At 71.8% G+C, this 114616-nt stretch carries 93 protein-coding genes, 3 tRNA genes and 3 pseudogenes (1 of these 99 cut by a window edge); 55 read left to right on the top strand and 44 right to left on the bottom strand.

Going from position 1 to position 114616, the window contains the following annotated elements:
• Nucleotides 1-67: the final stretch of a hypothetical protein gene (locus tag ACIA8F_RS26470; protein WP_399382392.1), read on the top strand. The gene continues 680 nt to the left of window position 1, outside the view; 67 of the gene's 747 nt are visible here — the last part of the coding sequence; its start codon lies off the left edge, out of view; its stop codon occupies nt 65-67.
• A gap of 258 nt (nt 68-325) precedes the next feature.
• Here ACIA8F_RS26470 and rpsT read toward each other — a convergent pair whose 3' ends face one another.
• Nucleotides 326-592, bottom strand: coding sequence for a 30S ribosomal protein S20 (gene rpsT / locus ACIA8F_RS26465; protein ID WP_399382390.1), 267 nt, complete (start codon nt 590-592; stop codon nt 326-328).
• A gap of 258 nt (nt 593-850) precedes the next feature.
• Between rpsT and lepA the strand changes: the two genes are divergently transcribed.
• The 3 genes from lepA (at nt 851) to hemW (ending at nt 6165) form a co-directional block, all read left to right on the top strand.
• Nucleotides 851-2716: a translation elongation factor 4 gene (lepA, locus tag ACIA8F_RS26460; protein ID WP_399382389.1), complete on the top strand. Its 1866-nt coding sequence runs from the start codon at nt 851-853 to the stop codon at nt 2714-2716.
• 253 nt (nt 2717-2969) lie between these two features.
• Nucleotides 2970-4862, top strand: coding sequence for an AMP-dependent synthetase/ligase (locus ACIA8F_RS26455; RefSeq protein ID WP_399382387.1), 1893 nt, complete (start codon nt 2970-2972; stop codon nt 4860-4862).
• Nucleotides 4863-4932: 70 nt separating this feature from the next.
• Nucleotides 4933-6165: a radical SAM family heme chaperone HemW gene (gene hemW, locus ACIA8F_RS26450; RefSeq protein WP_399382385.1), complete on the top strand. Its 1233-nt coding sequence runs from the start codon at nt 4933-4935 to the stop codon at nt 6163-6165.
• A 191-nt stretch (nt 6166-6356) separates the two neighbouring features.
• On the opposite strand, the gene ACIA8F_RS26445 is transcribed toward hemW, so the two are convergent.
• Together ACIA8F_RS26445 and ACIA8F_RS26440 are read right to left on the bottom strand one after the other, a co-directional pair.
• Nucleotides 6357-7154 carry a DUF3097 domain-containing protein gene (locus ACIA8F_RS26445; protein ID WP_399382383.1) on the bottom strand — a complete coding sequence of 266 codons (798 nt, stop codon included), beginning with the start codon at nt 7152-7154 and terminating at the stop codon, nt 6357-6359.
• A gap of 28 nt (nt 7155-7182) precedes the next feature.
• Nucleotides 7183-7908: an MBL fold metallo-hydrolase gene (locus ACIA8F_RS26440; RefSeq protein WP_399382381.1), complete on the bottom strand. Its 726-nt coding sequence runs from the start codon at nt 7906-7908 to the stop codon at nt 7183-7185.
• A gap of 153 nt (nt 7909-8061) precedes the next feature.
• On the opposite strand from ACIA8F_RS26440, the gene hrcA reads away from it, so the two are divergent.
• The 6 genes from hrcA to ACIA8F_RS26410 all read left to right on the top strand — a co-directional run bounded on the left by hrcA (nt 8062) and on the right by ACIA8F_RS26410 (nt 13590).
• The gene (gene hrcA / locus ACIA8F_RS26435) at nt 8062-9078 is read left to right on the top strand and encodes a heat-inducible transcriptional repressor HrcA (RefSeq protein ID WP_382971119.1); all 1017 of its coding nucleotides are present in this window, start codon (nt 8062-8064) and stop codon (nt 9076-9078) included.
• Complete coding sequence (dnaJ, locus tag ACIA8F_RS26430) at nt 9079-10215, top strand: molecular chaperone DnaJ (protein ID WP_250739430.1); 1137 nt, start codon at nt 9079-9081, stop codon at nt 10213-10215.
• 191 nt (nt 10216-10406) lie between these two features.
• Complete coding sequence (locus ACIA8F_RS26425; protein WP_399382380.1) at nt 10407-11498, top strand: nitronate monooxygenase; 1092 nt, start codon at nt 10407-10409, stop codon at nt 11496-11498.
• A complete protein-coding gene (locus tag ACIA8F_RS26420; RefSeq protein WP_399382378.1) occupies nt 11495-12241 on the top strand; it encodes a 16S rRNA (uracil(1498)-N(3))-methyltransferase in 747 nt (248 codons plus the stop codon). The genes ACIA8F_RS26425 and ACIA8F_RS26420 overlap by 4 nt, the downstream gene beginning before the upstream one ends.
• 77 nt (nt 12242-12318) lie before the next feature.
• Nucleotides 12319-12678 (top strand): histidine triad nucleotide-binding protein, encoded by a 360-nt coding sequence (locus ACIA8F_RS26415; protein ID WP_399382376.1) that lies wholly within the window; start codon nt 12319-12321, stop codon nt 12676-12678.
• A gap of 3 nt (nt 12679-12681) precedes the next feature.
• Nucleotides 12682-13590, top strand: a complete 909-nt coding sequence (locus tag ACIA8F_RS26410; RefSeq protein ID WP_399382374.1) for a ribonuclease Z — start codon at nt 12682-12684, stop codon at nt 13588-13590.
• A gap of 940 nt (nt 13591-14530) precedes the next feature.
• Here ACIA8F_RS26410 and ACIA8F_RS26405 read toward each other — a convergent pair.
• Nucleotides 14531-15958, bottom strand: coding sequence for an MFS transporter (locus tag ACIA8F_RS26405; protein WP_399382372.1), 1428 nt, complete (start codon nt 15956-15958; stop codon nt 14531-14533).
• Between the two features lie 267 nt (nt 15959-16225).
• On the opposite strand from ACIA8F_RS26405, the gene ACIA8F_RS26400 reads away from it, so the two are divergent.
• The 6 genes from ACIA8F_RS26400 (at nt 16226) to ACIA8F_RS26375 (ending at nt 21553) form a co-directional block, all read left to right on the top strand.
• Nucleotides 16226-17323: a carbohydrate kinase family protein gene (locus ACIA8F_RS26400; protein WP_399382371.1), complete on the top strand. Its 1098-nt coding sequence runs from the start codon at nt 16226-16228 to the stop codon at nt 17321-17323.
• A gap of 411 nt (nt 17324-17734) precedes the next feature.
• Entirely contained in the window at nt 17735-18781 is a 1047-nt protein-coding gene (locus tag ACIA8F_RS26395) for a PhoH family protein (RefSeq protein WP_399382369.1), read from the top strand.
• Nucleotides 18782-18794: 13 nt separating this feature from the next.
• The gene (gene ybeY, locus ACIA8F_RS26390) at nt 18795-19292 is read left to right on the top strand and encodes an rRNA maturation RNase YbeY (protein WP_399382368.1); all 498 of its coding nucleotides are present in this window, start codon (nt 18795-18797) and stop codon (nt 19290-19292) included.
• Complete coding sequence (locus tag ACIA8F_RS26385) at nt 19289-20596, top strand: hemolysin family protein (protein WP_399382366.1); 1308 nt, start codon at nt 19289-19291, stop codon at nt 20594-20596. The genes ybeY and ACIA8F_RS26385 overlap by 4 nt, the downstream gene beginning before the upstream one ends.
• Nucleotides 20593-20955: an MmcQ/YjbR family DNA-binding protein gene (locus ACIA8F_RS26380; RefSeq protein ID WP_399382364.1), complete on the top strand. Its 363-nt coding sequence runs from the start codon at nt 20593-20595 to the stop codon at nt 20953-20955. Before ACIA8F_RS26385 ends, ACIA8F_RS26380 begins: the two co-directional genes overlap by 4 nt.
• 241 nt (nt 20956-21196) lie before the next feature.
• On the top strand, nt 21197-21553 hold the full coding sequence (locus ACIA8F_RS26375; RefSeq protein WP_399382363.1) for a cytidine deaminase: 357 nt from the start codon (nt 21197-21199) through the stop codon (nt 21551-21553).
• Here the strand turns inward: ACIA8F_RS26375 and ACIA8F_RS26370 are convergent.
• Nucleotides 21550-22125, bottom strand: coding sequence for an ankyrin repeat domain-containing protein (locus ACIA8F_RS26370; protein WP_399382361.1), 576 nt, complete (start codon nt 22123-22125; stop codon nt 21550-21552). The genes ACIA8F_RS26375 and ACIA8F_RS26370 overlap by 4 nt on opposite strands.
• 32 nt (nt 22126-22157) lie before the next feature.
• Nucleotides 22158-23504, bottom strand: coding sequence for an MFS transporter (locus ACIA8F_RS26365; protein WP_399382359.1), 1347 nt, complete (start codon nt 23502-23504; stop codon nt 22158-22160).
• 71 nt (nt 23505-23575) lie between these two features.
• Between ACIA8F_RS26365 and ACIA8F_RS26360 the strand changes: the two genes are divergently transcribed.
• From ACIA8F_RS26360 to era, 4 genes and pseudogenes are all read left to right on the top strand, one after another.
• Entirely contained in the window at nt 23576-24676 is a 1101-nt protein-coding gene (locus ACIA8F_RS26360; RefSeq protein ID WP_399382357.1) for a GlxA family transcriptional regulator, read from the top strand.
• Nucleotides 24677-24739: 63 nt separating this feature from the next.
• A complete protein-coding gene (locus tag ACIA8F_RS26355) occupies nt 24740-26203 on the top strand; it encodes a beta-xylosidase (protein ID WP_399382355.1) in 1464 nt (487 codons plus the stop codon).
• A 290-nt stretch (nt 26204-26493) separates the two neighbouring features.
• Nucleotides 26494-26862 (top strand): annotated as a pseudogene (locus tag ACIA8F_RS26350) (WxL protein peptidoglycan domain-containing protein); the annotation flags it as partial.
• Between the two features lie 504 nt (nt 26863-27366).
• The gene (gene era, locus ACIA8F_RS26345; protein ID WP_374213701.1) at nt 27367-28317 is read left to right on the top strand and encodes a GTPase Era; all 951 of its coding nucleotides are present in this window, start codon (nt 27367-27369) and stop codon (nt 28315-28317) included.
• Here the strand turns inward: era and ACIA8F_RS26340 are convergent.
• The 4 genes from ACIA8F_RS26340 to ACIA8F_RS26325 form a co-directional block, all read right to left on the bottom strand.
• On the bottom strand, nt 28314-28991 hold the full coding sequence (locus ACIA8F_RS26340; RefSeq protein ID WP_399382354.1) for a class I SAM-dependent methyltransferase: 678 nt from the start codon (nt 28989-28991) through the stop codon (nt 28314-28316). The two genes, era and ACIA8F_RS26340, sit on opposite strands and share 4 nt — an antisense overlap.
• 148 nt (nt 28992-29139) lie before the next feature.
• Nucleotides 29140-29961: a GNAT family N-acetyltransferase gene (locus ACIA8F_RS26335; protein WP_399382352.1), complete on the bottom strand. Its 822-nt coding sequence runs from the start codon at nt 29959-29961 to the stop codon at nt 29140-29142.
• A 41-nt stretch (nt 29962-30002) separates the two neighbouring features.
• Nucleotides 30003-30272 (bottom strand): protealysin inhibitor emfourin, encoded by a 270-nt coding sequence (locus tag ACIA8F_RS26330; RefSeq protein WP_399382351.1) that lies wholly within the window; start codon nt 30270-30272, stop codon nt 30003-30005.
• Between the two features lie 24 nt (nt 30273-30296).
• On the bottom strand, nt 30297-31355 hold the full coding sequence (locus ACIA8F_RS26325; RefSeq protein WP_399382349.1) for a M4 family metallopeptidase: 1059 nt from the start codon (nt 31353-31355) through the stop codon (nt 30297-30299).
• Between the two features lie 376 nt (nt 31356-31731).
• Between ACIA8F_RS26325 and leuA the strand changes: the two genes are divergently transcribed.
• The 6 genes from leuA to ACIA8F_RS26295 all read left to right on the top strand — a co-directional run bounded on the left by leuA (nt 31732) and on the right by ACIA8F_RS26295 (nt 39142).
• The gene (gene leuA / locus ACIA8F_RS26320) at nt 31732-33495 is read left to right on the top strand and encodes a 2-isopropylmalate synthase (RefSeq protein WP_399382347.1); all 1764 of its coding nucleotides are present in this window, start codon (nt 31732-31734) and stop codon (nt 33493-33495) included.
• Nucleotides 33496-33925: 430 nt separating this feature from the next.
• On the top strand, nt 33926-34621 hold the full coding sequence (locus ACIA8F_RS26315; RefSeq protein ID WP_399382346.1) for a TerB family tellurite resistance protein: 696 nt from the start codon (nt 33926-33928) through the stop codon (nt 34619-34621).
• A 688-nt stretch (nt 34622-35309) separates the two neighbouring features.
• Nucleotides 35310-36899, top strand: coding sequence for a solute carrier family 23 protein (locus ACIA8F_RS26310; RefSeq protein ID WP_399382344.1), 1590 nt, complete (start codon nt 35310-35312; stop codon nt 36897-36899).
• Nucleotides 36900-37002: 103 nt separating this feature from the next.
• Complete coding sequence (gene recO, locus ACIA8F_RS26305) at nt 37003-37749, top strand: DNA repair protein RecO (protein WP_250754311.1); 747 nt, start codon at nt 37003-37005, stop codon at nt 37747-37749.
• A gap of 11 nt (nt 37750-37760) precedes the next feature.
• Nucleotides 37761-38582 carry an isoprenyl transferase gene (locus ACIA8F_RS26300; RefSeq protein ID WP_399382342.1) on the top strand — a complete coding sequence of 274 codons (822 nt, stop codon included), beginning with the start codon at nt 37761-37763 and terminating at the stop codon, nt 38580-38582.
• Between the two features lie 23 nt (nt 38583-38605).
• Nucleotides 38606-39142, top strand: a complete 537-nt coding sequence (locus tag ACIA8F_RS26295) for a YcxB family protein (protein ID WP_399382341.1) — start codon at nt 38606-38608, stop codon at nt 39140-39142.
• A gap of 4 nt (nt 39143-39146) precedes the next feature.
• Here ACIA8F_RS26295 and ACIA8F_RS26290 read toward each other — a convergent pair whose 3' ends face one another.
• Genes ACIA8F_RS26290 through ACIA8F_RS26275 form a run of 4 tightly spaced genes read right to left on the bottom strand, consistent with a single transcriptional unit; the run spans nt 39147 to nt 42308 of the window.
• Nucleotides 39147-39575, bottom strand: a complete 429-nt coding sequence (locus tag ACIA8F_RS26290) for a transcriptional repressor (RefSeq protein WP_324289282.1) — start codon at nt 39573-39575, stop codon at nt 39147-39149.
• A 59-nt stretch (nt 39576-39634) separates the two neighbouring features.
• Complete coding sequence (locus ACIA8F_RS26285) at nt 39635-40501, bottom strand: metal ABC transporter permease (RefSeq protein ID WP_274552012.1); 867 nt, start codon at nt 40499-40501, stop codon at nt 39635-39637.
• Complete coding sequence (locus ACIA8F_RS26280; protein WP_399382339.1) at nt 40501-41292, bottom strand: metal ABC transporter ATP-binding protein; 792 nt, start codon at nt 41290-41292, stop codon at nt 40501-40503. The genes ACIA8F_RS26285 and ACIA8F_RS26280 overlap by 1 nt, the downstream gene beginning before the upstream one ends.
• 35 nt (nt 41293-41327) lie before the next feature.
• Nucleotides 41328-42308: a metal ABC transporter substrate-binding protein gene (locus tag ACIA8F_RS26275; RefSeq protein WP_399382337.1), complete on the bottom strand. Its 981-nt coding sequence runs from the start codon at nt 42306-42308 to the stop codon at nt 41328-41330.
• Nucleotides 42309-42464: 156 nt separating this feature from the next.
• Between ACIA8F_RS26275 and ACIA8F_RS26270 the strand changes: the two genes are divergently transcribed.
• The gene (locus tag ACIA8F_RS26270; RefSeq protein ID WP_399382335.1) at nt 42465-43847 is read left to right on the top strand and encodes a glycine--tRNA ligase; all 1383 of its coding nucleotides are present in this window, start codon (nt 42465-42467) and stop codon (nt 43845-43847) included.
• Nucleotides 43848-43921: 74 nt separating this feature from the next.
• Here the strand turns inward: ACIA8F_RS26270 and ACIA8F_RS26265 are convergent, their stop codons facing one another.
• From ACIA8F_RS26265 to ACIA8F_RS26240, 6 genes are all read right to left on the bottom strand, one after another.
• The gene (locus ACIA8F_RS26265) at nt 43922-44638 is read right to left on the bottom strand and encodes a VC0807 family protein (RefSeq protein WP_399382333.1); all 717 of its coding nucleotides are present in this window, start codon (nt 44636-44638) and stop codon (nt 43922-43924) included.
• A gap of 124 nt (nt 44639-44762) precedes the next feature.
• The gene (locus ACIA8F_RS26260; protein WP_399382331.1) at nt 44763-45356 is read right to left on the bottom strand and encodes a TetR family transcriptional regulator; all 594 of its coding nucleotides are present in this window, start codon (nt 45354-45356) and stop codon (nt 44763-44765) included.
• Between the two features lie 21 nt (nt 45357-45377).
• Complete coding sequence (locus ACIA8F_RS26255) at nt 45378-46418, bottom strand: aldo/keto reductase (RefSeq protein ID WP_399382329.1); 1041 nt, start codon at nt 46416-46418, stop codon at nt 45378-45380.
• Nucleotides 46419-46533: 115 nt separating this feature from the next.
• On the bottom strand, nt 46534-46962 hold the full coding sequence (locus ACIA8F_RS26250; protein ID WP_399382327.1) for a MarR family winged helix-turn-helix transcriptional regulator: 429 nt from the start codon (nt 46960-46962) through the stop codon (nt 46534-46536).
• Nucleotides 46962-47378, bottom strand: a complete 417-nt coding sequence (locus ACIA8F_RS26245; RefSeq protein WP_399382326.1) for an SRPBCC family protein — start codon at nt 47376-47378, stop codon at nt 46962-46964. The genes ACIA8F_RS26250 and ACIA8F_RS26245 overlap by 1 nt, the downstream gene beginning before the upstream one ends.
• Nucleotides 47379-47471: 93 nt before the next feature.
• Entirely contained in the window at nt 47472-47816 is a 345-nt protein-coding gene (locus ACIA8F_RS26240; protein ID WP_399382324.1) for a DoxX family protein, read from the bottom strand.
• A gap of 90 nt (nt 47817-47906) precedes the next feature.
• Here ACIA8F_RS26240 and ACIA8F_RS26235 point away from each other — a divergent pair, with 90 nt between their 5' ends.
• Nucleotides 47907-48362 carry a MarR family winged helix-turn-helix transcriptional regulator gene (locus tag ACIA8F_RS26235; RefSeq protein WP_399382323.1) on the top strand — a complete coding sequence of 152 codons (456 nt, stop codon included), beginning with the start codon at nt 47907-47909 and terminating at the stop codon, nt 48360-48362.
• A 69-nt stretch (nt 48363-48431) separates the two neighbouring features.
• Here the strand turns inward: ACIA8F_RS26235 and ACIA8F_RS26230 are convergent, their stop codons facing one another.
• Nucleotides 48432-49892: an MFS transporter gene (locus ACIA8F_RS26230; RefSeq protein ID WP_399382322.1), complete on the bottom strand. Its 1461-nt coding sequence runs from the start codon at nt 49890-49892 to the stop codon at nt 48432-48434.
• 63 nt (nt 49893-49955) lie between these two features.
• Between ACIA8F_RS26230 and dusB the strand changes: the two genes are divergently transcribed.
• The 3 genes from dusB (at nt 49956) to ACIA8F_RS26215 (ending at nt 55762) form a co-directional block, all read left to right on the top strand.
• Nucleotides 49956-51098, top strand: coding sequence for a tRNA dihydrouridine synthase DusB (gene dusB / locus ACIA8F_RS26225; RefSeq protein WP_399382321.1), 1143 nt, complete (start codon nt 49956-49958; stop codon nt 51096-51098).
• Between the two features lie 375 nt (nt 51099-51473).
• Nucleotides 51474-54182 carry a pyruvate, phosphate dikinase gene (gene ppdK, locus ACIA8F_RS26220; protein ID WP_399382319.1) on the top strand — a complete coding sequence of 903 codons (2709 nt, stop codon included), beginning with the start codon at nt 51474-51476 and terminating at the stop codon, nt 54180-54182.
• Between the two features lie 494 nt (nt 54183-54676).
• On the top strand, nt 54677-55762 hold the full coding sequence (locus ACIA8F_RS26215; RefSeq protein WP_399382318.1) for a helix-turn-helix domain-containing protein: 1086 nt from the start codon (nt 54677-54679) through the stop codon (nt 55760-55762).
• A 149-nt stretch (nt 55763-55911) separates the two neighbouring features.
• Here ACIA8F_RS26215 and ACIA8F_RS26210 read toward each other — a convergent pair whose 3' ends face one another.
• Complete coding sequence (locus tag ACIA8F_RS26210) at nt 55912-57072, bottom strand: PhoX family protein (protein WP_399382316.1); 1161 nt, start codon at nt 57070-57072, stop codon at nt 55912-55914.
• Nucleotides 57073-57316: 244 nt separating this feature from the next.
• Here ACIA8F_RS26210 and ACIA8F_RS26205 point away from each other — a divergent pair, with 244 nt between their 5' ends.
• A complete protein-coding gene (locus ACIA8F_RS26205; protein ID WP_399382315.1) occupies nt 57317-57781 on the top strand; it encodes a group III truncated hemoglobin in 465 nt (154 codons plus the stop codon).
• A gap of 113 nt (nt 57782-57894) precedes the next feature.
• Nucleotides 57895-58302 (top strand): VOC family protein, encoded by a 408-nt coding sequence (locus ACIA8F_RS26200; RefSeq protein ID WP_399382313.1) that lies wholly within the window; start codon nt 57895-57897, stop codon nt 58300-58302.
• Nucleotides 58303-58314: 12 nt separating this feature from the next.
• Here ACIA8F_RS26200 and nirD read toward each other — a convergent pair whose 3' ends face one another.
• The 3 genes from nirD to ACIA8F_RS26185 are packed head-to-tail and all read right to left on the bottom strand — an operon-like array spanning nt 58315 to nt 62683.
• Entirely contained in the window at nt 58315-58650 is a 336-nt protein-coding gene (gene nirD / locus ACIA8F_RS26195; RefSeq protein ID WP_356515400.1) for a nitrite reductase small subunit NirD, read from the bottom strand.
• Nucleotides 58647-61268, bottom strand: coding sequence for a nitrite reductase large subunit NirB (nirB, locus tag ACIA8F_RS26190; protein ID WP_399382310.1), 2622 nt, complete (start codon nt 61266-61268; stop codon nt 58647-58649). Before nirB ends, nirD begins: the two co-directional genes overlap by 4 nt.
• Nucleotides 61269-61270: 2 nt before the next feature.
• Nucleotides 61271-62683, bottom strand: coding sequence for an NAD(P)/FAD-dependent oxidoreductase (locus ACIA8F_RS26185; RefSeq protein WP_399382308.1), 1413 nt, complete (start codon nt 62681-62683; stop codon nt 61271-61273).
• Nucleotides 62684-62850: 167 nt separating this feature from the next.
• On the opposite strand from ACIA8F_RS26185, the gene ACIA8F_RS26180 reads away from it, so the two are divergent.
• From ACIA8F_RS26180 to ACIA8F_RS26170, 3 genes are all read left to right on the top strand, one after another.
• Nucleotides 62851-64152 (top strand): ferric reductase-like transmembrane domain-containing protein, encoded by a 1302-nt coding sequence (locus tag ACIA8F_RS26180; RefSeq protein ID WP_399382306.1) that lies wholly within the window; start codon nt 62851-62853, stop codon nt 64150-64152.
• A gap of 490 nt (nt 64153-64642) precedes the next feature.
• Nucleotides 64643-65419 carry a sulfite exporter TauE/SafE family protein gene (locus ACIA8F_RS26175; protein ID WP_399382305.1) on the top strand — a complete coding sequence of 259 codons (777 nt, stop codon included), beginning with the start codon at nt 64643-64645 and terminating at the stop codon, nt 65417-65419.
• 39 nt (nt 65420-65458) lie between these two features.
• Complete coding sequence (locus ACIA8F_RS26170) at nt 65459-66430, top strand: class I SAM-dependent methyltransferase (protein WP_399382304.1); 972 nt, start codon at nt 65459-65461, stop codon at nt 66428-66430.
• A 123-nt stretch (nt 66431-66553) separates the two neighbouring features.
• On the opposite strand, the gene ACIA8F_RS26165 is transcribed toward ACIA8F_RS26170, so the two are convergent.
• Nucleotides 66554-67975 (bottom strand): MFS transporter, encoded by a 1422-nt coding sequence (locus tag ACIA8F_RS26165; RefSeq protein WP_399382302.1) that lies wholly within the window; start codon nt 67973-67975, stop codon nt 66554-66556.
• Between the two features lie 115 nt (nt 67976-68090).
• On the opposite strand from ACIA8F_RS26165, the gene ACIA8F_RS26160 reads away from it, so the two are divergent.
• Nucleotides 68091-68756, top strand: a complete 666-nt coding sequence (locus tag ACIA8F_RS26160; RefSeq protein WP_399382301.1) for a helix-turn-helix domain-containing protein — start codon at nt 68091-68093, stop codon at nt 68754-68756.
• Between the two features lie 20 nt (nt 68757-68776).
• Here the strand turns inward: ACIA8F_RS26160 and ACIA8F_RS26155 are convergent, their stop codons facing one another.
• The 4 genes from ACIA8F_RS26155 to ACIA8F_RS26140 all read right to left on the bottom strand — a co-directional run bounded on the left by ACIA8F_RS26155 (nt 68777) and on the right by ACIA8F_RS26140 (nt 72542).
• Nucleotides 68777-69403 carry a class F sortase gene (locus tag ACIA8F_RS26155; protein WP_399382299.1) on the bottom strand — a complete coding sequence of 209 codons (627 nt, stop codon included), beginning with the start codon at nt 69401-69403 and terminating at the stop codon, nt 68777-68779.
• Between the two features lie 133 nt (nt 69404-69536).
• Nucleotides 69537-70100, bottom strand: coding sequence for a hypothetical protein (locus tag ACIA8F_RS26150; protein WP_399382298.1), 564 nt, complete (start codon nt 70098-70100; stop codon nt 69537-69539).
• 454 nt (nt 70101-70554) lie between these two features.
• Nucleotides 70555-71835 carry an ATP-binding protein gene (locus ACIA8F_RS26145; protein WP_399382296.1) on the bottom strand — a complete coding sequence of 427 codons (1281 nt, stop codon included), beginning with the start codon at nt 71833-71835 and terminating at the stop codon, nt 70555-70557.
• Nucleotides 71832-72542: a hypothetical protein gene (locus ACIA8F_RS26140; RefSeq protein WP_399382294.1), complete on the bottom strand. Its 711-nt coding sequence runs from the start codon at nt 72540-72542 to the stop codon at nt 71832-71834. Before ACIA8F_RS26140 ends, ACIA8F_RS26145 begins: the two co-directional genes overlap by 4 nt.
• Before the next feature lie 217 nt (nt 72543-72759).
• Between ACIA8F_RS26140 and ACIA8F_RS26135 the strand changes: the two genes are divergently transcribed.
• Nucleotides 72760-73266, top strand: coding sequence for a gamma-glutamylcyclotransferase family protein (locus ACIA8F_RS26135; protein WP_399382293.1), 507 nt, complete (start codon nt 72760-72762; stop codon nt 73264-73266).
• Nucleotides 73267-73327: 61 nt separating this feature from the next.
• On the opposite strand, the gene dnaG is transcribed toward ACIA8F_RS26135, so the two are convergent.
• From dnaG to ACIA8F_RS26115, 4 genes and pseudogenes are all read right to left on the bottom strand, one after another.
• Nucleotides 73328-75253, bottom strand: coding sequence for a DNA primase (gene dnaG, locus ACIA8F_RS26130; RefSeq protein ID WP_399382292.1), 1926 nt, complete (start codon nt 75251-75253; stop codon nt 73328-73330).
• Between the two features lie 34 nt (nt 75254-75287).
• On the bottom strand, nt 75288-76562 hold the full coding sequence (locus ACIA8F_RS26125; protein ID WP_399382290.1) for an NAD(P)/FAD-dependent oxidoreductase: 1275 nt from the start codon (nt 76560-76562) through the stop codon (nt 75288-75290).
• Between the two features lie 93 nt (nt 76563-76655).
• Complete coding sequence (locus tag ACIA8F_RS26120; protein WP_399382288.1) at nt 76656-77999, bottom strand: deoxyguanosinetriphosphate triphosphohydrolase; 1344 nt, start codon at nt 77997-77999, stop codon at nt 76656-76658.
• Between the two features lie 77 nt (nt 78000-78076).
• Nucleotides 78077-79029, bottom strand: a pseudogene (locus ACIA8F_RS26115) (sirohydrochlorin chelatase).
• A 304-nt stretch (nt 79030-79333) separates the two neighbouring features.
• Between ACIA8F_RS26115 and ACIA8F_RS26110 the strand changes: the two are divergent.
• The 3 genes from ACIA8F_RS26110 to ACIA8F_RS26100 all read left to right on the top strand — a co-directional run bounded on the left by ACIA8F_RS26110 (nt 79334) and on the right by ACIA8F_RS26100 (nt 83098).
• Nucleotides 79334-79948 carry a vancomycin high temperature exclusion protein gene (locus ACIA8F_RS26110; RefSeq protein WP_399382409.1) on the top strand — a complete coding sequence of 205 codons (615 nt, stop codon included), beginning with the start codon at nt 79334-79336 and terminating at the stop codon, nt 79946-79948.
• A 15-nt stretch (nt 79949-79963) separates the two neighbouring features.
• Nucleotides 79964-80785: a glucose 1-dehydrogenase gene (locus ACIA8F_RS26105; protein WP_399382286.1), complete on the top strand. Its 822-nt coding sequence runs from the start codon at nt 79964-79966 to the stop codon at nt 80783-80785.
• A 159-nt stretch (nt 80786-80944) separates the two neighbouring features.
• On the top strand, nt 80945-83098 hold the full coding sequence (locus ACIA8F_RS26100) for a molybdopterin oxidoreductase family protein (RefSeq protein WP_399382284.1): 2154 nt from the start codon (nt 80945-80947) through the stop codon (nt 83096-83098).
• Between the two features lie 27 nt (nt 83099-83125).
• Here the strand turns inward: ACIA8F_RS26100 and ACIA8F_RS26095 are convergent, their stop codons facing one another.
• The gene (locus ACIA8F_RS26095) at nt 83126-83872 is read right to left on the bottom strand and encodes a hypothetical protein (RefSeq protein ID WP_399382283.1); all 747 of its coding nucleotides are present in this window, start codon (nt 83870-83872) and stop codon (nt 83126-83128) included.
• Between the two features lie 139 nt (nt 83873-84011).
• On the opposite strand from ACIA8F_RS26095, the gene ACIA8F_RS26090 reads away from it, so the two are divergent.
• Complete coding sequence (locus tag ACIA8F_RS26090; RefSeq protein ID WP_399382281.1) at nt 84012-85127, top strand: RNA polymerase sigma factor; 1116 nt, start codon at nt 84012-84014, stop codon at nt 85125-85127.
• Between the two features lie 64 nt (nt 85128-85191).
• On the opposite strand, the gene ACIA8F_RS26085 is transcribed toward ACIA8F_RS26090, so the two are convergent.
• From ACIA8F_RS26085 to ACIA8F_RS26070, 4 genes are all read right to left on the bottom strand, one after another.
• Nucleotides 85192-87117, bottom strand: coding sequence for an ABC transporter ATP-binding protein (locus tag ACIA8F_RS26085; RefSeq protein WP_399382279.1), 1926 nt, complete (start codon nt 87115-87117; stop codon nt 85192-85194).
• Nucleotides 87114-88847, bottom strand: a complete 1734-nt coding sequence (locus ACIA8F_RS26080) for an ABC transporter ATP-binding protein (protein WP_399382278.1) — start codon at nt 88845-88847, stop codon at nt 87114-87116. The genes ACIA8F_RS26085 and ACIA8F_RS26080 overlap by 4 nt, the downstream gene beginning before the upstream one ends.
• A 141-nt stretch (nt 88848-88988) precedes the next feature.
• Complete coding sequence (locus tag ACIA8F_RS26075; protein WP_399382276.1) at nt 88989-90428, bottom strand: FGGY family carbohydrate kinase; 1440 nt, start codon at nt 90426-90428, stop codon at nt 88989-88991.
• A 140-nt stretch (nt 90429-90568) separates the two neighbouring features.
• On the bottom strand, nt 90569-90877 hold the full coding sequence (locus tag ACIA8F_RS26070) for a YtxH domain-containing protein (RefSeq protein WP_399382274.1): 309 nt from the start codon (nt 90875-90877) through the stop codon (nt 90569-90571).
• Between the two features lie 146 nt (nt 90878-91023).
• On the opposite strand from ACIA8F_RS26070, the gene ACIA8F_RS26065 reads away from it, so the two are divergent.
• From ACIA8F_RS26065 to ACIA8F_RS26050, 4 genes are all read left to right on the top strand, one after another.
• A tRNA-Asn gene (locus ACIA8F_RS26065) sits at nt 91024-91096 on the top strand.
• A gap of 5 nt (nt 91097-91101) precedes the next feature.
• Nucleotides 91102-91174: transfer RNA gene (locus ACIA8F_RS26060), tRNA-Asn, on the top strand.
• Between the two features lie 188 nt (nt 91175-91362).
• A tRNA-Ile gene (locus ACIA8F_RS26055) sits at nt 91363-91439 on the top strand.
• A gap of 137 nt (nt 91440-91576) precedes the next feature.
• On the top strand, nt 91577-91720 hold the full coding sequence (locus ACIA8F_RS26050; protein WP_399382272.1) for a hypothetical protein: 144 nt from the start codon (nt 91577-91579) through the stop codon (nt 91718-91720).
• Between the two features lie 153 nt (nt 91721-91873).
• Here ACIA8F_RS26050 and ACIA8F_RS26045 read toward each other — a convergent pair whose 3' ends face one another.
• Nucleotides 91874-92731 (bottom strand): GntR family transcriptional regulator, encoded by an 858-nt coding sequence (locus ACIA8F_RS26045; protein ID WP_399382271.1) that lies wholly within the window; start codon nt 92729-92731, stop codon nt 91874-91876.
• 235 nt (nt 92732-92966) lie between these two features.
• Between ACIA8F_RS26045 and ACIA8F_RS26040 the strand changes: the two genes are divergently transcribed.
• The 5 genes from ACIA8F_RS26040 (at nt 92967) to ACIA8F_RS26020 (ending at nt 99238) form a co-directional block, all read left to right on the top strand.
• Entirely contained in the window at nt 92967-94262 is a 1296-nt protein-coding gene (locus ACIA8F_RS26040; protein WP_399382269.1) for an extracellular solute-binding protein, read from the top strand.
• A 99-nt stretch (nt 94263-94361) separates the two neighbouring features.
• Nucleotides 94362-95273, top strand: coding sequence for a carbohydrate ABC transporter permease (locus ACIA8F_RS26035; protein WP_399382268.1), 912 nt, complete (start codon nt 94362-94364; stop codon nt 95271-95273).
• On the top strand, nt 95270-96118 hold the full coding sequence (locus ACIA8F_RS26030; protein ID WP_399382267.1) for a carbohydrate ABC transporter permease: 849 nt from the start codon (nt 95270-95272) through the stop codon (nt 96116-96118). Before ACIA8F_RS26035 ends, ACIA8F_RS26030 begins: the two co-directional genes overlap by 4 nt.
• 24 nt (nt 96119-96142) lie before the next feature.
• Nucleotides 96143-97663, top strand: a complete 1521-nt coding sequence (locus tag ACIA8F_RS26025; RefSeq protein ID WP_399382265.1) for a beta-N-acetylhexosaminidase — start codon at nt 96143-96145, stop codon at nt 97661-97663.
• Between the two features lie 108 nt (nt 97664-97771).
• Nucleotides 97772-99238, top strand: a complete 1467-nt coding sequence (locus ACIA8F_RS26020) for a cellulose binding domain-containing protein (RefSeq protein WP_399382264.1) — start codon at nt 97772-97774, stop codon at nt 99236-99238.
• Nucleotides 99239-99353: 115 nt separating this feature from the next.
• Here the strand turns inward: ACIA8F_RS26020 and ACIA8F_RS26015 are convergent, their stop codons facing one another.
• The gene (locus ACIA8F_RS26015; RefSeq protein WP_399382262.1) at nt 99354-100547 is read right to left on the bottom strand and encodes a sensor histidine kinase; all 1194 of its coding nucleotides are present in this window, start codon (nt 100545-100547) and stop codon (nt 99354-99356) included.
• Nucleotides 100538-101200, bottom strand: coding sequence for a response regulator transcription factor (locus ACIA8F_RS26010; protein ID WP_399382260.1), 663 nt, complete (start codon nt 101198-101200; stop codon nt 100538-100540). Before ACIA8F_RS26010 ends, ACIA8F_RS26015 begins: the two co-directional genes overlap by 10 nt.
• Before the next feature lie 160 nt (nt 101201-101360).
• Between ACIA8F_RS26010 and ACIA8F_RS26005 the strand changes: the two genes are divergently transcribed.
• The 3 genes from ACIA8F_RS26005 to ACIA8F_RS25995 all read left to right on the top strand — a co-directional run bounded on the left by ACIA8F_RS26005 (nt 101361) and on the right by ACIA8F_RS25995 (nt 104816).
• Nucleotides 101361-102635, top strand: a complete 1275-nt coding sequence (locus ACIA8F_RS26005) for an FtsX-like permease family protein (RefSeq protein WP_399382258.1) — start codon at nt 101361-101363, stop codon at nt 102633-102635.
• Between the two features lie 63 nt (nt 102636-102698).
• Nucleotides 102699-104084: an FtsX-like permease family protein gene (locus ACIA8F_RS26000; protein WP_399382257.1), complete on the top strand. Its 1386-nt coding sequence runs from the start codon at nt 102699-102701 to the stop codon at nt 104082-104084.
• Nucleotides 104085-104090: 6 nt separating this feature from the next.
• Entirely contained in the window at nt 104091-104816 is a 726-nt protein-coding gene (locus ACIA8F_RS25995) for an ABC transporter ATP-binding protein (protein WP_399382256.1), read from the top strand.
• Between the two features lie 467 nt (nt 104817-105283).
• Here ACIA8F_RS25995 and ACIA8F_RS25990 read toward each other — a convergent pair whose 3' ends face one another.
• Both ACIA8F_RS25990 and ACIA8F_RS25985 read right to left on the bottom strand, forming a co-directional pair.
• Nucleotides 105284-105640: a hypothetical protein gene (locus ACIA8F_RS25990; RefSeq protein WP_399382255.1), complete on the bottom strand. Its 357-nt coding sequence runs from the start codon at nt 105638-105640 to the stop codon at nt 105284-105286.
• Nucleotides 105637-112971, bottom strand: a complete 7335-nt coding sequence (locus ACIA8F_RS25985; RefSeq protein ID WP_399382253.1) for a ricin-type beta-trefoil lectin domain protein — start codon at nt 112969-112971, stop codon at nt 105637-105639. Before ACIA8F_RS25985 ends, ACIA8F_RS25990 begins: the two co-directional genes overlap by 4 nt.
• A gap of 559 nt (nt 112972-113530) precedes the next feature.
• Here ACIA8F_RS25985 and ACIA8F_RS25980 point away from each other — a divergent pair.
• Nucleotides 113531-114616 (top strand): annotated as a pseudogene (locus ACIA8F_RS25980) (VCBS repeat-containing protein); the annotation flags it as partial.

Here is a 114616-nt window from a genome sequence, read left to right as displayed (position 1 = left end):
GGCCAACCACTATCTCGACGGTCTCGACGCCGAGGCGGTCGTCCTCGACGTGCTCTGCCACTCCTGAGCGGACGGCCACTGCTGAGCGGACGGCCACTGCTGAGCAGACGGCCCGTCCTGAGCCAACGGCCACTCCTGAGCAGACGGCGCGGACATGCCGAAGGCCCCGGCCGCTGCCCTGGGGAAGGGAGGCGGCCGGGGCCTTCGGTTACTTCTCGGTGTGCACCGCACCCGCGTGGCGAACGCTTCGTGTGCGGCACGGAGTGCCGGTCGGGAGCGGGAGAGAGGGCCCGCTGGATCCCGGCCCGGCGATCACATCAGTGGCTCAGCCCTGAAGGGAGGCAACCTTGATCGCCAGCGCCGACTTCTTGTTGGCGGCGGCGTTCTTGTGGATGACACCCTTCGAGACGGCCTTGTCGAGCGCGCGGGCAGCGGCGCGGGAAGCCACGGTGGCCTTCTCGACGTCACCGGCGACGACGGCCTCACGGGCCTTGCGGATGGCGGTCTTGAGCGAGGACTTGACGGCCTTGTTGCGAAGGCGAGCCTTCTCGTTCGTCTTGTTGCGCTTGACCTGGGACTTGATGTTCGCCACGAAAGAGCCTTTGCAGGTTCAGAGATTTGATCTTCGGATTGCGTCCCGTAGAGCTAGAGGGCACACGAGACACAGCTGCTCAGGTTACCAGCTGCCGTCCGACCGGCCCAAACCGAGCGCACTCCCCGGTTCATGGGACCATGGGAGTCTGCGTATAGATCCGACTAGGTAGATCCGACTAGGCCCGACCAGATCTGGTTTCGCGCAGACCGACGCCCACACTTCGTTTCGACTGCGACCCGAGAATCAGGACACTGCGTGCCCGCGATCCCCAGCCACGTGCCCGAGCCGAGCCGTACCGACCCGGCGCTGATCCGCAACTTCTGCATCATCGCGCACATCGACCACGGCAAGTCGACCCTTGCCGACCGGATGCTCCAGCTCACCGGTGTGGTGGACTCGCGGCAGATGCGCGCCCAGTACCTCGACCGCATGGACATCGAGCGTGAGCGCGGCATCACGATCAAGTCCCAGGCCGTGCGGCTGCCCTGGGCGCCGAACACGGGCGAGGACCAGGGCAAGACCCACGTCCTCAACATGATCGACACCCCGGGGCACGTCGACTTCACCTACGAGGTCTCGCGCTCCCTGGCGGCGTGCGAGGGCACGGTGCTCCTGGTGGACGCCGCCCAGGGCATCGAGGCGCAGACCCTCGCGAACCTGTACCTGGCGATGGAGAAGGACCTGGCGATCGTCCCGGTCCTGAACAAGATCGACCTGCCGGCCGCCCAGCCGGAGAAGTTCGCCGAGGAACTCGCGAACCTGGTCGGCTGCCAGCCCGAGGACGTCCTGCGCGTCTCGGCGAAGACCGGTCTCGGCGTGGACGTGCTGCTCGACAAGATCGTCGCCACGGTCCCGGCCCCGGTCGGCCCCAAGGACGCCCCGGCCCGCGCGATGATCTTCGACTCCGTGTACGACTCGTACCGCGGTGTCGTCACGTACGTGCGTGTGGTCGACGGCCAGCTCAACAAGCGCGAGCGCATCCGGATGATGTCGACCGGCGCCACGCACGAGCTGCTGGAGATCGGCGTCTCCTCCCCGGAGATGACCCCGGCCGACGGCATCGGCGTCGGCGAGGTGGGCTACATCATCACCGGCGTGAAGGACGTCCGTCAGTCCAAGGTCGGTGACACCATCACCAGCCTGAACAACGGTGCGACCGAGGCCCTCGGCGGCTACAAGGACCCGCGTCCGATGGTCTTCTCGGGCCTGTACCCGCTCGACGGCTCGGACTACCCGGACCTGCGTGAGGCCCTGGACAAGCTGCAGCTCAACGACGCCGCGCTGGTCTACGAGCCGGAGACCTCGGCGGCGCTCGGCTTCGGCTTCCGCGTCGGCTTCCTCGGCCTGCTCCACCTGGACGTGGTGCGCGAGCGCCTGGAGCGCGAGTTCGGCCTCGACCTGATCGCCACCGCGCCGAACGTGGTCTACCGCGTCGTCCTGGAGGACGGCAAGGAGGTCAACGTCACCAACCCGAGCGAGTTCCCCGAAGGCAAGATCAGGGACGTGTTCGAGCCGGTCGTCCGGGCCACCCTGCTCGCGCCCTCCGAGTTCATCGGCGCGATCATGGAGCTCTGCCAGCAGCGCCGCGGCACCCTCCTCGGGATGGACTACCTCTCCGAGGACCGGGTCGAGATCCGCTACACCCTCCCGCTCGCGGAGATCGTCTTCGACTTCTTCGACCAGCTGAAGTCCAAGACGCGCGGCTACGCCTCCCTCGACTACGAGCCCACCGGCGAGCAGGCCGGCAGCCTGGTCAAGGTCGACATCCTGCTGCACGGCGACAAGGTCGACGCCTTCTCCGCCGTCTGCCACAAGGACGCCGCCTACGCCTACGGCGTGCGCCTGGTGGCCAAGTTGCGCGAGCTCATCCCGCGGCAGGCCTTCGAGATCCCGATCCAGGCCGCCGTCGGCTCCCGCGTCATCGCCCGCGAGACCATCCGCGCCATCCGCAAGGACGTCCTCGCCAAGTGCTACGGCGGTGACATCTCCCGTAAGCGGAAGCTGCTGGAGAAGCAGAAGGAAGGCAAGAAGCGCATGAAGATGGTCGGCTCCGTGGAGGTCCCGCAGGAGGCCTTTATCGCCGTCCTCTCCAGCGACGAGTCCGGCGGCAAGAAGAAGTAGCCGCCGCGACGGCCGTCGATGCGAAGCAGGCCCCCGTGCTCCGGCGCGGGGGCCTGCTCCGTATACGGCCGGGTTCCGGCTCGTTCCGGCCGGGGACCGGAATGCGCGGTCGCGGGCGTCCGCTTCGTTATGAATCGGCGTCCCAGGGGCCCTTACGCGCCAGGCGGAGGGCCCCTAGTCTGATCACTGCTCGTTGGTTACTCGCCAGTTACAAGTCCTGTACATGCCCTGCCGCGTGGTCCGGAGGATGTCCGTGAGCGACACACAGACCTTGATCGAGAACCGTCCGCCCACCGTGGCGACCCTCTTCCTGGAGCGTGTCGCCGCCACGCCGAACGCCGAGGCCTACCGCTACCCGGTCCCCGCCGCGGACGGCAAGGGCGGCCCGGACGACTGGAAGTCGCTCAGCTGGGGACAGGCCGCCGATCGGGTCTTCGCCATCGCGGCCGGCCTCGTCGAGCTCGGGATCCAGCCGGAGCAGCGCGTCGCGCTGGCCTCCAACACCCGGGTCGAGTGGATCCTCGCGGACCTCGGCGTGATGTGCGCCGGCGGCGCCGTGACCACCATCTACCCGAGCACGAACGCGGAGGAGTCGGCCTTCATCCTCTCCGACTCCGAGAGCCGGATCCTGATCGCCGAGGACGCCGCGCAGCTGGCCAAGGCCCGCGAGCGCCGCGCCGACCTGCCCGAGCTGGCCCACGTCGTGGTCGTGGAGGCCGCCGACGCCGTCCCGGCCGACGGCGACCCCGAGGGCTGGGTGCTCTCGCTGGCCGACCTGGAGGCGCGCGGCCGCGAGTACCTGGCCAAGCACCCCGTGGTGGTCAAGGAGCGCATCGCGGCCATCACCGCCGACCAGCTCGCCACCCTGATCTACACCTCGGGCACCACCGGCCGCCCCAAGGGTGTGCGGCTGCCGCACGACAACTGGTCGTACATGGCCAAGGCCACCGTGGCCACCGGCCTGATCACCAAGGACGACGTCCAGTACCTCTGGCTGCCGCTCGCCCACGTCTTCGGCAAGGTGCTGACCTCCGGCCAGATCGAGGTGGGTCACGTCACCGCCGTCGACGGCCGCATCGACAAGATCATCGAGAACCTGCCGATCGTGCAGCCGACCTACATGGCGGCCGTCCCGCGCATCTTCGAGAAGGTCTACAACGGGGTCGCCGCCAAGGCCCGGGCCGGCGGCGGGGCCAAGTACAAGATCTTCCAGTGGTCCGTCGGCGTGGCCCGCGAGTACGCCAAGGTCACCCAGGACAACTTCCGCCGCACCGGCCGGGCGAGCGCCCCCCTGGGCCTCGCCACCAAGCACAAGGTCGCCGACGCGCTCGTCTTCTCCAAGCTCCGCGAGGCCTTCGGAGGCAACCTGCGCGCCGCCGTTTCCGGCGCCTCCGCCCTCGCCCCCGACATCGGCTACTTCTTCTCCGGCGCCGGCATCCACATTCTGGAGGGCTACGGACTCACCGAGTCCAGCGCCGCCTCCTTCGTCAACCCCGGCGAGGCCTACCGCACCGGCACCGTCGGCAAGCCGCTCCCCGGCACCGAGGTCCGCATCGCCGACGACGGCGAGGTGCTGCTGCGCGGCCCCGGCATCATGCAGGGCTACCACGGGCAGCCCGAGAAGACCGCCGAGGTGCTGGAGGCCGACGGCTGGCTGCACACGGGCGACATCGGCGAGCTCTCCGCCGACGGCTACCTGCGCATCACCGACCGCAAGAAGGACCTGATCAAGACCTCCGGCGGCAAGTACGTCGCCCCGGCGGAGATCGAGGGCCAGTTCAAGGCCCTCTGCCCCTACGTCTCCAGCATCGTCGTCCACGGCGCCGACCGGAACTTCTGCTCCGCCCTCATCGCCCTGGACGAGCCCTCGATCCTGGTCTGGGCCGCCGAAAGCGGCCTGGAGGGCAAGACGTACTCCCAGGTCCTGGCCGCGCCCGAGACCACCCGGCTCATCGAGACCTACGTGCAGACCCTCAACGAGGGCCTCCAGCGCTGGCAGACGGTCAAGAAGTTCCGCCTCCTGCCGCGCGACCTCGACGTGGAGCACGGCGACCTCACCCCGAGCCTCAAGCTGAAGCGGCCGGTCGTCGAGCGCGAGTTCAAGCACCTCATCGAGGAGATGTACGAGGGCTCCCGGGAGGCGTAGCACCGGGCGCGCGGTCCGGGGCGCCCGAGGGACCGTAAACGACCTTGGGGCAGTGCGGGACAATGGGCCCATGCCTTCCGCACTGCCCGATGGTGAACCCATGCCCGAAGACGGCTCGCTGCCGCCCCACGCCCTGGCGGGAGCGGGGGAGCGGCCCCTCGGGTTCTACCTGCACGTCCCCTACTGCGCCACGCGCTGCGGGTACTGCGACTTCAACACCTACACGGCCACCGAGCTGCGGGGCACCGGCGGCGTGCTCGCCTCCCGGGAGAACTACGCCGACACCCTGATCGACGAGGTCCGCCTGGCGCGGAAGGTGCTCGGGGACGACCCCCGGGCCGTCCGGACCGTGTTCGTGGGCGGCGGCACGCCCACGCTGCTGCCCGCCGGTGACCTCGTACGGATGCTCGCGGCGATCCGCGACGAATTCGGGCTGGCCGAGGACGCGGAGGTCACCACCGAGGCCAATCCGGAATCGGTGAACCCGGAGTACCTGGCCGAGCTGCGCGCCGGCGGCTTCAACCGGATCTCCTTCGGCATGCAGAGCGCGAAGCAGCACGTCCTGAAGGTCCTGGACCGCACGCACACACCCGGCCGGCCCGAGGCCTGCGTCGCGGAGGCGCGGGCGGCGGGCTTCGAGCACGTGAACCTGGACCTGATCTACGGCACGCCGGGGGAATCGGACGAGGACTGGCGGGCGTCGCTGTCGGCGGCGCTGGGCGCCGGGCCCGACCACATCAGCGCCTACGCGCTGATCGTGGAGGAGGGCACCCAGCTCGCGCGGCGGATCCGGCGAGGCGAGGTCCCGATGACCGACGACGACGTCCACGCCGACCGGTACCTGATCCTCGACGCGGTGATGGCCGAGGCGGGCTATTCCTGGTACGAGGTCTCGAACTGGGCCACCACCGAGGCCGGCCGCTGCCTGCACAACGAGCTGTACTGGCGCGGGGCCGACTGGTGGGGCGCCGGACCCGGTGCGCACTCGCACGTGGGCGGGGTGCGGTGGTGGAACGTGAAGCACCCCGGCGCGTATGCGGCGGCGCTGGCGGAGGGGCGGTCGCCCGGGGCCGGGCGGGAGCTCCTCTCGGAGGAGGACCGGCGGGTGGAGCGGATCCTGCTGGAGCTGCGGCTCGTGGACGGGGTGCCGCTGGCCCTGCTGGCGCCTGCGGGGCTCGCCGCGGCCGGGCGGGCCCTGGCGGACGGTCTTCTCGAAGCGGGCCCGTACGGGGCCGGGCGGGCCGTTCTGACCCTGCGTGGACGGCTGCTGGCCGACGCGGTGGTCCGCGACCTGGTGGACTAGCCCCGTCCGGGGTGTTGCCGGGGCCCTGCGGGGCCGTCCCCTACCCGCCCTTCCACCGTTCCCCGGGGCTGCGCCCCGGACCCGTTGCCGGGTGCGGCGCCGTTGCCGGGGGCCAGCCCCCGGGCCCCCGCGCCTCAAACGCCGGCGAGGCTGGATTTTCGCCGGCGCTGGAGCCCCGCGCGCCGTGTGAGCTACGCCGTCACGTGGTCGATCAGGTGCTCCACCGCGCCCAGGAGGGTGGGCTCCAGGTCCTTGTACGAGGTCACGCGGGACAGGATGTGCTGCCAGGCGGCGCCGGTGTTCTCCGGCCAGCCCAGGGCGCGGCAGATGCCCGTCTTCCAGTCCTGGCCGGGCGGGATGACGGGCCAGGCGCGGATGCCCAGGGCGGAGGGCTTCACCGCCTGCCAGACGTCCACGTACGGGTGGCCCACGATCAGGACGTGCGGGGAGGTCACCGAGGCGGCGATGCGGGACTCCTTGGAGCCCGGGACCAGGTGGTCCACCAGGATGCCCAGGCGGGCGTCGGCGGCGGGGGCGAAGTCGGCGACGACGGCCGGGAGGTCGTCGATGCCCTCCAGGTACTCCACCACGACGCCCTCGATCCGCAGGTCGTCGCCCCACACCCGCTCGACCAGTTCGGCGTCGTGGCGGCCCTCCACGTAGATCCGGCCCGCCCGGGCCACCCGCGCCCGGGCCCCGGGGACGGCGAGGGAGCCCGAGGCCGTACGGGCCGGGGCGGCCGGGCCCCGCGCGGGGCGGGTCAGGGTGACCACCGCGCCGTCCAGGAGGAAGCCGCGGGGTTCGAGGGGGAAGACGCGGCGCTTGCCGAAGCGGTCCTCCAGGGTGACCGTGCCGGCCTCGCAGGCCACCACCGCGCCGCAGAAGTCCGTACCCGCCACCTCGACCACCAGGTCCGGATCGGCCGGGACCTCGGGGACGGGCTTGGAGCGCTTCCACTGGGGGGTCAGGTCGGGGGAGTACTCGCGCATCCGGCCGAGGGTAGGAGAACGGGCCGGTTCAGTGGTCCGACACGCCGAAGCGGGCGGCCAGTGTGTCGCGTTGGGCACGGACGAAGGCCGCGTCGACCACCGCTCCGTGACCCGGTACGTACAGAGCGTCGTCCCCGCCCAGGGCGAGGAGCCGGTCCAGGGCCGCCGGCCACTGCCGCGGCGCCGCGTCCGGGCCCGCCTGCGGCTCGCCCGATTCCTCGACCAGGTCGCCGCAGAAGACCACCTCGCGCGCACCGGGCACGAAGGCGGCCAGATCGTGCCGGGTGTGCCCCGGGCCCACGTTCGCCAGCAGCACCTGCACCCCGCCCAGGTCGAGCGTCCACTCGCCCGACACCAGGTGCCGGGGGAGCACCAGCAGATCCGCCGCCTCGGCCGCCTCGGCGGGCGCCAGGCCGTGCCGGACCGCGTCGGCCCGCAGCTCTTCCCGGCTCACCGAGAGCAGGGAGTCCAGCCCGACCGGACCGTAGATCTCGGCGCCCGCGAACGCCGCCCCGCCCAGTACGTGGTCGAAATGTCCGTGTGTGAATGCGAGATGGGTCACGCGCCGGCCCGCCAGCCGCTCGGCCTCGGCCCGTACCTGCGCCCCTTCCCGCAGGGAGGAACCCGGGTCGATCAGAAGGGCGGAATCCTCGCCCACCACCAGTCCCACGGTGCAGTCCCACACCGGCAGGCGCTTTCGGCCGGCCCGTTCGGCGAGCCGTTCCCAGCCCGCCTCTTCCCAACGCACGTCCATGCCGCGACGCTACCTTGGCGGGCCGCCCTTGCTAGGGGTGTACCACCCCGCCGTACACTGACCGGGGGATCTCTGGCACTCGAACGCTCAGAGTGCCAGCAGGCAGGACCTGCCGAAGCCGCGAACGACGGAAACGATGGAGGTGTGCGCGCGATGCTCAGCGAACGCAGACTCGAAGTGCTGCGCGCCATCGTCCAGGACTACGTCGGCACGGAGGAGCCCGTCGGCTCCAAGGCGCTCACCGAGCGGCACCGCCTCGGCGTGTCGCCCGCCACCGTGCGCAACGACATGGCCGTGCTGGAGGACGAGGGCTACATCGCCCAGCCCCACACCAGCGCCGGCCGGATCCCCACCGACAAGGGCTACCGCCTCTTCGTCGACAAGCTGGCGGGGGTCAAACCGCTGTCGACGCCCGAGCGCCGGGCCATCCAGAACTTCCTCGACGGGGCCGTGGACCTCGACGACGTCGTCGGCCGTACGGTGCGGCTGCTCGCGCAGCTCACCCGGCAGGTCGCCGTCGTCCAGTACCCCTCGCTGACCCGGTCCACCGTCCGGCACGTGGAACTGCTCTCGCTGGCCCCGGCCCGCCTGATGCTCGTCCTCATCACGGACACCGGCCGGGTCGAGCAGCGGCTCGTCGACTGCCAGGCCCCCTTCGGGGAGGCCTCGCTCGCGGACCTGCGGGCCCGCCTCAACAGCCGAGTCGTCGGCCGCCGGTTCACCGACGTGCCGCCGCTGGTGAAGGACCTTCCGGAGTCCTTCGAGAACGAGGACCGGGTGACGGTGCGAGCCGTCCTCGACACCCTCCTCGAAACGCTGGTCGAGGAGGCGGAGGAGCGGCTGATGATCGGCGGCACCGCCAACCTCACCCGCTTCGGACACGATTTTCCCCTGACGATCAGGCCGGTGCTCGAAGCGCTGGAGGAGCAGGTCGTGCTCCTCAAGCTGCTGGGCGAGGCCAGTGAGTCGGGAATGGCCGTAAAGATCGGGCATGAGAACGCCTACGAGGGACTGAACTCCACGTCCGTCGTCTCGGTCGGCTACGGTTCGGGCGGCGAAGCAGTCGCCAAACTCGGCGTGGTCGGACCGACCCGCATGGACTACCCCGGAACGATGGGAGCGGTACGCGCAGTGGCACGTTACGTCGGACAGATCCTGGCGGAGTCGTAAGTGGCCACGGACTACTACGCCGTTCTCGGCGTGCGCCGCGACGCATCGCAGGACGAGATCAAGAAGGCATTCCGGCGGCTCGCCCGCGAGCTGCACCCGGATGTGAACCCCGATCCCAAGACGCAAGAGCGTTTCAAGGAGATCAACGCCGCCTACGAGGTCCTCTCGGACCCGCAGAAGAAGCAGGTCTTCGACCTCGGCGGCGACCCGCTGTCCTCCTCGGGCGGCGGCGGAGCCGGCGGCTTCGGAGCGGGCGGCTTCGGCAACTTCTCCGACATCATGGACGCCTTCTTCGGCCAGTCCTCGCAGCGCGGACCGCGCTCGCGGACCCGCCGCGGCCAGGACGCCATGATCCGCCTCGACCTGGAACTGGACGAGGCCGCCTTCGGCACGACCAAGGACATCCAGGTCGACACGGCCGTCGTCTGCACCACCTGCTCCGGCGAGGGCGCTGCACCCGGCACCTCGGCGCAGACGTGTGACATGTGCCGCGGCCGCGGTGAGGTCTCGCAGGTCACCCGGTCCTTCCTGGGCCAGGTCATGACCTCGCGCCCCTGCCCGCAGTGCCAGGGCTTCGGCACCGTGGTCCCGACCCCGTGCCCCGAGTGCGCGGGCGACGGCCGGGTCCGCTCCCGCCGCAGCCTCACCGTCAAGATCCCGGCCGGCGTCGAGAACGGCACCCGGATCCAGCTCGCGGGCGAAGGCGAGGTCGGCCCCGGCGGCGGCCCCGCCGGCGACCTGTACGTGGAGATCCACGAGCTGCCGCACCCGACCTTCCAGCGGCGCGGGGACGACCTGCACTGCACGGTCACCATCCCGATGACCGCGGCGGCCCTGGGCACCAAGTGCCCGCTGGAGACGCTGGACGGCCTGGAAGAGATCGACATCCGGCCCGGCACCGGCTCCGGGCAGGCGATCCCGCTGCACGGCCGCGGCGTGACCCACCTGCGCGGTGGCGGACGCGGCGACCTGATCGTGCACGTCGAGGTCACCACCCCCGGCAAGCTGGACCCGGCGCAGGAGGACCTGCTGCGCCAGCTGGCCAAGCTGCGCGGCGAGGAGCGGCCGATGGGCCAGTTCGCACCGGGTCAGCAAGGCCTGTTCAGCCGCCTGAAGGACGCCTTCAACGGGCGCTGAGCGACGCCTTCGACGGACGCCGAGCAGCGTACGAGCACACCTGCGAGCCCGGTCCGGGGATGCCCCGGACCGGGCTCGCGGCATGCGCGACGCCGCCGCGGCGGCGGTATTCGGGCACCCCGGGGAAGGGGACTATGCCAGGCGAATGCCGTGATTCGGTCCCGTGAGCGGGACATGGCACGATGCAGCTCATGTCCTCCGCACCGAACGGTCTCTTCGCGTACCCGATCGTGCAGGCGCCCATGGCGGGCGGCGCGTCCTGCCCGCCGCTCGCGGCCGCCGTGTGCGAAGCGGGCGGACTGGGCTTCCTCGCCGGCGGCTACAAGACCGCGGACGGCATGTACCAGGAGATCAAGCGGCTGCGCGCGCTCACCCGCCGCCCCTTCGGCGTCAACCTCTTCCTGCCGCAGACCTCCCACGCGGACCCGGCCGCCCTGGAGGTCTACCGCGGGCACCTCGCCAGTGAGGCCTCCTGGTACGAGATCTCCCTCGCCGACGAGGACATCATCGGCACCAGCGACGACGGCTACGACGCCAAACTGGCCATTCTCATCGAAGACCCGGTCCCCGTGGTCTCCTTCACCTTCGGCCTGCCCTCGCCCGCGGCCTTCACCTGCCTGCGCAACGTCGGTACGTACACGATCGCCACCGTCACCTCCGTCGAGGAGGCCCGCGCCGCCCAGGCGGCCGGCGCCGACGCCGTCTGCGTCCAGGGCGTGGAGGCGGGCGGCCACCAGGGCACCCACCGCGACGACCCGCAGGGCGACGGCACGGCCGGAGTCGGCCTGCTCGCGCTCGTCGCGCAGGTGCGCGAGGCCGTGGCCCTCCCGATCATCGCGGCGGGCGGCCTGATGCGCGGCTCGCAGATCGCCGCGCTGCTCGCCGCGGGCGCCGAGGCCGCGCAGCTCGGTACGGCCTTCCTGGCCTGCCCGGAGTCCGGCGCGCACCCCCTGCACAAGAAGGCGCTGACCGACCCGCTGTTCGTCCGGACGGAGCTGACCCGGGCCTTCTCGGGGCGGCCGGCCCGCGGACTGGTCAACCGGTTCATGCGCGAGCACGGCCCGTACGCCCCGGCCGCGTACCCGCAGGTGCACCACCTGACCGCGCCGCTGCGCAAGGCCGCCGCCGATGCCGGGGACCCGCAGGGCATGGCCCTGTGGGCGGGCCAGGGGCACCGGCTGGCGCGGGCCCTGCCGGCCGGGGAACTGGTGGAGGTGCTCGCGGCGGAACTCGGCGCGGCACAGAACGCATTGAAGGCAATGCAGATGAGGAGTGCGTCATGACCGCCCCGGTGTTCGTGGTGGAAAAGGTTCCCGCGGGACCGGAGTTCGTCTTGGACGGTCCCGAAGGCCGCCACGCGGTCTCCGTGAAGCGGCTGGCCCCCGGCGAGGACGTGGTCCTGACCGACGGCCTGGGCCGGTGGACCGAGGGCGTGGTCAAGGCGGCGGAGGGCAAGGACCGTCTGGTGATCACGGACCTGGAGTCCGTCCTGGAGGAGCCCGAGCCCACCATCCGGATCACCGTCGTCCAGGCCCTGCCCAAGGGCGACCGGGGCGAGGTCGCCGTCGAGACCATGACGGAGACCGGCGTCGACGCGATCGTGCCCTGGCAGGCCTCGCGCTGCATCACCCAGTGGCGCGGCGACCGGGGCGCCAAATCCCTCGCGAAGTGGCGGGCCACCGCCCGGGAATCCGGCAAGCAGTCCCGCCGGGTCCGCTTCCCCGAGGTCGCCGAGGCGCTGTCGACCAAGCAGGTCGCGGCGCTGCTCGCGGAGGCCGACCTCGCGGTGGTCCTGCACGAGGACCGGGACACGCCCTCGGGCGCGCTGGCCACCGCCGAACTGCCGGCCGCCGGCTCCATCGTCCTGGTCGTCGGACCCGAGGGCGGGGTCTCCCCGGACGAGCTCGCCGCCTTCGCGGCGGCCGGAGCGCACCCGTACCGGCTGGGCCGCTCGGTGCTGCGCACCTCCACGGCGGGCACGGCCGCGGCGGCGGTCCTGCTGGCGCGGACGGGACGCTGGTCCTGACCGGTCCGGCCGGCGGGGGTGGCGGTGGATACCATGCCGGAACCGATCACCGTCACCCGTCACGAAGGGCTCAGCACATGGCCGGGGAACCGCAGGCCGACTGCCTGTTCTGCAAGATCGTCGCGGGGAGCATTCCCGCGACGGTCGTCCGGGAGACGGACACCACCGTCGCCTTCCGCGACATCAACCCGCAGGCACCCACCCACGTCCTCGTGATCCCGAAGGCGCACTATCCCGACGCCGTCTCCCTCGCGGCCGCCGAGCCCGGGATCGCCGCCGACGTCCTGACCGAGGCCGGCCGCGTCGCAGCCGACGAGGGGCTCACCGAGAGCGGCTACCGCCTCGTCTTCAACACCGGCGCCGGCGCCGGCCAGGTGGTCTTCCACGCCCACGCGCACGTCCTCGGCGGCCGCGGCTTCGAATGGCCCCCGGGATAAACCGTGTCCGTACGCGAATTCGTGGTGCTCGGCACCGCCAGCCAGGTGCCCACCCGCCACCGCAACCACAACGGCTACCTGCTGCGCTGGGACGGCGAGGGCATCCTCTTCGATCCCGGCGAGGGCACCCAGCGCCAGATGCTGCGCGCCGGGGTGGCCGCGCACGACATCAACCGGATCTGCGTCACCCACTTCCACGGTGACCACAGCCTCGGCCTCGCCGGGGTCATCCAGCGGATCAACCTCGACCGGGTCCCGCACCCCGTCACCGCCCACTACCCGGCCTCCGGACAGAAGTTCTTCGACCGGCTGCGGTACGCCACGGCCTACCGCGAGACCGTGCGGATCGCGGAGGAGCCGGTGGCCGAGGACGGGATCCTGGCGCGCGGGGACGCGTACACCCTGGACGCCGTACGCCTCTCGCACCCGGTGGAGTCCTTCGGCTACCGGCTCACCGAGGCCGACGGGCGCCGGATACGGCCCGAACTGCTCGCGCTCCACGGCATCAAGGGGCCCGACGTGGGCCGGATCCAGCGCGAGGGCAGCCTCGGCGGGGTCACCCTCGACGAGGTCAGCGAGGCGCGGGCCGGACAGCGGTTCGCCTTCGTCATGGACACCCGGCTCTGCGAGGGCGTGGAAGCGCTCGCGGCGGGCTGCGACATGCTGGTGATCGAGTCGACCTTCCTCGACGAGGACGTCCAACTGGCCACCGACCACGGGCACCTCACCGCGGGACAGGCGGCGCGGGTGGCGCGGGACGGGGGCGTGCGGCATCTCGTGCTGACGCACTTCTCGCAGCGGTACCCGGATCCGGCGGAGTTCGAGCGGCAGGCCCGGGCGGCCGGCTTCGAGGGCGAACTGACGATCGCCGCGGATCTCGTACGGGTCCCCGTGCCGAAGCGGGCCGGCTAGGCCGGGCCGCTCTCCGCCTGCCCCCTCCGGTCCTCTCCCGCCGGCTCCTGCCGGCTCTTTGTATCCGCACCTCGCCGTGCGGATGCTTGGGGTGCCGCCGCCCGCACCTTCGCGGGCGTGTCCGCAACGGCGGAGCGGCGCTCGGGCGAGGGGGAGAGATGACCGGAAGACCAGGGCCGGCGGGGTTCGGGAGCGGCTCGTCGGGGCCGGGGCCACGGGAGGGTGACCGGGCTGGCTGCCGCGGAGGCGGCCTTCGGGGGCGGCGGGTTCGGGCAGTCGATGAAGGAGGCGGGCTTCGAGGGGTTCCGGGACCCGGATCGCGACGGAGCGCGGGACCAGGACGGGTCGCCGGATCGCGACGGAGCGCCGGACCGGGACGGGGCCGGTGCCGCGGAGGCCGACGCCCGGCCCGAGGAGGCCGGGGGCGGGGCGGCCGGGGACGAGGTCTCCTCGGCCGAGAGCCACGTCGAGGACGACGCCGGCGCCGAAGCGTCCGCGGCCCCTGGCGGCGACGGCTCCGATGCCGGTGGGGCCGCGGACGGCGCCGGGGCCGACAGGGCGTCGGGCGGGTCGGCAGGGGCCGCGGACGGCGCCGGGGCCGACAGGGCGTCTGGCGGGGCGGTAGGGGCCGCGGACGGCGCCGGGGCCGACAGAGCGTCGGGTGGGGCGGTAGGGGCCGCGGACGGCGCCGGGGCCGACAGAGCGTCTGGCGGGGCGGTAGGGGCCCCGGACGGCCCCCCGGCCCGGGCGCCGGGCGGGGCGGCAGGAGAGGGCGAGCGGTAGGGGCGGGCGCGGGAGCCTGCGGAGCGGAGCCGGTGCCCGCCTCCCGGCACGGCCGCGGGCGTACGGGTACGGGCCGACCGCCAAGGTGCCGCGCCCGTACGGGAGATGCGGGCGCGGGACGGTGCGGGCCTGACCGGCCGGGGCCGGACGGGACGGCCTACACGCCGGTCCCCACCCGTCGCCGGATCTTGTCGCGGGTGCGGCGGGTTGCCGCCGGGGAGAGCAGCAGGACCCGGAGCGGCGGCAGGCGCAGCGGGCGGGTGCGGAGCTGCGCGAGTTCGACGACCTCCAGCTCCTGCGCACCGACCCGCGGTACGGAGCCGGCCGGTGTGCCCGCTCCGGCGGCGAGCACGGCCGCCGGGGCCCCGCCGCGGCGGCGCACCGAGCCCGGGGTCAGGGGGCGTCCGCCGACGTGCAGGGCGACTCCGGCCATCGGCCCGGCCACCGCGAGCAGCAGGCCCCCGAGGACCAGGCCCATGCCGGGGAACCCCGCGCCCTCGGCGAGCAGGCTCCCGGTGACGGGCCCGCAGGCCACCCCGAGCGAGGACGCGGAACCGACCAGGACGGCCCAGCGGCCGCGCGGGTCGAGGGCGGCGGCGAGGCCGATGGCGTAGGAGAGCACGACGGGGTAGACCGCGTTCCACAGGATCTCCCCGGCGGCGAAGGAGCCAAGGTCCCGCGCGTGCGAGGCCAGCACCACGCAGCAGGCGATGACCGCGGTGCCCACGCCCACCGGGACCGCGCGCCCGAGCCGGGCCCCGAGCGCGGAGGCGGCGGTGACCCCGAGCAGCCCGGCGCCGAGCGCGGCGGCGAAGACGATCCCGAGCGTGACCTCGGACAGGCCCGCCTGCTGCGCGCCGATGCGGCCGCTGACGCCCCACAGGGCGTTCTGGGCCAGGGACCACAGCATCAGGGCCCCGGCGAGGATCATGCCGGCGCGCGGGTAGGGCAGCCGCGCGGAGGCCCGTACGGCCCGGGCGGTGCCGTCGGCACGGTCCTGGCGGTCCGGGGTGGCCGGGGTCCCCGGGGCTTCCGGGCGGTCGGCCCCGGGCAGGTGCCGCGTCGCGGGCCAGCAGACCAGCGCGACCAGGGCGATCGCCGCGAACGGCAGCCCGTGCCCGCCGCCGAGCCGCGGCAGGGTCAGGTACAGGGCCCCGGCCGTGGCCGACACCGACAGCAGCCCCAGGGCGGAGGTCCGGTGCGGGTCGCGCTGCGCGGCGATGCCGGAGGCGGCCACGGCGGTGGCGGTGCCCGAGCCGAAGCCGCCGAGGACGGCGCCCGTGATGACGAGGGGGAGCTGCGCGGTGGCGGCCGCCGTGCCGTAGCCGAGGACGGCGAGCAGCAGACCGAGCCGGGCCAGGGGGCGCGGGCCGTGCCGTGGGATGCGGGAGGCGAGGGTGAATCCGGCGGCGGCCGAGCCGAGGAGCAGGGCGGAGCCGATCAGGCCGGCCTGCGCGGGGCTCAGCGGGAGGTGCGCGTCGAGCCGGCCGACGACGGTCGGCAGCAGGTACGGGGCGACGTAACCGGAGGTGAAGAGCGCGACGAGCGGCCAGGCGGCGGGCGGCGCGGGGGTGCGGTCGGGCACGGATGATCCAGGAGTGGTGCAGGTGGAGCGCGAGATTCCGCAAGACCGCGGGGCTCATATTTATCAAGCGCCCCGATATCCGGAGAAGAGCGTTCGTGCGGTGATCTGCGTCACACTGTATTCCGGGCCCGCCCGGGAGGGAGGGCCTGACGGCGGACGCGGGTTGAACCCCATGGTGAACCCCATAGGGAAGTCCGATCGCGAGGCCCAGTGAAGAAACGACCCGCCAAGATCAGAACGCGCACCGAACCGAACGGGGAGTACAACGTGACCAGTCGCAGCAGCCGGGACAGCCTCGACTCCGCCGTGGACCCGCTCGGTCCGCTGCGCGATCCCCAAGAACCGGGCTGCGACGTCTTCCTGACGGGCACGGTGTTCCTCGACATCATCTTCACCGGCCTCGACTCCGCCCCCGTGCGCGGCACCGAGTCCTGGGCGCGCGGCATGGGTTCCAGCCCCGGCGGCGTCGCCAACATGGCCACCGCCCTCGCCCGGCTCGGCCTGCGCACCTCCCTGGCCGCCGCCTTCGGGGACGACCACTACGGGGAGTACTGCTGGGACGCGCTCGAACAGGGCGAGGGCATCGACCTGTCGATGTCGCGGACCGTGCCCGGCTGGCACAGCCCCGTCACCGTCTCGATGGCGTACGAGGGCGAGCGCACGATGGTCTCCCACGGCCACGAGGCCCCGCTCCCGGCGGACCCCGGCCCGTTCCCCCAGTGCCCGCCCCGTGCCCGCGCGGCCGTGGCCTCGCTCGGCCCGGGCGGCGGCGAGGCCTGGGTCGCCGAGGCGGCCCGGCGCGGGGCCCGGGTCTTCGCCGACGTCGGCTGGGACGACAGCGGGCGCTGGGATCTGGGGGCGCTCGCCGACCTGGAGCACTGCGAGGCCTTCCTGCCCAACGCGGGGGAGGCGATGGCCTACACGCGCACCGACTGCCCGCGCGCGGCGGCGCGGGCGCTGGCCGAGAAGGTGCCGATCGCGGTGGTGACGATGGGCGCCGAGGGCTCGTACGCGGTGGACGGGCGGACCGGGGAGACGGCCGAGGTCCCCGCGATCGCGGTCGACGCCCTGGACCCAACCGGGGCGGGCGACGTGTACGTGGCGGGCTTCCTCACCGGCACCCTCGCCGAGTGGCCCCTCGCGGACCGGCTCGCCTTCGCGGGCCTGACGGCGGCCCTGTCGGTGCAGGAGTTCGGCGGCTCCCTGTCGGCCCCCGGCTGGCCGGAGGTGGCCCACTGGTGGCGCACCGCCCCGGAGGCCCTGCGCGGCCGCTACGGCTTCCTCGACGACCTCGTCCCCCGAGCCGCCGCCCCCGCCAGCCGCCGCCGCGCGGTCCCGACGATCGGCTTCCGCCAATCGGCGTAGTCCCGGACCGCCCGGAAAACCCGGGCAGGACCCCGCCCCCGGCCTCGTGCGCCCCCGCACCCGACGCCGCCCGCGCCTGCCTGCGCCCGGGGCGCAGCCGCCCGGCCCTCGGCCCCGGGCACCCCGTTCGAGGCCGCCCAGCACCCGGCTGGGTGGCACGTCGGCCCCCGTGCCTCCCGGCCCCCCGCCCCCGGGTCCACGTCCGCCACGCGCGCGAGCGGTAGGGCGTCGTGGGAGGGGTGGGATCGGGCCGGTGGACGGTCGGGGCTGGGGGCGATGGGGGAGGGGGCGTAAGGGAGCGGGGAAAACCCCTCGGGGATGGCGGGGTGGCGACGTACGCTTGGAAGTCCGGTGGCCGTCGATCGGCGCGGCCCCTCAGTGGGAGGTATGCGCAGGCCACAGTGCCGGCCCATGACTCAGACACCGACAGCCAAATCCCCCGCGCCGGGACAGGCGCGAGCCCACTTCTCCGTACCGGCCACCCACCCGATGGTGTCCGTCCTCGGCTCGGGCGACGCCTTGTTGCGCGTGATCGAGAAGGCCTTCCCGAGGGCCGACATCCATGTTCGGGGCAATCAGGTCAGTGCGGTCGGCGCGACGGCGGAAGTCGCGATGATCCAGCGCCTGTTCGACGAGATGATGCTGGTGCTCCGCACCGGGCAGCCGATGACGGAGGACGCAGTGGAACGCTCGATCGCCATGCTCAAGTCGAGCGGCAACGGGGACGGGCCGGACGAGACGCCGGCCGAGGTGCTCACCCAGAACATCCTCTCCAGCCGCGGCCGCACCATCCGCCCCAAGACGCTCAACCAGAAGCGGTACGTCGACGCGATCGACAAGCACACGATCGTCTTCGGCATCGGCCCCGCCGGTACCGGCAAGACCTACCTCGCCATGGCCAAGGCGGTCCAGGCCCTGCAGTCCAAGCAGGTCAGCCGGATCATCCTGACCCGTCCGGCGGTCGAGGCGGGCGAGCGCCTGGGATTCCTCCCCGGAACCCTCTTCGACAAGATCGACCCGTACCTGCGGCCGCTCTACGACGCCCTGCACGACATGATCGACCCGGACTCGATCCCGCGGCTGATGGCGGCGGGGACGATCGAGGTGGCGCCGCTGGCCTACATGCGCGGCCGGACGCTCAACGAGGCCTTCGTGGTCCTCGACGAGGCGCAGAACACCACCCCCGAGCAGATGAAGATGTTCCTGACCCGGCTCGGGTTCGACTCGAAGATCGTCGTCACCGGCGACGTGACCCAGGTCGACCTCCCGGGCGGTGCCAAGAGCGGTCTGCGGCAGGTGCAGGACATCCTCGAAGGCGTTCCGGACATCGCCTTCTCGCGGCTCACGTCCGAGGATGTCGTCCGGCACAAGCTGGTCGGCCGTATCGTCGACGCGTACGAGAAGTACGACGACAGCCAGGACGCGAAGCAGTCGCGGAACGGCTTCCAGCGGAAGTAGACACCAGCGCACCATGTCGATCGACGTCAACAACGAGTCCGGAACCGAGGTCGACGAGCGGGCGATCCTCGACATCGCCCGCTACGCACTCGCCCGGATGCGGATCCACCCGCTCTCGGAGCTCTCCGTCATCGTCGTGGACGAGGACGCCATGGAGCAGCTCCACATCCAGTGGATGGACCTGCCCGGACCCACCGACGTCATGTCCTTCCCGATGGACGAGCTGCGTCCGCCGAAGAAGGACGAGGAGGAGCCCCCGCAGGGGCTCCTCGGTGACATCGTGCTCTGCCCCGAGGTCGCCAAGAAGCAGGGCGAGGACGCCCCGACGCGGCACTCCATGGACGAGGAGCTCCAGCTCCTGACGGTCCACGGGGTGCTGCACCTGCTCGGGTACGACCACGAGGAGCCGGACGAGAAGGCCGAGATGTTCGGCCTCCAGGCGGCCATCGTCGACGGCTGGCGCGGCGAGAACGGCGTGACCGGCCCGTCCCCGGCCCCGACCGTCTCATGACCGGTGATCTCCAGCTGATCACGGGCGCCGTCCTGCTCGTCGTGGTGGCCTGGTTCGCCGCGTGCGCCGAGTCCGGGATCGCCCGGATCTCGGCCTTCCGCGCAGAGCAGGCCGTACGGGAGGGCCGGCGCGGCAGCGCGAAGCTGGCCCAGGTCGCCGGCGACCCCACCCGCTACGTCAATGTCGCCCTGCTCGTCCGGGTCACCTGCGAGATGGCGGCGGGCGTGCTCGTCACGTACGTCTGCCTCGACGAGTTCGGGGAGAACTGGACCGCGCTGCTCGTGGCCATCGCCGTGATGGTCCTCGTGTCCTACGTGGCGGTCGGCGTGTCCCCGCGCACCATCGGCCGCCAGCACCCGCTGAACACGGCCACGGCCGCGTCCTACGTCCTCGTACCGCTCGCCCGGATCATGGGGCCGGTCCCGCAGCTGCTGATCCTCCTCGGCAACGCGCTCACGCCCGGCAAGGGCTTCCGCAAGGGGCCCTTCGCCTCCGAGGCGGAACTGCGCGCGATGGTCGACCTGGCGGAGAAGGAATCGCTGATCGAGGACGACGAGCGCCGCATGGTGCACCAGGTCTTCGAGCTGGGCGACACCCTCGTGCGCGAGGTCATGGTGCCGCGCACCGATCTGGTCTGCATCGAGCGGTACAAGACGGTCCGTCAGGCGACCACGCTCGCGCTGCGGTCCGGCTTCTCGCGCATCCCGGTGACCGGGGAGAACGAGGACGACATCGTCGGCATCGTGTACCTGAAGGACCTGGTCCGCAAGACGCACATCAGCCGGGACGCGGAGAGCGACCTGGTCTCCACGGCGATAAGGCCCGCGGTGTTCGTGCCGGACACCAAGAACGCGGGCGACCTGCTGCGCGAGATGCAGTCGGTGCGCAACCACGTGGCGGTCGTCATCGACGAGTACGGCGGCACCGCCGGCATCGTCACCATCGAGGACATCCTCGAAGAGATCGTCGGCGAGATCACCGACGAGTACGACCGGGAGCTCCCGCCGGTCGAGGAGCTGGGCGGGGACCGCTACCGGGTCACCGCCCGCCTGGACATCACCGACCTCGGTGAACTGTTCAAGGTGGACTCCTTCGACGACGAGGACGTGGAGACGGTCGGCGGACTGCTCGCCAAGGCGCTGGGCCGGGTCCCGATCGCCGGTGCCTCGGCGGTGGTGGACCTGCCGGACGGGCGGCCGCTGCGGCTGACGGCGGAGTCCCCGGCGGGACGACGGAACAAGATCGTGACCGTGTTGGTGGAGCCGGTGGCTCCGGCCGAGGAGCAGGACGGGGAGACGGAGTGACGCCGGCGCAGCTGCGCGCCTTCTGCCTGGGGTTCAACGCGGCCGTGGAGGAGTTCCCCTTCACCCCGGAGACCTCGGTGTTCAAGGTGCTGGGGAAGATGTTCGCGCTGAGCGCGCTGGACGGCGACCCGCTGAAGGTCAACCTCAAGTGCGATCCCGAGCAGGCGGTGCGGCTGCGGGCGGAGCACGAGGCGATCGTGCCGGGCTGGCACATGAACAAGCGGCACTGGAACACGGTGACCGCGGGCGGACCGGGGGCGCTGCCCGACGCACTGCTCCGGGAGCTGGTCGAGGACTCGTACGACCTGGTGGTCGCGGGCCTGCCGAAGGCGGAACGGCTGCGGCTCGACCGGCCGTAGGCCGGTGGGGCCGTCCCGGTGCGGCCGTCGCCCCGGGGTTCCGCCGTGTTCCCCCGTGCGGAATCCGGGAGGGGTCCAAGGTCATCGATCATGGGACCTTCGTGGCCGCGCGGCCGCTTACACAGCGCTTAGTTTTGTCCCGGCGCCACCAAGAGCCCGGGGGGACACCGGGGGTGGAGGGGAGAGCGCGTCGGCGGGGTCGTCGTGCGGCCCCGCCGACGCGCTCCATATGCTTCGGCCCATGACCGACAGCACCGGGATCGACCCCGAAGACACCAAGATCATCACGTTGGCGCGCAGCGCCCGGGCCCGCAACGGCGTGCCCGAGGGGGCGGCGGTCCGGGACGAGACCGGCCGTACCTACGTCGCCGGAACCGTGGCCCTGGACTCCCTGAAGCTGAGCGCGCTCCAGACGGCCGTCGCGATGGCCGTGGCCAGCGGCGCCCAGTCCCTCGAAGCGGCGGCCGTGGTCAGCGCGGCGCAGGCCCCCTCCGACGCCGACCGCGCGGCGGTCCGTGACCTCGGCGGCCCGGACACCCCGGTCCTCCTGGCGGGCCCGGACGGCACCCTGAAGTCGCGCACCCCGGCCGGAGCCTAGGCCGGCACACCCGGGCCGCGGCGGTCCGGCCCGGCGGCCCGGGTGCGCAGGAACTCCGCCGTCCCGGTGCGGCCGAAGCGGGCCGCCCAGTCGGCAGGGAGCCTGCCCTTCCAGCGGAGCCGCGGATCCGCTCCGTGCTCCAGCAGGACCCGGGCCGTTTCCGTGTGGCCCTCGGCTCCCGCACGGCCCAGGGCCGTGGCGCGCAGCCCGTTGGCGCGGTCGGGGTCGGCTCCGGCGGCGAGCAGCCGGCGCACGATGCCGGTGTGGCCCCTGGTGGCCGCCTGCACCAGCGGGAGTTCCTCGTCGTACGGGCCGGTGGCCTGCTCGGGGTCCGCGCCCGCCGCGAGCAGCACGCGTACCGCGCCCTCCCGGCCCTCGCGTACGGCCAGGTCCAGTGCCGTGCGCCCGTCGCGGTCCGGCGCGTCCGCGGGGACGCCCCGGCCCAGCAGCCGCGTGAGGGCCGCCTCGTCCCCGGCCTCCACGGCGCGTACCAGCTCGTCCGCCGCGGCCGGCCCGTTCGCCGCGGCCCGTACCTGCTCGTCCGCCGTCGCCGGCCCGCCCGTGTCGTCCACGGGCCCATGCTGGCAGCCGGACCGGGCGGGCGTCAGAGCGCGGCGGGCTCGGCCGTGGTCCGGCGGCGGATGACCATCGCCATCAGGGCGGCCATCGCGCACAGGGCGCCCGAGGCGTACCAGACGGGGTCGTACGAGCCGAAGGCGTCGCGGGCCAGGCCGCCGAGGAAGGCCACCACCGCGGCGCCGATCTGGTGCGAGGCCAGGACCCAGCCGAAGACGATGGCCCCGTCCTCCCCGTAGTGCTCGCGGCACAGGGCGATCGTGGGCGGCACCGTCGCGACCCAGTCCAGGCCGTAGAAGACGATGAAGAACACCATCGGCGGGTGCACGGCCGGGGCCAGCAGCATCGGGAGGAAGAGCAGCGAGATCCCGCGCAGGGCGTAGTAGACGGCGAGGAGGCGGCGCGATTCGAAGCGGTCCGTCAGCCAGCCGGAGAACACCGTGCCGATGACGTCGAACACGCCGATCACGGCGAGGAGTCCGGCCGCCGCCGTCACCGGCATGCCGTGGTCGTGGGCCGACGGCACGAAGTGGGTCTTCACCAGTCCGTTGGTCGAGGCCCCGCAGATCGCGAAGGTGCCCACCAGCAGCCAGAAGGGGCCGGTCCGGGCCGCCTTGGCCAGCACCCCCAGGGCCCGTCGGGCGGCGCCGGGGACGGGTGCGGGCTTGGCCGCGTACGGGCCCCCGTAGGGGGTGGTCCCGATGTCGGCCGGGTGGTCGCGCAGCAGCAGCCAGACGAAGGGCACGACGGCGAGTGCCGCCAGCGAGACGGTGACCGCCGCGGGGCGCCAGCCGTGGTTCTCGACCATCCAGGCCAGCAGCGGCAGGAAGATCAGCTGGCCGGAGGCCCCGGCGGCGGTCAGGATGCCGGTGACCAGGCCGCGCCGGGCGACGAACCAGCGGTTGGTCACCGTCGCGGCGAAGGCCAGGGCCATGGAGCCGCTGCCCAGCCCGACCAGGACGCCCCAGTACAGGATCAGTTGCCAGGAGGTGGTCATCCACACCGTGGCCAGCGAGCCGACGGCTATGACGGTGAGCGCGAGGGCGACGACCCTGCGGATGCCGAAGCGGTCCATCAGGGCGGCGGCGAACGGCGCGGTGATCCCGTACAGCGCGAGGTTGACGGAGACGGCGAGGCCGATCGTGCCCCGCGACCAGTCGAACTCCTCGTGCAACGGCTCGATGAGCAGGCCGGGGAGCGAGGCGAAGGCGGCCGCTCCGATGATCGTCACGAAGGCGACGGCCGCGACGAACCAGGCGCGGTGGACGCGGTGCACGCGGTGCGGTGCCCCGTCCACGGAGTCGGGACCGGCCGCCCGGCCGGAGGCGGGCGTCGGTGCGGGGGAGGGGCCGGGGCCCGGTTCTGTCTGCGTCACGCCGATAGTTTCCGGCCGCCGGGGTCCCGTACGACAGTGGCCTGACCGACATGCTTCGATATGATCGGGCCATGGAGCCTCGCGCGCACCGTGCCCACCGTGTCGTCGTACTCGCCCTCGCCGGGCTGCTGCCCTTCGAGCTCGGGATCCCCCACCGGATCTTCGGGCGGGCGAAGGACCCCGCCGGACGGCCGCTGTACGAGATCCTCACCTGCGGGCTCGCCCCCGGCCGGGTCCCCACGGACGCCGACTTCGACATCCACGTCGAGCACGGTCCCGAGCTGCTGGCCACGGCCGACACCGTGGTCGTCCCCGCCTCTTACGAGCTGGGCCCGGTCCACTCCGAGGGCCGGCTCACCCCCGAACTCGCCGCCGCCCTGGCGCACATCGGGCCCGGCACCCGGCTCGTCTCCATCTGCACGGGCGGGTACGTCCTCGCCGCCGCCGGTTTCCTGGACGGCCGCCGGGTCACCACCCACTGGTCCGCCGCCGCGCACTTCCAGCAGACCTTCCCGGCCGTACGGGTCGACCCGGACGTGCTCTACACCGACGACGGGGACGTGCTCACCTCCGCCGGAGTCGCCGCCGGGATCGACCTGTGCCTGCACATCGTGCGCAGCGACCACGGCGCGGCCGTCGCCAACGACGTGGCCCGGCGCACCGTCGTACCCCCGCACCGCGAGGGCGGGCAGGCGCAGTTCATCGAGCGGCCGGTGCCGCAGCCGCAGCGGTCGGCCACCACCGCGGCCCGCGCCTGGGTCCTGGACCGGCTGCACGAACCGCTGCGGCTGACGGACCTGGCCCGGCAGGAGGCGATGTCCGTACGGACCTTCACGCGCAGGTTCCGCGAGGAATCGGGGCTCAGCCCGGGCGAATGGATCGTCGGGCAGCGGGTGGAGCGGGCCCGGGCGCTGCTCGAGCAGACCGACCTGCCGATGGAACACGTGGCCCGGGAGACGGGCTTCGGGACCGCGCAGTCCCTGCGCAAGCACGTCCAGGCGGCGCTCGGCGTGAGCCCGACGGCCTACCGGCGGACCTTCCGTGCCACCGGGCCGGGGAGCACGCCGGGGATCGCGTGGGACGCCGTACCGGACGCCGTACCGGACGCCGGATCCGGCAGCACCCTGCCATCTCCTGATGGGACATCAGTTGTTGCCGGGTCCGTGCATTGACTTATCCCACCGCCCGCTCGTGAATGGCCCCCTGGCGGGGTACGGGATCCCAGGGGGCGGTCAGTGCGGACATCGGCACGGCACAGAGGATGGTCGGCGGCCGTCGGCATGGCGGTGCTGGCCGCGGCGACCGGGGGCGCGCTGAGCACACCCGCGGCCGCGGAGGGGGAGACGCCGCCCGGGCAGGTCGACTTCCCCACGCACTGCCTGCCTCCGCAGGAAGCCGGACTGCCGCCGGCCGACGGGCCCACCACCGCCCGGGTCACCGTGGACGACACGGCCCCGCGCGTGGGCGACACCGTCACCGTCACCTACCAGGTGGCCCGGACCCCCGCCCTGAACCCGCTCTCCGTCGCCCTGCCCGGCGACGTGCTCACCCCGACTGGGCGGATCGTCCTCGGCGGCGCGCAGCAGGGCGAGGTCACCGTCGTCGGAGCCAAGCGCAACGACCCCGTAGAGGCGGGCGGGGCACTGCCCGCCGTCACCATGACCGGCACCTTCACCGTCACCGCTCCCGGCGAGATCACCCTGGCCCCGGGCGGCTACACCCTGCACACCGGGCACCTGCTCGAACTCGACACCGTGTGCGCGGTCGCCCAGGGCGCGGCGCCGGGACCGGATCCGACCCCGAAGCCCTCCGTATCGGCGTCGGCGTCGGCGTCCGCTCCGGCGCCTGCGGTGCCGTCCCCGTCCCCTTCCCCGGCTCCGCCCTCTCCGCTGCCGCTCCCCGGGGGAGCGCCGGTGGCGCAGCGGATCACCGCGAGCCCGCTCCCGACGGCCAACCTGCGCGTCGTCGCGCTTGGCACGGCCGCGGGCGGGCCCGGCGCCAAGGTCCAGGTCACCGGGGCCGGCTTCCTCCCCGGCGCCGAAGTCACCGTGGCCGGCCGGGCGGGCACGGCACAGACCGCCGACCGGGTCACCGCGCGGGCGGACGAGCTCGGCGTGGTCCTCGCGGAGCTGCCGGTCACGGACCGGGCGACCACCGCCGTCGTGGCGTACGAGGGCTCCGCCTGGACCCCGCAGCGGGGCTCCGGGCCGGCCGCGTACACCGTGATCACCGCCGCCCCGCTGCCGCCGGGCAGCCAGACGGTGACGGCCGTCGTGCAGCCGGGCGAGCTCGGCATGACCCAGGAGGGCGACGCCGTGACCCTGGCCGCGGTCCCGTACAGGGACGGCGGCGCGGCGGCCGGCCGGATCGGCACCGTCACCGTGAAGGACGCCCGCGGCGGGCCGGCCGGGTGGTCCCTGATCGGGAAGGTCACCGATTTCACCGGCTCCGGCGGGCTGCGCATCCCGGGCGCCTCCCTGAACTGGACCCCGACGTGCACGGCCGCGCCCGGCAGCCCCAGCGCGTGCCTCCCGGGCAGCGCGGGCACCGTAGGGCAGGACGGTGCGGTGCTGGCCTCCACCGCGGACGCCGCCCTCGTCGGGGGCACCTTCACCGTCGACGCGGGCGTCACCCTGCAGGTGCCCCCGTACACCCCGCCGGGCGCGTACACGGCGGTGCTGACCCTGACGCTGTCGTGACCCGGCCGGGCCGGTCCCCTGTCCCGCTGCGCGGTGCGGGGTCCCCTACCCGCCCTTCGCCCGTTCCCCGGGGCTGCGCCCCGGACCCGTTGCCGGGGGCCCGCCCCCGGACCCCTGCTCCTCAAAAGCCGGAGGGGCTGGAAGATCCGGCCTCGCCAGCGTTCGAGGCGCGGGGTCCGGGGCGGAGCCCCGGGGAACGGGCGAAGCGCGGGGCCGGGAGAGGGACCCCCCGGGCACGGCCGCGCCGCCGGGCCGGATCGGCGGTCGGCGCCGTGCTCCTCGGGCTCGGCATGCTCCTGCTCGGGGGAGCCGGGACGGCGCGGGCCGCCGACAACGGGCAGTGGTCCGTGCTGCCCGCCGCCAACAGGCTCGGGCAGCGCCCGTACTTCTACCTCGCCGCGGCCCCCGGCCAGGCCGTCACCGACTCCGTCACCCTCGCCAACCGCACCGACCGGCCCCGCACCTTCCGCCTCTACGCCGCCGACGCCTACAACACCGCCCGCGACGGCGGCTTCGCCCTGCGCGGGCCCGAGGAGCCGCGCACCGCCACCGGCGCCTGGACGGTGCTGGCGCGGGATCGGATCACCGTCCCGGCGAAGACGGCGGTCGATGTCGGCTTCACCCTCACCGTCCCCGACCGGGCCGAACCGGGGGACCATCCCGGAGCCGTCGTCGCCCTGGAGGACCGGCCGGGCGACACCGCGGTCCAGGGGCTCGGGGTCCAGCAGGCCGTGGCGGCCCGGGTCTACCTCCGGGTCACCGGTCCCACCGCGCCCGCCCTGGCCGTCGAGGAGCTCCGCACCGCCCGCCGCGGCCCGGCCGGCGCGGAGGTCTCGTACACGCTCCACAACCTCGGCAACGTCACCCTGCGCCCCCGCGCCACCCTGACCGCCTCCGGGGCCCTCGGCCGCGGACTGGTCTCCCGCCCCCTCACCGGACTGCCCGCCGAGCTGCTGCCCGGCCAGCGGGTCCGGCTCACCGCGCGCTGGGCCGACCCGCCCGCCCTGGAATGGGCGGAGGTCGCGGTCGTGGCGCGGGCCGACGGCACGACCGCCCGGGCCGTCACCGGACACGCCGCGCACCCCGCCCTGAACGGCCTGCTCGGGGCCGCTCTGGCCCTCGTGGCGGCGGCCTGGTCGGCGCTGGGAGCCGCATCGGGGAGAATGGCCCGTATGAGCGATCGTTCCCCCGAGACCACCAGCCCGCACCGTGCGGGCTTCGCATGCTTCGTCGGCCGTCCCAACGCGGGGAAGTCGACCCTGACCAACGCGCTCGTGGGTACCAAGGTCGCGATCACCTCCAACCGGCCGCAGACCACCCGCCACACGGTCCGCGGCATCGTGCACCGCCCCGACGCCCAGCTCGTCCTCGTGGACACGCCCGGCCTCCACAAGCCGCGCACGCTGCTCGGCGAGCGGCTGAACGACGTGGTGCGCGCGACCTGGTCCGAGGTCGACGTGATCGGCTTCTGCCTGCCCGCCGACCAGAAGCTCGGCCCCGGTGACAAGTTCATCGTCAAGGAGCTCGCGGGGATCAAGAAGACCCCCAAGATCGCCATCATCACCAAGACCGACCTCGTCGAGTCCAAGGTGGTGGGCGAGCAGCTCATCGCCGTCCACCAGCTCGCCGAGGAGCTCGGCTTCGAGTGGGCCGAGATCGTGCCCGTCTCGGCGGTCGGGGACACCCAGGTCCAGCTGCTGGCCGACCTGATCGCGCCGATGCTGCCGAAGAGCCCGCCGCTGTACCCGGAGGGCGACCTCACCGACGAGCCCGAGATGGTGATGGTCGCGGAGCTGATCCGCGAGGCCGCGCTGGAAGGCGTACGGGACGAGCTCCCGCACTCCATCGCCGTGGTCGTCGAGGAGATGATCCCCCGGGAGAACCGCCCGGCGGACCGTCCGCTGCTCGACATCCACGCCAACCTCTACATCGAGCGGCCGAGCCAGAAGGGCATCATCATCGGCCCGAAGGGCGCCCGCCTGAAGGAGGTCGGCATGAAGTCGCGCAAGCACATCGAGGCGCTGCTCGGCACCCCGGTCTTCCTCGACCTGCACGTGAAGGTCGCCAAGGACTGGCAGCGCGACCCCAAGCAGCTGCGCAAGCTGGGCTTCTAGGCGCCCCGGCGGAGCCGCCGCACCTTCACCGCGTTGTCCGTACGGGTCCCGGGCCGGCCGTCAGGCTGGTCCTGGGCCCGTACGTGTTCCTCCGCCAGCAGCACCTCCCAGGCGCCGGCCTCCAGCTCCAGCTGGGCGACGACCTCGTCCGGGGTCGGGAAGTCCACCTCCGGGCGGTCCTCCTGCCAGGACGCCCAGCCCGCGTGGCCGACGACGAGCAGGACCCCGCCGGGGGCCACGGCCGCGCCGGCCCGGCGCAGCACCCGCTCGCGCGGGAAGTCCCCGTAGGTGTGCAGGAAGCACGCGGAGACCAGGTCGTACTCCCCGGCCGGGAAGGACTCCGCGAGGTCGTGCCGCTCCCACGCGGTGCGGTCCGCGACCCCGGCGTCGGCGGCGTGCGCCGCGGCCCGTTCCAGGGCCACCCCGGAGATGTCCGTCCCGGTGACGTGCCAGCCCTGCCGCGCGAGCCACACGGCGTCCCCGCCCTCTCCGCACCCCAGGTCCAGGGCCCGCCCCGGAGCGAGGGCGGCGGCCTCCCGGGCCAGCACGGCGTTGGCGTTCCCGCTCCAGATCCGGTCGCTCTCGCGGTAGCGGGAGTCCCAGAACTCCTCGCCGGCGAAGCCGGCCTCGGGGGAGTGGGGGGTGTGGGGGGTGTGGTCGTTCGCGTGCGCCATGGCGGACTCTTTCCGGTCGGTACGGGGCGCGGGGACCGGGTCCCCGCACCTGCGATGCTCCGCCCGGACCCGTAGACCGGCCAAGCGCCCTTGCCGTTCCCGCAAAAAAACGGGCCGAGAATTGCGCGGGCCGCCCCGGCCCCGCGGATCACAGCGGGCGGTCGGCGATCAGCGCGGTGCCCACGGACCGAAAGCCGAGGCGGGCGTAGAGGCGGGCCACGTCCTCGTCGCCCGCCGAGAGGAAGACCGTGCGGGCTCCGCGGGCCAGGGCGTCGGCGACCAGGGCCGCCGTCACCGCGAGGGCCAGGCCCTGGCGGCGGGCCGAGGGGAGGGTGCCGACACCGACGACCTCGGCGACGTCCGCGACCGGGACGTACTGGCCGGAGCACAGGACCACCCCGTCGCGCACGGCCGCCGCCAGGGCGGTACGGCCCGACTCGATCATCCCCGCCACCCGGATCCGGCGGCCCTCCGAGGCCGGGTCCCGTTCCGCCGCCGCGAGCTCCGCCGGGCCCGCCTCGCCGACCGCGGTGCCCGGAGCGGCGAAGGCCAGCATCGGCACCGTCACCGCCGGGCGCAGCAGCGGGTCGGCCGCGCTGAGCACCCGTACGTCGGGATGCGCGGGGAGCCGTACCGCCGCGGGGTCGAGCACCATCAGCGGATGCGCGTGCACGCTCAGCCCGGCGGCCTCGGCGGCGGCGCGCAGGGAGGGGGTGGTCTCGGCCACCCACTCGAAGGCCTCGGGGACCCGGAGCTCCCGCTGCCGCGCCAGCACCCGCTCCACGTCGGCCACCGTGACGCCACCGGCCGGGGCGGCGCCGAGCGCGGGCCGCGCGTAGTAGGGCCAGCCGTCGCCCTCCTGGACGAACAGGGTCAGCGGGCCGAAGTCCTCGGCCCGCGCTCCGCCCGCCCGGGGCGCTGCGTCGTAGTAGCGCTCCAGCTCGGGCAGGCGGTCGGGAGTCGTGATCATCGGGCCATCCAAGCAAGCGGGCCGCGATCAGGCACCTTCTTTCAGGCGCCTTCCTTCAGAACCCGGGAGATCAGCGAGCGCTGCGCGTCCGACAGGTCGGGGTCCTGGCAGAGCACCGTCCGCCCGTCCACCGTGATCCGGTACGAGAAACCGTCCCGGATCCGGCTCGCCGCGTCTCCCGGCGGGCCGGGCCGCAGGGCCAGCTGCGCCAGCGCCTGCCACTCGGCCTCGTCGGGCAGGCCCGAGGTGTCCACCTCGCCCCGGCGCTCGATCCCCGCGAAGCCGCCCGTCCGCACCACCTGAATCCGCATGACCGCCCTCCTACCCGGCGCCCCCTAGCCCAAGCCGACCGCCGACCACGCCTTCTGGAGCGCCTGGTGTTCGGCGCCCCCGTCGCCGTACCGGGTGACGGCCGCCGCGGTCGTCAGGGCGGCGAACCGGGCGAAGTCCGCCTTCGGGCCCAGCTCCCCGCCGGTCAGGGCGTCGTACCAGATCCGTCCGGCCCGCTCCCAGGCCTTGCCGCCGAGCTCGGTGGCGACGAGGTAGAAGGCGTGGTTGGGGATGCCGGAATTGATGTGCACGCCGCCGTTGTCGCGGGAGGTGCGCACGTAGTCGTCCATGGTCGCGGGCTGCGGGTCCTTGCCGAGCTCGTCGTCCTCGTACGCCGTGCCGGGCGCCTTCATCGACCGCAGGGCGAAGCCGCTGTCCACGGAGGGGCCGAGGAGCCCGGCGCCGATCAGCCAGTCGGCGTCCTCGGCGTTCTGGTCCAGGGAGTACTGCTTGATGAGGGAGCCGAAGACGTCGGACATGGACTCGTTGAGCGCGCCGGACTGGCCGTAGTACTCCAGGTCGGCGGTGTGCTGGGTGACCCCGTGGGTCAGCTCGTGCCCGATGACGTCCACGGACACGGTGAAGTCGAGGAACAGGTCCCCGTCGCCGTCCCCGAACACCATCTGGCTGCCGTCCCAGAAGGCGTTGTTGTACAGCCGGTCGTAGTGGACGCTGGCGTTCAGCGGCAGGCCGGCGTCGTCGATGGAATGGCGGCCGAAGCCCTTGAGGAAGAGCTCGAAGGTGGCCCCGAGCCCGGCGTAGGCACGGTTGACGCTGGCGTCCCGGCCGGCGTCCTCGCCCTCGCCGCGCACCTTCTGCCCGGGCAGCCGGGTCTGGTGCTGGGCGTCGTAGATGGTCCGCGCGGGAGTCTCGGACGGTGTTTCCGTGGCGGGCGGGAGCACCGCCATCAGCCGCCGGACCCGGTTCAGGGCGTCGAGTTCGAGGGTCCGCCGCGCGGCGGCGGCCCGGGCCGGGTCGTCGGACCGGGCGATCTCGTCCAGGAGGTGCGGCGGCACCACGGTGCAGAAGACGGGGTGACGGCGTGGCGTGGGGAAGGCATCCATGCCCGGCAATGTGGCAGCGCGTGACGGCCGTGTCACTAGCGGCGACCATGATTCATTCGGTCGTCTGAAACCGCGAGCGGCGCATTGACGGATCAACCGGACATCGCGCCGGGTGGCCAACAGGTAAAGCGACCTAGCTCACAAAGGGTGCAAAACGGACCTGCGGGTCTTGCATACTGAAACAGGTCCCGCATTACGGGGCGGCTCGGTTAGGCTCGGCCCATCATGCGTTTCGGGCTGCTCCTCCTTAGCTGCCGCGGCGAGGGCCTGTAGTCGTAGGCCGACCCCCTCCCCGCGGAGTTTGGTGTTGCGGTTTTGCGACCGTCCGTCGGCCGTCCCAGCGAACTACACGCGGACACGCGAGGAGCCCTACGTCATGAGCCAGCACACTTTTGTCGGTCGCCCCACGCCCATCACGAACGCGACCCACACCCAGAAGCCCTCCGGGATGCCCATCCACAAGTACGGCTCGTACGAGCAGGTGGACATCCCCGACCGCACCTGGCCCGAGGCGCGCGTCACCAAGGCGCCCCGCTGGCTGTCCACGGACCTGCGCGACGGCAACCAGTCGCTGATCGACCCGATGACCCCCGCCCGCAAGCGCGAGATGTTCGACCTGCTGGTGCGCATGGGCTACAAGGAGATCGAGGTCGGCTTCCCGTCCTCCGGTGAGACCGACTTCAACTTCGTGCGCTCCATCATCGAAGAGGGCGCGATCCCGGACGACGTCACCATCTCCGTACTGACCCAGGCCCGCGAGGACCTGATCGAGCGGACCGTGGAGTCCCTGGTCGGCGCCAGGCGCGCCACCGTGCACCTGTACAACGCGACCGCGCCGACCTTCCGCCGGGTCGTCTTCCGCGGCTCCAAGGAGCAGATCAAGCAGATCGCCGTCGACGGCACCCGCCTGGTCATGGAGTACGCCGACAAGCTGCTGGGCCCCGAGACCGTCTTCGGCTACCAGTACAGCCCGGAGATCTTCACCGACACCGAGCTGGACTTCGCCCTGGAGGTCTGCGAGGCCGTCTGCGACGTGTGGCAGCCGTCCGAGGGCCGCGAGATCATCCTGAACCTGCCCGCCACCGTGGAGCGCTCGACGCCCTCCACCCACGCGGACCGCTTCGAGTGGATGGCCCGCAACCTGACCCGCCGCGCGCACATCTGCATCTCCGTGCACCCGCACAACGACCGCGGCACCGCCGTGGCGGCCGCCGAGCTGGCCCTGATGGCCGGCGCCGACCGCATCGAGGGCTGCCTGTTCGGGCAGGGCGAGCGCACCGGCAACGTCGACCTGATCACGCTGGGCATGAACCTGTTCTCCCAGGGCATCGACCCGCAGATCGACTTCTCGCAGATCGACGAGATCCGTCGCACCAGCGAGTACTGCAACCAGATGGAAGTCCACCCGCGCCACCCCTACGCGGGCGACCTCGTCTACACCGCCTTCTCCGGCTCCCACCAGGACGCCATCAAGAAGGGCTTCGACGCCATGGAGGCCGACGCGGCCGCCCAGGGCAAGACCGTCGACGACATCGAGTGGGCGGTTCCGTACCTGCCCATCGACCCGAAGGACGTCGGCCGCTCCTACGAGGCGGTCATCCGGGTCAACTCGCAGTCCGGCAAGGGCGGCATCGCCTACGTCCTGAAGAACGACCACAAGCTGGACCTGCCGCGCCGCATGCAGATCGAGTTCTCGCGGATCATCCAGGCGAAGACCGACTCCGAGGGTGGAGAGGTCACTCCGAAGGCGATCTGGGACGTCTTCCAGGACGAGTACCTGCCCAACCCGGAGAACCCGTGGGGACGCATCCAGCTGCGCTCCGGCCAGACCACCACCGACAAGGACGGCACCGACACGCTGACCGTCGAGGCGGTCGTGGACGGCGCGGAGACCGTGCTGGACGGCACCGGCAACGGTCCGATCTCGGCCTTCTTCGACGCCCTGGCCGGCATCGGCATCGACGCCCGGCTGCTGGACTACACCGAGCACACGATGAGCGAGGGCGCCTCCGCGGTCGCCGCCTCGTACATCGAGTGCGCGATCGACGGCCGCGTCCTGTGGGGCATCGGCATCGACGCGAACACCACCCGCGCCTCCCTGAAGGCGGTCATCTCCGCAGTCAACCGCGCGGGCCGCTGACCCGTACACGAGCGAACCCCGTTCCTCCCCTTCCGGGAGGGGCGGGGTTCCGCCGTTTCCGGGGCCGGACCGGGGGTCGTTCTCAGGGCCGTCGCGGAGGGCGTCAGCGCGAGCACCCGCTCCGTACGGATGGTCCCGGGGGCCACCGCGTTGACGCGGATCCCGGGCGGCCCGGCCGGGCCCGCTCGCGGCGCGGCCACCGGACAGGAGTTCTCGTTCATGCGGCCGGGCGCAGGGCGGGCCCGGGGGCGGCCGCGGCGACGGGCGTGCAGGTGGGGCCGGGTGCGGGACCGGAATCGGGCAGGGGCGCAGATCGGCCAAGTACGGCGGCCGGGCGATGTTGTCTTGTCACACGACTGACGCATCCTCACCGATGTGGCTAACATCACGCCAACCCGGCGATGTTGCCGGAAGGTTACGGAGGTGCGACGTGCTGCCAGTTCGGGGTGGGGACGGCCGGAAGCTGACGGTCTGGGGTATCCGCACCACCTGGAGCACCGTGGGGGACGGGGAGTTCTTCTGCCCCGACTGCGGTGGCGACCGCAACTACCGCCGGCGCACGGGACGCCGCCGCTTCACCGTCCTCGGTGTGCCGCTGCTGCCCCGCGGGCAGGCGGGCCCCGTCGTCGAGTGCCAGGGCTGCCGCGAACGCTTCGGCACCGAGGTCCTGGACCACCTCACCACCACCCGCTTCTCCGCGCTGCTGCGCGACGCCGTGCACACCGTGACCCTGGCCGTGCTGGCGGCCGGCGGGACGGCCTCGCGCAGTGCGCTGGAGGCCGCCGTGGGCACCGTACGGTCCGCAGGGTTCCAGGACTGCACCGAGGAGCAGCTGGAGTCCCTCGTCGAGGGGCTGGCCGCCGAGGAAGGGCGGCTCGGGCTCTACGACGGGCCCGACTGCTTCGGCGCCGCGCTCTCGATCGAGCTGCACGAGGCGCTGGAACCGCTGGCCCCGCACCTGGCCGGACCGGGCCGCGAATCGATCCTGCTGCAGGGCGCGCGCGTCGCCCTCGCGGACGGCCCGTACATCCCCGCGGAGCGCGAGGTACTGGCCACCGTGGGCGCGGCGCTGCGCATCGACGCGGACGAGGTCGCCCGGCTGCTGTCGGCGGTCCGGGCGCCGTAGCGCCACCCCGCCGCGACCGCCCACCGCAACCGCCCGCCTCCGATCGCCCGCCCCGCCGTCACCGGCCGGGGGCGGGCGATCGGTGCGTCCGGGCATCCGCACAGGTGATCGTTTCGGCCGCGCTGGCCGTTTCCCACGGGCCCGAGGGCTCCGAGGCGACACAAAGCGGCACATTCCGAGGTAACGATCGAGCCTCGCACCCCCGTATTCGCGCCCCTCGTGCGCCGGGTGAACTGCGGAACCGTTCGATCCGTACGGGGGGTTCCCAGCATGTGGACGGCCGGAATTGGGCCTTCTGGTTTGCGCGACCGAACGCCTTGCGGGTCTTAACCCGCACGTCATCCTGTGGGTGCTTCGCGTTCGCGCAGGGGGAATTCGCGCTTCCATGAGCTCTGGCCATAGCCGACCCCGAGAGCCCCCGCCACTGGAGAAACCTCCAGATCGAGTGCGCCAGCAAGTCAACACTTTGTAGAAGTCGACGATATCTGTGAGCGGCCCCACAGGCGTTCAATTCCGGTCACACGACGAGACGCCGGCGGTAACACTGCGGGGCTTCGATTCACGTGGAACGCACTGACTGACAACCCTGCCGGATCAACGGGTTAACGACCCACTTCGGACAGGGACAACCAGCTTCCCAGCTTCCAGCTTCCTCTCGTTTACCTACCTCTTGAAGGGCAAGGCAGAGATGGCACGTGTCGCCGCACCGCTTTCCGCCACCGGAAAGCAGAGCACGCACCCGGTCGACGAGGTGCTCCCCCTCCCCAAGCTCGCGCTGTACGGCTTCCAGCACGTACTCGCGTTCTACGCCGGTGCGGTGATCGTTCCGATCATCGTCGGCAGTGCACTCAAGCTGAGCCCCGAAGAGCTTGTCTACCTGATCAACGCGGACCTCTTCACCTGCGGCATCGCCTCGATCCTCCAGGCCTGGGGCATCGGCAGGGTCGGAGCCCGGCTGCCGATCATCCAGGGCGTCACCTTCACGGCGGTCTCCCCGATGATCGCCATCGGTCTCGGTGCGGGCGGCGGCACCGCCGCGCTCCTGGTCATCTACGGCGCGGTCATCACGGCCGGCATAGCCACCTTCGCCTTCGCCTGGCTGCCCGCCAAGGCCTTCCGCGCGGTGATGCGGCTCTTCCCGCCGGTGGTCACCGGCACGGTCATCACCATCCTCGGCATCGTGCTGCTGCCGGTGGCGCTCAAGGACACCGTCGGCGGCGCCCCGCTCGTCGGTGACGGCGGAGACCCGGGCCAGCTGGCCTACGCGGCCGGAACCATGCTCTTCGTCCTGCTGGTGATGCGCCTCGGCGGCAAGTTCCTGGCCAGCATCGCGGTGCTGCTGGGCCTGGTCGGCGGCACGCTCATCGCCTTCGTCCTCGGCGACGCCAAGTTCGACGCGGTCAGCGCCTCCAACTGGGTCGGCGTCACCACGCCCTTCCACTTCGGCGCCCCGAAGTTCGAGTGGTTCCCGATCTTCCTGATGCTCATCGTCATGCTGATCACCATGGTCGAGACCACCGGTGACACCTACGCCGTCGGTGAGATCGTCGGCAAGGACATCGACAGCGAGACCGTGGCGCGCGCCCTGCGTGCCGACGGCGCCGCCACCGCGCTCGGCGGTCTGCTCAACTCCTTCCCCTACGTGGCCTTCGCCGAGAACGTCGGCCTGGTCCGGGTCACCAAGGTCAAGAGCCGCTTCGTGGTCGTGGCCGCCGGCGTCATCATGATCATCCTCGGACTGCTGCCGAAGGCCGCCGCGATCGTCGCCGCGATCCCGCCCGGCGTCCTCGGCGGCGCCGCCACCGTGATGTTCGGCATGGTCGCCCTCGCCGGCATCCAGACCCTCGGCAAGGTGGACCTGAAGGAGGAGAAGAACGCCCTCATCGTCGGCGTCTCCATCGCCTTCGCCCTCTTCCCGGCCACCGTCCCGGCCTTCTTCGAGAAGCACATGAGCGCGGACCTCTCCTCGCTCCTCAACAGCGGTGTGACGCTCGGTGCCACGGCCGCGATCGTCCTGAACCTGATCTTCAACGGTCTGGGCAAGGGCAACGGCCACGAAGCCCCGCAGGTCGCCGGGCCGGTCACCGTGCCCGCCGCGGGCGCCGAGACCCCGGCTGGCGCCGAGACCACGGCGGTCACCGTGCCCCCGGCGGGCGCCGAGACCCCGGCGGGCGCCGAGACCCCGGCGGGCGCCGAGACCCCGGCGAACGCCGGGCCCGCGGCAGCCGTCCCGGCCCAGTCGGGCGAGGGCGAGCACGCCCCCGCGCCGACCGCCTGATCCTCCCAAGGGGTGTCCCCCGCCGGGCCCCGTGCCCGGCGGGGGACGCTGCCGTTTCTCCCGGAGCGGCCGTCCTGTCGGTCCGGTACGGGACAATGGGCCCATGAGTCTGTTCCGCGACGACGGCATCGTGCTGCGCACCCAGAAGCTGGGTGAGGCGGACCGCATCATCACGCTCCTGACCCGGGGCCACGGCCGGGTCCGGGCCGTCGCCCGCGGCGTGCGCCGCACCAAGTCCAAGTTCGGCGCCGGGCTGGAACCTTTCTCCCACGCCGACGTGCAGTTCTTCTCGCGCAGCGGCGAACTGATCGGCCGCAGCCTGCCGCTCTGCACGCAGACCCAGATCATCGCCCCGTACGGCAACGGCATCGTCACCGACTACGCCCGCTACACCGCCGGCACCGCGATGCTGGAGACCGCCGAGCGGTTCACCGACCACGAGGGCGAGCCCGCCGTACAGCAGTACCTGCTGCTCGTCGGCGCCCTGCGCACCCTCTCGCGCGGGGAACACGCGCCGAACCTCATCCTCGACGCCTTCCTCCTGCGCTCCCTCGCCGTCAACGGCTACGCGCCCAGCTTCGACGACTGCGCGAAGTGCGGACTGCACGGCCCCAACCGGCACTTCTCCGTCGCCGCGGGCGGGGTCATATGCGGTGACTGCCGCGTCCCCGGCAGCGTCGTACCCTCGTCGGAGGCCATCGCCCTGCTCAGCGCGCTGCTGACGGGCGACTGGGGACATGCCGACGCGTGCGAGGCCCGTCACGTGCGGGAGGGCAGCGGGCTGGTCTCGGCCTACTTGCACTGGCATCTGGAGCGCGGGCTACGCTCCCTTCGGTACGTCGAGAAATAGGAGCTGGGCACATGGCACGACGCGGGATTCTGGGACGCTCTCGCCGCGAGTACAAGATTCCCGAGCCGCACCCCTCCGGTGAGCGCCCGCCGAAGATCCCCGGCGAGCTCGTCCCGAACCACGTCGCGATCGTCATGGACGGGAACGGCCGCTGGGCCAAGGAGCGCGGACTGCCGCGCACCGAGGGCCACAAGGTGGGCGAGGGCGTCGTGCTCGACGTGCTCAAGGGCTGCCTGGAGTTGGGCGTCAAGAACCTTTCCCTGTACGCCTTCTCGACGGAGAACTGGAAGCGCTCGCCCGACGAGGTGCGCTTCCTCATGAACTTCAACCGCGACGTCATCCGGCGCCGCCGCGACGAGATGAACGAGCTGGGCATCCGCATCCGCTGGACCGGCCGCATGCCGAAGATGTGGAAGTCGGTCGTCCAGGAGCTCCAGGTCGCGCAGGAGCAGACCGTCGACAACGACGCGATGACCCTCTACTTCTGCGTCAACTACGGCGGCCGCGCCGAGATCGCGGACGCGGCGCAGGCGATCGCGCGCGATGTCGCCGCGGGCAGGCTGGACCCGTCGAAGGTCAACGAGAAGACCTTCGCGAAGTACATGTACTACCCGGACATGCCGGACGTGGACCTCTTCCTGCGCCCGAGCGGAGAGCAGCGCACCTCCAACTACCTGCTCTGGCAGAGCGCGTACGCCGAGATGGTGTTCCAGGACGTCCTGTGGCCCGACTTCGACCGCCGCAACCTCTGGCAGGCCTGCTACGAATACGCCCAGCGCGACCGCCGCTTCGGCGGGGCCGTCCCGAACCAGGGCGAGGGAACCACCGCCTGACCTCACGGCTACGCTCTGCCCTCATGAACACGAGTGGGGATCACGCACAGCGGACTGAGCAGGCCGTATTCGTCTACGAGCCGGTGCTCGCCGACTTTCGGGGGGCCGTCCGGGTCCGGGCCCTGCGGACGGCGTCGGGCCGGGCGGAGACGGTCCTGCTCCCGCTGATGACCCTCGCCCTCGTGACGGCGTACGGGGTGCTGCGCGGGATGACGCCGGCCGTCATCGTGGTCGCCGCGGTGTTGAGCGCGGGTGCCGGTGCCTTCGGCGGTGTGCGGGTACGGCGTGCCATGGCGCGCCGGCTCCACGCCGTGGCGGCCTTGTACGGGACGTGCCGCACGGTGGTGGACGAGCGGGGCGCCGCGACCGAGGGCGGGAACATGTCCTACTCGGCCGACTGGAAGCTCTTCACGCAGTACGCGGAGACGCCGGAGCTCTTCGTCCTCCTCGGCGGCCCGCGCGCGACCTGCATCACGGCGCTGCCCAAGCGGGGGGCCGAGGAGCCCGCCGACATCGACCGGCTGCGGGCGATCCTGGACCGGAACCTGCGGCGGCTGTGAAGCCCTAGCCCGCCGCCGCGCAGTCCGCGCAGGTGCCGAAGATCTCCACCGTGTGGGCGACGTTCACGTAGCCGTGCTCCGCGGCGATGGCCTCCGCCCACTTCTCCACGGCCGGGCCCTCCACCTCGACGGCCTTGCCGCACTTGCGGCAGACCAGGTGGTGGTGGTGGTCCCCGGTGGAGCAGCGCCGGTAGACGGACTCGCCGTCACTGGTGCGCAGCACGTCGACCTCGCCGGCGTCCGCGAGGGACTGCAGGGTGCGGTAGACGGTGGTCAGGCCCACGGAATCCCCGCGGTGCTTGAGCATGTCGTGGAGTTCCTGGGCACTGCGGAACTCGTCCACCTCGTCCAGCGCCGCCGCGACCGCGGCCCGCTGTCGGGTGGATCGTCCTCGTACTGGCGCGGTGTTCATCTCGCCAGGCGCAGTCGCCACCGGTTCCTCCTCGTCTCGGCTTCGGCCCATTGTGCCAGGCGGCCGACGGCCCGAGGTCTTCAGACCTTTACGTCGTCCCGCGTACAGACTTCTTCGGCCGCGCGGGCGGCCCTGGCCCGGCGCCGGGCCAGCGGGGTGGACACCGCCGTCATCACCATGAAGACGGCGATGGCGAGCAGCACGATCGTGCCGCCGGACGGGGCGTCGATGTAGTAGGTGGCGGCCGTGCCGGACAGTGAGACCAGTACGCCGATGACCATGGCCACCGTCAGGGTGGCGGTGAACCCGCGGGTGACACGCTGGGCGGCCGCGACGGGGATCACCATCATGGCGCTGACCAGCAGCAGGCCGACGATGCGCATCGCGACGGTGACGGTGACGGCTGCGGTGACGGCCATGAGCAGGTTCAGGAAGCGCACCGGCAGGCCGGTGACCCGGGCGAACTCCTCGTCCTGGCAGACCGCGAACAGCTGCCGGCGCAGGCCGAGGGTGACGGCGACGACGAACAGGGCGAGGATCACGACCGCGGTGATGTCCTCGGCCGAGACCGTGGTGATGGAGCCGAACAGGTAGCTGGTCAGGTTGGCCGTGGAGCCGCCCGGGGCCAGATTGATGATCATGACGCCGCCGGCCAGGCCGCCGTAGAAGAGCATGGCCAGCGCGATGTCCCCGCTGGTCTTGCCGCGGGAGCGGATCAGCTCCATGCCGACCGCGCCGATGACCGCGACCAGCGTGGCCATCCACACCGGGCTCGTGTTGAGCAGGAAGCCGAGCGCGACACCGGTCATCGCCACGTGCCCGATGCCGTCGCCCATGACGGCCTGGCGGCGCTGGACGAGGTACGTGCCGATCGCGGGGGCCGTGATGCCGACGAGGGCGGCGGCGATGAGGGCCCGCTGCATGAAGGCGTAGTCGAGGAGGTCCATCAGCTCAGCAGTCCCGTCCGGAGGGGCTCGGCGTCGTGCGCGGAGTGGGGGTGTACGTGGTCGTGGCCCGGCAGTGCGTGCTGGCCGAGGGCCTCCGGGGGCGGGCCGTCGTGCGTGACGCAGCCGTCGCGCAGGACGACGGCGCGGTCGATGAGCGGCTCCAGCGGGCCCAGCTCGTGCAGGACCAGCAGCACGGTGGTGCCGGCGGCGACCTGGCTGCGCAGGGCGTTCGCCAGGACCTCCTGGTTGGCCAGGTCCACCCCGGCCATCGGCTCGTCCATGATCAGCAGCTCGGGTTCGCCGGCCAGGGCGCGGGCGATGAGCACCCGCTGGTGCTGGCCTCCGGAGAGGGCGTTGACCGAGGCGTCGGCGTACGCACCCATGTCGACCAGGTCCAGAGCGTGCTCCACGGCGGCCTTGTCGGCCCTGCGCAGGAACCCGAAGCGGGTCTTGGCGAGCCGTCCGGCGGAGACGACCTCGCGGACGGTGGCGGGGACCCCGCTGGCGGCGGTGGTGCGCTGGGGCACGTACCCGATGCGCGACCAGTCGCGGAACCGCTTGAAGTCGGTGCCGAAGAGGGAGAGGGCGCCGTCGCTCAGCGGGACCTGGCCGACCACGGCGCGGACGGCCGTGGACTTGCCGGAGCCGTTGGCGCCGAGCAGCGCGACGACCTCGCCGCTGCGGACGGTGAGGTCGATGCCGCGCAGCACGGGGCGCGAGCCGAGCGAGGCCGTGGCCCCGCGCAGGGATATGACGGGCTGGTCCAGGGCCTGGGTGGGCTTGGACTCCATGGCTCGCGCCTCCGATGCCGCTACTGCTGTTGCCATTACTTGGTGCCGAGTGCCTTCTGGAGGTTCTTCAGGTTGGCCCGCATGACCTCGAAGTAGTCAGCGCCCTGGGACTTGTCCGTGATTCCCTCGAGGGGATCCAGGACGTCGGTCTTCAGGCCGGTGTCCGTCGCGAGGGTCTTGGCCGTCTTGTCGCTGGCCAGGGTCTCGAAGAACACCGTCGAGACATTGTCCTGCTTCGCGAGGGCCTGGAGTTCCTTCATCCGGGCCGGGCTGGGCTCGGACTCGGGGTCGACGCCGGAGATGCCCTCCTGGTCGAGGCCGTAGCGCTCGGCGAGGTAGCCGAAGGCGGAGTGGGTGGTGATGAAGGTCTTGGAGGCCGTGTTCTTCAGGCCGTCCTTGAACTCGGTGTCCAGCGTGCCCAGTTTGGCGACGAGCTCGTCGGTGTTCTTCTTGTAGTCCGCCGAGTGGTCGGGGTCGGACTTGGCCAGGGCCGCGCCCACGCCCTTGGCGATCTCCGCGTACTTGACCGGGTCGAGCCAGACGTGGGGGTCCTCGCCGGCTTCGCCGTGGCTGTGGTCGTGGCCGTCGCCCTCGCCCTCGGCGGCGTGCTCGTGGTCCTCGTGGCCGGAGGTGCCGTGCACCTCCAGCTTGGTGAGGGTGGCGGCGTCGACGATGTTCTTCACGCCGGACTGGGCGACGGCCTTGTCGACGGCGGGCTGCAGCGTCTTGAGGTAGAGGACGACGTCGGCCTCGCCGAGCTGCGCGGTCTGCTTCGGGGTGATCTCCAGGTCGTGCGGCTCGACCCCGGGCTTGGTGAGGGTGTCGACCTTCACGTGGTCCTTGCCGATCTGCTCGGCCAGGAACTGCATCGGATAGAACGACGCCATCACGTCGAGCTTGCCGTCCTTCGCCCCGGCGGCTCCGGCCGTGCCCGAGCAGGCGGTGAGGGCCGCGGCGGCGAGGGCGACGGTGGCGGCGAGGGCGGCGGTCGGTATGAGGTGTCGTCGTACGTTCATGACATCCATTTTCATCAAAGATGGAAACGATTGTCAAAAACCCTGGTCGGAGGGGGCTGCGGGGCCGGGGGAGGGGGGTCCCGATTTGAAAGGGGGGGTGCGGGCGCCGGTAACCTTGAGGCTTCGCCGTTCGTCCTCGTAAATGAAGAGAGCACCGTGGCCGCCGACAAGATCGAAACCATCGTCAGCCTGAGCAAGCGCCGTGGCTTCGTTTTCCCGTGCAGTGACATCTACGGCGGCTCTCGGGCTGCCTGGGATTACGGTCCGCTCGGTGTCGAGCTCAAGGAGAACATCAAGCGCCAGTGGTGGAAGGCCATGGTCACCGGGCGTGAGGACATCGTCGGTCTCGACTCGTCGGTGATCCTGGCCCCCGAGGTCTGGGTGGCCTCCGGTCACGTCGGCACCTTCTCGGACCCGCTGACCGAGTGCACCTCCTGTCACAAGCGCCACCGCGCCGACCACCTGGAAGAGGCGTACGAGGCCAAGCACGGCCGCGTGCCCGCCAACGGTCTGGCCGACATCAACTGCCCCAACTGCGGCGTCAAGGGCCAGTTCACCGAGCCGAAGCAGTTCTCCGGCATGCTGGAGACCCACCTCGGCCCGACCCAGGACACCGGCTCCAAGGCGTACCTGCGCCCCGAGACCGCCCAGGGCATCTTCACCAACTTCGCCCACGTGATGACCACCTCGCGCAAGAAGCCTCCCTTCGGCATCGCGCAGATGGGCAAGTCCTTCCGCAACGAGATCACCCCCGGCAACTTCATCTTCCGCACCCGCGAGTTCGAGCAGATGGAGATGGAGTTCTTCGTCAAGCCGGGCGAGGACGAGCAGTGGCAGGAGTACTGGATGCAGGAGCGGTGGAACTGGTACCGCGACCTCGGCATCCGCGAGGAGAACATCCGCTGGTACGACCACCCGAAGGAGAAGCTGTCCCACTACTCGAAGCGCACCGCCGACATCGAGTACCGCTTCAACTTCGGTGGCAATGAGTTCTCCGAGCTCGAAGGCGTCGCCAACCGCACCGACTTCGACCTCAAGGCGCACTCCGCGGCCTCCGGCCAGGAGCTGGTCTACTTCGACCAGGAGTCCAAGGAGAAGTACACCCCGTACGTCATCGAGCCGGCCGCCGGTGTCAACCGCGCCATGCTCGCCTTCATGCTCGACGCGTTCAACGAGGACGAGGCCCCCAACGCCAAGGGCGTCATGGAGAAGCGCACCGTGATGCGCTTCGACCCGCGCCTGGCCCCGGTCAAGGTCGCCGTCCTGCCGCTGTCGCGCAACGCGCAGCTGTCGCCGAAGGCCAAGGGCCTCGCCGCCGACCTGCGCAAGCACTGGAACATCGAGTTCGACGACGCGGGCGCCATCGGCCGCCGCTACCGCCGTCAGGACGAGATCGGTACGCCGTTCTGCGTCACCGTCGACTTCGACACCCTCGACGACAACGCGGTGACCGTGCGCGAGCGCGACACCATGAAGCAGGAGCGCGTCTCCCTGGACCAGATCCAGAGCTACCTCGGCAGCCGCCTGCTCGGCTGCTAGGTTCCACCGCTCGGCTCGAACGGCAGTGGCCCGGTGCGCATCGCGCACCGGGCCACTGCCGTCTTCCGCGCCGGTTACGCGGTGGCCGGACCGCCGGCCCGGGCGGCCAGCGCCGCGGCACGGGCCTCACCCTCGGCCGCGGTGCGCTGCGAGAACCGGACGGTCCAGAAGATCAGCGAGACCAGGAACCCGTAGATCAGGACGGGGCTGACCCAGACCATCGTGTCGACGCTCAGCACGAACACCAGCGCCACCCGCAGCGAGGCCTCCACCAGGTACGCGACGCCCCAGACGGTGGTCATCCGCCGCATCGCCTTGCGGAAGTCGGGGTACTGCCAGAGCCCGTTGAAGTACGCCACGCCCTCCTTGGTGCCGTCGGTCCCGAACTTGCGGCCGAAGTAGAACATCAGCGGCCGTGGCGCGAAGAGCGTCGCGATGCAGAGCGCCCCGAACAGCCCGGTCACCCCCGAGTCCTTGACGAGCAGGGCGCGGGCGGAGTGCGTGCCGATCAGCGTGACGAGGGCGGTGATCACCAGGAAGACCAGGGTGACCACGGCGAACTCGTCGATCTTGCGCCGCCAGGCGAGGTGGACGGCGGAGTCGACCACCGGCCAGACGCCGCTGACCAGCAGCGCCGCGAACTCGCTCCAGCCCCGGTCGGTGAGGACGTTGTACGTGAGGATGGGTGCGACCACGTTGAACCCGATGGTCAGGATCCAACCGATCGCGGCGGCGGCCCCGGACCGGGCGGGAGGCCCGGACTGCGCTGCCGGTTCTTGCTGACTGGACAATGTTCCCCCTGGAACGGACCTGATGGTGTGCGGTACAGGGGAACGTAGGAACACGGCGGATGCACGGCAAGGGGATGCCGTCCCAAATGATGATCAAGCCGTCCGGACTGGCCGGTTCCGCACGTCAGGCGCGCAGGCCCCGGATGACCAGGGCGGTGACCGCCTCGAAGTCGGCGGTGATGGTCGGCTGGAGCCAGTCCGCCGCGTACAGCGGATCGTGGAAGCGGCCGGTGGCATCGAACACCGCACGCGCGGCGGCCGGTACGTCGGGTGCGCTGAGCGTTCCCGCCGCGACCCCCTCGCCGATGATGCCGGCGAGCTGCTCGATCAGCTCGGTGATGTGGCGCTCCACCACACCGCTGCTCTCGTCGAGCAGCACGATGTACGTCGCGAACAGCTCCGGGTCGTCACCGGCCTTGTGGCGCTTGGCCTCGAACAGCGCCTCCAGCCACGACTCCAGCTTGGAGGGGGCGGGCTCGGCCGGGGCCGAGGCGATCTCCTCCAGCATCACCACGCTCTTGGCGAGCCAGCGGTCCGTGACGGCCTCGCGCAGCGCGGCCTTCGACGGGAAGTGCCGGTACACGCTGCCGTGGCTGACGCCCAGGGCGCGCGCCACGTCCACCACGGTCGCCTTGGTCGGGCCGAAGCGCCGCAGCACCTCCTCGGTGGTTTCGAGGATGCGCTCGGGGGTGAGGGGCTCGGCGGCTGCGGGTGGCATGAGTACGACCGTACAGCCGGATCAGTGTTCGCTGTCCAGGTGGGCCATCTGGGCCGCCGGGTACCGCTCGCCGGCGGCCGCACCGGCCGGGACGGCGGCCTCGATGGCGGCGAGGTCGGCGGAGGTCAGGGTGACCTGGAGGGCTCCCAGGGCCTCGCCGAGCCGCTCGCGGCTGCGGGCGCCGATCAGGGGAACGATGTCCTCTCCTTGCGCGAGCACCCAGGCGATGGCCGTCTGGGCGACGCTGACGCCCTTCTCGTCGGCGACCTTGCGCAGGGCGTCGACCAGGTCGAGGTTCCGGTCGAGGTTGTCGCCCTGGAAGCGCGGGCTCATCCCGCGGAAGTCGCCCGGGGCCAGCGTGCGGTCGCGGGTGAAGTGGCCGCTGATCAGGCCGCGGGACAGCACCCCGTACGCCGTGATGCCGATGCCGAGCTCGCGGGCGGTGGGAAGGATCTCTTCCTCGATCCCGCGCGAGATCAGGGAGTACTCGATCTGGAGGTCGGCGATCGGGGCCACGGCGGCGGCCCGGCGCAGGGTGTCCGCGCCGACCTCGGAGAGCCCGATGTGCCGGACGTGCCCGGCGGTGACCGCCTCGGCGATCGCGCCGACGGTCTCCTCGATCGGGACGTCGGGGTCGACCCGGGCGATGCGGTAGACGTCGATGTGGTCCCGGCCGAGCCGCTGGAGCGAATAGGCGAGGAAGTTCTTCACGGCCGCCGGCCGCCCGTCGTACCCGGTGAAGCCGCCCTCGACCGTCCGCAGGGCGCCGAACTTCACGCTGGTCAGCGCCTTGTCCCGGGCCGCGGCGGGGGCGGTGCGCAGGGCTTCGTTGATGAGGAGCTCGTTGTGCCCCATGCCGTAGAAGTCGCCGGTGTCCAGCAGGGTGACCCCGGCGTCGAGGGCGGCGTGGATGGTGGCGAGGGACTCCGCCCGGTCGGCTTCGCCGTAGAGGGCGGACATCCCCATGCAGCCCAGCCCCAGCGGGAAGACAGCGGGTCCGGTGCTGCCGAGGGTGCGGGTGCCGGTCTGCGGGTTCTGAGGGGTGCTCTGGTTCGTCGTCATGGAACGAGAATGACATGACGGCTGACAGATTTCAATATCTGTCACTCGTTCGTGCGAGGAAGCCCCGCCCGCAAGGCGGACGGGGCTGGGCGGGGGAGGGGTCGGGGGCGCGGATTCAGGACTCGGGATGGGCCAGGCGGCTCAGCAGGGTGACGGTGTCCTCGCGTGCGACGGGCCGGAAGAACTCCTCGTCGACCCCTTCGACGGCGGCGATCGCCCGCGGCGCCAGCTCGGCCCCGGCCGCGGTGACCCGCAGCCGCTTGGCTCGGGTGTCCGCGGGGTCGACCTCGCGGGCGACGAGCCCCTTCTGTTCCAGGGTGCGCACCACCTGGGAGGTCATCTTCACGTCGGTGCCGGCCTGGCGCGCCAGTGCCTGCTGGTTGGGCTGCTCGCCCTGCTCGTTGAGCCACCAGGCGCAGGCGAGGAGGACGAACTGCACGTGGGTCAGGCCCAGCGGCCCCAATGCGGCGGCGATGTCCCGCTGCCAGCGCAGGGTGGCGTGCCAGAGCAGGAAGCCGGGGCTCTCGCCGGGGGTCAGGGGCATCAGCCCTGGGCCGTCCGGACCAGCGCGGCCATGGTGTCGGGCCAGTCGGCCGTGATGGCCGGGCCGATCTCGGGACCGGCCTCGGCCGCACCCTCGCCGCTGATCTCCATCCGGTAGACGACGCGGCTGAGTGCCGGGTCGAGCCGGTCGATCCGGTGGGTGGTCCGCAGGACCAGCCCGCCGAAGCGCGCCTCGTCGACGAACATCTCGCCCTCGGCGGCCTCGGCGACGAGCAGTTCCACCGGATCCTGGCCGGCCGGGGTCATGGTGATCTCGGCGCCCGCCGCGAAGGGCCCGCGGAGCTCGATCTTCTCGATGTCGGCGTTCCAGGTGCCCCAGTTCTCGACGTCTGCCCACAGGGCCCAGATCGCCTCGGGTGCGGCGGTGGTCTCGATGGCGTGCTCGTACTGCCACATGGCGGGCCTCCCGGTAGATGTTCTTCGCGCAGACTATCTGCGCGAAGAGCAACTGTCCAGGGAGGTCGGGGCGAGGTCGCGGTGGAGGGCGCGTCAGGCCGCCGCGCGCAGGACCAGGGCGGCTATCGCGACCAGGGCGAGCACGGCCGCGGGGGCGAAGTTGTAGTCCTTGGCGCGCAGGTGGAAGACGATCGCGCCGAGGAAGTAGAGGGTCACGCCGATGGCGGCGGCGATGCCCAGCGGCGCCAGCCACAGGCCCGCGATCAGGCCGATCGCGCCGGCCGCCTTGAGGGTGGCCAGCCGTGGGAGCCAGGAGTCGGGCACCCCGACCTTGGTCATGCTCTCCGTGATCGAGGGGTTGTGCTGGAGGGTGAAGGTCGCGGAGGCGGCGAGGGTGAGGGCGAGCAGTCCGGCGACGACGGCATAGGCGATGAACATGGCGCACTCCAATGATCGGCTGAGGATAATCATTGAATACCATCAACGATCGGCAGGGCGCAATCATTTCCCGGTTGTTACGATGTGGACATGACGGCGATTCAGGACTCCCCGCACCCGCCGCAGCGGCTGGGCCTGCTGCTGGCCTGGCACGGATCGATCACCCAGACCCGCATGAAGAAGGCGCTCAGCGCCGCCGGGCTCACCCCGCGCCACGCGATGACCCTCGCGCACCTGGACACCGGGCCCATCGGGCAGGGAGCGCTGGCCGAGCGGCTGGAGGTGGATCCGAGCGTGCTCGTCGGGATCCTCAACGACCTGGAGGGCGACGGGCTCGTCGAACGCCGCCGGGACCCGGCCGACCGGCGCCGCCACAACGTGGCCATCACCGACGCGGGCACCGCCGCCCTCGCGAAGACGAACGCGGCCCTCGACGCGGTGGAACTGGGCCTGTTCGCCCGCCTCTCGGACGAGGATCAGGAAGCGCTGCGCGGCCTGCTGGACCGGATCGACTCCCACAGCGAAGACTTCGCCTGCGGCGAGTAGGTACCCGCCCCGGCCGCCCGGTGCCCGGCCACTCGGCCCCCGGCCACCCGGCCGCCCGGCCCCCCCGGCTCAGTGCCGCGGTGCGGCGCCCGTTCGCGAGGGCCCCGACTGCGGCTCCAGGGCGCGGGCCGTGCGCAGGGCCGTCTCCCGGGCCCAGCCGCCGCTGGTGACGAAGCCCACGCACAGGACGAGCAGCCCGCACACCGTGATGATCCACCAGGCGGGCCGCGCCGCGGCCACGAACCCGGCGGCGGAGCCGGCCCCGCCGGCCATCCCGGAGGCCAGGACGGCGCCCACGATCGCCACGCCCAGCGCCCCGCCGGTCTGCCGGCTGGTGGAGGCCACCGCGGCGGCCACGCCGGCCTGCGCGCGGGGCATCCCGGAGACGGCGGTGTTGGTGATCGGCGCGTTCACCAGGCCGAACCCGATGCCGAAGAGCACGTACCCGCAGAACAGCATCGGCGTCGAGCTCTCGGCCGAGAACGCCGCGAACAGCAGCCCGCTCGCCCCCATCGTCACGCCCGCGACCAGCAGCGGGAGCCGCGGTCCCCGGGCGGCGACGAGCCGTCCCGACACGGGGGCGCAGAGGAAGGCGAAGGCCGCCATCGGCAGCATGTAGAGGCCGGCGTCCAGCGCGTCGAGGCCCCGTACGTCCTGGAGGTACAGGGTGTTGAGGAACAGGAACCCGGACAGCGCGGCGAAGGCGCTGACCGCGATCACCGTCGCCCCGCTGAAGGGGGCGCTGCGGAAGAACCGCGGGTCGATCAGGGGCTCCGCGCGCCGTGACTCGTAGGCCAGCAGCCCGGTCAGGGACAGTACGGCGACGACCGCGCAGCCCAGGATCAGCGGGGAGCCCAGTCCGGCGGAGGGGGCCTCGATGATCCCGAACGTGACCGAGCCGAGCAGGCCCATGACCAGCAGCTGCCCGACCGGATCCGGGCGGCGCGGGCGCTCGGCCCGGGACTCCGGGATGTAGCGCAGGGTCAGGACGAGGGCGAGGATGCCGACGGGCAGGTTGATCCAGAAGATGGACCGCCAGCCGACCGAGTCCACGAGCAGACCGCCGATCAGCGGGCCCGCGGCCATCGAGATGCCGACGACCGCGCCCCAGACGCCGATGGCGCGGGCGCGTTCCTTCGGCTCGGTGAAGGTGTTGGTGATGATCGACATGGCGACCGGGTTGAGCATCGAGCCGCCGACGGCCTGGATCATCCGGAAGGCGATCAGCCAGCCCAGGCTGGGCGCGAGCGAGCAGAGCACCGAGCCGGCGGTGAAGAGCACGATGCCGGCGGTGAAGACCTTGCGGCGGCCGATCCGGTCCGCCGTGGAGCCGGCCAGCATCAGCAGCGAGGCCAGGACCAGCGTGTACGCGTCGATCGTCCACTGCATGCCGGCCACGGAGGCGTGCAGATCGCGGCGCATGGAGGGGAGGGCGACGTTCAGGACGGTGTTGTCGAGGCTGACGATGAGCAGGCTCATGCAGCAGATCGTCAGGATCAGCAGGCGCCGCCGCTGGGTCAACTCGTCCATGGGCCGATAGTACGCCTAACTAACGACATGCGATCAACGGCACGGCTGAGCCACAATGGGGGGATGACCACGCTCCCCCCGCCTCTCGCGATCGGCCCGCACACCGTGCAGCCCCCGGTGGTGCTCGCGCCGATGGCCGGCATCACCAATGCCCCGTTCCGTACGCTGTGCCGCGAGTTCTCGGGCGGCAAGGGACTGTTCGTGAGCGAGATGATCACGACCCGGGCCCTGGTCGAGCGCAACGAGAAGACCATGCAGCTGATCCACTTCGACGAGACCGAGAAGCCCCGCTCGATCCAGCTGTACGGAGTCGACCCCGCGACGGTCGGCAAGGCGGTCCGCATGATCGTCGAAGAGGACCGCGCCGACCACATCGACCTCAACTTCGGCTGCCCGGTGCCCAAGGTCACCCGCAAGGGCGGCGGCTCGGCCCTGCCGTACAAGCGCAACCTGCTGCGCGCGATCCTGCGCGAGGCCGTCGCGGGCGCCGGCGACCTGCCGGTGACCATGAAGATGCGCAAGGGCATCAACGATGACCACCTCACCTACCTCGACGCCGGCCGGATCGCCGTCGAGGAGGGCGTCACCGCCATAGCCCTGCACGGCCGCACCACCGCCCAGCACTACGGCGGCACCGCCGACTGGGACGCCATCGCGCGGCTCAAGGAGCACGTCCCGGAGATCCCGGTGCTCGGCAACGGCGACATCTGGTGCGCGGAGGACGCGCTGCGGATGGTCCGCGAGACCGGCTGCGACGGGGTGGTCGTGGGACGCGGCTGCCTGGGGCGGCCGTGGCTGTTCAACGACCTGGTCGCGGCCTTCGAGGGGCGGCCCGAGGACTTCCACAAGCCGACGCTCCGGGAGGTCGGGCAGACCATGCTGCGCCACGCCCAGCTGCTGGGGGAGTGGATCGGCGACGAGGCCCGCGGGGTGATCGACTTCCGTAAGCACGTGGCCTGGTACACCAAGGGCTTCTCGGTGGGCTCGGAGATGCGGCAGAAGCTCGCGGTCACCTCCTCCCTGGCCGAGCTGGACGCTCATCTGAGCGAGCTGGACCTGGACCAGCCCTGGCCGGACAGCGCGGACGGTCCTCGGGGCCGTACGTCCGGAAACAACCGGGTTGTCCTGCCCGAGGGCTGGCTGAAGGATCCGTACGACTGCGCGGGCGTGAGCGAGGACGCCGAACTGGACACGTCCGGAGGCTGAGAATCGGGTGGTAAAGCGTGCCACCAGCGGCGTGACATACGCCACGCATGGGTGAGGTTTCGCTCAGATGAGCGCAATAGTCACGGGTAAGACTTTCAAAGGGTGGCACTGGGTGCCACCCTTTGTTCGTTCAAGTATTGAACGCAAATGTATCGATGATCGCTCATCGGAGCGCAAACAAGCCTCAGCGGGCACCTCACCCTTCGGGATCTGAAAGGTCTTCGTAGGTTTTGGCTACTCACCAGTTACATTCGATTGGCTGGCACCCAGGTGGTTACGGCCACATGACCGCCAAGTGGACGTACCCATAAGCCTTCGATCTGGGTATGTTCCTGGCCGTCAGGGCAGCCACCGAGCCTCGAGGAGTCGAGACCCGTGTCGGAAAACAAAGATCAGAAGTTCGTCTACGACTTCACGGAGGGCAACCGCGACCTCAAGGACCTTCTCGGCGGCAAGGGTGCCAACCTCGCCGAGATGACCAACCTGGGTCTGCCGGTCCCTCCCGGCTTCACCATCACCACCGAGGCCTGCAAGGTCTACCTCGACAGCGGCGAGGCCCCGGCCGACCTGCGCGAAGAGGTCAGCGCGCACCTCGCCGCCCTCGAGGCGAAGATGGGCAAGAAGCTCGGCCAGTCGGACGACCCGCTGCTGGTCTCCGTGCGTTCCGGCGCCAAGTTCTCCATGCCGGGCATGATGGACACGGTCCTCAACATCGGCCTCTCCGACGAGTCCGTCGCCGGTCTCGCCACCCAGGCCGGCAACGAGCGCTTCGCGTGGGACTCGTACCGCCGCCTGATCCAGATGTTCGGCAAGACCGTCCTGGACGTGGACGGCGAGCTCTTCGAGGAAGCCCTCGACGAGGCCAAGGCCGCCAAGAAGGTCACCGTCGACACCGACCTCGACGCCGCCGACCTCAAGAAGCTGGTCACCCGCTTCAAGAAGATCGTCGCCAAGCAGGCCGGCCGCGAGTTCCCGCAGGACGCCCGCGAGCAGCTCGACCTCGCCGTCGAAGCGGTCTTCAACTCCTGGAACACCGACCGCGCCAAGCTCTACCGCCGCCAGGAGCGCATCCCGAGCGACCTGGGCACCGCGGTCAACATCTGCTCCATGGTCTTCGGCAACCTCGGCCCCGACTCGGGCACCGGCGTCGCCTTCACCCGCGACCCGGCCACCGGCCACGCGGGCGTCTACGGCGACTACCTCCAGAACGCCCAGGGCGAGGACGTGGTCGCGGGCATCCGCAACACCGTGCCGCTCGCGGACCTGGAGACCATCGACAAGGTCTCGTACGACCAGCTCATGACGATCATGACGACGCTGGAGAACCACTACAAGGATCTCTGCGACATCGAGTTCACCATCGAGCGCGGCCAGCTGTGGATGCTCCAGACCCGCGTCGGCAAGCGCACCGCCGGCGCCGCCTTCCGCATCGCCACCCAGCTCGTGGACCAGGGCCTCATCGACGAGGCCGAGGCGCTCCAGCGCGTCAATGGCGCCCAGCTGGCGCAGCTGATGTTCCCGCGCTTCGACGAGGGCGCCAAAACGACCCTGCTGGGCCGCGGCATCGCCGCCTCCCCGGGCGCGGCCGTCGGCAAGGCCGTCTTCGACTCCTACACGGCCGTCAAGTGGTCCCGCTCCGGCGAGAAGGTCATCCTGATCCGCCGCGAGACCAACCCCGACGACCTCGACGGCATGATCGCCTCCGAGGGCATCCTGACCTCGCGCGGCGGCAAGACCTCGCACGCCGCCGTCGTCGCCCGCGGCATGGGCAAGACCTGCGTCTGCGGCGCCGAGGACCTCGAGGTCGACACCAAGCGCCGCCGCATGACGGTCGGCGGAACGGTCGTCGAAGAGGGCGACGTCGTCTCCATCGACGGCTCCACCGGCAAGGTCTACCTCGGCGAGGTACCCGTCGTACCCTCCCCGGTCGTCGAGTACTTCGAGGGCCGCATGCACGCCGGCGCCGACGACGCCGACGAGCTGGTCGCCGCCGTGCACCGGATCATGGCCTACGCCGACCGCGTCCGCCGCCTGCGCGTGCGCGCCAACGCCGACAACGCCGAGGACGCGCTGCGCGCCCGCCGCTTCGGCGCCCAGGGCATCGGCCTGTGCCGCACCGAGCACATGTTCCTCGGCGAGCGCCGCGAACTGGTGGAGCGACTGATCCTCGCGGACACCGACGACGAGCGCGAGGAGGCACTCAGTGCCCTCCTGCCGCTCCAGAAGAAGGACTTCGTCGAGCTGTTCGAGGCGATGGACGGACTGCCCGTCACCGTCCGCCTGCTCGACCCGCCGCTGCACGAGTTCCTGCCCGACATCACCGAGCTGTCGGTGCGCGTCGCCCTCGCCGAGTCCCGCAAGGACGCCAACGAGAACGACCTGCGCCTGCTCCAGGCCGTGCACAAGCTGCACGAGCAGAACCCGATGCTGGGGCTGCGCGGCGTCCGCCTCGGCCTGGTCATCCCCGGCCTGTTCAAGATGCAGGTACGGGCGATCGCCGAGGCCGCGGCCGAGCGCAAGAACGCCAAGGGCGACCCGCGCGCCGAGATCATGGTCCCGCTCGTGGGCACCGTCCAGGAGCTGGAGATCGTCCGCGAGGAGGCCGACGCGGTCATCGCCGAGGTCGAGGCCGCCACCGGCACCGACCTCAAGCTGACCATCGGCACCATGATCGAGCTGCCCCGTGCCGCCCTCACGGCCGGCCAGATCGCCGAGGCCGCGCAGTTCTTCTCCTTCGGCACGAACGACCTGACCCAGACCGTGTGGGGCTTCTCCCGCGACGACGTCGAGGCCAGCTTCTTCACCGCCTACCTGGAGAAGGGCATCTTCGGGGTCTCGCCCTTCGAGACCATCGACCGCGACGGCGTCGGCACCCTGGTCCGCAGCGCCGTCGAGGCCGGCCGGGCCACCCGCCCCGACCTCAAGCTCGGCGTCTGCGGAGAGCACGGCGGCGACCCCGAGTCCGTCCACTTCTTCCACGAGGTCGGCCTGGACTACGTCTCCTGCTCGCCGTTCCGGATTCCGGTGGCGCGCCTGGAGGCCGGCCGCGCCGCCGCCGAGTCGAAGGGCAGCGACAGCCGCTGACCCGCCGGGCCCCGCTGCGGGCCCCCATCGACCGCGCCTGCCCCCGGGTTCCCTGACGTCCGGTGGCAGGCGCGTCTATTTCCCCGGCGTTCTACGCCTCCGCGGGGTCTCCGGGTCTACGGGGTCTACGGCGTTCCCCGGCGTTCGCGGCCGTTCCGCCGCGTTCCCGGGGTCAGTATTGGTTCAATGTTGTTCCAGATGCCTTAACGGCAACAGGCGGTGGACGGATCCCCACCCGTCCACCGCCTGCCGCCAATCCGCCGGACACGTCGGCGCTTCCCGGTGCGACCGACCGCCAGGCCCCGCAAAGCCCCCCACGGCCTTCGCGGAGCGTTTCGGTCGCGCCGGAGTGTGCCCGGCGGAGTACAGGATTTCGGTTGTCACACCTTCGCCGAAAGGGGTTTCAACTGTGGCTGAAAGGCCATGGTGACCACGTGTGACGGCGTGCATACTCAAGGGGCGGGGGGATTGCGGTTGCACAGGTGGGGGTTCGGGTGCTGCGTATCCATTTCACGGGAGTGGACCTCGCACGCGTAAGGATGGCAGGGCGTCCGGATGCGTTGTGGGAAACCATCCTGAGTTTTCACCGCTTAAGGGACCGGCGCGATACCCGGCTCTTCGGCGATTGGCGTGCGGAAACACGCACCCGGTTGAATGGTGAAACACGACTTCTCGGCGCGCTGATACCGAGCCGCGGGTATTTCCCCGATTTCCTGACGCCCACGGAGGGGCAGTACGGGTGGGACGTGGGGCTCGACGCCCTGCGCGGGATCCGGCCGGAGCGGCTGCGCCGCGAGCTCACCCTCCTCGGCCGGGGTGTGGAGGCCGGCTCCGGCATGGCCGCGGCCTTCGGGATGCCGGCGACGGCGGACGGTGGCGTGCACCGCGGCTCCGAGTCCCCGGTCCCCAGGCGGCTGCGGGACTTCATGGAGGGGGACACCGCGCACCTGCCCCGGCTCCTCGGGGAGCTGCGGGGCTACCACCGGGCGGCCGTGGAGCCGTACTGGAGCCACATCCAGGCCCAGATAGAGGCCGAGCGGGCCGCGCGGGGGCGGGCGCTGCTCGACGGGGGCGCGGACGAGCTGCTGGCCTCGCTGCCGCCGATGCTGCGCTGGCGGGCGCCGGTGCTGGAGTGCGACTACCCCGTGGACCGGGACGTACGGCTGCGGGGGCGCGGGCTGCTGCTCCAGCCCTCCTTCTTCTGCCGGCGCACGGCGGTGACCCTGCACGATCCGGAGCTGGCGCCCGTGCTGGTGTATCCGGCGGCGGCCGAGCTCTCCTCGGCGCAGGCCGGCGGCGAGGCGGCCCGCCCCGCGGAGGAGCGGCGCCGGCAGCGCCAGCACACCCTGGGCAAGCTCGTCGGGCACACCCGGTCGGTGGTGCTCGAGGCGATCGGCGACGGGGCCACGACGAGCGAACTGGCGCGGCGGGCCGGGGTCTCGCTGGCCTCCGCGAGCCAGCACGCGGGGGTGATGCGGGAGGCCGGGCTGGTCACCACGCTGCGGCGGGGCAACGCCGTGCTGCACACGGTGACGCCGCTGGGCGCCGCGCTGCTCAAGGGCGGGGCCGTGATGTCGTGACACGGCCGCGCCCCGGCGGGTTCGCGGGCCCGCCGGGGCGCGGTTGTCGGTGCCGTGCGGCGCCGTTGCCAGGGGCTCCGCCCCCGGACCCCCGCGCCTCAAACGCCGGCGGGGCTGGATGTGGCCCGGCGGGGCTGGATCTTTCCCCGTCAGGTCCGGAAGGGGCCCGTGACCTCGTAGGTGATGCCGCCCGTCGAGCTGCCGGTCGTGCCGCGCTGGCTGCTGAAGTAGAGGCGGTTGCCGGCGGGGGAGAAGGCCGGGCCGGTGATCTCGGAGGAGGACTGGCCGGTGACCCGGAGGAAGGGGGCGACCACGTCGTCCGGGGTGATCACGCAGATCTCCAGGTTGCCGCCGTCCTCGGCGACGTACAGGTCGCCGTACGAGGACCCGGTGACGTTGTCGACGCCCGTCAGGGGGGCGTTGCCGCCGGGGACCAGGGAGTCGTCGTAGGCGAGCTCGTAGGTGCTGTTCGCCAGGTTGAGCTGCCAGACCCGGTTGTCGCCCTTGGTCGTGAACCACACCGTGTCGTTGGCGTAGTGGCAGCCCTCGCCGCCGTCGAACTTCTTCGCGCCCGAGACCTGGGTGCGGGTGGTGGTCGGCGAGCCGTCCGGGTCGGGGACGGTGGCCCAGGTGAAGGAGCCGGAGGCGGCGGTGCCGGCCTTGAGGACCTGGAGGGTGCCGGAGGAGAGGTTGCCCCAGGTGGTGGGGACGAAGCGGTAGAAGCAGCCGTTGGTCTCGTCCTCGGTCAGGTAGATCACCTTGCGCACCGGGTCGGCGGCGGCGGCCTCGTGCTTGAAGCGGCCCAGCGCGGGGCGCTGCACGGCCGCGTTCACGCCGTAGGGGTCGGTCTCGTAGACGTAGCCGAGGCTGACCTCCTCGCAGGACAGCCAGGTGTTCCACGGGGTCTTGCCGCCCGCGCAGTTCTGGCGGGTGCCGGAGAGGATCCGCTGTGCGCCGGTGATGGTGCCGGAGGAGTTGAACCGGACCGCGCTCGCACCGCCCGAAGGGTTGATCTCGGAGTTCGACACGTAGATCCAGCCCGTGCCGTCGGCGAAGCAGGCGCCGCCGTCGGGGGCGCTGTGCCAGGCGTACGAGGTGCCGGGGACCGTCTGGCCGGAGCGCGCTATCACCCGGCTGCTGAAGCCGGCGGGCAGCATGATGCCGTTGGCGTCGGCGGCGCCGAGCGCCCCGTAGGGTCCGGCGCCGGGCTGGGCGGGGGCCGCGTAGGCCGCGCCGTGCATCAGCGTGCCGCCGAAGGCGGCGGCGGAGGAGCCGATGACGGCCCCGCGGAGGAAGGTACGACGTTCCACGGTCACTCCTGTGGAGGAGGGGCTCCGCGCCCGGTCGGGCGGGGAGTCGCACACGCGTCGAGGAACCTAGGACCGCCGAGTTGACGTGACGTCAATTCCACATGGCGCGGGAGCGACCGGGGCGAGGTCAATCCGGCCCGGCCGCTCCCGGGGGATTTCCCGGAATCCGGCCGACGTCCCAGAGATGCCGAATGCGGGACTTTCTGCCCTGGGGAGGCGCCGGGTGCGGGAGCATGGTGGAGTGATGAACCACTCCGCCGCCGTCACCGACATCACCGGCCGCGCCGACCTCGACGTCGTGCTGCGCCGCTTCTACACGGCGGCCTTCGCCGATCCGCGGATCGGGCCCTTCTTCACCGAGATCGCCGGTACCGACCTCGACGTGCACCTGCCCCGGATCACCGATTTCTGGGAGCGGGCCCTCTTCCGCAGCGCCGACTACCGGCGCAACGCCTTCGCCCCGCACGCGGCCCTCCAGTCGGCCCGCGCGATGACCGCCGAGGACTTCGGCCGCTGGGTGCAGCTGTGGCGGGCCACGATCGACGGACTGCACCGGGGGCCGAACGCGGAGCGGGCCAAGGCCCAGGGCGAGCGGATCGCGCTGACCCTGCACAAGCGGCTGGCCGGCGCCGATGCCTCCCTGGAGAGCTCCGACGGGCTGGGCTTCGTACCGCTGGCGGCCCTGGAGCTGCGGTCGAGCCTGGTCTGACCTGCGGGTTCGAAGATTCTTGGAAAAGTTTCGCGGGGAGCGATGAGTTCTCCGGAGGAGTCCGGTCTACCTCTCGAAAGCCACGCGAACGCACCGAGAGAAGAGAGACCCCGATGTTCTCCACCATGATCTTCGTCAACCTGCCGGTCAAGGACCTCGAGGCCACCAAGACCTTCTGGAGCAAGCTCGGTTACAGCTACAACGCCCAGTTCACCGACGAGAACTGCGCCTCCATGCCCATCACGGACTCGATCGTGGCCATGTTCCAGACCGAGGCCCGGTACAAGGACTTCACCCACAAGGACATCGCGGACGCGACCAAGACCTCCGAGGTACTGCTGTGTCTGAGCGCCGAGAGCCGCGAGGCCGTCGACGCGCTCGTCGACGGGGCCCTGGCGGCGGGCGGCACCGAGCCCCGTCCCGCCCAGGACCACGGGGTCATGTACGGCCGCGCCTTCGACGACCTCGACGGCCACACCTGGGAGATCATGTGGATGGACCCGTCGATGGTCCAGGGCTGATCCGGCCGATCCTCAGACCGAGGTCGCGGCGGTCCGCACCGGGTACGTACGGACCGCCACCTCCTCGTCGTCCAGGCAGTGCCCCGACTCCAGGTCGAAGCGCTGCTTGAGCAGCGGCGAGGCCACGAAGAGCCGTCCCGCGGCCGAGCCGACCAGCCCGCGCGAGAGCACCTGCGCCCCGGTGAAGGGGTCCCGGTTGCCGATCGCGTACGGGCGTCCCGCGCGGTCGACGAACACGGCGGCCTGGCTTCCGTCCGGCAGTAGCGCCGCCACCCCGCGCCCGGGGATCAGCGCCGACAGCTCGCACACGGTCAGCCAGCCCTCCGCCACCTGCAGTTCCACGGTCATCGGGTGCCTCCCAGGGGCTCCAGGGTCAGCACGGTCAGGTCGGGCTTGACCTGGCCGCGTTCGGGGACGAACTTCACGCTCGGGTCGGGCGCGCCGGGGGCGTTGACGAAGGACACGAACCGGCGCAGCCGCTCCGGGTCGTCCAGGGTCTCGGCCCATTCGTCGCGGTAGTGCGCCACGTGGTCGGCCATCAGCGACTCCAGCTCCGCGCACAGGCCGAGCGAGTCGTGCACGATCACGTCCCGCAGGTGGGCCAGACCGCCCTCCAGCCGGTCCAGCCAGGTGGAGGTCCGCTCCAGCCGGTCGGCGGTGCGGATGTAGAACATCAGGAACCGGTCGATGAGCCGGACCAGTTCGGCGTCCGACAGGTCCTGGGCGAGCAGGTCGGCGTGGCGCGGGGTGGCCCCGCCGTTGCCGCCGACGTAGAGGTTCCAGCCGCTCGCCGTCGCGATGATCCCGAAGTCCTTGCTCTGCGCCTCCGCGCACTCGCGGGCGCAGCCGGAGACCGCCGACTTGAGCTTGTGCGGGGCGCGCAGGCCCCGGTAGCGCAGCTCCAGGTCGATGGCCATCCGTACCGAGTCCTGGACCCCGTAGCGGCACCAGGTCCGGCCCACGCAGGACTTCACCGTCCGCAGGGCCTTGCCGTACGCGTGCCCGGACTCGAATCCGGCCTCGACGAGCCGGGCCCAGATGAGGGGGAGCTGGTCGATGGCGGCGCCGAAGAGGTCGATGCGCTGCCCGCCGGTGATCTTCGTGTAGAGGCCGAAGTCGCGGGCCACCTCGCCGATCACGATGAGCTTGTCGGGGGTGATCTCGCCGCCGGGGATGCGCGGGACCACCGAATACGAGCCGTTGCGCTGCAGGTTGGCGAGGAAGTGGTCGTTGGTGTCCTGGAGGGCGGCCTGCTCCCCGTCCAGGACGTAGCCGCTCGCGCCGAGGGTGGGGGCGAGCGAGGCGATGATCGAAGCGACGGTGGGCTTGCAGACCTCGCAGCCCTCGCCGCCGCGGGCCTCCTCGCGGCCGTGGCTGTCGAGGAGCTCCTCGTACGAGGTCACGCGCAGGGTGCGGACGATCTCGTAGAGCTCGGCTCGGGTGAAGGAGAAGCAGTCGCAGAGCCCCTTGTCGGCGGCCGGCGGCATCAGCTGGGCGATCACCTTGAGGCAGCTTCCGCAGCCGGTGCCCGCCTTGGTGCACTTCTTGACCTCGGGCACCGTGCTGTGGGCGGTGATCGCCTTCTTGGTGACGTTGTGGCAGGAGCAGATCACCGCGCCGTCCGGGAGTGAGGCCGGGCCCAGCGCGACGGGTGCGCCGGCGCCGGCGGGCAGCACCAGCTGCTCGGGGGTGACGGGCGGTACGGAGCCGGTGAGCGGGCGGAGCAGACCGTAGGAGTCGGCGTCGCCGACCAGGACGCCGCCCAGCAGGACGCCTTCGGCGGAGACGACCACCTTCTTGTAGACGCCGGAGCGGGAGTCGGAGTAGACGACGTCGAGGCTGCCGATGGTGGCTCCGTGGGCGTCGCCGAAGGAGGCCACGTCCACGCCGAGGAGCTTGAGCTTGGTGGAGAGGTCGGCGCCGGTGAACTCCTTCTCGCGGCCCAGCAGGTCCGCGGCGGCCGTCTCGGCCATCTCGTAGCCGGGGGCGACCAGGCCGTAGACGCGGCCGTCGGAGGCGAGCGCGCACTCGCCGATGGCGTAGACGTGCGGGTCGGAGGTGCGGCAGCGGGCGTCGACGGAGATGCCGCCGCGTTCGCCGACGGTCAGGCCGCTGTCGCGGGCGAGCTGGTCGCGGGGGCGGACGCCGGCGGAGAAGACGACCAGGTCGGTGCCGACGCTGGAGCCGTCGGACAGCCTCATCCCGCTCACCGAGCCGTCCTCGCCGGTCAGGACCTCCTGGGTGCCGACGCCCGTGTGGACGGTGAGCCCCATGTTCTCGATGGTGCGGAGCAGGGCCGCGCCGCCGCCCTCGTCGACCTGGACGGGCATCAGCCGGGGCGCGAACTCCACGACGCGGGTGGCCAGTCCGAGGCCCTTGAGCGCGCCGGCAGCCTCCAGCCCGAGCAGGCCGCCGCCGACCACGGCGCCGGTGGTCCGGGTCTTGGCGTACTCCTCGATCGCGAGGAGGTCCTCGATGGTGCGGTAGACGAAACAGCCCGGGGCGTCCTTGCCGGGGACGGGCGGCACGAAGGGGTAGCTGCCGGTCGCGAGCACGAGCACGTCGTACGGGAACACCTGCCCCGAGCGGGAGGTGACGGTCCGGGCCTCCCGGTCGATGCTCTCGGCGGGGTCGTCGAGGTGCAGGGAGATCCCGTGCTCCGCCATGAAGGAGGCCGGGGTGAGGGAGAGGTCCTCGGGGGTGCTGCCGGAGAAGTACGAGGTCAGGTGCACGCGGTCGTAGGCGGGCCGGGGCTCCTCGCAGAGCACGGTGATCCGGTGCGTGGCGGTGGCGCCGAGTTCGGCGAGGGCCTCCAGGTAGCGCTGGCCGACCATGCCGTGGCCGACGAGCAGGAGGGCGGGCCGGGTCCCGGGGGCGGTGGCGGGGGTGCTCCCGGGGGCGGTGGCCCCGGCGGGGGCGGTGGCCTGCGCGGTGGCCGGGGCGGGATGGGGCGTGGCTGCGGCCATGATCAGGAGCCTCCGTCGTCGGTGAGCAGGTGGTGCAGGTCGGTGAGACCGTGCCGGTCGGTGAGGGGCCCGCCGTCCTCCCAGCTGCGGGCGAGGGCGCCCACCGTGGAGAGTTCGCCGAGCAGGACCCCGCCGACGAGGCGGTCGCCGCGGATGACGACCTTGCGGTAGGTGCGGCGGGTGGCGTCGGCGAGCCGGACCACGTCGTCGCCGGGGAGCGGGGTGGTCTCGCCGAAGGCGGCGAGATCGAGGGGCCTGTCGCCGCCGGCGGTGAGGGTGAGGCGGGTCAGGGCGCGGGTCCCGCTGTAGGCGGGGTCACGGTCGAGGCCCCTGCCGGTGCCGAGCAGCACTCCGGCGAGGGCGTCGGCCTGCTCCAGGGCGGGCCCGGCCAGGCCGTACACCCGGCCGGCGTGCTCGGCGCAGTCGCCGACGGCGTGGATGCGGGGGTCGCCGGTGCGGAGCTCGTCGTCGACGAGGATGCCCGTGCGGACGGCCAGGCCGGCCGCCTGCGCCAGGCCGGTGCGGGGGCGGACTCCGCAGGCCAGTACGACGAGGTCGGCGTCGAGCCGGTAGCCGTCGGCCAGCTCGACGCCGGTCACCCGGCGGGGGCCCTCGGCGGGGGCGCTCCTCGGACTTCGGCCCGGGCCGGCTGCGGGAGCGGCGGCCCTGCGGGGCGTTCCGGGCTCTGCCCGGACCCGCTCCTCAAACGCCGGAGGGGCTGGATTTTGGCTGACGCCGTCGGCAGGGTGCGGCTCGCGGGCTTGCGGAGCCGCGGGTGTCGTGGACAGGCCGCGGACTCGGCATTCCGTGTGGATCTCGACGCCGAGGGTGGTCAGGTGCTCGTGCAGGAGGGCCGAGGCTTCGGCGTCCAGTTGGCGTTCCATCAGGCGTTCGCCCTGTTGGGCGAGGACCACCTGCGCGCCCCGTTCGGCCAGGGCGCGGGCCGCCGAGACGCCGAGGAGGCCGCCGCCGATCACCACCGCGCGCACGCCGGGACCTGCGGCCGCCGACAGGGCCAGGCAGTCGTCCATCGTGCGGAACGCGTGGACCCCGGCGGGGAGTTCCCGGCCCTCGGGTTCGAACAGGCCGCGCAGCGGCGGGAGGACCGGATTCGACCCCGTGGCCAGGACGAGGGTGCCGTACTGCTCGACCGTGCCGTCGTCGCAGTGCACCACCTGCTCCGCCCGGTCGATCCGTACCGCCCGCACACCGCGGCGCAGCGCCGGGCCGGGGGACGGGAGGGCCGTCACCTCCGGCGCGTACCGGCCGGCCAGGACCTCCGCGAGGAGGACCCGGTTGTAGGGGACGTGCTCCTCCTCACCGAGGACGCGCACGTCCCCGCCCAGCCGGGCGGCGAGCCGCAGGCCGGCGAGGCCGCCGCCGATCACCACCACGCGTTGCTGTTCCGAGGTCATGACACGAGCGTGCGCGGCCGCTGTTTCCCCACGGCATCGCCGTTGTTTCCCTGACGGAACCTCGACCTCAGCGCGCGGGTTAAGCGCCCGTGAGGCCTTCCTCAAGGCCGCCTTAAGGATCACCGGGAGGGCCGGGGAGCAGGCAGGACCGCCCGTAGCGTGGCCGTATGCGAGAGCGAGACATGGCGGTCCGGGTCAAGAGCGGGATGCTCGGCGGGGCGGGGACCGTGACCCTGCTGTGGGCCGCCCAGGTGCGGCCCTCGGCCCGGCTCGACGCGCTGTTCGCGACCGCCGCGCACCTGACCGGGCTGCTCGCCGGCTACGGGGTGCTCGTCCTGCTGTTCCTCATGGCCCGGGTCCCCGCCGTCGAGCACGGGGTGGGCGCGGCCCGGCTCGCCCGCTGGCACGCGCTGGGCGGCCGGCACGTCCTGCTGCTCTGCTTCGGGCACGCGGCCTTCGCGCTCTGCGGCTATGCCGTGCACGAGGGGGTCGACGTGCTGTCGGCGGTCCGGGAGCTGCTCGGATACCCGGCCCTGGCCGCCGCGACGGCCGGGACCGTCCTCCTGGCCGCTGTCGGCCTCACCTCCGCCCGCTCCGTACGCCGCCGGGTCAGCCACGAAACCTGGCGCGGGATCCACCTCCTGGTGTACCTCGCCGCCGCCCTTGCCTTCGGCCACCAGCTCGCCGGGCCCGACCTGGCGCTGGTCGCCTGGTTCTGGGCCCTCGCCCACGCCGTGGTCGCCGTCCTGCTGGTCTGGTACCGGGCCGTGGTGCCCGTACGCCAGGCCCTGCGGCACGCGCTGCGCGTCGCCGAGGTCAGGGTGGAAGGGCCCGGGGTGGTCTCCGTCCTCGTCTACGGGGAACACCTCGCGGAACTGCGCGCGGAGCCGGGGCAGTTCCTGCGGTGGCGGTTCCTCCAGCGCAGGCTGTGGCACACCGCGCTGCCCTTCTCGCTGTCGGCGCCGGTCCGCGGGGACACCCTGCGCATCACCGTGAAGGCGCTGGGCGGCCACTCCCGGCGGATCCGGCGGCTGCGCCCCGGCACCCGGGTGCTGGCCACCGGGCCCTTCGGGGCGCTCACCGCGGCCCGGCGGACCCGGACCAAGGTGCTGCTGATCGCCGGAGGCGTCGGGATCACGCCGATGCGGGCCCTGTTCGAGACCCTGCCCGGCGGGCCGGGGGACATCACCCTGCTCTACCGGGCGGGCGCCGAGGAGCACCTCGTCCTGCGCTCCGAGCTGGAGGCCATCGCCGCCGAACGGCAGGCCGGGCTGCACTACCTGCTCGGGCCGTCGGGCGCCGCCTTCGACCCGCTGGCTCCGCAGGCGCTGGCCGCGCTGGTCCCGGAGCTGGCCGAGCACGACGTGTACCTGTGCGGGCCGCCGGGGATGGCGGACGCCACGCAGTCCGCGCTGTTGCGGGCGGGGGTGCCGGCCGGGCGGATCCACGCCGAATGCTTCGGGCTCTGAGCCCGGCCGTCTCCGCTGCCGCTTTCCCCTTTCCCCCGAGGTCCCGAGAGGTCGCCGCCCTGTGCGTCACCCGCTGCACGTCGCCCTGCCCGTACCCCTTGCCGCTGCGCGGGGCTGGTCCCCTACCCGCCCTTCGCCCTTTCCCCGGGGCTCCGCCCCGGACCCCGGTCCTCAAACGCCGGACGGGCTGGATGTGGCTGCGCCCGGAGCCGGAGCCGGAGCCGGAGCCGCGGTCGTGGCCCGGCATCGTCGGCCCCGTACCTCCCCGGCTCGGGCGGTGTTTGCCGTGCTGGGGGCCGTGCCGCCGGGCAGGCGGGTGGCGGTCGGGCTCGGGGCGGTCAGTGTGCTGGCTGCGAGTGTGCTGACGGTGGTGGTGGATCCGTCGGCTCCCGCGGCCCCGGACCGGGCTCCGGCCGGGCGAAGCTCAACGTTTGCGCAAGTTTCCGGGGATTGATGGCCGCTGCACCCAACCTCTCCATAAGGTCGGGCCGTGCCTGACATATCGACAACCATGATCATCGTGCTGTGCGCGGCCGCCGCCGCGGCCGGCTGGATCGACGCCGTCGTGGGCGGCGGCGGCCTGCTGCTCCTGCCCGCGCTGCTCCTCGGCCTGCCGCACGCCCACCCCGCCACCGTCCTCGGCACCAACAAGGCCGTGGCCATCGTCGGGACCTCGGGCGCGGCCGTGTCGTACCTGCGCAAGACCACGGTGGACGTGAAGCTCGCCGTCCGCATCGGGCTGGCGGCGCTCGCCGGCTCGATGGGCGGGGCCGCCCTGGCCGGCGGCATCAGCAAGGACGCGCTGCGCCCGCTGATCATGGTGGTCCTGGTGGTCGTCGCGGGCTTCGTGCTCTTCCGGCCCGCCTTCGGCGTCGCTCCCGGAGCCGTCCCCGTCAGCCGCCGGCGGATCCTGCTCACCATCGCCCTGGCCGGCCTCGGCATCGGCTTCTACGACGGGCTCATCGGCCCCGGCACCGGTACCTTCCTGGTCCTGGCGCTGACCGCCCTCCTCCACCTCGACCTGGTCACGGCCTCCGCCACGGCGAAGATCGTCAACGTGTGCACCAATGCCGGAGCGCTCGCCATGTTCGCCTACCAGGGCATGGTGCTGTGGCAACTGGCCGCGCTGATGGCCGTGTTCAACCTGGCGGGCGCCATGATCGGTGCCCGGATGGCGCTGAAGAAGGGCAGCGGCTTCGTCCGCGGGGTCCTCCTGACGGTCGTCGGAGCCCTGGTGGTCAAGCTGGGCCTCGAACAATGGGGCTGACCTGCGGCTGACCCACCCGCGGGGGATAAAGTTGCGGGCGTGCCCCACCTTGAGATATCCGACCTGATCACCGTCACCGATCCGCTCAGCGGGGCGCGACTGCCGGTGCACCGGGGTGATGCGGTCCGCCGCCTCCACGAAGCCGGGGATCCGCGCGCGGCCCGGATCGTCGCCGGACTGCCGGCCGGCCCCGACGACGTGCTCGACCCGATCGCCGTGGACCGGCTGATGATCGGCGTCCACACCGAGCTGCAACGGCTCAGCGAGGACTTGCGCGTCGGGGAACGGCTGGTGCACATACTGGACCCGCTGTTCGAGGCCATCCGTGAGATCGCGGGCCGCCGCGGCCGGTTCCGCCTGGTCGACGTCGGCTCCGGGCTCGGCTACCTCGTCCGCTGGCTGGCGTCCACCGGCGCCCTGGGCCCGAACGTGGAGCTGATCGGCGTCGACCTCGACGCCGCGCTCGTCGCCGAGGCCGACCGGCTGGCCCGCGCCGAGGGGCTCGACTGCCGCTTCGTCCACGGCAACGCCTTCGACCTGCCCGAGGTCGCCACCGTCTACGTCTCCACCGGAGTGCTGCACCACTTCCGCGGCCCCGCGCTCGCGGAGTTCTTCGAGGCCCAGGCCGACTCCCAGGCCCTCGCCTTCTGCCACTTCGACATCGCCGCCACCCGCCTCGCACCCCTGGGCGCCTGGATGTTCCACCGCACCCGCATGCGCCATCCGCTCGGCCGCCACGACGGGGTCGTCTCCGCCCGGCTCGCCCACTCGGACGAAACCCTGCTGAACGCCGCGACCGTACCGGGCATCCGGCCGCTGATCTACGAACCCCGGCGCCTGTCCAACCCCTTCTCCACCACCCTGCGCCCGATCATCGGCGTCCGCCCCTACCTGGAGGACCCGCTGCGCCAGGCCCTCGGCCGGGACTCCCGCCGCCTCGTCGGCGCGGAGCACCTGACCCGCGGCCGGCTGTCGGGGCACGAGGCCGCCGGGGCCGGAAGCGCGGGGTGAACCCGGCCCTGCCGCTCGCCGCCCCCGGCCCCGTCGACGCGGGGTTCAGCGGCTTCCGCGCCTAGGGAGTGTCCGGATCCGCAAGCGGCGAGCCGTCACCGACGCGCAGCGCCCGTACAGCCCTTACGGGGTGTCCCGCTCCCTCCGCGAGGCGCGGGCCACCCCGCAGAGGAGCAGGCCGCAGGCCGTCACGAGGAGCCAGCCCGGCCGGGACGCCCGGGCGAGGCCGTCCGGGGCGACGCCCGCGGCCAGGGCTCCGGCGACCGCGATGCCGACGGCCGATCCGACCTGGCGGGCGGTGGAGGTGACGGCCCCGGCCACGCCGGCCCGGGACGGCGGGAGTCCGCCGACCGCGGTGTGGGTCAGCGGGGCGTTGGCGAAGCCGAACCCGATGCCGATGAGCAGGTAGGCCGACAGGAGCAGCGGCACGCTCGGATCCGGGCCCGCGTCCGGGCCCAGGGTCAGGCCCACCATGCAGAGCCCGCCCGCCGCGGTGAACCCGCCCGCGAGGAGGAGCGGCCGCCGCGGCCCGAGACGCCCCGTCAGGCTGCCCGACCAGGGCGCGCAGACGGTGGCCCCGAGGGCCATGGGCAGGGTCGCGGCGCCGGCCGCGAGCGGGGTCCAGCCGCGGGCGTCCTGCAGGTACAGGGTGGTGAGCAGCAGGCTCACGCTCAGCGCGGCGAACACCGCCACCGCGCCCAGGACCGCCGAGGCGAAGGGCGGGCGCCGGAACAGCCCGAGGTCGATCAGGGGCTCGGGACGGCGGAGCTCGACCCGGGCGAATCCGGTCGCGGCCGCCGCGGCGACGGCGTAGCAGGCCAGGGCCGCGGGGGAGGCCCAGCCGATGCGGGGGCCCTCGATCAGGACGCCGACCGAGACGCACAGGGCCGTCGCGAGGAGCAGCTGTCCGGGCAGGTCGATCCGCCGGGCCCGCTGCCCGCGGGACTCCGGTACGAACACCGCCACCAGGACGAGCGCGCCGACGACCACCGGGACGTTGATCCAGAACACCGACCGCCAGCCGAGCGCCGCGATGAGGGTCCCGCCGACGACCGGGCCCGCGGCCATGCTGAGCCCGAAGACCGAGGCCCATATGCCGATGGCCCGGGCCCGCTCCCGCGGGTCGGGCATCGCGTTGACCACGATGGCCAGGGCCACCGGGCTGAGCATCGAGGCCCCGACGCCCTGGACGGCCCGCGCCGCGACGAGGAGACCGAGCGACGGAGCGAGGGCGCAGGCGAGGGAGGCCAGACCGAAGACGGCCAGCCCGCACCGGAACACCCGGCGGCGTCCGAAGCGGTCCGCGAGGGCGCCCGAGGCGATGAGGAGGCTGGCGAGGACCACGGTGTAGGCGTCGACGACCCACTCCAGACCGCGGGTGTCCGCCCCCAGGCCCCGTCCGATCGCGGGCAGGCCCACGTTGACGATGGTGGTGTCCACCCCGATGAGGAACATGCTCAGCGCGCAGACGGCCAGTACCGTCCACCGGCGGCGCGCACCGGGGGCGGGTCCTGCGGCCGTCCCGGCCGGGATCGTCGTGCTCATGGGTCCGCCTTCGCTCCGCGACGGCCTGTCGGCCGCCGGCTTCGGATGTCGGCCCATACTCGGCCCGGGCGGCGGCCGCGGCCCAGGAAATTTGCCGATACCGCAAAATGACCCCATGGACAGGGACGCCGAACGAGCAGCAGCGGGAGCAGCCGGAGCAGCGGGGACCGCTGCCGAGCAGGGCGAGGACGCCGAACTCGCGCGGACCCTCGACGCCATCGGCCCGCGGCTGCGGGTACTGCGGCGCGAGCGCGGCCTCACCCTGGAGGCCCTCTCCCAGGCCACCGGGATCTCGGTGAGCACGCTCTCCCGGCTGGAGTCGGGCAAACGCCGTCCGACCCTCGAACTGCTCATCCCGCTCGCCCGGACCCACCGCGTCGCCCTGGACCAGCTCGTCGCGCCCCCCGTCACCGGTGACGCGCGCGTCCACCTGAAACCCCGCCGCCGGGACGGGAGCATCCTGGTCCCCCTGACGACGTACCCCGGCCGGGTCCAGGTCTTCAAGCAGGTGCTCGCGTACCGGGAGCCGAAACGGGTGACCCACGCCGGCTACGAATGGCTCTACGTGCTCGCCGGCGAGCTCCACCTCGTCATCGGCGAGCGGAACCTCACCCTGCGCCCCGGCGAGGTCGCCGAGTTCGACACCGGCGAACCCCACTGGTTCGGCCCCGCCGAGGGCGAGGTGGTGGAGATCCTGCACCTGTTCGGACCCCACGGCGACCAGGCCGTCGTCCGCACCGGCCGGACCGAGCCCGCCGATCCCGCAGAGCCCGCTCCGTAGGCGCCGCTCCGGCGCGTCCTCTAGTACGTGCCCGTCAGGTGGGCGAAGACGACCACGTTGCCCTGGTACCCGGTGCGCTTGGAGAAGCCCCCGCCGCAGGTGATGACGCGGAGTTCGGCGCGCGGAGAGGAGCCGTACACGAGGGAGTCGGGGAAGGCCTTGGCGTCGTAGACCTCCACCGCGTGGACGGTGAACACGGCCGTACGTCCGTCGGCGCGGGCGATCTCGATCAGGGCGCCCCGGCGCAGCGCGCCGAGGTGGTAGAAGACCGCGGGCCCGCTGGCGTCGTCCACGTGCCCGGCGACCACGGCCGTGCCGGTGGCTCCCGGAGTGGTGCCCTCGCGGTACCAGCCCGCCAGGTCCCGGCGGGCGGGCGGCGGGACTTCGAGGCTGCCGTCGGCCTGCAGTCCGAGCCCGGTGAGGGGGGCGTCCACCCGGATGGACGGGATCCGGATCCGGGTGGGCGGGGAGCCGGGGAGCGGGGCGATGGCCCCGGGAAACCGGGCCTGGGCGCTCAGCGCCTCACCGGGGGAGGGCACCGGGGGCCCGACGGGCTCGCCGGAGCCGCTGCCGATGAGCCAGACGCCGATGCACGTGGCGAGCGCGACGAGCCCGCCTACGCGGGCGCGGGCGCGGCGTGCCTCCATGCGGCCCCCTCGGCTTGGTGACGTGTCGTGGTGACTGGCCGTCGCCCGGCCCCGCGAACGGGGGGGACCTCGCGGGGCGGGCGACGGGGGACGGTACCGGTCGGACCGCGGCCGGAGCCGCGGTGGGCGTCCGTCAGTTCCGCGTGCCGCTCGCCCGGCGACGCAGGAACCAGGTACCGCCGACGGCGGTCGCGGCCAGCACTGCCGCTCCCGCCGCGATCTTGGCGGGGTCGGTGGTGGTGGTCGTGCCACCGCCCACCCCGGTGCGCACGTGGCCCTGGGGGGCCGGGTCGTGCTCGGTGACGACCAGGTCGCCGGTCGCGAACTTGCCGTTCGCGCAGGTGGCGCCGATCGCGTGGGTGCCGGGGGTCGCGCCGCGGGCGACCTGGAACTGTCCCACGACCACCTCCTTGTGGGTGCCCGGGGACAGCTTGAAGCGGCCGCCCCCGACGGTGGTCGCGTCGCCCTCGGCGTGGCTGTCCGGGCCGCAGGCCTTCGTGTTCACCGTGACGGTGGTGCCGGGGGCGGCCGACTTGGGCCAGACCTCCAGCGGGGCGAAGTCGCCGGCCGCGAAGCCCGTCATGCCGAAGCCCGTCATGCCCAGGTCCGCGGCGGCGACCGCGCCGGCGACCGGGCCGGCGAACGCGACGGCGGTCAGCGCGGTGGCGGTGAGCACGTGGGCGGTGCGTCGGCGCATGGTGGGTCTCCTGGGGACACGGGGTCGTGGTTCCGAGGTAACCCGTGGGCGGGGGGCTGCGCCTGCTGATGTGGTGTCAGATTGGCCGTGGGGGGTGCGGGTGGGGCGGTGTTCTCGCAGGTGGGGCGAGGTGTGGGGGTATTCGTGGGGGTCCACCCCGTCCGGGTGACGGTGGCCCTGCGGGTGCGGGGGCGGGCCGCCGCTGCGCGGGCCGAAGTCCCCACCCCGCCCTTCCACCGTTCCCCGGGCGCTGCCCGGACCCCGGTCCTCAAGCGCCGGACGGGCTGGGGAGGGGGCCCCGGGCTACGCCCGGACCCCTCTGGGGCTCCGCCCCAGACCCCGCGCCTCAAACGCCGGCGGGGCTGGATTTGCCGGGCCCCGGGCCTCAAGCGCCGGACGGGTTGGGAGGGGTACCGGGCTGCGCCCGGACCCCCCGGGCCTCCCCCCGGTGGGGCTAAGTCGGGGGGAGGGTCAGGGTGGCCGCGGCTCCGTTCGGGGTGGGGTTGGTGAGGGTGAGGCGGGCGCCGATGACCTGGGCCTGGCCCAAGGCGATGGTCAGGCCCAGGCCCGTGCCCTGGCCGCGTTCCGTCGCGCCCGTCAGGAAGCGCTGCGGTCCGTCCCGCAGCAGCGTCTCCGGGAAGCCCGGGCCCTGGTCCCGTACGGTCACCGTGTTCCCGGCCACCGTCACGGTGATCGGGTCCCCGCCGTGCTTGCGGGCGTTGACCAGCAGGTTCGTCAGGATCCGCTCCAGCCGCCGGACGTCCGTGCGGACGCGGACCGAGCCGTCGGCGGCGGCGCCCAGCACCTGCGCCCGCACCCCCGAGCGCCGGGTGACCGATTCCACCAGCGGCCCCAGGAGGTGGACGTCCAGCTGGGCCGTCTCCCGGTCCCCGTCCAGCCGGGCCACTTCCAGGAGGTCCTCCGTCAGGCTGCACAGGGCCGCGACCCGGTCGCGCACCAGCTCCGTGGGCCGGCCCGGCGGAAGCAGTTCGGCGGCGGTGAGCAGCCCGGTCAGCGGGGTCCGCAGTTCGTGGGCCACGTCCGCCGTGAACCGCTGCTCCGCCACCAGCCGCCGCTGCAGGCTCGCCGCCATCGTGTCGACCGCCGCGGACAGTTCGGCCACCTCGTTCCGCGTCCCGGGCACGCCCGACGGGCCTATCCGTGCGTCTAGTTCACCCGTGCTGATCCGCCGGGCCGTCTCGGCCGCGGACCGCAGGTCCTTGCTCAGCCGGCTGGCCAGTGCCGCCCCGCCGATCGCCGCGAGGGTGACGACGACCACCCCGAAGGCCATCAACTTCTGGTCCAGTTCCCACAGTTCGCCCTTCTCCGCCGTCAGCGGCTGCCGTACGGAGAGCACGTGCTCGCCGCCGACCGGCCGCGCCGCCCATACCGCGGGGTGGGGGCCGTGCAGGTCCAGGTAGGTGGTGCGCTCCCCGGCCAGCGCGGCCTGCCGCAGCCGGTCGGGCAGGGTCGGGCAGTCGAGGCGGGCGTCGGCCTCGCCGACCTTGTCGAAGTCGAGCTGGCCCGTGAGCTCGTACACCTGCCGCACCCGGACGAGTTGGGCGAGGGCGCTCTTGCGCGCCGCGTCGGCCACCTGGTTCGCCCGGGCCTCGTGGATCAGGATCCCGATGGTGAGCGCGACGAGGGAGCAGCCGACGGCGAGCAGGACGGCGATCTTCCAGCGCAGGCCGAGGGAGTGCAGGAGGTGGCGGCAGCGGAGCAGGAAACGCCTCACTTGGCGGCCGGGTTCGTGGGAACGGGGGATGCGAGGTCGGTCGGCAGCGGGGCCGGGCACTCGCCGGAGCGCGAGCCGGAGATGGCGTTGCCGTACTTGTGGTCGTCGCTGAGGACGCTCATCCGCTGGCCGTCCCAGTGGTAGCGGATGTCGTGCGAGGATCCGTCGTCGTCGGTGGTGCGGACCAGCAGGTCGGTGCCGAGGGTCTCGACGCCCATCCGCCGGCCGCTGGTGTGCAGGATCGGAAAGATCTTCCCCTCGGCGGCGGTGTAGACGCTCAGCATCGAACGCCCGGTCTGGGTGTCGGCGGCGACGATCAGCTCGGGCTTCCCGTCGCCCGTCAGGTCCGCGTACCGGGCCGGCCGTACTCCGGCCTTGCCCGGGCCCGCGATCTGCTTCCCCTGCCCGAAGCGCTTCATCTCCTTGTCGGCGCGGAGCACGGCCATCACGTCGACCCCCTCGATCCCCTGCGGCCCCACCGCCGGGGCGTCGTCGAGCGGCGGCGGCGTCGCCACCTTGCCGGCCACCGCCGTACCGCCGGCGCTCGGGGACTCGGTCCACGAGGGCCACAGCGGCCTCGGCCGGGGCTGGGAGGCCATGGGCGGCGCGGCCTCGCCGGGCCCGAGACCTCCGGGCGCGCCGCAGCCGCCGAGGCCGATGCAGAGCAGGGCGGCCGCGGCGAGGGTGCGGAGGGTCGGTCGAGTCATGGGAGGCGGAACCGTCGGGTGGTGGGGGAGGGCGGGGCGTGGGGGGGCGGGGTGCGGAGAGGCAGACTGACGGTAGGCGGCGCCGGTCACAGGAACCGGGAGATCGTGTAACAGCGGTGCATAGGCGGGCTCCCGCGGCCGAAGTCGGGACTTCGGTCCCGGCCCGCGGCCGCCGGTGGTCCGGTCAGCAGCTCAGTCTGAAGCGAGGGGGGCCCGCATGACATCGGCCGATCGGCCGGAAGGCCACGGCGAAGGAACGATTCCGCCGGGCGAGGAGCTGCCGTTCTTCGTCTACGGGACCCTGCGCCCCGGCGAGGTCAACCACGACCTGTTCCTGCGCGGCCGCACGGCCGCCGAGGAGCCCGCCCGCCTCCCCGACGCGGCCCTGTACGAGGGCCCCGGATACCCCTACGCCGTGGACCGCCCCGGCTCGGGCTCCGCGATAGCCGGGGAGCTGATCACCCCGGCCCCCGGGGCCTACGGGGAACTCCTCGCGGCGCTCGACCTGCTGGAGGAGTACGCGGGCCCCGGACACCCCGCCAACATCTACGACCGCGCCGCCCGCGAGGCCCTGCGCCCCGACGGCACCCCGGTCCGCGCCTGGGTCTACCTGGCCGCCCCGCCCCTGGCCCACCGCCTCGCCCGCTCCGGCACCCCGATCCCGGGCGGCGACTGGCTGCTGCGCCGCGGGCCCGGCCGACGCGACCGGGAAGGGACGGCCTAGCCCGGGCCGTCCGGCGGGGTACAGGCCTCCGATGGGGGTCAAAGGCCTCCGACGGGCCGGGCTACAGGCCTTCCGCGCCGCGGTTGCGCAGGCGCTGCCCGTACTGCTGGAGGACCCACAGCTCCTCCTGGACGGCCGCCAGCTGCTCCGGCGCGCCCTGGTGGCCGAGGCGGGCCAGGGTGCCCTGGATCTCGTGCACCCGGCGGTCGACCGCGCGGAGCCTGACCTGGACCAGCTGGACCCCGGCGTAGACCTCGTCCACGGTCTTCGCGTGGATGGCCTCGACGACGAGCTCGGTGACCAGCGCGCGGACGGTGTCGTTCGGCGCCGCGTCCCGGACCCGGGTCAGGTAGTCCTCCGTGCCGAGCGAGGCGCCGCCGGCGTCGAGGATGGCCTGGCGGACTGCCGCGTAGGGCGGGGCGGTGAACTCGTCCATCCCGTACGCGTCGAACGCCGGGGAGACCAGGGCCGGTCGCTGCAGCGCCAGCTTGAGCAGCTCGCGCTCGGTGATGTGGGCGGGGCTGCGCAGGTTCAGCGCGGGACCCGTGGGGCCGGCGGACGGCGCCGGGATGTCCTCGTACGCGTGGCCGGAGTGACCCGGGCCGCCGGACGACTGCCCCCGGCGCTGCTGCTGGGGCTGGTTGCCGCGCTCCCGGGCCCAGCGGTCGAGCTGGGCGATCCGCTTGACCACGAACTGCTCGTCGCGCATGCCGAGCATGCCCGCGAGCTGGACCGCGGACTCGTGCTGGATGGCGACGTTCTTGATCTTTTTGATGATCGGGGCGGCTTCCTCCAGCGCGGCCGCCCGCCCCGCCGGGTTCTCCAGGTTGTGCCGGGCCACGATGTGCTTCAGCGCGAACTCGAACAGCGGGGTGCGGGCCTCGACCAGCCCGGAGACGGCCGCGTCGCCCTTGGCCAGGCGCAGGTCGCAGGGGTCCATGCCGCCCGGGGCGATGGTGATGGAGGTCTCCGCGGCGAACTTCTGGTCGTCCTCGAAGGCCCGCAGCGCGGCCTTCTGCCCGGCCGCGTCCCCGTCGAAGGTGAAGATCACCTCGGCGGTCGCGTTGTCCATGAGCAGCCGGCGCAGGATCTTGATGTGGTCGCCGCCGAAGGCGGTGCCGCAGGTGGCGATCGCGGTGGTGACCCCGGCCATGTGGCAGGCCATGACGTCGGTGTAGCCCTCGACCACGACGGCCAGGGAGGTCTTGGCGATCTCCTTCTTGGCCAGGTCGATGCCGTAGAGCACCTGGGACTTCTTGTAGATCGCGGTCTCGGGGGTGTTCAGGTACTTGGGGCCGTTGTCGTCGTCGCGCAGCTTGCGCGCGCCGAAGCCGACGACCTCGCCGCTGATGTCGCGGATGGGCCACATCAGCCGGCCGCGGAAGCGGTCGATGGGCTTGCCGCTGCGGCTGTCCTGGGCCAGGCCCGAGGTGATCAGTTCCTTGTCGCTGAAGCCCTTGCCGCGCAGGAAGCGCGTCAGGTGGTCCCAGCCGGCCGGGCTGTAGCCGACGCTGAAGTGCTGGGCGGCGGCCTGGTCGAAGCCGCGCTCGGCCAGGAACTTGCGGCCGATCTCCGCCTCGGCGCTGCCGAGCTGCTCCATGTAGAACGCGGCCGCGGCCTTGTGCGCCTCGACCAGCCGGATGCGCTCGCCGCGCCCGCTGGTGCCGGCGGTGTAGCCGCCCTCTTCGTACCGCAGGGTGATGCCGGCCAGGCCGGCGAGCCGCTCCACCGCCTCCGAGAAGGAGAGGTGGTCGATCTTCATGACGAAGTCGAGGGTGTCCCCGCCCGCCTGGCAGCCGAAGCAGTGGTAGAAGCCCTTGCTGGGGCTGACCTGGAAGGACGGGGACTTCTCGTCATGGAAGGGGCAGAGGCCCTTGAGGTTGCCGCCGCCCGCGTTGCGCAGCTGGAGGTACTCGGAGACCACGGCGTCGATCGGGACCGCGTCCCGTACCGCCTTCACGTCGTCGTCGTTGATCCGTCCTGCCACCCGTGAAGTCTACGGCCGGGCGGAGGCAATCCCGTCAGGCCCCCTCCGCCGGAATCAGCGCCGAAAGCGGAATCGACGGATCCGCCAGCTTCTCGCGGTCCACCGGGGCCTTCGACCTGATCAGGGCCTGGATGTCCTCGGTGACGTCCCACACGTTCACGTTCATCCCGGCCAGCACCCGGCCGTCCGAGAGCCAGAAGGCGATGAACTCCCGCTTGCCCGCGTCCCCGCGGATCAGCACCTGGTCGTAGCCGCCCGCCGGGGCGTACCCCGAGTACTCCAGACCCACGTCGTACTGGTCGGAGAAGAAGTACGGGACCCGGTCGTACGAGACCTCCTGCCCCAGCATCGCCCGGGCGGCGGCCGGCCCCCCGTTGAGCGCGTTCGCCCAGTGCTCCACCCGCAGCCGCGTCCCCAGCACCGGGTGGTGCGCGGCCGCCACGTCCCCGACGGCGAAGACGTCCGGGTCGGAGGTGCGCAGCGAGGCGTCCACGGCGATCCCGCCCCCGTGCTCCCGGTCCACCAGGGCCAGGCCCGAGGTCTCCGCCAGCGCGGTCCGCGGGGAGGCCCCGATCGCCGCGAGGACGGCGTGCGCCGGGTGCTCGTCCCCGTCGTCCGTACGGGCCGCCAGCACCATGCCGTCGTGCCCGACGATCTCCGTCAGGTGGGAGCCGAAGTGGAAGCGGACCCCGTGCTCGGTGTGCAGGTCGGCGAAGAGCCGGCCGACCTCCGGACCGAGCACCGCGTGCAGCGGGGTGGGCGCGGGCTCGATCACGGTGACCTCGGCCCCGTACCCGCGGGCGGCCGCCGCGACCTCCAGGCCGATCCAGCCGGCGCCCGCGATCAGCAGGTGTCCGTTGTCCCGGCCCAGGCCCGCCAGGGCCTTGCGCAGCCGCTCCGCGTGGGAGAGCCGGCGCAGGTGGTGCACCCCGACCAGCTCGGTGCCCGGGATGTCGAGCCGGCGCGGTTCGGCGCCGGTGGCGAGCAGCAGTTTGTCGTAGGGCAGCGCCGTGCCGTCGCCGAGGACCACCTTCTTGGCTTCCCGGTCGAGCTGGACCGCGGGCTGGCCGAGGTGCAGCTCGATGTCGGAGGCCGCGTACCAGGAGGCCTCGTGCACGAAGACGCTCTCGCGCTCCTCCTTGCCCGACAGGTAGCCCTTGGAGAGCGGAGGCCGCTCGTAGGGATGCTCGCGTTCGTCGCCGATCAGGATCACCCGGCCCGTGAACCCCTCCGACCTCAGCGTTTCGGCCGCCTTAGCCCCGGCGAGCCCTGCGCCCACGATGACGAACGTCCGGTGTGCGTCGACCACCTGATGCCTCCTCATAACCTCTGCGCCACATGCGACCACATGCGAGCGTCCCGCACCGAGCCTGCCGCGTGAAGGGGGAGTGGCCCGATCGGCTCACCGTTCGGCGCGTCGCGCGCGCTGGGTGAGGCGGGCGTGAAGGGAGCGCGCGGAGGCGTCCGTGAGGGCCGCGATCTGGTCCACGACCGCCCGCTTCCTGGCCCGGTCGTCCGGAGCCTCGTCGAAGATCGCACGGAACTGCGGATCCAGACCCTCGGGCGCGCGGGCACTGACGGCCTCCGCCAGCTCGGCCAGGACGATCCGCTGATCGGCTCGGATCCGCTCCTGCTCGTCGCGCTGTATGACGTACAGGTCGGCCACCGCCTTCAGCACCGCGCACTCGTTGCGGGCCTCGCGCGGCACCACCAGCTCCGCCGCGTACCGGGTCAGCCGGCCGGTCCCGTACGCCTGCCGGGTGGCGCCCTCGGCGGCCAGGCAGAAACGCCCGATCAGCTGACTGGTCGCGTCCTTCAGCCGGGCCTGGGCCACGGCCGAGCCGTCGTACCCGTGCGGCCACCACTCCTGCTCCATCAAACGGTCCAGGGCCTCGCGCAGTTCCTCCGGCTCGGTGTCGGAGGGCACGTACCGGCCGATGGCCACCCGCCAGATCTCCGTGCGCTCGGGCTCGGCGAAGAGCAGGTTCGGGTCGAGGTGGCCGGCGTGCAGGCCGTCCTCGAAGTCGTGCACGGAGTACGCCACGTCGTCCGACCAGTCCATGACCTGCGCTTCGAAGCACTTGCGGTCCGCGGGCGCACCGCGGCGCAGCCACTCGAAGACGGGCAGGTCGTCCTCGTAGGCGCCGAACTTCACCGAGCCCGGGTCGGTGGGGTGGTCCCCGCGCGCCCAGGGGTACTTGGTGGCGGCGTCCAGGCAGGCCCGGGTGAGGTTGAGCCCGACGCTGACCAGCTCGCCGCTCACCGGATCGGGGACGAACCGCTTGGGCTCCAGCCGGGTCAGCAGCCGCAGCGACTGGGCGTTGCCCTCGAAACCGCCGCAGTCCTTGGCGAACTCGTTGAGCGCCTCCTCGCCGTTGTGGCCGAAGGGCGGGTGCCCCATGTCGTGCGAGAGGCAGGCGGCTTCGACCAGATCGGGATCGCAGCCGAGCGCGGCGCCGAGCTCCCGGCCGACCTGGGCGCATTCCAGGGAGTGCGTCAGCCGCGTACGAGGGCTCGCGTCCCAGTCGTACGACCGCGTCCCCGGGGTCACCACCTGGGTCTTCCCGGCGAGCCGGCGCAGGGCGGCGGAGTGCAGCACACGGGCCCGGTCGCGCTGGAAGGCGGTCCGCCCGGGCCGTTTGTCGGGCTCGGTGGCCCAGCGCTCGGTATCGGCGGGATCGTACGGCTCCCCGGACGGGGCGGAGCCGGGGCGGACAGGTGCGGTGGTGCCTTCCATGCCTTCCATGGTCCAAACGGTAACCGCACGGGCCGACAAGACGAGTCAAGAGGAGCAATCCGAGCGATAGCGAACCAACCAGACCCTCAAGCGGTGGCCAGTTCGAGCGGCTGCTCGTGCGCTACGGGTCCTGCGAGCGCGGCGGCGGCTTCGTCGTAGCGCTGGAGCACCAGCCGGGCCAGTGCCGGATGCGCGCCCAGCGGGGCGGCGGCCGGGCCCGGGGCGGCGGCGGCGCTCGCGGCGGCGAAGCGGCCCGGAGCGGTGAAGTAGGAGGCGACCGCCACCCGGTGGAGGCCCCGCGCGGCCAGGGCCCGTACGGCGGCGGGCACGGAAGGCGCGGTGCCCGAGGCGTAGGCGGCCACCACGGGCACCGCGCCGAGGCGTTCCGAGAGCAGCGCGGCGGTGGCCCGCACATCGGTCGCGGAGTCGGGGTCGCGGGACCCGGCGGCGGCCAGCACCACCGCCGACCCGGCGCTCCAGCCGGCCTCCACGAGCCGCTCGTACAGGGCCTCGACGAGCAGCGGATGCGGTCCGAGCGGGGCGGCGACCCGGGTCCGCAGCTGCCCGGCGCGGGCGGCGGCGGCCGGGAGGTCCCGCTTGACGTGGGTACCGCGCCCGAGCAGCAGCGGCACCAGCACGGCGGCTCCGGAGGCCCGTTCGAGGGTGTGGTCCAGCAGCGGGTGGTTCAGCTCGATGTGACCGAGCCGGACGTCGAGACGGGGGCGGAGCTCACGGACCCGTTCGAGCAGGGCTTCGACGGTGTGGAGGGCGCGCGGATCGCGGCTGCCGTGGGCCACGGCGACGAGGGCGGGCTGCTGCATGGGAGGACTCCTGCGTGGTGTCGGGGACGCAGACCGCTGAGCTGCGTACCGAGCTGGGCGGTGATCCGGGTCAGCAGCTCCGCCGTGGTCGCGGGCGGAAGTGGTGGGAGGGGCGGGAGCGCTGGGAGGTGCGGGAGGTGTTGGACAGGCAGGAGAGGTGGAAGGCGCGGAAGGTGCGGAAGGGGCATGGGCTCGGGAGGGTGCGCCGGCTCCGTCATGAACCGATCCTGCGCGTGGCAGGTTGCCCCTGCGTTGCGCCGGGGTGACGGGTGTTTTCCGGCTGCTCACAGGCGGGTGGACGGCGACCGGGCGGGCGCCGGGAAACCGGCGGGACCGTACACGCGTCCGTAGACGACGGGGCCACCGGAACCGGCAGGTCACCACACGACCGGGCAACAGGGGGATCGATTGAGGCGTCCAGTGCTACGAGGACTGCCGCGGGCGGCGTGGCGGCGGCTGAGGGCCGTACCGATCGGGCCGCCCCGCACCGTGCGCGCCCGGCGGCGGGCCGTGCAGCTGGTGATGGCGGGCTGCGTGCTGGCCCTGCTGCCCTCCGCGTGGACGCACGCGTCCGCCGGACCCCGGCTGCGGACCACCGCCGACGCGCCCCCCGCCGAGGTGGCCGTGGTCTTCGGCGCCGGGCTGTGGAACGGCCGGCCCACCCCGTACCTCGCGCGGCGGCTCGACGCCGCCGTCGAGCTCTACCGGGCGGGGAAGGTCAAGGTCGTCCTGGTCACCGGCGACAACAGCCGTACCGATTACGACGAGCCCGACGCGATGCGCGCGTACCTGACGGGCCACGGGGTGCCCGACGCCCGCGTCGTCAGCGACTACGCCGGCTTCGACTCGTGGGACTCCTGCGTGCGGGCCCGGGAGGTCTTCGGCGTGCACCGGGCGGTGCTGATCAGCCAGGGCTTCCACATCCGCCGGGCCGTCGCGCTGTGCCGGGCCGCGGGCGTGGACTCGTACGGGGTCGGGGTGTCCGACGTGCACGACGCGACCTGGTACTACGGCGGGGCCCGCGAGGTCTTCGCGGCGGGCAAGGCGGTCATGGACGCGGTCTTCGAGCCGGAGCCGCGGTTCCTGGGGCCGAAGGAGGAGGGGGTGTCGCGCGCCCTGGCCTCTCTGGCAGACTGACGCCCTCACCGGCATATGCCGATTAGTCATATACCGATCCGTCTCGTGCGTCAGGGGTGTGGAACCGTGGCTGTTGTGGATCTGAGCGGCAAGGTCGTCGTCGTCACCGGAGGGGCCCGCGGCCTCGGCGCGGCGGCCGCACAGGCCGTCGTGGACGGCGGCGGCAAGGTGCTGATCACCGACGTCCTGGAGGCCGAGGGCGCCGAGACGGCGGCCAAGCCGGGCGACGCGGCACGCTTCCTGCGGCACGACGTGACCAGCGAAGCCGACTGGGACGCGGCCCTCGCCTTCGCCCTCGCCGAGTTCGGCCGCATCGACGGGCTGGTCAACAACGCGGGCATCTCCACCGGCCAGTTCCTGGAACACGAGAGCGTCGAGCACTTCCGCAAGGTCGTCGAGATCAACCTGGTCGGCGTCTTCATCGGCATCAAGGCCGCGATCCCGCTGCTGCGCGCGAACGGCGGCGGCTCCATCGTCAACATCTCCTCCGCCGCCGGCCTCACCGGCCTCGCCCTGACCGCCGGCTACGGAGCCTCCAAGTGGGGCGTGCGCGGACTGTCGAAGATCGGCGCGGTCGAGCTCGCGGAATCCCGGATCCGCGTGAACTCCGTCCACCCCGGCATGACGCTCACCCCCATGACGGCCCCGGTCGGCATCCAGGCGGGCGAGGGCAACTACCCCGGCGCCCCCCTCGGCCGCGTCGGCCTCCCCGAGGAGATCGCCGCCGCCGTCGCCTTCCTCCTCTCGGACGCCGCGGGCTACATGACCGGCGCCGAACTCGCGGTCGACGGCGGCTGGACGGCGGGCCTCACGGTGAAGTACCTGACGGGGCAGTGAGCCGGGCCCCGGCGCCCGGATCGTGTACGCCGGGATCCCCGGCCCCTCCCGTGCGCCGGGCCACCTCACCGCGGCCGCCGGGGCGTGCTGAGGCGGAGCACCCAGACTCGTAACGCGGTGCGCCGGCCCGCGAAACACCGCCGACGCACGCTGGGCCGCATGCCCCCCTCTCGCGCCGTCACCGCCACGCACTGCCCGTACTGCGCGCTGCAGTGCGGCATGAACCTGCGCCCCGAGCCCGGCGGCGCGGGCGTGATCGTGGAGGAACGGGCCGACTTCCCGGTGAACCGGGGCGCGCTGTGCGGCAAGGGCCGCACCGCGCCCGCCGTGCTCTCCTCCCGGGTGCGCCTCACCGAGCCGCTCGTCCGGAGCCGCGCCGGGCGGCTGGAGCCGGCCACCTGGGAGGAGGCCCTCGACGCCGTCGCCGAGGGACTCGCCCGCACGCGGCGGTCGTACGGGGCCGACGCGGTCGGGGTGTTCGGCGGCGGCGGGCTGACCAACGAGAAGGCCTACGCCCTCGGGAAGTTCGCCCGCATCGCCCTGCGCACCTCGCAGATCGACTACAACGGCCGGTTCTGCATGTCCTCGGCCGCCGCCGCGCACCAGCGGGCCTTCGGGCTCGACCGGGGTCTGCCCTTCCCGCTGGAGGACATCCCCCGGACCGGCTGCGTCATCCTCGTCGGCTCCAACCCCGCCGACACCATGCCCCCCGCCCTGCGCTTCTTCCGGGAACTCCGCGAGAACGGCGGCACGTTGATCGTCGTAGACCCGCGCCGCACGCGCACCGCCGAACAGGCCGACCTGCACCTGGCCCCGCGCCCCGGCACCGACCTGGCGCTGGCGCTCGGCCTGCTGCACCTCGTGGTGGCGGGCGGGCACACGGACGAGGAGTTCATCGCCGGGCGTACCAGCGGCTGGCATGAGGCCCGCGCCGCCGCGATGGCGCACTGGCCCGAGCTCGTGGAGCGCATCACCGGCGTCCCCGTCCCCGGACTCCGCGAGGCGGTGGCGATGTTCTGCGCCCCCGACTCCGCGATGGTGCTCACCGCACGCGGCCCCGAGCAGCAGTCCAAGGGCACCGACACCGTCGGAGCCTGGATCAACCTGTGCCTCGCCACCGGCCGGGCCGGCCGCCCGCTCTCCGGCTACGGCTGCCTCACCGGCCAGGGCAACGGCCAGGGCGGCCGCGAGCACGGCCAGAAGGCCGACCAGCTCCCCGGCTACCGCAAGCTCACCGACCCGGCGGCCCGCGCCCACGTCGCCGGGGTCTGGGGCGTGGACCCCGACACCCTCCCCGGCCCGGGCCGCAGCGCCTACGAACTCCTCGACGCACTCGGCTCGGACGTCAAGGCCCTCCTCCTGATGGGCTCCAACCCGGTGGTCTCGGCCCCCCGCGCCGCCCACATAGAGGACCGCATCCGCTCCCTGGACTTCCTGGCCGTCGCCGACGTGGTCCTCTCCGAGACGGCGGCCCTGGCCGACGTGGTCCTCCCGGTCACCCAGTGGGCGGAGGAGACCGGCACCACCACCAACCTGGAGGGCCGCGTCCTGCTCCGCCGCCGCGCCCTGACCCCGCCGCCGGGGGTCCGCTCCGACCTGGAGGTCCTGCACGGCCTGGCCACCCGCCTCGGCATGCCGAAGGCCTTCCCGGCCGACCCCGAGGAGGTCTTCGAGGAGCTGCGCCGCGCCTCGGCGGGCGGCCCGGCGGACTACTCGGGCATCACGTACGCGCGTATCGAAGCCGAACAGGGCGTCTTCTGGCCCTGCCCCGCCGCCGTCCGGTCCGCGCAGCCCGATCCCGCGCAGTCCTCCTCGGGGGAGCCCGGCCACGGGGAGGGCTCCCCCGAGGAGCCCCACCCCGGCACCCCGCGGCTCTTCCTGGACCGCTTCGCCACCGAGGACGGCCGGGCCCGCTTCGTGCCCGTCTCCCACCGGGACGCCGCCGAGCTCCCGGACGCGCAGTACCCGCTCCTCCTCACCACCGGCCGGGTCGTCGCCCAGTACCAGTCGGGGGCGCAGACCCGCCGGGTCGACGAGCTCAACGCAGCCGCCCCCGGCCCCTTCGTGGAACTCCACCCGCGCCTCGCGGCCCGCATCGGCGCGGTCGACGGAGCCCCCCTCGCGGTCACCTCCCGCCGCGGCCGCGCGGTCGCCCCGGCCCGCATCACGGACACCATCCGCGCGGACACCGTCTTCATGCCCTTCCACTGGCCGGGCGAGGGCCGCGCCAACACCCTGACCAACCCGGCACTGGACCCGGTCTCCCGCATGCCGGAGTTCAAGGTCTGCGCGGTCCGCGTCGAGCCGGCCTGACGTGTCTGCGCACCGGCCGGACCGCCCTCAGGGTGCGATCCGGTCCACCTTGAGCACCTTGCAGGTGATCGCGTTCTCCGTCAGTCGGGCGAGGGCCGCGGCCTTCACTTCGGCCCGCTGCCCGGGTGCCAGGCCGTTGCTGATGCCCGCACCCTCGGCCAGCCGGGTTCCGGTGGGGCCGAGGAATTCGATGCTCACGAGGTAGGTGCTGGTCCGCTTGCCGCTGTTGGTGATGGTCAGCCCGGCGGAGGGCCAGCGTGTGGTGGGATCCACCCCGCAGGAGTCGATCTTCACGTCCCCCGTCGGCCCCCGGTCGGGTTCGGCCGGCTGCCCGGTCGGCCGGGAGCTGGGGGCAGGTGAGTCGGGCGCAGGGGAGTTGGGAGCCGGGGGCGCAACGGTGGCGGGTGTCTCGGAGCGGGAACTCTCCCCGTCCCGGCCCTTCGTACGGTCACCACCGGGATCGACGACGGTGATCAGCAGACCGGTCAGGCCCAGTGCGATCAGCGCGGCGAGCACTCCGAGCACCACGATCAGTGCGGTCCTGGGCCGCTTCGGAGCGGTCCGGGGCGCCAGGGGCCCGGCCGGCGGGCGGCTGTCCCTGCGGCGCCACCCCGGAGGCGGGTTCGAGTGGGGCACGGACACCTCCACGGGGCCGGACCGACCGATGATCGTGCTGCTCAGCATCCCACCCGCCCGGCTCACCCACACGTCGGAGCCGGAGGGGCAGGGGGAGCCGACGGCCCCGCCCTCCTCGGACATGCGTCCGGTCCGCATCGGGGTTCTGGTCCGGGGGTAACCATGGGTCACGCACCGGACCCAGAAAGTGGTCGCACGCCCCTCGTGGCAGCGATGTGTCGTACCCCACACTGAGGTGCGGTGCACCCGTCCTCGGAGCCCTGTGGAGGTCGCCCCCGTGCAGACCCAGAGCCTGACCGTCACCGTCAGCCCGCCCGCCGAAGTGCCCGCGGCCGAAGAGGCCGAGGCCGAGGCCGAGGCCGACGCCATGCACGAGGAGGAGGCCGAGGAGGCCGGAGGGGCCGAGGAGTTGGAGGGCCCGGAGCTGCGGGAGAAGGTGCCCCCGCCGCGCAAGCGCCCGGCGGAGGGCTCCGGTGGAGCGGGGCCGTCCGCCGACCTGTTCCGGCAGTACCTGCGCGAGATAGGCCGGATCCCGCTGCTCACCGCCGTCGAGGAGGTCGAGCTCGCGCGCCGCGTGGAGGCGGGCCTGTTCGCGGAGGAGAAGCTCGGCAGCGGAGCCGCCCTCGACCTGCAGCTCACCCTCGACCTCGACAAGCTCGTCGTCATGGGCCGCATGGCCAAACGCCGTCTCATCGAGTCGAACCTGCGGCTCGTCGTCTCCGTCGCCAAGCGCTACGTCGGCCGCGGACTGACCATGCTCGACCTGGTCCAGGAGGGGAACCTCGGCCTGATCCGGGCCGTCGAGAAGTTCGACTACGCCCGCGGCTACAAGTTCTCCACCTACGCCACCTGGTGGATCCGCCAGGCCATGTCCCGGGCGCTGGCCGACCAGGCCCGCACCATCCGGGTGCCCGTCCACGTCGTGGAGCTGATCAACCGGGTCGTGCGCGTCCAGCGCCGCATGCTCCAGGAGCGGGGGTACGAGCCCACCGCCGAAGAGGTCGCCGTCCACCTGGAGCTGACCCCCGAGCGGGTCCTGGAGGTGCTGCGCCTCGCGCAGGAGCCGGTCTCGCTGCACGCACCGGTGGGCGAGGAGGACGACGTCGCGCTCGGCGACCTCATCGAGGACGGGGACGCCGCCTCGCCGGTCGAATCGGCCGCGTTCTTCCTGCTCCGCGAGCACCTGGAAGCGGTGCTCTCGACCCTCGGCGAGCGGGAGCGCAAGGTCGTCCAGCTCCGCTACGGGCTCGCCGACGGCCGGCCGCGCACCCTGGAGGAGATCGGGCGGATCTTCGGGGTGACCCGGGAGCGGATCCGGCAGATCGAGTCCAAGACCCTCAACAAGCTTCGCGACCACGCCTTCGCGGACCAGCTGCGCGGCTATCTGGACTGAGGACGCCCCGGGGGAAACGGGAAAGGGGCGCCCCGAAGGACGCCCCTCCCGGTACCCGGCCGCGCTAGTCGACCTCGGCCACCGCCTGCGCGAACTGCGCCGCGTACAGCCGCGCGTACGCGCCGCCCGACAGCAGCAGCTCCTCGTGCGTGCCCTGTTCCACGATCGAGCCGCTCTCCATCACCAGGATCAGGTCCGCGTCGCGGATGGTGGAGAGCCGGTGCGCGATCACGAAGGACGTACGGCCGTGCGCGAGGCGCGCCATCGCCTTCTGGATCAGCACCTCGGTACGGGTGTCCACCGAGCTCGTCGCCTCGTCGAGCACCAGGATCACCGGGTCGGACAGGAACGCCCGCGCGATGGTGATCAGCTGCTTCTCGCCCGCGCTGACGCCGGCCCCCTCGTCGTCCAGCACCGTGTCGTAGCCCTCGGGCAGGGTGCGGATGAACCGGTCGGCGTGGGCCGCCCGCGCGGCCTCCTCGACCTCGGCGCGCGTGACCTCGCGGGTGGCCCCGTAGGCGATGTTCTCCGCGATGGTGCCGCCGAACAGCCAGGTGTCCTGGAGCACCATGCCGATGCCGCTGCGCAGTCCCTCGCGGGTCATCTTCGCGATGTCCACCCCGTCGAGGGCGATCTCCCCGGAGGTGACCTCGTAGAACCGCATCAGCAGGTTGACCAGCGTGGTCTTGCCCGCGCCGGTCGGGCCGACGATCGCGACCGTGTTGCCCGGGTCGACCGTGAGCGAGAGGTTCTCGATCAGCGGCTTGTCGGCCTCGTAGCGGAAGGCGACCTTGTCGAAGGTGACCTGGCCGCGCAGGTTCTCCGGACGCTCCGGAACCTCCGCGTCCGCCTCCTGCTCCGGGGCGTCCAGCAGCTCGTAGACCCGCTCCGCGGAGGCGACGCCGGACTGCACCAGGTTCGCCATGGAGGCGACCTGCGTGAGCGGCATCGAGAACTGCCGCGAGTACTGGATGAAGGCCTGCACGTCACCGATCGACAGGGTGCCCGAGGCCACCCGCAGACCGCCGACCACCGCGACGAGCACGTAGTTGATGTTCGAGACGAACAGCATCACCGGCTGCATGATCCCGCTGACCAGCTGCGCCTTGAAGGAGGCCCGGTACAGCGCCTCGTTCTGCTCGGCGAACAGCGCCGCGGACTCCTTCTGCCGGCCGAAGACCTTGACCAGGGTGTGGCCCGAGTACATCTCCTCGACGTGCGCGTTCAGGGCGCCCGTGGACTTCCACTGCGCCACGAACTGCGGCTGCGACTTCTTGCCGATCTTCGCGGCGACGTACCCGGACACCGGGATGGTCACCAGGGCGACCAGTGCGAGCAGCGGCGAGATCCAGAACATCATCGCCAGCACGCCGACGATCGTCAGGAGCGAGTTGAGCAGCTGACCCATCGTCTGCTGGATCGTCTGCCCGATGTTGTCGATGTCGTTCGTGGCCCGGCTGAGCACCTCGCCGCGCTTCTGCTGGTCGAAGTACGACAACGGCAGCCGCGACAGCTTCGCCTGCAGCTCCTCGCGCATCCGGTACACGGTGCCGTTCATGATGTGGTTCGACAGCCGGGTGGCGACCAGCATCAGCAGACCGGCGACCGTGAAGACGGCCAGCGCCCACAGCGCCACCGAACCGACCGCGCCGAAGTCGATGCCCTTGCCCGGGGTGAAGTCGGTGCCGGACAGCATGTCCGCCATCCCGCCCTCGCCCCTGGCGCGCATGCCGTCCAGCGCCTGCTGCTTGGTGAGGCCCTTGTCGAAGTTCCGGCCGACGATCCCCGCGAACACCAGATCGGTGGCCTGACCGAGGATCTTCGGGCCGGTCACCGACGCGGCGACGCTGCCGACGACCGCGATGATCATGCCCCACAGCTTGACCCGGTCCCGCGCCAGCGCGCTCAGCAGCCGCTTGCCCGACCCCTTGAAGTCCATGGACCGCGTCGTCGGCGGTCCCATCATCATCCGTCCTCCGGGCCCGCTCACGCCGCCTCCGCTTCCGTCAGCTGGGAGAGCACGATCTCCCGGTAGGTCTCATTGCCGGCCATCAGCTCGTGGTGGCGCCCCTCGCCCACCACCTGGCCCTCGTCGAGGACGATGATCCGGTCCGCGTCGCGGATCGTGGAGACCCGCTGGGCGACGATGACCACGGTCGCCTCCTCGGTCTCGCGGGCGAGCGCGGAGCGCAGCGCCGCGTCCGTGGCGTAGTCCAGGGCCGAGAAGGAGTCGTCGAACAGGTAGATCTCCGGGCGCTGTACGAGCGTGCGCGCGATCGCGAGCCGCTGGCGCTGGCCGCCGGAGACGTTGGTACCGCCCTGGCTGATCGGCGCGTCGAGCCCGCCCTCCAGCTCGGAGACGAAGCCCTTGGCCTGCGCGACGTCCAGCGCGTGCCACAGCTCCTCGTCGGTGGCGTCGGGGCGCCCGTAGCGCAGGTTGCTGGCCACGGTCCCGGAGAAGAGGTACGGCTTCTGCGGCACCATGCCGACCGTCCGGGCGAGCAGGTCCGGGTCGAGGCGCCGTACGTCCTCGCCGTCGACGAGCACGTCGCCGCCGGTCGCGTCGAAGAGCCGGGGGATCAGCCCCAGCAGCGTGGACTTGCCGCTGCCGGTCGAGCCGATCACCGCGGTGGTCTCGCCGGGGCGGGCCACGAGGTCGACCCCGCGCAGCACGGAGGCCTCGGCACCCGGGTAGCGGAAGTCGGCGCCGCGCAGTTCCAGCAGGCCGTGGCGGGCGAGCTCGCGGACCGGGTCGGTGGGCGGGACCACGCTGGAGTCGGTGTCCAGGACCTCCTGGACGCGCTCGGCGCAGACCTCGGCGCGCGGCACCATCATGAACATGAAGGTGGCCATCATCACGGACATGACGATCTGCATCAGGTAGGCGAGGAAGGCCGTCAGCTGGCCGATCTCCATGCCGCCGCTGTCGATGCGCATGGCGCCGAACCAGATGACGGCCACGCTGGAGATGTTCACGACCAAGATCACGGTCGGGAACATCAGCGCGAGCAGCTTGCCGGCCGCCAGCGAGACGCCGGTCAGGTCGGCGTTGGCCTCGCGGAAGCGGTCCTTCTCGTAGTCGTCGCGGATGAAGGCGCGGATCACCCGGTTGCCGGTGATCTGCTCGCGCAGGACCCGGTTGACCGTGTCCAGACGCGTCTGCATCTTCCGGAACAGCGGGCGGGTCCTCAGCACGATCGCGCCGACCGACAGGCCGAGGATCGGGACGACGGCGAGCAGCACGCCCGAGAGCTTCACGTCCAGCGACAGCGCCATGAAGATGCCGCCGACGCACATGATCGGCGCGGAGACCATCAGCGTGAAGGTCATCAGCACGAGCATCTGGATCTGCTGCACGTCGTTCGTCGTACGGGTGATCAGCGACGGGGCGCCGAAGTGGCCGAGCTCACGCGCCGAGAAGCTCTGCACGCGGTCGAAGACGGCGGCCCGGACGTCCCGGCCGAAGGCCGCGGCGGTACGGGCGCCGTAGTAGACGGCGCCGACGTTGCAGACGAGCTGGACCAGTGAGACGCCGAGCATCAGGGCGCCGAAACGCAGGATGTAGCCGGTGTCGCCGTTGACGACACCGTTGTCAATGATGTCGGCGTTCAGCGTGGGCAGGTAGAGGCTCGCGCTGGTCTGCAGCAGTTGCAGCAGGACCAGCACGGCGATCGGTTTCCGGTACGGCCCCAGGTGGGTCCGCAGAAGTCGTATGAGCACGCGCAGGCTCCGGTCGGCATGATCGAGGGGGTTCACTCCATCTTCTGCCAACCGGAGGCCGGAACCCACCGCTTTTCGTAAAGCCCGGTCAAAAGGAGTAGGCCGGGCGCGGGAGGGCGTAGGCCGCGTCCGGCCCGGCCGTCAGAAGGCCCCCGGGTGGATCTGGTCCCGGGTCGCGATGTACTGCTGGCGGGCGCCCTGCCAGGCCGGGTACTCCTCGTCCGGCTCGAACAGCTGCGCCGCGGGCGCCGGCCACACCGGCGGGGTGTTCGGGGCCGCGGTGCCCTGCGCCACACCGAGCGCCCACGCCGCCTGACGGGCCGCGCCCAGGGCCGCGTAGTCGGCCGGCGCCGGTACGAGGACCTGCGTGCCGAACAGTCCGGGTGCGAAGGCCTGTACGGCCGGCAGTTCGGCGGCCGCCCCGAGCAGGAACACCCGGCGGATCTCCACCCCGCGGCTGCGCAGCACGTCGAGCGCGTCCGCCAGCCCGCACAGCATGCCCTCGAAGGCGGCCCGCGCGAGGTGCTCCGGCTTCATGGAGTCCCGGCGCAGCCCCGACAGGGTTCCGGCGGTGTGCGGCAGGTTCGGCGTCCGCTCGCCCTCCAGGTACGGCAGGAGTACGAGTCCGTGCGCGCCCGGGGTCGACTTCAGCGCGAGCTCGCTCAGCCCGTCCAGGTCGGTGCCCAGCAGTTCGGCGGTGCCGCGCAGGGCCCGTACGGCGTTCAGGGTGTTCACCACCGGCAGGTGCAGCCCGGTGGCGTCGGCGAGGGAGGTGATCAGCCCGCCCGGCTCCGGCAGCGCCTCGCGGTGCACCGCCATCACGGACCCGGACGCGCCCAGCGAGACCACGGCGTCGCCGGGTCCCATGCCCAGCCCGAGCGCGGCCGCCATGGTCTCCCCGGTGCCGGCGGAGATCAGCAGCCCCTCGGGGGTGGTCCCGGCGGCTTCGGCCGGGCCGAGCACCTCGGGCAGCAGCGCCCGGTGCCCCAGCGCCAGCTCGACCAGGTCCGGGCGGTAGGAGCTGGCGGCCGCCGACCAGTAGCCGGTGCCCGAGGCGCCGCCCCGGTCGGTGGTGCGCCGCACCGGGCGGCCCAGCAGCTGCCACACCAGCCAGTCGTGCGGGGACATCAGGACGGCCACCCGCCGGGCCGCCTCCGGCTCGGTACGGGCCAGCCAGGCGAGCTTCGCCACGGGCTGCGCCGCATGGGGGACGGAGCCGACGGCCTCGGCCCAGGCCTGCCGTCCGCCGAAGGACTCGATCAGGTCGGCGGCGGCGGCCTGGCCGCGCTTGTCGTTGCCGATCAGGGCCGGACGGACCAGGCCGCCCTGCGCGTCCAGCGGGAGCAGCCCGTGCTGCTGCGCGGAGACCCCGATGGCCTGGACCCCTTCGAGGAGCCCGCCGCCGGCGGCCTCGCCGAGCGAGAGCAGCCAGGCCTGCGGATCGGTCTCGTGCGGCACCGCCTCGCCGGTGGGCTGCGGATGAGGGGCGTACCCCTGGCGCAGCACGGCGCCCGTCTCGGTGTCACAGACGACGATGCGTGTGAACGTGGAAGAGCTGTCCAGCCCGGCGACTATCCCCATGCGGAGAATTCTGCCGCACGCGGGAGTGGTCTCGACCGCCCCGGAGCGGCCCCGTCCCTTATGTGGAACCCCGCGGCTCCTCGTACGGGCCCCCGGCGCGCGGGGCCCGTACGAGGACCTGCGACACCTGACCGGGGCGGTCAGGTGTTGCTGGTGCCCCAGTCGTCCTCGGCCGCGCCGTTCCCACCGACCCGTGCCCGCAAGCCCCGTACCCGCCCGGAGAGGGCGTCCGGCACCGCGTCGCCCACCTTGTCGCTCACCGCGGCGAAGGCCTTGCCGGCGAACTCCCGGCTGCTCTGACCTGCGCTCTCGGCGGCGTTGCGGACGGCCGGGTTCTGCGCGAACTCGCGCGCGGACTTCTTCAACTGTTCATACCGCTCGCGTCCGGCCCGGGTTCCGAGCACGTACCCGAGGGCCAGCCCGACCGCGAACGTGACCTTGTACCGCATGCCTGTCACCCTTCGTCGTGTGGTGCCCGGCCCGCTGGCGATACCGATTGGCGGAGCACCCCCCTGCTTGCGCTAATCTATGACTCGCAACGGGCGCTCGCCCCCTGGCCAAGGCCGGAGGTGGGCTGTTCGGTGCAACGCAGCAATCCCCTGTAGCTCAATTGGCAGAGCAGCCGACTGTTAATCGGCAGGTTACTGGTTCGAGTCCAGTCGGGGGAGCGCGGTCCCCTGTAGCTCAATTGGCAGAGCAGCCGACTGTTAATCGGCAGGTTACTGGTTCGAGTCCAGTCGGGGGAGCAAGAAGGAACGAGGACCCCTGGTGGGTCCTTTTTCCTTTTTCTGCCCTCCACACGCAACCGCGCAGGGCTCGATGCGGTCTCTCTGGGCAGGCGAAGCCGATCATGCGAGGCATCCGAGGCAGGAGATCGTATGAGCGGCTATGCTGCGGCAGACGGCGCGCACACATGTACGCGCCACGCCGTGAAGGGGCGGTAGCTCAGCCGGTTAGAGCAGCGGACTCATAATCCGTCGGCCGTGGGTTCGAGTCCCACCCGCCCCACCACCGCAGGTCAGAAGAAACCTTCTGCCCTGCGCACACGCTTCTCTTGCAGCCGTGGGATCTCCGGATCGGTGCAGCCGGGCAGACGGCGGAACTCTGGTCCATCTGAAGTCCTTGCGGCTGTCCGCGGCGCAGGTGTGGTGCGGTGCATCGAGGACCTGGCGGATCGCGGTCTCCGGGGAGGCTGGGCACGCGCCGTCGTACGGGCCGCCGAGGCGGGTCGTGTCGGGCTGCGCGGGCTGGAACGTGCCGGCGGCGACGTGCTGTCCGGCCTGGAGGCGTAGCGCACGGCGGATGCGGGACTGCATCTCTTCATCGCCGAGCTGGCCTGTTCCCGAAGGTTGTTGGCGGCTGAAGAGGGCATGTGCCTGCCCCGGGCACGGCGTGACCCCGGGTGGTGCTGCCGCGTCGTCGGGGTATCGGCGGCGGGGTGTGGGTCAGAGCACCGGCTGGATGTCTCCGTGGGTGACGGTTCGGCCGGTGACGCGTGTGGGCAGGTCGCCCGGCGGGATGCCGGGGTGGTGCTGCGGGCCGTCCGCCGGGGGCGGGCCGTCGTCCTGGCCGGGCGCGGTGAGGGAGATCCGGGAGATCATCCGGTAGCGGTCGCCGCGGTAGACCGAGTGCACGAACTCCACGGGCCGCCCGTCGCGGTCGCTGGTGAGCCGCTCGAAGCGCAGGGCCGGGGAGAGGACCGGTACGCCGAGCAGCCTCGCCTCCTGCTCGCTGACCACGGTCGGCTCGATGGCCTGCACCGCCTCGTGGACCTTGACCCCGTGCGCGGTGCCGAGCAGCTGGTAGAAGTCGCCGCTTTCCATGTCGGCGGGGGACAGGCCGGGGGTGAGCTCGGCGGGGACGTGCAGGTGCTCGATGGCCATCGGTTCGCCGTCCACCAGGCGCAGCCGGACGATGGAGAAGATTGCGGCGGCCGGGGAGAGGCGCAGCTTGCGGCCGATGCCGGCGCCGGCCGGCAGGGTGGTGAACTCCAGTACGCGGCTGGCCCAGCTGCCGGAGGCCTTCGGGAGGCTGAAGCCGGGCTCGGCGCCGGCCGGCGCCAGTTCCTGGGTGATCTTGGCGGGGGCCACGAACATGCCCCGGCCGTGCTCGCGGACCAGCAGCCCGGTGGCCACCAGTTCGTCGGCGGCGGCGCGCAGGGTGGGGCGGGAGACGCCGAGTTCCTCGGAGAGCGTCCGTTCGGACGGGATGGCGTCTCCGGGTGCTCCGGAGTCCACCAGCTCGCGTAGGTACGCGCGGACCCGGGTCCGTTTCACCGCTGCCCCCGGCATCCCCTCGGTCATCGCTGCGCCCTTCCACCCTGTCTGATCAGACCAGTTCCCGTATTTGACCAGTTGGATCATACCTGTCGTGGGGGCGGTATCCGTCATTTCCCCGTGACTCCCCTTGCCCTGGGCGCGGTTTCCGGCCATCCAGAGGTCTTGACCACTCTCGGAGGCTGTGTCACCTTCTCTCCATCGCTTACCAGTTGGTCAACTGGCAAAGTTGTCCAGTCCTCCCCCTTGAGGTGGCAAAACCGTGAGAAATCCCGCGCGTCCGCGCCTGCTTCCCGTCGCAGCAGCCCTCACCCTCGCGCTGACCGGCGCGGGCCTGGCCGGCTGCTCCTCCTCCGGGGACTCCCCGGGCTCCTCCGGCGGTTCGGCCGGTCCGGCCGAGCTGACGGTCTGGATCATGCGCGACAGCGTGACCGACGGCTATCTCGCGAAGTTCAAGTCCGACTTCGAGGCCACCCACGCGGGCACCACCCTGGACATCCAGATCCAGGAGTGGGACGGCATCGGCCAGAAGATCACCAGTGCGCTGGCCAGCAAGGACGCCCCGGACGTCATCGAGGTCGGCAATACGCAGGTCGCCCAGTACGCGGCCAGCGGCGGTGTGCACGACCTCAGCGACAAGGTCACCGAGCTCGAAGGCGCGGACTGGATCCCCGGCCTGGCGGAGCCCGGGAAGATCGACGGGAAGCAGTACGGCATCCCCTGGTACGCGGCGAACCGCGTGGTGATCTACCACAAGGACCTCTTCGCGCAGGCCGGCATCACGGCCCCGCCGAAGACCCGGGAGGAGTGGATCGCCGACACCGAGAAGCTCAACGCCGGCGGCAACGACGGCATCTACCTCGCGGGCCAGACCTGGTACGCGCTGGCGGGCTTCGTCTGGGACGAGGGTGGGGACCTCGCGGTCAAGGGCTCGGACGGCAAGTGGAAGGGGGCCCTGGACACCCCGCAGGCCCGGGCCGGCGTCGAGTTCTACAAGAAGCTGCAGGCGCTGGGCAAGGGGCCCAAGGACTCCGACGAGGCCAAGCCCCTGCAGGCGGAGGTCTTCGCCAAGGGCAAGAGCGCCCAGGTGATCTCCACCCCGGGCGGGGCCAACGCGATCATCAAGGCCAACCCGGCACTGAAGGACAAGCTCGGCTTCTTCCCCATCCCCGGCAAGACCGCCGACAAGCCGGGCGCGGTCTTCACCGGCGGCTCGGACCTGGTGATCCCCGAGGCGTCCAAGCACCAGGCCGCCGCGTACGAGGTGGTCAAGGCGCTGGCCGGGGCGAAGTGGCAGAGCGAGATGGCCAAGGAGATGAGCTACGTCCCCAACCGCACCTCGCTCGCCGGGGTGCTGGCCGGCAACGAGGGCGCGGTGGCGATGGCGGCGGGCGCGGTGAGCGGGCGCGGCACCCCCAACTCGCCGAACTGGGCGGCCGTCGAGGCCAACAACCCGATCAAGCAGTACATGACCCAGGTGCTCACCGGCGCGGACCCGGACGCAGCGGGCAAGACCGCCTCCGAGGCCATCACCAAGGCCCTCAACAGCGCTTCCTGACCGGCGGTTCCTGACCAGCGCTTCTTGACCAGCGCTCCTGAACAGCGCTTCCTGACCAGCCCCTCCTGAACAGCGCCTCCCGACAGGAGAGTCACCGCCGTGTCCACCGCTCCTCCGCCGGCCCGCACCCGGGTCTGGCCGTACCTGCTGGTCGCCCCCACCGTGGTGGGCGCGGCGTTCCTCCTGGTCTATCCGCTGCTGCGGAACCTGCTCATCTCGGTCCAGCACTTCCGGATGGCCGAACTGATCCACGGCCGCGCCCCGTTCGTCGGCGCCGCCAACTACACCGCGCTGCTCGGTGATCCGGAGTTCTGGGAAGTGGTCCGCCGCACCCTGGGGTGGACCCTGCTCAACACCGCGCTGATCACCGGCCTCGGCACGCTGATCGCCCTGATGCTCATCCGGCTCGGCCGCCGGATGCGGCTCGCCGTGATGAGTGCGCTGGTGCTCACCTGGGCCACCCCGGTGATCGCCGCCACCACCATCTTCCAGTGGCTGTTCCAGTCCCGCTTCGGAGTGGTCAACTGGATCCTTGACCAGTTGGGGATGCACGGCTTCCGGGAGTACGCCTGGTTCGCGCACGACCGGTCCACCTTCGCCATCCTGGTGGCCCTCGTCGTCTGGCAGTCGGTGCCGTTCGCCGCGCTCACCCTGTACGGCGGGCTGACCACCATCCCCGCCGAGCTGTACGAGTCCGCCCGGCTCGACGGCGCCGGCGCCTGGCAGACCTTCCGCCTGGTCACCTTCCCGATGCTGCGGCCGCTGTTCGCGCTGATCACCTCGCTGGAGGTGATCTGGACCTTCAAGTGCTTCGCCCAGATCTGGGTGGTCAGTCAGGGCGGTCCCAACGGCGCGACCACCACCCTGCCCGTGTACGCCTTCCAGATCGCCCAGTCCCTGCACAAGTACGACGTCGGCTCGGCCGCGTCCACGCTGACCGTGCTGATCCTGCTCGTCGCGCTGGTCGCGACCCTGCGCCGGATGTACCGCCAGGAAGGCGAGAACCCGTGAGTACCTCCGCCACTGCGGTCCGCGCCCTGCGCCGGCTTCCGCTCACCCTGGCGGCCCTGGCCGTCCTGGTCACCTCGGCCTTCCCGGTGTACTGGATGGTGATCACCGCCTTCAAGCCGACCGGCGAGATCCAGTCCGAGACCCCCGGCTTCCTGCCGCTGCACCCCACCCTGGACCACTTCGTCACCGCGGTCGGTGCCCCCGGCTTCGGCACCTACTGGCGCAACAGCCTGCTGGTGACCCTCGGGGCGGTGCTCCTGGCGCTCGTGGTCGCGCTGCTCTCCGCCTTCGCGGTCGGCCGGATGCGCTGGCGCGGCCGACGGGCCTTCCTGCTCCTCGTGTTCACCGCGCAGATGGCGCCCTGGGAGGCGCTGCTGATCCCGATGTACGTCATCGCCCGCGACACCGACATGCTCGACAGCCTGACCATGCTGACCCTGGTCTACTTCATGACCACCCTGCCGTTCACCATCGTCACCCTGCGCGGCTTCCTCGCCTCGATACCCGCCGAGCTGGAGGAGGCCGCCCTGGTCGACGGCTGCACCCGCACCTCGGCCTTCCGGCGGATCACCTTGCCGCTGCTCGCCCCGGGGCTGCTCTCCACCTCGCTCTTCGGCTTCATCACCGCCTGGAACGAGTTCGCCTTCGCCAACACCCTGATCATCAAGAACCAGGACGCCCGGACCCTGCCGGTCTGGCTGTCCTCCTTCGCCAACGTCTTCGGCACCGACTGGGGCGCCACGATGGCCGCCGCCAGCCTGTTCATGCTGCCCGTCCTGCTGGTCTTCCTGTTCTTGCAGAACAAGGTCACCACCGGGATGACCGCCGGCGCCGTCAAGGGCTGAGCCCGCCCCTTCTGGAGAGAATCCGTGATCCTGCCGACCCCCGTCGAGCTCGTTCCCGCCGCCGGACACTTCACCTTCACCGGGCGCACCACCGTGCACGCCCCCGGTGGCGCCGCTCCCGCGGCCGACCTGCTGCGCACCCTGCTCGCCCCCGCCACGGGGCTGCCGCTGCCGGCGCACCCCGAGGGAGCGCTCTCGCTGCTGCTCGACCCCGCCGAACGCGGGCTCGGCGAGGAGGGGTACCGGCTCCGCGTCACCCCCGAGGAGGTGCGGCTGCTCGCCGCCCGCCCCGCCGGACTGCTCCACGCCGTACAGACCCTGCGCCAGCTGCTCCCGCCCGAGGCGCTGGCCGACCGCCCCGCGCCCGGGGTCGGCTGGACCGTGCCCTGCGTGGACATCACGGACCGGCCCCGGCACGCCTGGCGCGGGGTCATGGTGGACGTCGCCCGGCACTTCCAGCCCCTCGAACTGCTCCTGCGTACCGTCGACCGGCTCGCCCTGCACAAGTTCAACGTCCTGCACCTGCACCTCACCGACGACCAGGGCTGGCGCATGCCCGTCGACGCCTACCCCCGGCTCACCACGATCGGCTCGGTCCGCGCCCGCAGCATGCTCGGCCGGGCCGGTTCCGGGCGCTTCGACGACCGCCCGCACGGCGGCGCGTACACCAAGGACGAACTGCGCCACCTGGTCGCGTACGCCGCCGAACGCGGCATCACGGTCATGCCCGAGATCGAGATGCCCGGCCACGTCCGGGCCGCCCTCGCCGCCTACCCGCACCTCGGCAACCGGCCCGAGCGGCGACTGGACGTGTGGACCGAGTGGGGCGTCTGCGAGAACATCCTCGGCGTCCACGACGAGGTGCTGGACTTCTGCCGCACCGTGCTCGACGAAACCATGGACCTCTTCCCCTCCCGCTACGTCCACCTCGGCGGCGACGAATGCCCCACCGTCGAGTGGGAGACCAGCCCCGCCGCGCTCGCCCGCACCGCCGAACTGGGGCTGGCGCACCCGCGGGAGCTGCGCGGCTGGTTCCTCGCCCAGGCCGGCGCCCACCTGCTGGCCAACGGCCGCCGCCCGGTCTGCTGGGCCGAGTCCGGCGAGGGCTCACTGCCGAAGGACTTCACCGTGATGCCGTGGCGGGACGCCGACCACGGCCTGACCGCCACCCGCCTCGGCCATGACGTCGTGATGTCCCCGTACCGCTCCACGTACCTCGACTACCCGCAGTCCGACCGCGCGGACGAGCCGCTCGGGCAGGACGGCGCGATCGTCGACCTGCCCGCCGCGCACGCCAACGAGCCCGCCCCCGCCCAGTGGACGGCCGCCGAGCGGGACCGGGTGCTCGGGACCCAGGCCCAGCTGTGGACCGAGTTCGTCACCACCGAGGAGCGCTTCGACTACCTGGCCTACCCGCGGCTGTGCGCGATCGCGGACCGTGCCTGGAACCCGGCCAGCGACTACTCCGGCGACTTCCTGCCCGCCCTCGCCCGGCACCGCCCGCGGCTGGCCGCCCTCGGCGTCCACCACGCCGAGCGGCCCTGAGACCGGGGGCCGACGGTCCGCGCCGTCGGCCCCCCGCACCACCCCGCAGTGCAGCCCCGGCTCGTCGGCTCCGGCCCGCGCAGCCGCCCCCCAAGGAAAGGGATCAACGTGTCAGCACGACCGCGCCCGAACTCCCGGCTCCTCGCCGCCATCGCCCTCGCCTCGGCGGCCGGCCTGGCGGGGGCCGCCCTGGTGGCCACGCCGGCTTCCGCCGCCGCCGACGCGCTCAGCGTCCAGTACCGCACCAGCGCCACCGGCGCCACCGCCGACCAGACCGAGCCCTGGCTCCAGGTCACCAACACCGGCACCACCACCGTCCCGCTCAGCCAGGTGAAGCTGCGCTACTACTTCAAGTCCGACGGCCCGTCGGTGACCTACCGCTTCGCGTGTTCCTGGGCGGTCAAGGGCTGCGGCAACATCACGGGCACCTTCGGCACCCTGGCCAACCCGACCGCCACCGCGGACCGCTACCTGGAGATCACCTTCACCGCGGGCGCCGGATCGCTCGCCCCGGGCCAGTCGACGGGCGACATGCAGCTGCGCTTCAACCGCGCCGACTGGCAGACGCTGACCCAGTCCGACGACTACTCCTTCAGCGCCGCCCAGACCTCCTACGCCGACTCGTCCCGGGTCACCCTGGAGGCCAACGGCGCCCTGATATGGGGCACGCCCCCGGCCGGCAACGACCCCACCACCCCGCCCACGACGCCCCCCACCACCCCGCCCCCCACCACCCCGCCGCCCACCACCCCGCCGAACGACCCGAACGCACCGGTCCTGTTCGACGACTTCACCTACGCGTCGAGCGGCGACCCGGCGATCCAGCAGCACGGCTGGACGGTCAAGTCCGGCCAGGGCGGGCCCGGGGTCCCCGGCGCCACCTGGTCCCCGGCCGACATCACCTTCCCGGTCACCGGCGGCAACTCCGTCATGAACCTGGGGCTCACTACCGACGGCACCGCGAGCGGCACCCGCGAGACCGAACTCCAGACCACCGCACGGAAGTTCAGGAACGGAACCTACGCGGCCCGGGTCAAGTTCGACGACACCCCGACCGGCGGCCCCGACGGCGACCACGTCAACCAGACCTTCTTCGCCTTCACCCCGCTCAACCGCCCGATGGACCCCGACTACAGCGAGCAGGACTTCGAGTACCTGCCCAACGGCGGCTGGGGCGAGCAGGGCAACATCATGTACGAGACCACCTGGGAGACCTACAACCCCGACCCGTGGAACGCGGTCAACGCCCACGGCCAGCAGCGCCAGTCCTATGACGGCTGGCACGACCTGGTGTTCACCATCGACAACACCAGCGTCACCTACTACATCGACGGCCAGCAGGTCGCCAGCCACGGCGAGCCCTACCTGCCGGAGACCGGCCAGTTCATCGACTTCAACCACTGGCTGATCGACCTGAACGGCCAGACGAGCAGCACCCCGCGCTCGTACGACCAGCAGGTCGACTACGTGTACTTCGTCAAGGACCAGGTGCTGACCCCGGCCCAGGTCACCGGCAACGTCGCGGCCCTGCGCAGCGCCGGCACCACCTTCAAGGACACCGTCCCCGGCAGCTGACCCACCCCTCGCCGCCGTCCGCCGACCGCCGATCCGGGCAGTCGGCGGGCGGCGGCATGCCGTCCGTTCCGGTACCCCCGGCCGTGCGGAGGGCGGTCGCCGCCGTGGCCCGTGCTCAGGGGAAGCGCAGGGTGAGGGCGAGTCCGCCCTCGGGACCGGGGCGAGCCGTCAGGGTGGCGTGGTGCGCCTGGGCGATGGAGGCGGCGATGGAGAGTCCCAGGCCGTGGCCGGTGGTCGCGGTGCGGTCTCCGTCGAGACGGCGGAAGGGCTCGAAGAGGCCGGGGACGCGGTCGGCGGGGATGCGGGGGCCGGTGTTGCTCACCGTCACGGTGGAGGCGTCGACGCGTACGAGGACGTGGCCGCCCGGGTGGTTGTACTGGATGGCGTTGCGGATCAGGTTGGTCAGCAGGTGGCGCAGCAGGACCGGGTCGCCGGGAACGGCCAGCGGGGTGGCGGCCTTCGTGTCGAGGCGCACGGCGGCCCCGGCTGCGAGGGGGGTGAGCTCGGCGGTCACGAGCCGGACGGTGGCCGGAACGTCCACGGGCTCGGTCTTCTCCAGTCCGCGGTCGCTGCGGGCCAGGAGCAGGAGCGCGTTGATGAGCCGTTCGGCTTCCCGGTTGGCGGTGAGCAGGTCTTCGCGGACTTCGGTGAGGCCGTCGGGCAGGGGGTCGGCGAGGCCGACCTGGAGGGTGGTGCGCTGCACCGCGAGGGGTGTCTTGAGTTCGTGGGAGGCGTTGGCGACGAAGCGGCGCTGGCTCTCGAAGGAGTTCTCCAGCCGGTCGAGCATGGTGTCGAAGGTGTCGGCGAGGCGGTGCAGCTCGTCTTCGGGGCCGGTGAGCGCGAGGCGTTGGTGGAGGTTCTGTTCGCTGATCCGGCGGGCGGCTTCGGTCATGGAGACGACGGGACGCAAGGCGCGTCCGGCGAGCCACCAGCCGAGGAATCCGGCGAGGAGCGCCATGACGAGGAGACCGACGGCGGACCAGAGCATCATCTGGCGCAGGGCGGTGTCCTGGACGGCCTGGACCGTCTGATCGACCTTGTGGATGGACGCGAAGTCGCTCGGGGGTTCGGGGATGTGGCCGGGGTCGGGCCGGGTGGGGAGTGCGGGTTCACGGGTGGTCTGCCCGCTGGGCATGTCCTCGTAGGCGATCGCGATGCCCTGGACCTTCTGGGCCGTTCCGTAGCGTGCGAGCACCACGACGAAGGCGAGCAGGAGCATGCCGCTGAGGAGGAAGAGCCCGGAGAAGGCCAGGGCCAGGCGGGTCCGGAAGGGCAGCTCGTTCAGCAGCGCCCGGGGGCTCAGTCGCACAGCCGGTACCCCTCGCCCTTGCCGGTGAGGATGAGGCAGGAGTCGCCGAGTTTGCCGCGTAGCCGGCTGATGGTGGTGCGGGCCACGTTGGTCCCCGTGTCGAGGTGCTGGTCCCAGACGCTGCGGACGATCTCGTCGTGGGTCACGGGGGCTCCGCCGGCGCGCATCAGCAGGCGCAGGACCGCGGTCTCCTTCGGGGAGAGGTCCAGCGGCGTGCCGTCCACGGACACCTCGCGGCGGGTCTCGTCCAGGGTGATGGGGCCGAAGCGCAGGACGGCGGGGGCCTGTTTGGGGGTGCGGCGGCTCAGCGCCCTGACCCGGGCGACGAGTTCGGTGAAGTCGAAGGGCTTGGCCAGGTAGTCGTCGGCGCCGAGTTCCGTGAGGCCGTAGACCTTGTCCGCGAGCCCTCCGGCCGCGGTGAGCATCAGGATCCGCGGCGGGTCGGTGAGCTCGCGCAGCCGTCTGCACACCTCGTCGCCGCTCATGACGGGCAGGTCGCGGTCGAGGATCAGTACGTCGTAGGCGGTGAGCAGGCACATCCGCTCGGCCTCCGCGCCCGTGCCCGCGATGTCCACGGCCATCGCCTGGCGGCGCAGACCCGTGGCGATGGTACGGGCCAGGACACGGTGGTCTTCGGCTACCAGGACTCTCATGACTCCAGGAAACCAAGATCACGATTACAGGCGGATAAAGACACGGAAGCGCATGTTCCGAGCTGGTCGGCGGGGCGGCCGGCCGGACCGCGAGATCAGTTCCTTATGCCGCTGTAACACGCTTATATTCCGGTGAACCACGAGCTGCTTTCGTCTGGGCATGAACTTCGTCAAGCGTGCCGGGACGAGCCTTGGCGCCCGAAAGTCCAAGACCGCCGCCCTGCTCGCGATCTTCCTCGTCATCTGCACCCTGCTCCTGGGGGGCTTCCTGCTGCAGGCCGCCGCCGCCCGCCAGGAGGCCGACGCACAGCGCACCATCGGCGTCGACGTGACGGTCCGCAAGGACGGCCTCACCCCGGCCCTGGCCGACCGGATCGGTGCCTCCGGCACGGTGCACCGCTACAACGCGCAGATCCGGGTGCGGGCCGGAGCCCAGGAGTTCACACCGCTGACCTCCAAGGCCCCGGAGCCGGGCACAGGGGCGGCCGGGGAGAAGGCGACGGGCGAGCTGGCCGTGAACGGCGTACGGGACTCGGGCATGCTGCTGCCCTTCTCGTACGGCTCGACGAAGCTCACCGCGGGCCGGGGCATCACCCCCGAGGACGCGGGCCGCGACGTCGGGGTGATCGAACAGCGCCTTGCCGACAGGAACCGGCTGAAGGTCGGCGACACCCTCCGGGTGCGCTCCGCGGACGGCAAGCAGACCACGCCCGTGACGGTCGTCGGCATCTACCAGGACCCGGCGCAGGACCCGACGGTGTGGGTCGCGCCGCACGAACTCCCCGGCAACGCCCTGTACGTACCGGTGGGCACCGCGCAGAGACTCGCCGCCGGTACCGCGCCGGTCAGCGAGGCCGTGTTCAAGATCGGCTCGCCGGACCAGGCGCAGCAGCTCCACGCCGACACCGAGCGGCTGCTGGGCAGGAGCGGCCTCGACTTCCGCGTCAACGACAAGGCGTACAAGGACCAAGTCCTGCCCATCCGGCGGGTCGGCGCCTTCGCGGGCCTGCTCGTCTGGGTGATCGCCCTGGCCGGAGCGCTGATCCTCGGCCTGATCGTGATGCTGCAGATCCGAGAGCGCCGCTCCGAACTCGGAGTGCTGCTCTCGATGGGCGAGAAGAAGTGGAAGCTCATCGGCCAGCACGCCGTGGAGGTGGCGGCCGTGGTCCTGCCCGCCGTCGCGCTCGCCGCCCTGGCCGGCGCCCTGGGCGGACAGTCCGCGGGTGACGCCTTCCTCGGTGGCCAAGCCGACAAGCCGGTGTCCGCGCCCCGGGCCCAGGACCCCGAGATCGCGCCGCCCACGGTGCGGGTCGAGGCGGCCGATGTCGGCAAGGTCGCCGGCATCGCGCTGGGCATCTCGCTGGTCTCCACCGTCATCCCCGGCATCGGGATCCTGCGGCTGCACCCCCGATCCATCCTCAGCGACACCGAATAACCGATCCGATCCCTTTTCGCCGGGCACCCATTTCGCCGGTACGGACCGAGAGAGCCGATTCCCATGAATTTCGTCAAACGCGCGGGGCTCAGCCTGTGGGCCCGCAAGGGCCGCACCCTGATCACCCTGGCCACCTTCCTCGTCATCTCCGTGATGGTGCTGGCAGGCGTTCTGATCAACGGCGCGACGGCCCGGGCCGAGAAGGACGCCAAGCGCTCCGTCGGCGCCGAGGTCAACCTCGACCTGGACATGAGCCAGATGGGCAACTCCGCCCAACTCCAGGCACCGAGCATCGAGGCCCCGACCGTCGACAAGATCGGCTCCCTGCCCCAGGTGCAGAAGTACACCTACTCCATGTGGGACCGCGTCCTGCTGACCGGCAAGAACAAGGTGGTCGACAGCGGGGCGAAGGACTCCATGGGACTGGGCCCCGGCGGCACCCTGGGCATGGGCGTCCTGGACTCCTCCCTGCTGCCCGACTTCCGCAGCGGCAAGTCCACCCTGGTCTCCGGTGCGCACATCACGGCAGCCGACAAGGACAAGAAGCAGCTCCTGATCGAGGAGCGCCTGGCCAAGCAGAACGGCCTCAAGGCCGGCGACAGGATCACCCTCACCGGCAACGACGAGAAGACCACCGGCGAGTTCACCATCGGCGGCATCTACCGCGACCCGCGCCCCACCACCGACGCCGACCCCGAGTTCGGCATCAGCCCCGCCAACATGCTCTACGGATCGGTCGGCGGCCTCGCCGCGCTCGACTCCGGCAGCAACGGGCCGCGCAAGGTCAGCAAGGCCACCTTCCTCCTGAACGACGCCGAGGAACAGGACGCGTTCAAGAGCGGGGCGAAGCAGCTCGCGGGGAAGGGGCTGACCGGCTTCAAGCTGGACGCCAACGACAAGGCCGTCCAGCAGATGACCGGCCCGCTCAAGAGCATCCGCTCCACGGCCACCGTCGCCATGTGGCTGATGGGCCTCGCCGGGGCGGCCGTACTCGCCCTCCTGGTCAACCTCGCCGTCAAGCAGCGCCGCACCGAGTACGGCGTCCTGCTCGCGATGGGCGAGAAGAAGAGCAAGCTCATCGCCCAGCAGGTCCTGGAGATCGTACTCGTGGCCGCCGTCGCCATCGGCGTGAGCTCCCTGTTCGCCCCGCAGCTGACCCAGAGCGCCGGCCAGGCACTGCTCGGCAAGGAAGCCTCCGCGGCAGCGGAGAAGCTCGGCTCCTGGAAGCCCCCGGCCCCCGGGAGCACCGGGCTCGGGGAGGGCATCGACTGGAACGACCAGCCCGTGCAGAACGCCGACCCCATCGACAAGATCACCGTCGCCCTCGACCCGGCCGACCTCGCCGCGGTCGGCGGCATCGGGCTGGGCATCGGCCTCCTGGCCACCGTCATACCGGCCGCGTCCGTCCTGCGGCTGAGCCCCCGCACCATCCTCACGAAGGGCAAGTGACCCGCCATGACCACCCCCGCCACGACCCCCGAGACCGCGGCCCCGCCGGTCCTGCGCCTGGCCGGCGTCAGCCACACCTACGCCGGCCAGCGCCGCAGGACCACCGTCCTCAAGGACGTCGACCACTCCTTCGAACGCGGCACCTTCTACACGATCCTGGGCCCCTCCGGCAGCGGCAAGACCACCCTGCTCTCCCTGGCCAGCGGCCTCGACACCCCCACCCAGGGCACGATCACCTTCAACGGGCAGGACCTGACGAAACTCGGCCTCGGCCGCTACCGCAACAAGCACGCCGCCACGATCTTCCAGCAGTACAACCTCCTCACCTACATGACCGCCCTCCAGAACGTCACCACCGCCATGGAGATCACCGGCGCGAAACCCGCCACCGGAAGCCGCAAGGCCCGCGCCCTGCACCTCCTCGAGAACATCGGCCTCGACAAGGCGATGGCCACCCGCAACGTCATGCAGCTCTCCGGCGGCCAGCAGCAGCGCGTCGCCATCGCCCGGGCGCTCGCCTGCGACGTCGACATCCTCTTCGCCGACGAACCCACCGGAAACCTCGACGAGGACACCGCCCAGGGCATCATCGACACCTTCCGCGACCTCGCCCACCAGCAGAACAAGTGCGTGGTCGTCGTCACCCACTCCCAGCACCTCGCAGCCCAGTCCGACCGCATCCTCACCCTGCGCAAGGGCAAGCTCACGGAGCAGGTGAACAAGCGCCCCTGACCGGTCGGCCATTGCCCGAACAGTCCTCGCCGCTTGTCGCAGCCGGACCGCACACCACGAACGCAGAACGCCCGACCGGAGAACCGGTCGGGCGTTCCGTGCGCTGGCGGTCTCCCGACGGATCAGTCCCGCTCGAGCCATGTGCCGATGCCCGCCGCCTCGCCGGCGCCATGGTCCAGCCCTCTTGGAGCTTCACCCGGAGCCAGCGGAAGTCGATGTCGTCATCGCTCAGGTTGGCACTGGAACAGCCTGCCGTAGTCGTGCCCGGCGTTCTTCTTCATTCCCTTGGGCCCGAGCCATGCGTGCGAGGTACACAGACACCCGGTCCGGGTCCCCTGGGGGAATCCCTTCCGGCACGCTCCTGCCGGCGCGCAGCAATCACCGTTTCCGTCAAGAACCCCGGGAGCCCCGCCGGAAAATTCTCCGGCGGGGCTCCTCAGCGTCCGCTTATTTCACCCTTGGGAGCTTCAAGCCCCATCGGAGCTGGGCTGATCTTCCACCCTTGGGTCTCGTATTGAAAGCAATGCGCTTTCAATCGCATTCCGAAGATGTGGCCGCGCGTTTCCTGAGTCGGCCTTGCCCAGCAGGACTGAAAGGAAATCGGCGTCCGGGTAGCCGTTGTGTTGCGGCTCCTTGATCGCCCACACCTGTGACCAAATCGAGATCATCATCTCGTTGCAGGCTTGAGCCTGCCGCAACGCATGCGATCCGTCTTCGGTGAAGATATCGCGCGCCGAAATGCCGAGTCGATGCCCCATGGCCAGCAGGAACGCCGCCTTGGACTCCGAGTTCAGGATCGTCAGAAATTGATTCTGAATGTTCATTGGTCCATGTCCCAGAAATCTTCGTCCGTCATTGGTCGATTGCCGCCATAGGCCTCACGAGGCAATGAATCGACGTCGTATCCTCGCGACCTGAGAACTGCGATTCTGGTGTTTCCGTTCATGATCGTTCCGTCCGGCTTGGCGATCAGTGGTTCATGTGCTCCCGGCCGCAAGGAGAAGGTGATGTCGTCCGTATCTTGTTTGTCCCAGAACTCCAGCGAACTCTTATCGAGCGAACTCTTTGGGTGCAGTGACTTCAGCGGGACATCGCACGAACCCGAATTGTGAACGAGGACCGGCGTCGAGCCCGCCAGCACATGGTACGTGTGCAGGTCGGAGACCGTCAGGTTGTAGGTGACCTGCTGGGCCGCGTACTTGCGCGAGCCGACCACGGGGACGTTCTCGCCGTCGGCGACGCGGAGGGCTTCTCCCGACTTCAGAGCGCCTGCGTCGGTCCAGGCGCGTGCAGAGTCGGACCAGAACGGATGGTGCTCCGTCGTGGTGATGACCCGGTTGCCGTCCTGCGTGGAGATGGTCAGGTCGACGAATTCCTTGTCGTCCTTCGTGAAGATCTCCGCGGTAACGGTTTCAGGAACCGTTTCTCCGGTCTCGGGATCGGTGGCGAGAACCTTGTCCCCGGCCTTCACGTCCTCGATGGCCTCGTAGGCGCCGTCTGCCATCAGGATCAGTGTTCCCGCGACGAAGCTGTTCGTGAGGATGCTGCACGTGATGGCGATCCCCGCTTCTTCCCTGCCTACCGCACCTGCCGTACCTGCCGCGCGTGCCGCCTTGGCTCCCTGAACTCCTTCCTTGAGGGCCATTCCCACTCCGGCGCTGACGACTGCGACGACCACATCGGCGACCGCCGCGCCGCAACGCTCCCCGCCCGTGACGCATTCATACAGGTTGCGAATGCCGAGGGCTTCCATCCAGTCGCCGGGGGCCGGAGTCGACAGTCCGATCTTGGCGGCTACGGTGCAGAAACCCTCATTTCCGTCATAGGCGCCCGTGCACAGACCATAGGCCCATTGATGGAGATTGTCCTCGTAGCTCTTGTTCTTGGGATATGCGACGGGATTTCGGTTGTACAGATCCTCCTGGGTCGGCAGATCCCGGTCCACGAAGTGGATCCTGAGGCTGCTGGTTCCGTTCTTCCCGCCGCCGCTGGGCTTGCTGTAGGTGGGAGTGCCGCTGAGCCCGGAGGGGCCACCGCGGTCCCGGTTCCAGACACTGCTCGGGTTGTTGACGCTACATCCGTCGCAGTAACTGGTGCGCTTCTCCTGGTTCCAGACGCTGCCCGGGTTGTTGACGCTGCACCCGTCGCAGAAGAGGCCCGAGGGGTCCGATCCGCCGATGGGGTTGGCGCCGGCGTAGAGGTAGCCGTTCATCTGGAACGGGTCGGTGATGTCGATGACGGGGTCGACGGAGAGGAAGCGGCCGTTGGTCGCGTCGTACTCGCGGGCACCGATGTGGGTCAGGCCCGTCGCGGAGTCGTCGTTGCCGGTGCCGAGGAAGCCGCGGCTGCCGGGCCAGTCGTTCGGTACCGCGCCCCGCGGGTTGCCGTACGGGTCGGTCTTGCGCCGGGTGACCTTCTGGCCGGCGGACTGGTCGACCGAGACCGTGCCCGTGTTGTGGTGGTCGGCCAGCAGGACGGTGAGCTTGTGGCCGGTGGGCTGGCCGTAGGTGGTGCGGACGGTGGTGACTCCGGGGCCGCTGTAATAGCGGACCGCGTCGATGGCCCGGCCGGTCTTGTCGACCGTGATCTCGGCTTCGCCGAGGTAGAGGGTCCGGGAGCTTCCGGTCTCCTCGATCAGACGGTTGCCGGCCGCGTCGTAGATGTAGGTGGTGGTGGTGTCGAAGGTCCACTGCTGGGCCGGGACACCGCCCGCGGCGCAGGCGTAGATGTGGAGGTCGTTGCCGTCCGCGGGGTTGTCGTTGGGGACGGTGAGGCAGGCGTTGGCCGCCGCGTTGTAGAGGGTCTTGTCGCCGGGGCGGTAGGTGAACGCCTGCTTCGTGCTTCCGTCACAGGTCGCCAGGCGCGCGTACAGGCCGTCGGCCGTCAGGCACTTGCCCAGGGCTTGGACGGTGTTGCCGCTCAGCTTCCACTGCTGGGCCCTGGTCTCGTTGCAGGGGTAGATCTGGACGGGAGTGCCGTCGGTGACGGAACCCGACTGGACGTCGAGGCACTTGCCGGCCATGCCGATGACGGAGACCGCGCCGATTCCGGGACTGGTGGCCGCGGTCAGCTTGTTGCGCCGGTCCCAGGTCAGGGCCTGGGTGTCGCCGTCGATCTTGCGGCTCTTGGTGTTGCCCGAGGCGTCGTACTCGTAGGTCGAGAGCGAGTTGACCGTGGAGTTGGCCTTCTTGACGGTCTTCTCGGTCTTCGAAAGGGCGTGCGGCTGGGTGGTCGTGGGCGGCAGTGCGCCGTTCCCGGGGACGGTGACGCCGTAGGTGTACTTGGTCTCGTCGTCCAGCGCCGAGTCGGTGAGGTCGTGGTCGATCAGCTTGGTGCGGTTGCCGATCGGGTCGAACTGGTAGTCCTGCCAGTAGCCGTCACCGTCAGGACCGGCCGTGACGTCGCTCAGGCTCGGTCCGGTGCACGCGGCGGTCTTGCCGGTCCACGCCTTGGTCATCTGGCCCATCGGGTCGTACGCGAAGCACTGGCGCTCTTCGCGGCCGCCGGGCTGGGTGTCGGTGACCGAGGTGATGTTGCCGGCGGGGTCGTACTTGTACGAGACGTCGCTGATGCGGTTGACCGCGGTCTCGCGGTCGCTGATCTGGTTGGTGAGCTGACCCGTATTCGGGTTGTACTGGTTGGTGGTCCACACCCGGTTCGGCGCATTGCCCGAAGCCGTGCGGCGGACCTCGCCCTGAGGACCGTAGACGACGTCCGCCGTGTACCAGGACAGGCCCGAGATGGTCTTGGGCATGTCGTCGGAGTCGTAGCGGGTGATCACCTTCTCGGCGGCCAGGCCGCCGGGTGTCGCCGGCAGGGTGGTCGACCGGACCTTGCCCGTCGGGGTGTAGGCGGTGCTGTAGCTGTAGGTGCCGGCGAGCCCCTTGGTGCCGGGCACGTCCGGGATCGTGATCTTGGATCCGGTCGGCCGGTACTCGGCGTCGTATCCGGTGATCTCGCTCTTGTAGGCGGCGCCGCCCTCGTAGCGCGTGGAGGACACCGCGATGCCCTTGGCGCCGGGAAGGGAGTCGAAGGCCCACGAGGCGACCAGCGGGCCGTCGGCGGCGTTGTCGCGGAGCCCGGTCTTGCGGCCGAGCACGTCATAGTTCGTGTACTGGGTGCGGCCGCTGGAGTCCTTCACCCAGATCTGCTGGTCGAGGTTGTCGTACCCGAACTCCGACCGTCCCGCGTCCGGGTCCTGCGCGGCCGTTTGGCGGCCTCGGGCGTCGTACTCGTAGGACCACTTGTTGCCGGCCGGGTCGGTGACCGTGGTCAGCTTGTTCCGGGCGTCGTAGGCGTAGGTGGTCCTGTTCCAGGTGGTCAGGTCCGTCGAGGTGGCGTGTTCGATCGCCGAGGTACGGCCGAGTGGATCGGTCCAGGACTTGGAGGCGCGGCTGCCCTTGAGCGGGGTGCTGCCGTCCGCGGACATGGCCGACCGGGCGAGGGTGTAGTCGCCCTCGTACTGCACGGTCGACGTGTACTGCGGTACGTCCGCGAAGAGCGTGGTGGTCCGCACCTGCCGGCCGAGGCCGTCGTACGCCGCCTTCGTCGAGTTGGGGACCTGGAAGACGCTCTCCGGGACGAAGATCTTCCCGTTCGGTGCGCCCTCGGCGTAGTAGGCGTTGTTGGTCTGGCTGACGGTTCCGTTCGCGCTGTAGAGGGTGTCCGAGATCAGACGGCCTCCGCCCGCGGAGTCGGCCTGGCTCTGGCGCGGCCGCAACAGGCCGTCGTAGATGGTCACTGCCTGGGCGTAGCTGCCGTCGTCCTGCAGGGCGCCGGTCGTGACGACCGGCGGCTGCTGCTCCGAGATCTGGTAGGAGAAGGTGCGGACGGGCTTGTCCGTGCCCTGCTTGCGCGAGGCCGTCCAGACAGCGGTGATCCGCCCCAGGGCGTCGTAGGCCGAGCTGGTCTTGCGGTTGTTGGCGTCCGCGGTCTCCAGGACGCTGCCGCGCCCGGGGTCGAACTGCGCCGTGGCTGTGTGGCCCAGCGCGTTGGTGATCGTGGTGGAGAAGACGGCACCGGTCGTGGGGCTGTAGCTGGTTCCCGTGGCGGTTCCGGCGGCGTCGTATTCCTTGACGGGACGCCCGAGGGCGTCGTAGTCGGTACGCGACTGCGTGATCCAGCCGGTGCCCGCGGCGTCGAGGGTGTCGGTCTGGACTTGGAGTCCCCGGCTCGGCGTCGCACCGAAGGCGTTCGGGGCGTCGAAGGAGGCGCGCGTGTCGCTGACGACCCGGCCCGTGGCCGATGCGGTGCAGTCGCCCTCGGTGGCACGGGTGCGTTGCGCCAGACCGACCAGGTTCTTGGCGGTGTTGTGGACGTAAGTGACCGTCACGCACTGCTGGTTGGATGTGGTCCAGCCCGTGCCGTTGGGCGTGAGAACCTCGGACTGTGAGGTCAGCGGGAGCCCGTAGGTCGTGTCGAAGGCGCGCAGGGTGCGCACCTTCTGCGTGCGGCCGCCGCTGATCGCCCGTGTCGCCTCGGTGCGCGCGATGTCGCTCCGGAAGGCTTCCAGCGGTGTGGTGCCGTCCCTGGGCTGGGAGGCGGTCTTCTGCAGCCACGGCCAGTTCAGCACGCGTGACGAGACCTGGCCCCCGGCCTTCGTGTAGGTGATGCTCTCGGCCGTCTGGCCCTGGAGCTGCAGTACGTCTTCGCCGAGGTCCTCGGTGCCCGTGGAATCCTTGACGGTGATCTTCGGTCTACCGGCGTCTCCGGACATGCCGCGGAAGAACCGGGTGCGGGTCTGGGCCTGCTCCGTGGCATCCGGTTTGCCCGTATTGGCGGTCACTCCGGTGTTCACCACGACGCTGGCGTAGCCGCGCCACTGGCTGTACGTGCGCAGCTCGGGCTTGGAGAACACGTCGGTGTCCTTGGCCCAGGCGGCGTCGCCCTCGTAGGTGTAGGCCGTGGTGACGTCGGGCTGACGCGCGACGCGGTCCTTCTCCACGACCTTGTCGACGACGTACTTGTTGAACCACTCCAGCGGGGGCGTTTCCAGGTCCCGGTCCGGTGACCAGTGCATGGGGAAGCAGCGGGTCGTGTTGGTCTCCGGCGACGGGTGCGTGCCGCCGACGGGACAGGGGTCGGAGTAGTCGACGTACGTTTCGCCACCCGTCTCGTTGCGGATGGTCTCCACTCTCAGCCGGTCGAAGTCCGGGGTGGCGTCGTTGGGGCCGGTCGCGACGCGGTTGGGCATGTCCTGGACGTTCGCGAGGAAGGACACCGGCGGCAGCGAGATGCCGAGTTGGTTGCCGGCCTCGTCCTTCGCCGTGCCGTACCCGGTGCGGCTGATGGACTCCAGCCACAGGGGCGGGTGGGTGTCGGTGCGCTGCTTAGGGAACGACTGGGTCAGGTTCCAGCGGTCCACGAGCGAGAGCGTCGTGGCGCCGGAGGTGCGCTGACCGTAGGTGGCGACGCTGGTCAGCCGAAGCCGGGTCCAGAACGTGGGTGCCGCGTTGTAGCAGTCGACGCCCGCCTTGCAGTGCAGCGTTGAAGGCGTGTCCCACCACGGCTGCTTGTCGCCGTAGTTCTTGGACTCGAACTGCGCGTCACCGCACTTGGTGGTGCCTTCCTCGATGCACCGCTCGTCGACCTTGAACTCGACCTTGGCGGCGGGCGGTCCGGACAGGTTGTCACGGCGCAAGCCGTAGGTGATCTGGGTCGGGTAGCCGGCCCGCGCGTACTCGACCGACGCCTTGATGCCGGCGTTCTTCGCGTAGCGGTTGGTCTCCTTCTTCCAGTCGATGATCATCGCGTTGCCGTGGACGTCCTCGACGTAGTCAAGGTTCCAGCGCCAGGCCTGCTCACAGCCGGAAGCGGCGAAGGAGGCCTGGTAGCACGGCTCACCGGGGTGATTGCCGAAGACGGGTACCGTCAGGACCGAGTTGGTGACGGGGCGGCTGCCGGCGCCGTCGACATCGTGGCGGCCGAAGAAGTAGCGGGTGCCCCCGCGCGTGGTGACGACCCAGTACTCGCCGTCCTTCGCGCCGTTGGCGACGTTCGGGTCGGTCAGGCGCTCGACCTTCGCACCGTCGTCGTTGGCGGGGACCCACGCGCCGGTCGCGGTGTCGTGGACGAGCTCGGTGGTGGAGCCGCCGAGCGACAGCACCACGTTGTCACCCGCCCAGCACAGGTCGCCCTTCTTCTTGTCCGTCGCGTTGTCGTTGTTCGGCTTGCTCGGCACGGCCTTCAGGTCGTCCGAGCAGGAGCGGTACCGGCGCTCGACGAAGCCCGGCTCGTATCCCCAGCCGTCACCGATCCACGAGGCCTGTCCGTTGGCCACGGAGGTCCGGCCGTCAACGGCCTGCGAGGAGTACGAGAACGCGATCTGCGGTGACGGCCCGGCCGGGGGCGCGGGAACGGTCAGCGGGTAGGTCCAGGAGAATCCGCCGCCGCTGCCGCCCGCCGTCCATGAGCCGGACGGGGAGAGCGACGTCGCCTTGTACGTGCCGCCCGCGCCGGAGCCGCCGTCGGAGGCGGCCAGCACCATCGGGCCGCCGCCGTCGCCGGCCATGGTCCGCAGCCCCTGACCGGGGGTCGTGGCCGGGTCGACGGTCGCACGCACGGTGCCGGCGGCCGCGTCGTTGGTGCTCGGCACGTCCTTGGACGCGGAGCACTCCGGAAGGTCGGGCGTGGTCAGGAAGCAGGCGGGAAGCTGCTTCAGCTTCAGACGGGTGGCCCATTCGGTGCCGTAGAGGTCCTTGAACTGGTTGTAGTCCAGCTGGACATCGACCGGAGTGGACCCCTCGGCAGGCGGCGTGACCTTGATCAGGGCCCCGTCGACATTGGCGGCCTCGGTCACGGTGCGGCTCGCGACCTCCACCGACCAGGTACCGGAGGGGGCCGGCGGCGTCGGATCGGTCTCGGTCGCGGATGCCTTGCCGATGCTCACCGGGAGGGAACCGGCCTGGACGAGCTGGCCGTCGGCGTTCGGAGCCAGTGCCACGTTGGCCGCGCCACCGACGGGCGGGGTCACTTTCGAAGGCTCGTACCCGGGAGGCGGTGGCGCCGGCGTACCGGCCCAGCCCTCCAGCTTGGCGGCCTCGACCTTGTCGAGCTTGGCCTTGATGTCCTGCTGCAGTCCGGGCAGTTGTACGCCGGTGCGGTCGCCCGGTGGCGCTGCCCAGGCCTGGACGGGCAGGAGCGAAGCGGCCAGCATCACGGACAGCGTGATGCCGACATGCCCGGCAAGGTGCGCGCGTCTCTTCCGCGCCCTTCTGGTTCCGGGCAGGCGGAAGCTATTCGCCGAGAACGGCGACATGTGGACCCCCCCACGTACTGCCTCCGCGGCCATGGGCGCACGGCAGGCAGGGAATTGGCAAATATCAAGCAGATTCTGTGGGCAGATGGCAGCGAAATCCAAGCCTTTGTTTCGATGTGTGCTTTGTCACTTTTCCGCCGCCTCAGGGCGGGGCGATCTGCATAAATCGGCCCCAAGTCACACACGTTGAATTCAAAGCAAGGAGTGACGAGGTCAGAGCGATGGTCCATGCTCTGCTCGCACACGCTTTGCGTGATGGGTGAGCGGGGAGCGAGCCCTTCGGACGCAGGCCGGTGGCAGAAATCGTTCGTCAGTACCGAGGGTCGCGGAGCATGCGCCCGAGGGGGAGAGGGCAACTGTGACTATGAGCGAATCCATGGATGAAAGTCCGCCAATAGCTCCAGCAACACCGAAATCTGTCACTTCGGGACGAAGCTGGTCCCGGCGGCGGAAGGCCATGGGTGGTGTTGCCGCGCTGCTCGCGGTGGCCGTGGCGGTTCCGGTTGGTGTGCACTTCGGGGGTGGCGGCGCCGCCCCCGAGCGGGAGAAGAGGCCGGTCGCCGAGGCGGCCGGGGCGCCGGTCTCGGCTGCGGAAGCACGAAAGCTGGCCGCCGAGTCCGGCAAGGAAGTCGAAGTGACGGCGGACCGCACGCCGAACACGACCACGTGGGCGCAGCGCGACGGGGCATTCAGGAAGAGCATTTCCAGTTCCGCAATCCGAGCCAAAGTAGGTGACCAGTGGAAGCCGGTCGATACCTCGCTCGCCAAGGTCGACGGCGGATTCGCCGCGAAGGCGGTGAACGGAAAGGTCTTCTTCAGCGGCGGTTCGCCGGCCGCCGGTGACCGGGCTTCGCGCGCTGCGGTGCGTTCCGCTTTGACGGTGGACGCACCCGGAACGGCGTGGACCGAACTCGTCCGACTGAATGTGGACGGGCACGACATGTCGGTGAGCTGGCCGGGGGAATTGCCCGCTCCGGTGATCGACGGGCCGCGGGCCCTGTACGAGAACGTCCGGCCGGGGATCGACCTGCTGATGACCGCCCAGGACGGCGGCTACTCGCACCTCCTCGTGGTGAAGGACAAGAAGGCGGCCGCCGATCCGCTGCTGGCCGAACTGAACTACCGGCTGGCCTCACCCGATCTGTCGTTCGTGCTGGATGCGGAGTCCGGTGCGCTGTCGGCGCGCGACGGCCAGGGCGAGGAGGTCGCCGGTTCGCCGTCGCCCTTGATGTGGGATTCGTCCGGCAAGGTCCGCACCACGGACGACACCGCGGCGTGGAAGGCCCCGGCCGCGGCCAAGAACCACCCGACGCTGGGACTTGCGGGTCTGGCGGGCGCGGAGGGCGCGCACCTGTCGGTGGCGGGGGCGTCCTTCGCGGACGGCACGCTGACGCTGAAGGCCGACCGCGGTCTCCTGGACGCTGACGGCACCGTGTATCCGGTGTTCATCGACCCGTCGTTCAAGGGTCGCAAGTACGCGTGGTCGCTGCTTTACAAGACGGCCGGCGGGTCGAGCTTCTACAACGGCCAGAACTACAACGCC

Source organism: Streptomyces sp. NPDC051563, assembly GCF_044454225.1.
Lineage (GTDB): Bacteria > Actinomycetota > Actinomycetes > Streptomycetales > Streptomycetaceae > Streptomyces.
This window is presented reverse-complemented; position numbering and strand designations above follow the sequence as displayed.

What these genes read in the sequence shown, in the direction of transcription:
- hemW (WP_399382385.1), top strand. Translation starts at nt 4,933, where the DNA reads ATGCCTTCCGCACTGCCCGATGGTGAACCCATGCCCGAAGACGGCTCG.
- ACIA8F_RS26445 (WP_399382383.1), bottom strand. Translation starts at nt 7,154, where the DNA reads ATGCGCGAGTACTCCCCCGACCTGACCCCCCAGTGGAAGCGCTCCAAG.
- ACIA8F_RS26440 (WP_399382381.1), bottom strand. Translation starts at nt 7,908, where the DNA reads ATGGACGTGCGTTGGGAAGAGGCGGGCTGGGAACGGCTCGCCGAACGG.
- hrcA (WP_382971119.1), top strand. Translation starts at nt 8,062, where the DNA reads ATGCTCAGCGAACGCAGACTCGAAGTGCTGCGCGCCATCGTCCAGGAC.
- ACIA8F_RS26425 (WP_399382380.1), top strand. Translation starts at nt 10,407, where the DNA reads ATGTCCTCCGCACCGAACGGTCTCTTCGCGTACCCGATCGTGCAGGCG.
- ACIA8F_RS26420 (WP_399382378.1), top strand. Translation starts at nt 11,495, where the DNA reads ATGACCGCCCCGGTGTTCGTGGTGGAAAAGGTTCCCGCGGGACCGGAG.
- ACIA8F_RS26415 (WP_399382376.1), top strand. Translation starts at nt 12,319, where the DNA reads ATGGCCGGGGAACCGCAGGCCGACTGCCTGTTCTGCAAGATCGTCGCG.
- ACIA8F_RS26395 (WP_399382369.1), top strand. Translation starts at nt 17,735, where the DNA reads ATGACTCAGACACCGACAGCCAAATCCCCCGCGCCGGGACAGGCGCGA.
- ybeY (WP_399382368.1), top strand. Translation starts at nt 18,795, where the DNA reads ATGTCGATCGACGTCAACAACGAGTCCGGAACCGAGGTCGACGAGCGG.
- ACIA8F_RS26385 (WP_399382366.1), top strand. Translation starts at nt 19,289, where the DNA reads ATGACCGGTGATCTCCAGCTGATCACGGGCGCCGTCCTGCTCGTCGTG.
- ACIA8F_RS26375 (WP_399382363.1), top strand. Translation starts at nt 21,197, where the DNA reads ATGACCGACAGCACCGGGATCGACCCCGAAGACACCAAGATCATCACG.
- ACIA8F_RS26360 (WP_399382357.1), top strand. Translation starts at nt 23,576, where the DNA reads ATGGAGCCTCGCGCGCACCGTGCCCACCGTGTCGTCGTACTCGCCCTC.
- era (WP_374213701.1), top strand. Translation starts at nt 27,367, where the DNA reads ATGGCCCGTATGAGCGATCGTTCCCCCGAGACCACCAGCCCGCACCGT.
- ACIA8F_RS26340 (WP_399382354.1), bottom strand. Translation starts at nt 28,991, where the DNA reads ATGGCGCACGCGAACGACCACACCCCCCACACCCCCCACTCCCCCGAG.
- ACIA8F_RS26335 (WP_399382352.1), bottom strand. Translation starts at nt 29,961, where the DNA reads ATGATCACGACTCCCGACCGCCTGCCCGAGCTGGAGCGCTACTACGAC.
- ACIA8F_RS26330 (WP_399382351.1), bottom strand. Translation starts at nt 30,272, where the DNA reads ATGCGGATTCAGGTGGTGCGGACGGGCGGCTTCGCGGGGATCGAGCGC.
- ACIA8F_RS26325 (WP_399382349.1), bottom strand. Translation starts at nt 31,355, where the DNA reads ATGGATGCCTTCCCCACGCCACGCCGTCACCCCGTCTTCTGCACCGTG.
- leuA (WP_399382347.1), top strand. Translation starts at nt 31,732, where the DNA reads ATGAGCCAGCACACTTTTGTCGGTCGCCCCACGCCCATCACGAACGCG.
- ACIA8F_RS26310 (WP_399382344.1), top strand. Translation starts at nt 35,310, where the DNA reads ATGGCACGTGTCGCCGCACCGCTTTCCGCCACCGGAAAGCAGAGCACG.
- recO (WP_250754311.1), top strand. Translation starts at nt 37,003, where the DNA reads ATGAGTCTGTTCCGCGACGACGGCATCGTGCTGCGCACCCAGAAGCTG.
- ACIA8F_RS26300 (WP_399382342.1), top strand. Translation starts at nt 37,761, where the DNA reads ATGGCACGACGCGGGATTCTGGGACGCTCTCGCCGCGAGTACAAGATT.
- ACIA8F_RS26295 (WP_399382341.1), top strand. Translation starts at nt 38,606, where the DNA reads ATGAACACGAGTGGGGATCACGCACAGCGGACTGAGCAGGCCGTATTC.
- ACIA8F_RS26285 (WP_274552012.1), bottom strand. Translation starts at nt 40,501, where the DNA reads ATGGACCTCCTCGACTACGCCTTCATGCAGCGGGCCCTCATCGCCGCC.
- ACIA8F_RS26280 (WP_399382339.1), bottom strand. Translation starts at nt 41,292, where the DNA reads ATGGAGTCCAAGCCCACCCAGGCCCTGGACCAGCCCGTCATATCCCTG.
- ACIA8F_RS26275 (WP_399382337.1), bottom strand. Translation starts at nt 42,308, where the DNA reads ATGAACGTACGACGACACCTCATACCGACCGCCGCCCTCGCCGCCACC.
- ACIA8F_RS26260 (WP_399382331.1), bottom strand. Translation starts at nt 45,356, where the DNA reads ATGCCACCCGCAGCCGCCGAGCCCCTCACCCCCGAGCGCATCCTCGAA.
- ACIA8F_RS26255 (WP_399382329.1), bottom strand. Translation starts at nt 46,418, where the DNA reads ATGACGACGAACCAGAGCACCCCTCAGAACCCGCAGACCGGCACCCGC.
- ACIA8F_RS26250 (WP_399382327.1), bottom strand. Translation starts at nt 46,962, where the DNA reads ATGCCCCTGACCCCCGGCGAGAGCCCCGGCTTCCTGCTCTGGCACGCC.
- ACIA8F_RS26245 (WP_399382326.1), bottom strand. Translation starts at nt 47,378, where the DNA reads ATGTGGCAGTACGAGCACGCCATCGAGACCACCGCCGCACCCGAGGCG.
- ACIA8F_RS26240 (WP_399382324.1), bottom strand. Translation starts at nt 47,816, where the DNA reads ATGTTCATCGCCTATGCCGTCGTCGCCGGACTGCTCGCCCTCACCCTC.
- ACIA8F_RS26235 (WP_399382323.1), top strand. Translation starts at nt 47,907, where the DNA reads ATGACGGCGATTCAGGACTCCCCGCACCCGCCGCAGCGGCTGGGCCTG.
- ACIA8F_RS26230 (WP_399382322.1), bottom strand. Translation starts at nt 49,892, where the DNA reads ATGGACGAGTTGACCCAGCGGCGGCGCCTGCTGATCCTGACGATCTGC.
- dusB (WP_399382321.1), top strand. Translation starts at nt 49,956, where the DNA reads ATGACCACGCTCCCCCCGCCTCTCGCGATCGGCCCGCACACCGTGCAG.
- ACIA8F_RS26205 (WP_399382315.1), top strand. Translation starts at nt 57,317, where the DNA reads ATGAACCACTCCGCCGCCGTCACCGACATCACCGGCCGCGCCGACCTC.
- ACIA8F_RS26200 (WP_399382313.1), top strand. Translation starts at nt 57,895, where the DNA reads ATGTTCTCCACCATGATCTTCGTCAACCTGCCGGTCAAGGACCTCGAG.
- nirD (WP_356515400.1), bottom strand. Translation starts at nt 58,650, where the DNA reads ATGACCGTGGAACTGCAGGTGGCGGAGGGCTGGCTGACCGTGTGCGAG.
- nirB (WP_399382310.1), bottom strand. Translation starts at nt 61,268, where the DNA reads ATGGCCGCAGCCACGCCCCATCCCGCCCCGGCCACCGCGCAGGCCACC.
- ACIA8F_RS26185 (WP_399382308.1), bottom strand. Translation starts at nt 62,683, where the DNA reads ATGACCTCGGAACAGCAACGCGTGGTGGTGATCGGCGGCGGCCTCGCC.
- ACIA8F_RS26180 (WP_399382306.1), top strand. Translation starts at nt 62,851, where the DNA reads ATGCGAGAGCGAGACATGGCGGTCCGGGTCAAGAGCGGGATGCTCGGC.
- ACIA8F_RS26165 (WP_399382302.1), bottom strand. Translation starts at nt 67,975, where the DNA reads ATGAGCACGACGATCCCGGCCGGGACGGCCGCAGGACCCGCCCCCGGT.
- ACIA8F_RS26160 (WP_399382301.1), top strand. Translation starts at nt 68,091, where the DNA reads ATGGACAGGGACGCCGAACGAGCAGCAGCGGGAGCAGCCGGAGCAGCG.
- ACIA8F_RS26155 (WP_399382299.1), bottom strand. Translation starts at nt 69,403, where the DNA reads ATGGAGGCACGCCGCGCCCGCGCCCGCGTAGGCGGGCTCGTCGCGCTC.
- ACIA8F_RS26150 (WP_399382298.1), bottom strand. Translation starts at nt 70,100, where the DNA reads ATGCGCCGACGCACCGCCCACGTGCTCACCGCCACCGCGCTGACCGCC.
- ACIA8F_RS26140 (WP_399382294.1), bottom strand. Translation starts at nt 72,542, where the DNA reads ATGACTCGACCGACCCTCCGCACCCTCGCCGCGGCCGCCCTGCTCTGC.
- ACIA8F_RS26135 (WP_399382293.1), top strand. Translation starts at nt 72,760, where the DNA reads ATGACATCGGCCGATCGGCCGGAAGGCCACGGCGAAGGAACGATTCCG.
- ACIA8F_RS26120 (WP_399382288.1), bottom strand. Translation starts at nt 77,999, where the DNA reads ATGGAAGGCATGGAAGGCACCACCGCACCTGTCCGCCCCGGCTCCGCC.
- ACIA8F_RS26110 (WP_399382409.1), top strand. Translation starts at nt 79,334, where the DNA reads ATGGCGGGCTGCGTGCTGGCCCTGCTGCCCTCCGCGTGGACGCACGCG.
- ACIA8F_RS26105 (WP_399382286.1), top strand. Translation starts at nt 79,964, where the DNA reads ATGCCGATTAGTCATATACCGATCCGTCTCGTGCGTCAGGGGTGTGGA.
- ACIA8F_RS26100 (WP_399382284.1), top strand. Translation starts at nt 80,945, where the DNA reads ATGCCCCCCTCTCGCGCCGTCACCGCCACGCACTGCCCGTACTGCGCG.
- ACIA8F_RS26095 (WP_399382283.1), bottom strand. Translation starts at nt 83,872, where the DNA reads ATGCGGACCGGACGCATGTCCGAGGAGGGCGGGGCCGTCGGCTCCCCC.
- ACIA8F_RS26075 (WP_399382276.1), bottom strand. Translation starts at nt 90,428, where the DNA reads ATGGGGATAGTCGCCGGGCTGGACAGCTCTTCCACGTTCACACGCATC.
- ACIA8F_RS26070 (WP_399382274.1), bottom strand. Translation starts at nt 90,877, where the DNA reads ATGCGGTACAAGGTCACGTTCGCGGTCGGGCTGGCCCTCGGGTACGTG.
- ACIA8F_RS26045 (WP_399382271.1), bottom strand. Translation starts at nt 92,731, where the DNA reads ATGACCGAGGGGATGCCGGGGGCAGCGGTGAAACGGACCCGGGTCCGC.
- ACIA8F_RS26010 (WP_399382260.1), bottom strand. Translation starts at nt 101,200, where the DNA reads ATGAGAGTCCTGGTAGCCGAAGACCACCGTGTCCTGGCCCGTACCATC.
- ACIA8F_RS26005 (WP_399382258.1), top strand. Translation starts at nt 101,361, where the DNA reads ATGAACTTCGTCAAGCGTGCCGGGACGAGCCTTGGCGCCCGAAAGTCC.
- ACIA8F_RS26000 (WP_399382257.1), top strand. Translation starts at nt 102,699, where the DNA reads ATGAATTTCGTCAAACGCGCGGGGCTCAGCCTGTGGGCCCGCAAGGGC.
- ACIA8F_RS25995 (WP_399382256.1), top strand. Translation starts at nt 104,091, where the DNA reads ATGACCACCCCCGCCACGACCCCCGAGACCGCGGCCCCGCCGGTCCTG.
- ACIA8F_RS25990 (WP_399382255.1), bottom strand. Translation starts at nt 105,640, where the DNA reads ATGAACATTCAGAATCAATTTCTGACGATCCTGAACTCGGAGTCCAAG.
- ACIA8F_RS25985 (WP_399382253.1), bottom strand. Translation starts at nt 112,971, where the DNA reads ATGCTGGCCGCTTCGCTCCTGCCCGTCCAGGCCTGGGCAGCGCCACCG.